103 protein-coding genes, 1 tRNA gene and 1 riboswitch (1 of these 105 running past the window's edge) are annotated in these 102,500 nt (G+C 62.8%); of the genes, 53 read left to right on the top strand and 51 right to left on the bottom strand.

Annotated elements, in window-relative coordinates; genetic code table 11:
- A partial coding sequence (locus A3A9_RS0128760) for an IS5/IS1182 family transposase (RefSeq protein ID WP_027060331.1) occupies positions 1–255 on the top strand: 255 nt, incomplete at its 5' end.
- A 16-nt stretch (positions 256–271) separates the two neighbouring features.
- Here A3A9_RS0128760 and A3A9_RS0128765 read toward each other — a convergent pair.
- Entirely contained in the window at positions 272–1,207 is a 936-nt protein-coding gene (locus tag A3A9_RS0128765; RefSeq protein ID WP_027061720.1) for a glycosyltransferase family 2 protein, read from the bottom strand.
- Between the two features lie 374 nt (positions 1,208–1,581).
- Here A3A9_RS0128765 and A3A9_RS0128770 point away from each other — a divergent pair, with 374 nt between their 5' ends.
- Positions 1,582–1,902: a DUF1330 domain-containing protein gene (locus A3A9_RS0128770; RefSeq protein ID WP_027061721.1), complete on the top strand. Its 321-nt coding sequence runs from the start codon at positions 1,582–1,584 to the stop codon at positions 1,900–1,902.
- Between the two features lie 61 nt (positions 1,903–1,963).
- On the opposite strand, the gene A3A9_RS0128775 is transcribed toward A3A9_RS0128770, so the two are convergent.
- The 4 genes from A3A9_RS0128775 to metX form a co-directional block, all read right to left on the bottom strand.
- Positions 1,964–2,956, bottom strand: coding sequence for a glycosyltransferase family 2 protein (locus tag A3A9_RS0128775; protein ID WP_027061722.1), 993 nt, complete (start codon positions 2,954–2,956; stop codon positions 1,964–1,966).
- A gap of 150 nt (positions 2,957–3,106) precedes the next feature.
- Positions 3,107–3,898: a Stf0 family sulfotransferase gene (locus A3A9_RS0128780; RefSeq protein ID WP_082222266.1), complete on the bottom strand. Its 792-nt coding sequence runs from the start codon at positions 3,896–3,898 to the stop codon at positions 3,107–3,109.
- Positions 3,899–3,905: 7 nt separating this feature from the next.
- Positions 3,906–4,520, bottom strand: coding sequence for a methionine biosynthesis protein MetW (gene metW / locus A3A9_RS0128785; RefSeq protein ID WP_027061724.1), 615 nt, complete (start codon positions 4,518–4,520; stop codon positions 3,906–3,908).
- Positions 4,517–5,686 (bottom strand): homoserine O-acetyltransferase MetX, encoded by a 1,170-nt coding sequence (metX, locus tag A3A9_RS0128790; protein ID WP_027061725.1) that lies wholly within the window; start codon positions 5,684–5,686, stop codon positions 4,517–4,519. Before metX ends, metW begins: the two co-directional genes overlap by 4 nt.
- A 72-nt stretch (positions 5,687–5,758) precedes the next feature.
- A riboswitch (SAM riboswitch) is annotated at positions 5,759–5,836 on the bottom strand.
- A gap of 137 nt (positions 5,837–5,973) precedes the next feature.
- Here metX and hisC point away from each other — a divergent pair.
- Together hisC and A3A9_RS0128800 are read left to right on the top strand one after the other, a co-directional pair.
- Positions 5,974–7,083: a histidinol-phosphate transaminase gene (gene hisC / locus A3A9_RS0128795; RefSeq protein ID WP_027061726.1), complete on the top strand. Its 1,110-nt coding sequence runs from the start codon at positions 5,974–5,976 to the stop codon at positions 7,081–7,083.
- Between the two features lie 39 nt (positions 7,084–7,122).
- On the top strand, positions 7,123–8,058 hold the full coding sequence (locus tag A3A9_RS0128800) for a prephenate/arogenate dehydrogenase family protein (protein WP_027061727.1): 936 nt from the start codon (positions 7,123–7,125) through the stop codon (positions 8,056–8,058).
- Here A3A9_RS0128800 and A3A9_RS0128805 read toward each other — a convergent pair.
- Together A3A9_RS0128805 and A3A9_RS0128810 are read right to left on the bottom strand one after the other, a co-directional pair.
- Positions 8,055–8,984 (bottom strand): sugar kinase, encoded by a 930-nt coding sequence (locus A3A9_RS0128805; RefSeq protein ID WP_027061728.1) that lies wholly within the window; start codon positions 8,982–8,984, stop codon positions 8,055–8,057. The genes A3A9_RS0128800 and A3A9_RS0128805 overlap by 4 nt on opposite strands.
- Before the next feature lie 7 nt (positions 8,985–8,991).
- A complete protein-coding gene (locus A3A9_RS0128810) occupies positions 8,992–9,990 on the bottom strand; it encodes a DUF2125 domain-containing protein (protein ID WP_027061729.1) in 999 nt (332 codons plus the stop codon).
- A gap of 135 nt (positions 9,991–10,125) precedes the next feature.
- Here A3A9_RS0128810 and A3A9_RS0128815 point away from each other — a divergent pair, with 135 nt between their 5' ends.
- Complete coding sequence (locus A3A9_RS0128815; protein WP_027061730.1) at positions 10,126–10,656, top strand: gamma-glutamylcyclotransferase; 531 nt, start codon at positions 10,126–10,128, stop codon at positions 10,654–10,656.
- Here the strand turns inward: A3A9_RS0128815 and A3A9_RS0128820 are convergent.
- The gene (locus A3A9_RS0128820; RefSeq protein ID WP_027061731.1) at positions 10,646–11,626 is read right to left on the bottom strand and encodes a quinone oxidoreductase family protein; all 981 of its coding nucleotides are present in this window, start codon (positions 11,624–11,626) and stop codon (positions 10,646–10,648) included. The genes A3A9_RS0128815 and A3A9_RS0128820 overlap by 11 nt on opposite strands.
- Before the next feature lie 149 nt (positions 11,627–11,775).
- On the opposite strand from A3A9_RS0128820, the gene A3A9_RS45350 reads away from it, so the two are divergent.
- The 4 genes from A3A9_RS45350 to A3A9_RS0128840 all read left to right on the top strand — a co-directional run bounded on the left by A3A9_RS45350 (position 11,776) and on the right by A3A9_RS0128840 (position 14,234).
- The gene (locus A3A9_RS45350) at positions 11,776–12,144 is read left to right on the top strand and encodes a hypothetical protein (protein WP_027061732.1); all 369 of its coding nucleotides are present in this window, start codon (positions 11,776–11,778) and stop codon (positions 12,142–12,144) included.
- A gap of 35 nt (positions 12,145–12,179) precedes the next feature.
- A complete protein-coding gene (locus A3A9_RS45355) occupies positions 12,180–12,386 on the top strand; it encodes a helix-turn-helix domain-containing protein (RefSeq protein ID WP_027061733.1) in 207 nt (68 codons plus the stop codon).
- Between the two features lie 183 nt (positions 12,387–12,569).
- Positions 12,570–13,517: an aldo/keto reductase gene (locus A3A9_RS0128835; RefSeq protein ID WP_027061734.1), complete on the top strand. Its 948-nt coding sequence runs from the start codon at positions 12,570–12,572 to the stop codon at positions 13,515–13,517.
- 90 nt (positions 13,518–13,607) lie between these two features.
- Positions 13,608–14,234, top strand: coding sequence for a LysE family translocator (locus A3A9_RS0128840; protein WP_033838855.1), 627 nt, complete (start codon positions 13,608–13,610; stop codon positions 14,232–14,234).
- 21 nt (positions 14,235–14,255) lie between these two features.
- On the opposite strand, the gene A3A9_RS0128845 is transcribed toward A3A9_RS0128840, so the two are convergent.
- On the bottom strand, positions 14,256–15,044 hold the full coding sequence (locus tag A3A9_RS0128845; protein WP_027061736.1) for a lysophospholipid acyltransferase family protein: 789 nt from the start codon (positions 15,042–15,044) through the stop codon (positions 14,256–14,258).
- A gap of 72 nt (positions 15,045–15,116) precedes the next feature.
- Entirely contained in the window at positions 15,117–16,028 is a 912-nt protein-coding gene (locus A3A9_RS0128850) for a LysR family transcriptional regulator (RefSeq protein ID WP_027061737.1), read from the bottom strand.
- A gap of 102 nt (positions 16,029–16,130) precedes the next feature.
- Here A3A9_RS0128850 and A3A9_RS0128855 point away from each other — a divergent pair, with 102 nt between their 5' ends.
- From A3A9_RS0128855 to A3A9_RS0128865, 3 genes are read left to right on the top strand one after another with little or no spacing between them, the layout of a single operon-like run.
- Entirely contained in the window at positions 16,131–16,682 is a 552-nt protein-coding gene (locus A3A9_RS0128855) for a carboxymuconolactone decarboxylase family protein (protein WP_027061738.1), read from the top strand.
- A 59-nt stretch (positions 16,683–16,741) separates the two neighbouring features.
- Positions 16,742–17,212 carry a DUF1348 family protein gene (locus A3A9_RS0128860; protein ID WP_027061739.1) on the top strand — a complete coding sequence of 157 codons (471 nt, stop codon included), beginning with the start codon at positions 16,742–16,744 and terminating at the stop codon, positions 17,210–17,212.
- A gap of 27 nt (positions 17,213–17,239) precedes the next feature.
- On the top strand, positions 17,240–17,872 hold the full coding sequence (locus A3A9_RS0128865; RefSeq protein WP_027061740.1) for a pyridoxamine 5'-phosphate oxidase family protein: 633 nt from the start codon (positions 17,240–17,242) through the stop codon (positions 17,870–17,872).
- A gap of 17 nt (positions 17,873–17,889) precedes the next feature.
- Here A3A9_RS0128865 and A3A9_RS0128870 read toward each other — a convergent pair whose 3' ends face one another.
- The 3 genes from A3A9_RS0128870 to ftsE form a co-directional block, all read right to left on the bottom strand.
- A complete protein-coding gene (locus tag A3A9_RS0128870; protein ID WP_027061741.1) occupies positions 17,890–18,615 on the bottom strand; it encodes a YdcF family protein in 726 nt (241 codons plus the stop codon).
- 122 nt (positions 18,616–18,737) lie between these two features.
- Positions 18,738–19,724, bottom strand: coding sequence for a cell division protein FtsX (locus A3A9_RS0128875; RefSeq protein ID WP_027061742.1), 987 nt, complete (start codon positions 19,722–19,724; stop codon positions 18,738–18,740).
- Entirely contained in the window at positions 19,717–20,376 is a 660-nt protein-coding gene (gene ftsE / locus A3A9_RS0128880; RefSeq protein WP_027031272.1) for a cell division ATP-binding protein FtsE, read from the bottom strand. Before ftsE ends, A3A9_RS0128875 begins: the two co-directional genes overlap by 8 nt.
- 189 nt (positions 20,377–20,565) lie before the next feature.
- On the opposite strand from ftsE, the gene A3A9_RS0128885 reads away from it, so the two are divergent.
- The 4 genes from A3A9_RS0128885 to A3A9_RS0128900 all read left to right on the top strand — a co-directional run bounded on the left by A3A9_RS0128885 (position 20,566) and on the right by A3A9_RS0128900 (position 24,159).
- Positions 20,566–21,213, top strand: a complete 648-nt coding sequence (locus tag A3A9_RS0128885; RefSeq protein WP_027061743.1) for a hypothetical protein — start codon at positions 20,566–20,568, stop codon at positions 21,211–21,213.
- Positions 21,214–21,396: 183 nt separating this feature from the next.
- A complete protein-coding gene (gene hpt / locus A3A9_RS0128890) occupies positions 21,397–21,939 on the top strand; it encodes a hypoxanthine phosphoribosyltransferase (protein ID WP_027031270.1) in 543 nt (180 codons plus the stop codon).
- 120 nt (positions 21,940–22,059) lie between these two features.
- Positions 22,060–22,431 carry a response regulator gene (locus tag A3A9_RS0128895; RefSeq protein ID WP_027061744.1) on the top strand — a complete coding sequence of 124 codons (372 nt, stop codon included), beginning with the start codon at positions 22,060–22,062 and terminating at the stop codon, positions 22,429–22,431.
- Between the two features lie 126 nt (positions 22,432–22,557).
- Positions 22,558–24,159, top strand: a complete 1,602-nt coding sequence (locus tag A3A9_RS0128900; RefSeq protein ID WP_027061745.1) for a tetratricopeptide repeat protein — start codon at positions 22,558–22,560, stop codon at positions 24,157–24,159.
- A 9-nt stretch (positions 24,160–24,168) separates the two neighbouring features.
- Here A3A9_RS0128900 and A3A9_RS0128905 read toward each other — a convergent pair whose 3' ends face one another.
- Positions 24,169–25,119: a DMT family transporter gene (locus A3A9_RS0128905; RefSeq protein ID WP_027061746.1), complete on the bottom strand. Its 951-nt coding sequence runs from the start codon at positions 25,117–25,119 to the stop codon at positions 24,169–24,171.
- Between the two features lie 222 nt (positions 25,120–25,341).
- Here A3A9_RS0128905 and A3A9_RS0128910 point away from each other — a divergent pair, with 222 nt between their 5' ends.
- Complete coding sequence (locus A3A9_RS0128910; RefSeq protein WP_027061747.1) at positions 25,342–26,199, top strand: LysR family transcriptional regulator; 858 nt, start codon at positions 25,342–25,344, stop codon at positions 26,197–26,199.
- 49 nt (positions 26,200–26,248) lie between these two features.
- Here the strand turns inward: A3A9_RS0128910 and A3A9_RS0128915 are convergent, their stop codons facing one another.
- The 5 genes from A3A9_RS0128915 to argH all read right to left on the bottom strand — a co-directional run bounded on the left by A3A9_RS0128915 (position 26,249) and on the right by argH (position 32,957).
- Positions 26,249–28,837 (bottom strand): TIGR02302 family protein, encoded by a 2,589-nt coding sequence (locus tag A3A9_RS0128915; RefSeq protein ID WP_027061748.1) that lies wholly within the window; start codon positions 28,835–28,837, stop codon positions 26,249–26,251.
- A 117-nt stretch (positions 28,838–28,954) separates the two neighbouring features.
- Positions 28,955–29,896: a threonine/serine dehydratase gene (locus tag A3A9_RS0128920; RefSeq protein ID WP_027061749.1), complete on the bottom strand. Its 942-nt coding sequence runs from the start codon at positions 29,894–29,896 to the stop codon at positions 28,955–28,957.
- A 27-nt stretch (positions 29,897–29,923) separates the two neighbouring features.
- The gene (gene lysA, locus A3A9_RS0128925) at positions 29,924–31,192 is read right to left on the bottom strand and encodes a diaminopimelate decarboxylase (protein ID WP_027061750.1); all 1,269 of its coding nucleotides are present in this window, start codon (positions 31,190–31,192) and stop codon (positions 29,924–29,926) included.
- 64 nt (positions 31,193–31,256) lie between these two features.
- Positions 31,257–31,463, bottom strand: a complete 207-nt coding sequence (locus A3A9_RS0128930; protein ID WP_027031261.1) for a hypothetical protein — start codon at positions 31,461–31,463, stop codon at positions 31,257–31,259.
- 93 nt (positions 31,464–31,556) lie between these two features.
- Positions 31,557–32,957 carry an argininosuccinate lyase gene (gene argH / locus A3A9_RS0128935; RefSeq protein WP_033838856.1) on the bottom strand — a complete coding sequence of 467 codons (1,401 nt, stop codon included), beginning with the start codon at positions 32,955–32,957 and terminating at the stop codon, positions 31,557–31,559.
- Between the two features lie 37 nt (positions 32,958–32,994).
- Here argH and tlpA point away from each other — a divergent pair, with 37 nt between their 5' ends.
- Positions 32,995–33,675, top strand: coding sequence for a thiol:disulfide interchange protein TlpA (gene tlpA / locus A3A9_RS0128940; protein WP_027061752.1), 681 nt, complete (start codon positions 32,995–32,997; stop codon positions 33,673–33,675).
- A gap of 69 nt (positions 33,676–33,744) precedes the next feature.
- Here tlpA and A3A9_RS0128945 read toward each other — a convergent pair whose 3' ends face one another.
- Positions 33,745–36,195, bottom strand: coding sequence for a sensor domain-containing diguanylate cyclase (locus A3A9_RS0128945; protein ID WP_027061753.1), 2,451 nt, complete (start codon positions 36,193–36,195; stop codon positions 33,745–33,747).
- 376 nt (positions 36,196–36,571) lie between these two features.
- Between A3A9_RS0128945 and A3A9_RS0128950 the strand changes: the two genes are divergently transcribed.
- The 4 genes from A3A9_RS0128950 (at position 36,572) to ugpC (ending at position 40,947) form a co-directional block, all read left to right on the top strand.
- Positions 36,572–37,924 (top strand): extracellular solute-binding protein, encoded by a 1,353-nt coding sequence (locus A3A9_RS0128950; protein WP_027061754.1) that lies wholly within the window; start codon positions 36,572–36,574, stop codon positions 37,922–37,924.
- A gap of 103 nt (positions 37,925–38,027) precedes the next feature.
- On the top strand, positions 38,028–38,912 hold the full coding sequence (locus A3A9_RS0128955; RefSeq protein ID WP_027061755.1) for a carbohydrate ABC transporter permease: 885 nt from the start codon (positions 38,028–38,030) through the stop codon (positions 38,910–38,912).
- A gap of 7 nt (positions 38,913–38,919) precedes the next feature.
- Positions 38,920–39,834, top strand: coding sequence for an ABC transporter permease subunit (locus A3A9_RS0128960; protein WP_027061756.1), 915 nt, complete (start codon positions 38,920–38,922; stop codon positions 39,832–39,834).
- Between the two features lie 12 nt (positions 39,835–39,846).
- Positions 39,847–40,947 carry a sn-glycerol-3-phosphate ABC transporter ATP-binding protein UgpC gene (gene ugpC, locus A3A9_RS0128965; RefSeq protein WP_027061757.1) on the top strand — a complete coding sequence of 367 codons (1,101 nt, stop codon included), beginning with the start codon at positions 39,847–39,849 and terminating at the stop codon, positions 40,945–40,947.
- A gap of 32 nt (positions 40,948–40,979) precedes the next feature.
- Here the strand turns inward: ugpC and A3A9_RS0128970 are convergent, their stop codons facing one another.
- The 3 genes from A3A9_RS0128970 to A3A9_RS0128980 form a co-directional block, all read right to left on the bottom strand.
- Positions 40,980–42,062, bottom strand: coding sequence for an ABC transporter ATP-binding protein (locus tag A3A9_RS0128970; protein ID WP_027061758.1), 1,083 nt, complete (start codon positions 42,060–42,062; stop codon positions 40,980–40,982).
- Positions 42,059–43,639, bottom strand: coding sequence for an ABC transporter permease (locus tag A3A9_RS0128975; protein WP_027061759.1), 1,581 nt, complete (start codon positions 43,637–43,639; stop codon positions 42,059–42,061). Before A3A9_RS0128975 ends, A3A9_RS0128970 begins: the two co-directional genes overlap by 4 nt.
- 173 nt (positions 43,640–43,812) lie before the next feature.
- Positions 43,813–44,820, bottom strand: coding sequence for an iron ABC transporter substrate-binding protein (locus A3A9_RS0128980; protein ID WP_027061760.1), 1,008 nt, complete (start codon positions 44,818–44,820; stop codon positions 43,813–43,815).
- A gap of 333 nt (positions 44,821–45,153) precedes the next feature.
- Between A3A9_RS0128980 and A3A9_RS0128985 the strand changes: the two genes are divergently transcribed.
- From A3A9_RS0128985 to A3A9_RS0128995, 3 genes are all read left to right on the top strand, one after another.
- Complete coding sequence (locus A3A9_RS0128985; RefSeq protein WP_027031250.1) at positions 45,154–45,690, top strand: sigma-70 family RNA polymerase sigma factor; 537 nt, start codon at positions 45,154–45,156, stop codon at positions 45,688–45,690.
- 1 nt (position 45,691) lies between these two features.
- Positions 45,692–46,330, top strand: coding sequence for an NrsF family protein (locus A3A9_RS0128990; RefSeq protein ID WP_027061761.1), 639 nt, complete (start codon positions 45,692–45,694; stop codon positions 46,328–46,330).
- 308 nt (positions 46,331–46,638) lie between these two features.
- Positions 46,639–48,474, top strand: a complete 1,836-nt coding sequence (locus A3A9_RS0128995; protein WP_245279147.1) for a PAS domain S-box protein — start codon at positions 46,639–46,641, stop codon at positions 48,472–48,474.
- 97 nt (positions 48,475–48,571) lie between these two features.
- On the opposite strand, the gene A3A9_RS0129000 is transcribed toward A3A9_RS0128995, so the two are convergent.
- The 7 genes from A3A9_RS0129000 to A3A9_RS0129030 form a co-directional block, all read right to left on the bottom strand.
- The gene (locus A3A9_RS0129000; RefSeq protein ID WP_027031247.1) at positions 48,572–49,450 is read right to left on the bottom strand and encodes a 3-hydroxybutyryl-CoA dehydrogenase; all 879 of its coding nucleotides are present in this window, start codon (positions 49,448–49,450) and stop codon (positions 48,572–48,574) included.
- 195 nt (positions 49,451–49,645) lie between these two features.
- On the bottom strand, positions 49,646–50,575 hold the full coding sequence (locus tag A3A9_RS0129005; protein WP_027061763.1) for an electron transfer flavoprotein subunit alpha/FixB family protein: 930 nt from the start codon (positions 50,573–50,575) through the stop codon (positions 49,646–49,648).
- 24 nt (positions 50,576–50,599) lie between these two features.
- Positions 50,600–51,349, bottom strand: a complete 750-nt coding sequence (locus tag A3A9_RS0129010) for an electron transfer flavoprotein subunit beta/FixA family protein (protein WP_027061764.1) — start codon at positions 51,347–51,349, stop codon at positions 50,600–50,602.
- Positions 51,350–51,583: 234 nt separating this feature from the next.
- Positions 51,584–52,384 carry a rhomboid family intramembrane serine protease gene (locus A3A9_RS0129015; RefSeq protein WP_027061765.1) on the bottom strand — a complete coding sequence of 267 codons (801 nt, stop codon included), beginning with the start codon at positions 52,382–52,384 and terminating at the stop codon, positions 51,584–51,586.
- 33 nt (positions 52,385–52,417) lie between these two features.
- Entirely contained in the window at positions 52,418–52,999 is a 582-nt protein-coding gene (locus A3A9_RS0129020) for a cob(I)yrinic acid a,c-diamide adenosyltransferase (RefSeq protein ID WP_027061766.1), read from the bottom strand.
- A gap of 25 nt (positions 53,000–53,024) precedes the next feature.
- Positions 53,025–53,216: a twin transmembrane helix small protein gene (locus tag A3A9_RS0129025; protein ID WP_027031242.1), complete on the bottom strand. Its 192-nt coding sequence runs from the start codon at positions 53,214–53,216 to the stop codon at positions 53,025–53,027.
- 26 nt (positions 53,217–53,242) lie between these two features.
- A complete protein-coding gene (locus A3A9_RS0129030) occupies positions 53,243–54,109 on the bottom strand; it encodes an SDR family oxidoreductase (protein WP_082222270.1) in 867 nt (288 codons plus the stop codon).
- A 58-nt stretch (positions 54,110–54,167) separates the two neighbouring features.
- Between A3A9_RS0129030 and A3A9_RS0129035 the strand changes: the two genes are divergently transcribed.
- Entirely contained in the window at positions 54,168–55,019 is an 852-nt protein-coding gene (locus A3A9_RS0129035; RefSeq protein ID WP_027061768.1) for a YihY/virulence factor BrkB family protein, read from the top strand.
- Here the strand turns inward: A3A9_RS0129035 and A3A9_RS0129040 are convergent.
- Positions 54,989–55,876, bottom strand: coding sequence for a DMT family transporter (locus A3A9_RS0129040; RefSeq protein WP_027061769.1), 888 nt, complete (start codon positions 55,874–55,876; stop codon positions 54,989–54,991). The genes A3A9_RS0129035 and A3A9_RS0129040 overlap by 31 nt on opposite strands.
- 151 nt (positions 55,877–56,027) lie before the next feature.
- On the bottom strand, positions 56,028–56,903 hold the full coding sequence (gene gluQRS, locus A3A9_RS0129045; RefSeq protein ID WP_027061770.1) for a tRNA glutamyl-Q(34) synthetase GluQRS: 876 nt from the start codon (positions 56,901–56,903) through the stop codon (positions 56,028–56,030).
- 75 nt (positions 56,904–56,978) lie between these two features.
- Between gluQRS and A3A9_RS0129050 the strand changes: the two genes are divergently transcribed.
- Both A3A9_RS0129050 and A3A9_RS0129055 read left to right on the top strand, forming a co-directional pair.
- Complete coding sequence (locus A3A9_RS0129050) at positions 56,979–57,620, top strand: DNA-3-methyladenine glycosylase family protein (RefSeq protein WP_027061771.1); 642 nt, start codon at positions 56,979–56,981, stop codon at positions 57,618–57,620.
- 128 nt (positions 57,621–57,748) lie between these two features.
- Complete coding sequence (locus A3A9_RS0129055; protein ID WP_027031236.1) at positions 57,749–58,306, top strand: HNH endonuclease; 558 nt, start codon at positions 57,749–57,751, stop codon at positions 58,304–58,306.
- Between the two features lie 153 nt (positions 58,307–58,459).
- Here the strand turns inward: A3A9_RS0129055 and A3A9_RS0129060 are convergent, their stop codons facing one another.
- From A3A9_RS0129060 to A3A9_RS43070, 3 genes are all read right to left on the bottom strand, one after another.
- A complete protein-coding gene (locus A3A9_RS0129060) occupies positions 58,460–58,978 on the bottom strand; it encodes a disulfide bond formation protein B (RefSeq protein WP_027061772.1) in 519 nt (172 codons plus the stop codon).
- Between the two features lie 87 nt (positions 58,979–59,065).
- On the bottom strand, positions 59,066–59,650 hold the full coding sequence (locus A3A9_RS0129065; RefSeq protein WP_027061773.1) for a YqaA family protein: 585 nt from the start codon (positions 59,648–59,650) through the stop codon (positions 59,066–59,068).
- An 8-nt stretch (positions 59,651–59,658) separates the two neighbouring features.
- Complete coding sequence (locus A3A9_RS43070; protein WP_027061774.1) at positions 59,659–59,907, bottom strand: hypothetical protein; 249 nt, start codon at positions 59,905–59,907, stop codon at positions 59,659–59,661.
- Positions 59,908–59,925: 18 nt separating this feature from the next.
- On the opposite strand from A3A9_RS43070, the gene A3A9_RS0129075 reads away from it, so the two are divergent.
- Both A3A9_RS0129075 and A3A9_RS0129080 read left to right on the top strand, forming a co-directional pair.
- Positions 59,926–60,010: transfer RNA gene (locus A3A9_RS0129075), tRNA-Leu, on the top strand.
- Between the two features lie 91 nt (positions 60,011–60,101).
- Positions 60,102–60,332 (top strand): hypothetical protein, encoded by a 231-nt coding sequence (locus A3A9_RS0129080; protein WP_027061775.1) that lies wholly within the window; start codon positions 60,102–60,104, stop codon positions 60,330–60,332.
- Between the two features lie 213 nt (positions 60,333–60,545).
- On the opposite strand, the gene A3A9_RS0129085 is transcribed toward A3A9_RS0129080, so the two are convergent.
- Positions 60,546–60,842, bottom strand: a complete 297-nt coding sequence (locus tag A3A9_RS0129085) for a hypothetical protein (protein WP_152536199.1) — start codon at positions 60,840–60,842, stop codon at positions 60,546–60,548.
- A 432-nt stretch (positions 60,843–61,274) separates the two neighbouring features.
- Between A3A9_RS0129085 and A3A9_RS0129090 the strand changes: the two genes are divergently transcribed.
- On the top strand, positions 61,275–62,066 hold the full coding sequence (locus A3A9_RS0129090; protein WP_033838858.1) for a hypothetical protein: 792 nt from the start codon (positions 61,275–61,277) through the stop codon (positions 62,064–62,066).
- 127 nt (positions 62,067–62,193) lie between these two features.
- Here A3A9_RS0129090 and A3A9_RS41915 read toward each other — a convergent pair whose 3' ends face one another.
- The 6 genes from A3A9_RS41915 to secA all read right to left on the bottom strand — a co-directional run bounded on the left by A3A9_RS41915 (position 62,194) and on the right by secA (position 70,978).
- Positions 62,194–62,874 carry a hypothetical protein gene (locus tag A3A9_RS41915; protein ID WP_027061778.1) on the bottom strand — a complete coding sequence of 227 codons (681 nt, stop codon included), beginning with the start codon at positions 62,872–62,874 and terminating at the stop codon, positions 62,194–62,196.
- A gap of 250 nt (positions 62,875–63,124) precedes the next feature.
- Positions 63,125–64,297: a YncE family protein gene (locus A3A9_RS0129100; protein ID WP_027061779.1), complete on the bottom strand. Its 1,173-nt coding sequence runs from the start codon at positions 64,295–64,297 to the stop codon at positions 63,125–63,127.
- Positions 64,294–65,052: a creatininase family protein gene (locus A3A9_RS0129105; RefSeq protein ID WP_245279148.1), complete on the bottom strand. Its 759-nt coding sequence runs from the start codon at positions 65,050–65,052 to the stop codon at positions 64,294–64,296. Before A3A9_RS0129105 ends, A3A9_RS0129100 begins: the two co-directional genes overlap by 4 nt.
- Positions 65,053–65,239: 187 nt before the next feature.
- Positions 65,240–66,520: a GNAT family N-acetyltransferase gene (locus tag A3A9_RS0129110; RefSeq protein WP_027061781.1), complete on the bottom strand. Its 1,281-nt coding sequence runs from the start codon at positions 66,518–66,520 to the stop codon at positions 65,240–65,242.
- A complete protein-coding gene (locus A3A9_RS0129115; protein WP_027061782.1) occupies positions 66,520–67,920 on the bottom strand; it encodes an oligosaccharide flippase family protein in 1,401 nt (466 codons plus the stop codon). The genes A3A9_RS0129110 and A3A9_RS0129115 overlap by 1 nt, the downstream gene beginning before the upstream one ends.
- Positions 67,921–68,245: 325 nt before the next feature.
- A complete protein-coding gene (gene secA, locus A3A9_RS0129120) occupies positions 68,246–70,978 on the bottom strand; it encodes a preprotein translocase subunit SecA (RefSeq protein WP_027061783.1) in 2,733 nt (910 codons plus the stop codon).
- 262 nt (positions 70,979–71,240) lie between these two features.
- Here secA and A3A9_RS0129125 point away from each other — a divergent pair, with 262 nt between their 5' ends.
- Entirely contained in the window at positions 71,241–72,170 is a 930-nt protein-coding gene (locus A3A9_RS0129125; protein WP_027061784.1) for a peptidylprolyl isomerase, read from the top strand.
- Positions 72,171–72,221: 51 nt separating this feature from the next.
- Here A3A9_RS0129125 and A3A9_RS0129130 read toward each other — a convergent pair whose 3' ends face one another.
- Together A3A9_RS0129130 and A3A9_RS0129135 are read right to left on the bottom strand one after the other, a co-directional pair.
- A complete protein-coding gene (locus tag A3A9_RS0129130) occupies positions 72,222–72,824 on the bottom strand; it encodes a TetR/AcrR family transcriptional regulator (RefSeq protein WP_027061785.1) in 603 nt (200 codons plus the stop codon).
- A gap of 108 nt (positions 72,825–72,932) precedes the next feature.
- Entirely contained in the window at positions 72,933–74,159 is a 1,227-nt protein-coding gene (locus A3A9_RS0129135) for a caspase family protein (protein WP_027061786.1), read from the bottom strand.
- Positions 74,160–74,327: 168 nt separating this feature from the next.
- On the opposite strand from A3A9_RS0129135, the gene argJ reads away from it, so the two are divergent.
- The 5 genes from argJ to A3A9_RS0129160 all read left to right on the top strand — a co-directional run bounded on the left by argJ (position 74,328) and on the right by A3A9_RS0129160 (position 77,503).
- Positions 74,328–75,569 carry a bifunctional glutamate N-acetyltransferase/amino-acid acetyltransferase ArgJ gene (gene argJ / locus A3A9_RS0129140; RefSeq protein ID WP_027061787.1) on the top strand — a complete coding sequence of 414 codons (1,242 nt, stop codon included), beginning with the start codon at positions 74,328–74,330 and terminating at the stop codon, positions 75,567–75,569.
- A 29-nt stretch (positions 75,570–75,598) separates the two neighbouring features.
- On the top strand, positions 75,599–76,351 hold the full coding sequence (locus tag A3A9_RS0129145) for a GNAT family N-acetyltransferase (RefSeq protein ID WP_027061788.1): 753 nt from the start codon (positions 75,599–75,601) through the stop codon (positions 76,349–76,351).
- Positions 76,344–76,766, top strand: coding sequence for a (deoxy)nucleoside triphosphate pyrophosphohydrolase (locus tag A3A9_RS0129150; RefSeq protein ID WP_027061789.1), 423 nt, complete (start codon positions 76,344–76,346; stop codon positions 76,764–76,766). The genes A3A9_RS0129145 and A3A9_RS0129150 overlap by 8 nt, the downstream gene beginning before the upstream one ends.
- A gap of 126 nt (positions 76,767–76,892) precedes the next feature.
- Positions 76,893–77,207 (top strand): hypothetical protein, encoded by a 315-nt coding sequence (locus A3A9_RS0129155; RefSeq protein ID WP_027061790.1) that lies wholly within the window; start codon positions 76,893–76,895, stop codon positions 77,205–77,207.
- Between the two features lie 110 nt (positions 77,208–77,317).
- Complete coding sequence (locus A3A9_RS0129160) at positions 77,318–77,503, top strand: Flp family type IVb pilin (RefSeq protein ID WP_027031220.1); 186 nt, start codon at positions 77,318–77,320, stop codon at positions 77,501–77,503.
- Between the two features lie 28 nt (positions 77,504–77,531).
- On the opposite strand, the gene A3A9_RS0129165 is transcribed toward A3A9_RS0129160, so the two are convergent.
- A complete protein-coding gene (locus A3A9_RS0129165; protein WP_027061791.1) occupies positions 77,532–78,404 on the bottom strand; it encodes a methyltransferase domain-containing protein in 873 nt (290 codons plus the stop codon).
- Between the two features lie 76 nt (positions 78,405–78,480).
- On the opposite strand from A3A9_RS0129165, the gene A3A9_RS0129170 reads away from it, so the two are divergent.
- From A3A9_RS0129170 to A3A9_RS0129185, 4 genes are read left to right on the top strand one after another with little or no spacing between them, the layout of a single operon-like run.
- The gene (locus tag A3A9_RS0129170; RefSeq protein ID WP_430515900.1) at positions 78,481–79,269 is read left to right on the top strand and encodes a ComF family protein; all 789 of its coding nucleotides are present in this window, start codon (positions 78,481–78,483) and stop codon (positions 79,267–79,269) included.
- 26 nt (positions 79,270–79,295) lie between these two features.
- A complete protein-coding gene (grxC, locus tag A3A9_RS0129175) occupies positions 79,296–79,565 on the top strand; it encodes a glutaredoxin 3 (protein WP_027061793.1) in 270 nt (89 codons plus the stop codon).
- A 10-nt stretch (positions 79,566–79,575) separates the two neighbouring features.
- Complete coding sequence (locus A3A9_RS0129180; protein ID WP_027061794.1) at positions 79,576–80,442, top strand: carbon-nitrogen hydrolase family protein; 867 nt, start codon at positions 79,576–79,578, stop codon at positions 80,440–80,442.
- Positions 80,439–80,864 carry a DUF1178 family protein gene (locus A3A9_RS0129185; RefSeq protein WP_027061795.1) on the top strand — a complete coding sequence of 142 codons (426 nt, stop codon included), beginning with the start codon at positions 80,439–80,441 and terminating at the stop codon, positions 80,862–80,864. The genes A3A9_RS0129180 and A3A9_RS0129185 overlap by 4 nt, the downstream gene beginning before the upstream one ends.
- Positions 80,865–80,868: 4 nt before the next feature.
- Here the strand turns inward: A3A9_RS0129185 and A3A9_RS0129190 are convergent, their stop codons facing one another.
- Positions 80,869–81,354 carry a MarR family winged helix-turn-helix transcriptional regulator gene (locus A3A9_RS0129190; RefSeq protein WP_027061796.1) on the bottom strand — a complete coding sequence of 162 codons (486 nt, stop codon included), beginning with the start codon at positions 81,352–81,354 and terminating at the stop codon, positions 80,869–80,871.
- A 118-nt stretch (positions 81,355–81,472) separates the two neighbouring features.
- On the opposite strand from A3A9_RS0129190, the gene A3A9_RS0129195 reads away from it, so the two are divergent.
- Positions 81,473–82,363, top strand: coding sequence for a DMT family transporter (locus tag A3A9_RS0129195; RefSeq protein ID WP_027061797.1), 891 nt, complete (start codon positions 81,473–81,475; stop codon positions 82,361–82,363).
- A 12-nt stretch (positions 82,364–82,375) separates the two neighbouring features.
- On the opposite strand, the gene A3A9_RS0129200 is transcribed toward A3A9_RS0129195, so the two are convergent.
- Entirely contained in the window at positions 82,376–82,969 is a 594-nt protein-coding gene (locus A3A9_RS0129200) for a winged helix DNA-binding protein (protein ID WP_027061798.1), read from the bottom strand.
- Between the two features lie 109 nt (positions 82,970–83,078).
- Between A3A9_RS0129200 and A3A9_RS0129205 the strand changes: the two genes are divergently transcribed.
- The gene (locus A3A9_RS0129205; RefSeq protein WP_033838859.1) at positions 83,079–84,203 is read left to right on the top strand and encodes an LLM class flavin-dependent oxidoreductase; all 1,125 of its coding nucleotides are present in this window, start codon (positions 83,079–83,081) and stop codon (positions 84,201–84,203) included.
- Positions 84,204–84,212: 9 nt separating this feature from the next.
- Positions 84,213–84,677, top strand: coding sequence for a flavin reductase family protein (locus A3A9_RS41370; RefSeq protein WP_051371235.1), 465 nt, complete (start codon positions 84,213–84,215; stop codon positions 84,675–84,677).
- A 96-nt stretch (positions 84,678–84,773) separates the two neighbouring features.
- On the opposite strand, the gene ubiG is transcribed toward A3A9_RS41370, so the two are convergent.
- Together ubiG and A3A9_RS0129220 are read right to left on the bottom strand one after the other, a co-directional pair.
- Positions 84,774–85,523, bottom strand: coding sequence for a bifunctional 2-polyprenyl-6-hydroxyphenol methylase/3-demethylubiquinol 3-O-methyltransferase UbiG (gene ubiG, locus A3A9_RS0129215; RefSeq protein ID WP_027061800.1), 750 nt, complete (start codon positions 85,521–85,523; stop codon positions 84,774–84,776).
- A gap of 118 nt (positions 85,524–85,641) precedes the next feature.
- Positions 85,642–87,480 (bottom strand): CHASE3 domain-containing protein, encoded by a 1,839-nt coding sequence (locus A3A9_RS0129220; RefSeq protein ID WP_027061801.1) that lies wholly within the window; start codon positions 87,478–87,480, stop codon positions 85,642–85,644.
- Between the two features lie 247 nt (positions 87,481–87,727).
- Here A3A9_RS0129220 and A3A9_RS0129225 point away from each other — a divergent pair, with 247 nt between their 5' ends.
- The 8 genes from A3A9_RS0129225 (at position 87,728) to A3A9_RS0129260 (ending at position 99,554) form a co-directional block, all read left to right on the top strand.
- Positions 87,728–88,981, top strand: coding sequence for an aspartate kinase (locus A3A9_RS0129225; protein WP_027061802.1), 1,254 nt, complete (start codon positions 87,728–87,730; stop codon positions 88,979–88,981).
- 83 nt (positions 88,982–89,064) lie between these two features.
- A complete protein-coding gene (gene ptsP, locus A3A9_RS0129230; RefSeq protein WP_027061803.1) occupies positions 89,065–91,335 on the top strand; it encodes a phosphoenolpyruvate--protein phosphotransferase in 2,271 nt (756 codons plus the stop codon).
- A gap of 9 nt (positions 91,336–91,344) precedes the next feature.
- Positions 91,345–92,424, top strand: coding sequence for a peptide chain release factor 1 (gene prfA / locus A3A9_RS0129235; RefSeq protein ID WP_027061804.1), 1,080 nt, complete (start codon positions 91,345–91,347; stop codon positions 92,422–92,424).
- Positions 92,417–93,295, top strand: coding sequence for a peptide chain release factor N(5)-glutamine methyltransferase (gene prmC / locus A3A9_RS0129240; protein WP_027061805.1), 879 nt, complete (start codon positions 92,417–92,419; stop codon positions 93,293–93,295). The genes prfA and prmC overlap by 8 nt, the downstream gene beginning before the upstream one ends.
- A 303-nt stretch (positions 93,296–93,598) precedes the next feature.
- Positions 93,599–94,543, top strand: a complete 945-nt coding sequence (locus A3A9_RS0129245; RefSeq protein ID WP_027061806.1) for a DUF4167 domain-containing protein — start codon at positions 93,599–93,601, stop codon at positions 94,541–94,543.
- Positions 94,544–94,763: 220 nt separating this feature from the next.
- Positions 94,764–97,370, top strand: a complete 2,607-nt coding sequence (clpB, locus tag A3A9_RS0129250; RefSeq protein ID WP_027061807.1) for an ATP-dependent chaperone ClpB — start codon at positions 94,764–94,766, stop codon at positions 97,368–97,370.
- A gap of 143 nt (positions 97,371–97,513) precedes the next feature.
- A complete protein-coding gene (locus A3A9_RS0129255) occupies positions 97,514–97,876 on the top strand; it encodes an MmcQ/YjbR family DNA-binding protein (RefSeq protein ID WP_027061808.1) in 363 nt (120 codons plus the stop codon).
- 154 nt (positions 97,877–98,030) lie between these two features.
- Positions 98,031–99,554, top strand: coding sequence for a L,D-transpeptidase family protein (locus tag A3A9_RS0129260; protein ID WP_027061809.1), 1,524 nt, complete (start codon positions 98,031–98,033; stop codon positions 99,552–99,554).
- Here the strand turns inward: A3A9_RS0129260 and A3A9_RS0129265 are convergent.
- Positions 99,528–100,160, bottom strand: a complete 633-nt coding sequence (locus A3A9_RS0129265) for a TMEM175 family protein (protein ID WP_027061810.1) — start codon at positions 100,158–100,160, stop codon at positions 99,528–99,530. The two genes, A3A9_RS0129260 and A3A9_RS0129265, sit on opposite strands and share 27 nt — an antisense overlap.
- A gap of 152 nt (positions 100,161–100,312) precedes the next feature.
- Between A3A9_RS0129265 and A3A9_RS0129270 the strand changes: the two genes are divergently transcribed.
- Positions 100,313–101,872: an MFS transporter gene (locus tag A3A9_RS0129270; RefSeq protein WP_027061811.1), complete on the top strand. Its 1,560-nt coding sequence runs from the start codon at positions 100,313–100,315 to the stop codon at positions 101,870–101,872.
- A 27-nt stretch (positions 101,873–101,899) separates the two neighbouring features.
- Here A3A9_RS0129270 and A3A9_RS0129275 read toward each other — a convergent pair whose 3' ends face one another.
- Positions 101,900–102,500, bottom strand: partial view of a M23 family metallopeptidase gene (locus tag A3A9_RS0129275; protein WP_027061812.1) — the 3' end only. Its footprint extends 1,370 nt past the window's final position; only the last 601 of its 1,971 coding nucleotides appear in the window; its start codon lies off the right edge, out of view; its stop codon occupies positions 101,900–101,902.

Raw genomic sequence — 102,500 nt, forward strand, 5'->3', positions numbered from 1 at the left:
GGGGATAAAGGCTACGACGCCGACTGGTTCCGCACGGCCCTGGCCAAGCGCGGCATAGTCGCCTGTATCCCGTCCAAAGCCAACCGCAATCTGCCGATCCCGCACGACACCTTGCTCTACAAAAGCCGCCATAAGATCGAGAACATGTTTGGCAGGCTCAAGGACTGGCGGCGCATCCACACACGCTATGACCGCTGCGCCCACACCTTCATGTCCGCGATCTGCATCGCTGCAACCGTAATCTTCTGGCTCTGATCAATGAGTCCTGAGCCTAGGCAGGCCGGGCGCGGCACTTGTTGCGAAACTCAGTGTAGAGATCGCGGCGCCAACGCCGACCATAGAGATAGCCGTTGACCAGTTGCGGCAGCGAGTAACCAAGCTCTTTGGAAGACCGGTTGGCCATGTATCCGGCAAATGCCTCGGGCAAACGGCCCTTGAGAATATCGGCGATAAGCTGGCGCGAGATCATGTAGGGGGGAATGTGCGGATAGGCGTGGGCAATATGCGGATGCTTGCCGATCAGATTTGCATAGGCTTCGACATAGCCATCGCGGCGGCCTGAAATCGAATTCTCCGAATTGTGTTTCGTCCAGTCGAGATCTTCTGACAGTTGTGCGCCGAAGCGCCGGGCGAGGCGCAGCAGCAATTCCCGATCCTGCATCCGGGCGATGTCGCTGTCATAGCCGCCAATGGCCAGCAAGGCCTCGCGGCGGGCTGATATCGCCGAGCCGGCGATGAAGATCGTTTGCGCCACAAGCGTCCGCTCCAGAATCGCCGGGCTGACGAATACCTCGGGGTTGATGCAGTTGGTGGTGCGGCCGCTCTTCAAGGACACGAACGAACTGAGCAGCACCTGAAGTGCAGGATTGTCATCGAACCACGTCAAGGTCCGTTCGAGCCGGTGCGGCATGTAGACATCGTCGGAATCGAGAAATGTCACCACCGGTGCCCGCGCACGCTCGATTCCGGCATTCCTCGCGGCGTTGGCACCTCGCCATTTCGCACCGACATAGATCAGCCGCGGGTCGCTGATGCGGGCCAGCGCCGCCTCTGTGCCGTCTGTGGAGCCATCGTCGACGACGATGTGCTCAAGCCTTGCCATGCTCTGGGAAAGTACGCTTTCGACGGCGCGCAAAACCGTTTCACAACGGTTGTGGGTCGGTGTGATCACCGTGATGAGGGGCGAGCGCTCCATCTTCCCGGTCATGCAGTGGCAGCCGTTTCCAGCGCAAAAATGCGCTTCCTACCAAGTCTTTGGATCTTCAGGACGGTCGAATGGATCGGACTTCCTCCTTCCACGACACCCTCGTAGGATTCGGCAACACGGTACAAAGAATAACCCACCGTGTCACCGTGGTGGTGCCTGATTCGCACGGAATGACGAATTTTGGTCCTAGCGCTGCAACTGCAACAGGGGTTGCCGGCAAAAACTTTACGATGGTGGCTGCCTTCGGGCGATCCATCAAGACTGAGTCGCCCACCCATTCCATTACCTCCAACGTAATCGCTTTACGATGGGCGTTTCGTCAAATTGCCTTTGCGAGGCCGGCTGGTCGGCTTCGATCCAAAGGAAGTTCAACCATGGCCGCCTACGCCGTTGCTCATATGCGCCAAGTCACAATGGGCCCGAAAATCGTCGAATACTTGTGCCAAATCGATGCCACTCTGGAACCTTTCGGCGGCCGCTTCCTTGTCCATGGCGGCGATATCGAGGTGATCGAGAACGACTGGCCGGGCAACCTCATTATAATCGAATTTCCCGACCGGGGGCAGATGCGACGTTGGTACGATTCGCCCGCCTATCAGGCTATACTGACCTTGCGCACGGAAAATTCTCAATCCGACGTGGTGCTTGCCGAAGGCGTCGAGCATCCGCACAAGGCCACGGATGTTCTAGAATAAGCCGATTGGCATCGGAGCAACTTAAAGGTTGAGGGTGCTCAAACGCGGCGCGAAAAAGCGTCTAGCTGTGTCCGACATAGTCCGGCACGGTTTCAATCTCATCGCCAACTATGCCCGCAGCGAGGCTGAACTGTCCCCAAAAAGCCAGGCTGTAAAATACTTGGCCGACAATCATCGAGAACGGAATTTGCCAGAGCGGCATACCTGCCTCGCGGGCATGGCCTATAATCCGCCTTGTAGTGCGCCACGACATGGTGAACCATCGGCTGAAAGATTTGACGACCCGCTGCATGCGGCTAGGCGAGCTTAGCTCGACAAACTTCCGGTCGGCGTCGCGGCCTGTAACCAACGCGCGCCAGTAGAAGAACCGCCAGCCTCGTGGCGAATAGTGGTAGACACGGGCGTTGACATTGCGAATTTCATGCCCCTGACGCTGCAGTTCACGCATCAGCAAAGTGCAGGAAACCTTGAAGCCATTATGTTTCGGAAAAGGGTTGTTTGAGATCCATTCACGCCGGAACCCGATATTGTTGGCGTTTATGGCTCGCTTCGAGGCAAATCGCTTGTCCCCATGCGCCATCGGAAAGAACCAGATCAGCGCAAATGTTCTCGAAAAAAAATCATCATGCAAAAGATACGTGTAGCCGTTAACGGAAACGACCTCAGGGTCGTTGAATGGCTCCAGCAAAGCTGACAGCCAGCCCGATTCCGCCACCACGTCGGAGTCGGTAAAGATGATGATATTTCCGTCCGCTACCAGCATGCCATTGTTCTTCAGCTCGTAATATCTACCGCCAGGGGAGGCTGCGAAGACAAGGTCCGAAACCTGTGCCAGCTGCGGTGCTTCATGCGAAATCTCACGGCGCAGCGCATCTGCGTCCGATGCTGCCCCTCCATGGGAGATAACAACTTTCGGTCGCCCCAGGCCACTCGCAGAAACCGTTGCGATTTCCCGCGCCAAGGCATTCATTCCGACGCCGATCTCATCCCAGTCGATGGATTTGGCGTTCTCCATTTCGACGACGAGTGAATAGGTTGGGCGTTCTTGGGCCATATCTGAACCATCAAATTATCAGTGTAGATCTGGCTATAACTCTCCTGGCAAGCTGTCAAACCGACACAGCGCAGCAATAACCGCCGATCGAGATATAGGGTGATCCTCCTCGATCAGGCGATATGGTACCCGTTGGGGCTTCGAGATTGATCAGATCAGGAATCTCGAGGCTTTTTTTGTTAGAAAGCCGCGACGGTAATTTTTGGCATGGAAGTTCGATGGATCGGAATATTCCGCCAGGAACCGCTCTCTCCATTCTTCGCTGATAGCATCTCGTTGAATCTCAAGGCCTGAGTTGAGATGCGGCTCGGGCTTCGAAAAGCGCTCGGCATCAACCAGAGACGCAACCTTCTCAAGGCATGTCAGGGGTTCTTCGACAAGGCCTTCGTATGTCAAGGATAAGAAAGGCAACCCGTTCTTTGCAAACCACACATCCCAGGCCAGATTTTCAAGAACGACCTTTTCAAGCGAGTCTGCAATTGCCTTTCCGTCGTAGCCTGGCTTCTTCTGATCAGCTTCGGTGGAGCGGAATCGACCGCTCTGCCGAGCGCGGGCCCACGAAATTGCTTGTCCAAGGATATCAACGCGCGTCAATCGGATATAGTGTAGCTTTGGAAGGCTAGCGAGGAGATCTACTGTTTTGGCTACGTGTGAGAATTGGCTCGCAAACAGTTTGACTGCGTAGACTCCGGAATTGGACATCCCATCCTTCACCGCGCGCAAAACCTGGGAGCCGGGGTCTTTTGGGTAGTTCGGCAGTTGGAGAATGCGTCTGCCCCCAAACCATTCTTGGGGATTGCCGAGTTTCGCCGCTGCCATCAGACCGGCGAGATGATTGCTTCCGCTGCGCGGTGATGTGCAAACGAGGATACCGGCTTCGATTCCAGACAGGATATCCGGCGGAATCTCAACTGGTCGAGGGCGTGAACGAAGGAGTTTCATTCGAGCCCTATCGCTTCAGCAAGAACACTGCCTGTTGGCCGAAGAAATTCCAGAACCACCAGGGCATCGACAGACCGATCTTCTGGCCGGCGGCGTCGAGCGCGGTTGCCTTTTCCACCGTGGCCCCCAGTTCCTCGCACAGATTGACGAAGTCGCGAATGGTGCAGAAATGGATGTTGGGCGTGTCGTACCAGGAATAAGGCAGGTCCGCGGTCACCGGCATGCGGCCCTTGACGAACAGCGACAGGCGCACCCGCCAATGGCCGAAATTGGGGAAGGACACGATCGCGCGGTCGCCGATCCGGAGCAATTCGTCGAGCACCAGCTTCGGGTTGCGGGTAGCCTGTAGCGTCTGCGACAGGACGACGAAATCAAAACCCTTGTCGGGATAGAATTCGAGATCCTTGTCGGCATCGCCCTGGATGACCGAGAGGCCGCGCGCCACGCATTCGTTGACGCCACGCTGCGACAGCTCCAGTCCGCGGCCGTCGACCTGCTTGGTGTCCTGCAGCAATTCAAGCAATGAACCGTCGCCCGAACCGACGTCGAGCACGCGCGATTGCGGCGGGATGAGATTGGCCACGACCTCGAGGTCGACGCGCTGGTTTCCATTGACACTCATGATGCGAGCCCTCTCGCCCGCGCCGCAGAGCCGATGAAGCCGTTGATGGCGGCAAACAGTTCCGGCTCGTCGAGCAGGAAGGCATCGTGGCCACGATCGGTCTCGATCTCGACGAAGGATACCGATGCGCCGGCGGCATTGAGTGCGTGCACGATCGAGCGGCTCTCTTCGGTCGGAAACAGCCAGTCTGATGTGAAGGACACAAGGCAGAAACGGGTCCTGGTGCCGGCAAAGGCGTCCGCTAGCCTGCCGCCATGGTCGGCCGCGAGGTCGAAATAATCCATCGACCGCGTCATGTAGAGATAGGAGTTGGCATCGAAGCGATCGACGAAGGTCATGCCCTGGTGGCGCAGATAGCTTTCGATCTGGAAGTCGGCGTCGAAGCCGAAGGTCAGGTGGTCGCGATCCTGCAGGTTGCGGCCGAATTTACGATGCAAGGCGGCTTCCGAGAGATAGGTGATGTGGGCGGCCATGCGCGCCACCGCCAAGCCCTTTTCCGGGCGCTTGCCGTGCTCGAAATATTTGCCGCCATGCCAGTCCGGATCGGCCATGACGGCTTGCCGGCCGACCTCGTGGAAGGCGATGTTCTGCGAGGAATGGCGCGCGCCGGTGGCGATCGGCAGCGCCGAGAAGACGCGCTCGGGATAACTCGACGCCCATTCCAGCACCTGCATGCCGCCCATCGAGCCGCCGAGCACGCAAAATAGCTGTTCGATGCCGAAATGGTCGATCAGCATCTGCTGGGCACGAACCATGTCACGGATAGTGATGATGGGCAGGTCGAGCCCATAGGGCTTGCCGGTGGCGGGGTTGGTGGAGGCCGGGCCGGTGGAGCCCAGGCAGCCGCCGATGACGTTGGAGCAGATGACGAAGAAGCGGTTGGTGTCGATGATCTTGCCGGGGCCGATCAGCACTTCCCACCAGCCCGGCTTGCCAGTCACCGGGTTGGTGCTGGCGACATGCTGGTCGCCGGTCAGCGCATGGCAGACGAGGATGGCGTTGGAGCGGGCATCGTTCAGCGTGCCATAGGTCTGGTACGCGATCTGGAACGGCGACAGCAGCGTGCCGGCATCAAGCTTGAGCGGCTTGTCGGGGCCGAAACGCAACACCGGGCTCGACGGTTGGTCGGCCTCGTTGTTGGTCTTTCCAGCGCGCAGAGCGGCCATTCACATCTCTTCCATCGGTCGTCCGGCAGGGCGCGGACAACAAAAAACCGGCATTGCCGTCGCAAAGCCGGTTACAGGATGCAAACGGCCCTTTAGCAAGTTGTTTAACGTGGCTGCAAGCCGACCGGCCAAATCACCACGGGAACTGTCGGTGCTCTTCTAGAACTCGCCCGCCCTGCCGTCAATGCCGGCGACAGGCACCACTGCCACCTCTCGACATTGTGAGCCATGGCTTGTATTTCCGCTGCGGCCTCTGGTTGGAGGCATTTTCGACGGATTTTGCACAAATGAACCAGACACCGGACAAGCCACGTCCAACCCCGCGCGCGGGCATCATGGACATCGACGCCTATGTGCCCGGCAAGAGCACGGCGCCGACCGGTGTCGCCAAGGTCTACAAGCTGTCGTCGAACGAGAACCCGCTCGGGCCCTCACCGAAGGCGATCGAAGCCGCGCGGGAGATTGCCGGAAAGCTCGATATCTATCCCGACGGCACAGCCAAACGGTTGCGCGAGGCGATCGCCGAGGTGCACGGCCTCAATGCCCAGAACATCATCTGCTCCAACGGCTCCGACGAGATCCTCGGCCTTTTGGCACAGACCTATCTCGCACCCGGCGACGAGGCTATGTTCACCGAACACGCCTTCATGGTCTACAAGATCTACATCCAGTCGGCCGGGGCCACACCGGTTGCGGTCAAGGAGACCGAGGAACGGGCCGACATCGATGCGTTGCTAGCCGCCGTCACGCCGCGCACAAAAATCGTGTTCCTTGCCAACCCCAACAATCCGACCGGGACCTATGTGCCGTTCCAGGAGGTGCGCCGCCTGCATGCCGGCTTGCCGCGCAACGTGCTGCTGGTGCTCGACGCGGCCTATGCCGAATATGTCCGCCGCAACGATTATGAAGCCGGCATCGAGCTGGTCGGCAGCAACGAGAACGTGGTGATGACGCGCACCTTCTCCAAGATCGGCCTGGGCGGGGCGCGGATCGGCTGGATGTATGGCCCAATGCATATCGTCGACGCCATCAACCGTGTGCGCGGCCCATTCAACGTCAATACGACGGCGATCGAGGCCGGTATCGCGGCGATCCGCGACCGCGCCCATGTCGAGCGCAGCGTGGCGCATAACGAGACCTGGCTTACCTGGCTGAGCGCGGAGATGACCGGGCTCGGGCTGCGGGTGACGCCCAGCGTCGGCAATTTCCTCCTCATCCATTTTCCCGACGACAAGAAGCACTCCGCGGCCGCGGCGGACGACTATTTGACCGCGCGCGGCTATATCTTGCGGCGCGTTTCAGGCTACGGCTTTCCCAACGCGCTGCGTATGACCGTCGGCACCGAAGAAGCCAATCGCGGCGTCGTCGCCGCGCTCACGACATTCCTGAAAAGCTAGAACGCCCGAAAAGCTGGAACACCCCGAAAGCTGAACGCCATGACGTCACCGATGTTTGAAAAGATCGCGCTGGTCGGCATCGGCCTGATCGGCTCGTCGCTGGCGCGCGTCATCCGCCGCGAGGGCCTTGCCGGCCATGTCGCCATCTCGACCCGCAGCGCCGCGACGCTGGCGCGGGCGGAAGAACTTGGGCTCGGCGATTCCTACACGACCGATGCGAAGGAAGCGGTTCGCGATGCCGACCTGGTCGTCGTCTCGGTACCGGTCGGTTCGTCCGGCGCGGTGGCGCAAGAGATCGCGCCGGCGCTGAAGAAGGGTGCGATCCTGACCGATGTCGGCTCGACCAAGGCCTCGGTCATCGCACAGATGCAGCCGCACGTGCCTGGCGGCGTCCATTTCATTCCCGGCCACCCGCTGGCGGGTACCGAAAAATCCGGCCCGGATGCCGGCTTTGCCGACCTGTTCGACAATCGCTGGTGCATCTTCACGCCGCTGCCGGACACTGATCCGGACGCGCTGAAGAGGCTGTCGGAATTCTGGCGCCGTTGCGGCGCCAACATCGACACGATGGACCCGCAACACCACGACATGACGCTGGCCATCGTCTCGCATCTGCCGCATATCATCGCCTACAACATCGTTGGCACCGCCGACGATTTGCAGTCGGTGACCAAGTCCGAAGTGATCAAATATTCGGCTTCCGGCTTCCGCGATTTCACCCGCCTTGCCGCCTCCGATCCGACCATGTGGCGCGACGTCTGCCTGCACAACAAGGACGCCATCCTGGAAATGCTGGCGCGGTTTTCGGAGGACCTGGCGTTCCTGCAGCGGGCGATCCGCTGGGGCGACGGCGACAAGCTGTTCGACTTGTTCACCCGCACCCGGGCCGTGCGCCGTTCGATCATCGAGGCCGGCCAGGACATCGACGTGCCCGACTTCGGCCGCCAGGCCGTGGAGCATCCGTCCAAGAGCTAAACTGTTTCAGGCCAGGTTGCGGCGACCATGGCCAGCGTTTCGGCCCGGTCCGGTGCGCCGAGCCTGCCGCCGAAGCGCTGGCATTTGAGCGCGGCGGCCGCACTGGCAAAGCGCAAGGCCTGCTCGACCGGCGTGGCTTCCGCCAGTCCGACGGCAAAGGCGCCATGAAAGACGTCGCCGGCGGCCAGCGTGTCGACCGCCTTGATTTTTGGCGCCGCGACATGACGGGATGATCTGGCAGCGCGGTCGAACCACCAAGTGCCTGCCGCGCCGCCGGTGACCGCGACGAATGCGTCGGTGCGGGAGGCGAGGTCGGTGCATGCAGACTCAAGGTCCAACGCCTGGCCGCATATGATGCGGACCGCCGGCTCTGAGGCGACAATGTGAGAAGCCAGCGGCAACAGTTGCTCCAGCACCGCCAGCGGCGCGGTGTCGGCATCGAGAATCGCCGGTCGGCCTATGGCGTGCGCCGCTTTCAGGGCAAGCGCCGCGGCCCCCGGCCAGCGCACGTCGGCCAGTACGGCGTCAAACGCGGTGATGTCCGCGAAAGGCAAAGCCTCGGGATCGGCTTGGGCACGCCTATCGTAGAAAGGCACGATGATGCGTTCGCCATGGGCGTCGACCACGATCGAAGCCAGTGCGGAGCGGGCGCCCCCGACACGGCGCACATAGCTGCAATCGACGCCCTCGGCCTCGATCCCGGCAACCAGCTGACCGCCGACCGAATCATCGCCGGCGCTCGCCCAAAGCGATACCTCGGCGCCGAGGCGCCTTGCGGCGCAGGCAGCGCTCGTGGCCATGCCCGAGGCGATCTGGACACCGTCGGAGGCGATGAATTTTCCCTGATGCGTGGGCAGCGTCTCGACACGCAGGATGGTGTCCAGCGTCAATGCACCGACACTCAGGAGCCGCACAGGTCTTGCCATGGCAGCGCTATTGCACCGGCTTGATCTTGCCCAGCGGGATGAAGCCGAGCGAAGCCTTGCCCTTGTTCACTTTCAACGGCATCGACGGTTCGCTGCCGAGCATGGCCAGCGCGGCGAACCCCTGTTGGATCGCGTTCTTCTGCTCCGGTATGGCGCCGGCAAGAATGGTTGCGACGGCCTTCGGATCCTTGATCTTGATCATCAGATCGGCGTCGATCAGGCCTTCGGTGTCGACCGACAGCGGCCCGGAAACGGTGACACGCGCAGTCCCCGACGACAAATCGAGGTTGCGGATTTGGATGCTCTGGCCGCGCAGGCTTTTCAGTTGCGTGCCGATCAGCGCAAGGCCGTTCTTGAGGGACACGTCGCCGCTGGCGTCGAGCGCCGGCAGCACGCGCCCGCCGATCGCATCGGGGTCGATCTCGAGATCGCCAAAGCTGCCGAGATAGTCGAGATCCACGCCATTTGGCTGCAATTGGCCCGCCGCCTTGCCGGCGCTGAACAGTTCGACCGGATCGGTGTCGTCCGCCGGATCGGTCTGGCCCGACAGGCCGTCGGCCTGCAGCGATATGCGCTGCGGCAGCGGGTACCACAATTTGACATTGGCCTGCAGATTGTCCCAGTCGATCCACAGCGGCGTCATGCCGGGGACGGAGGTTCTGAGCGGACCGCGCAGATTGGCAACCGGCGATAGGGGTTGGACGATCTGGGCGACCGCATTGAAACTGCCGGCCGAGGCGGCGATGTTCTTGGCATCGTCCTCGTAAGCAAGGTTGTCGCAGGAGACCGTGAAGCTCAAGGGATAGCCGCTGACCTGGAGGTTGGCGCAGCCAGCCTCGACGCCGCTCTTGTTGAGCGTGGCAACAGCCTTGTCGGCCTCCGTCCTGACCCGGTCAGCCAGATAGAACCAGCCGCCGCTGTAGATGGCAAACAGCACAACGATGAACGCCACAAGCCAGAACAGGCCACGGCGGGACTTTGGTTGGCGTTCGTCACTTGACGTCATGCTTTGGCTCTCATTAACGCATGGGTATTGGTGGACGGAGCTTCGATTCCGACAACAATAGGTAGACAGACACGGACGGAAAAAACACCGATTCGGATGCGGTGTCGGCAATCTTTTGCAATCAGGCGCGGCGATATGGGCGATTTTTGGGTGTTTGGCTACGGTTCGCTGATCTGGCGGCCGGGTTTCGCACATGTCGAAACACAACGCGCGCGCCTCTATGGCTACCGGCGCTCGCTTTGCGTCTATTCCTTCGTGCATCGCGGCACGCGCCAGCGGCCGGGGCTGGTGCTCGGCCTCGACCGTGGCGGTTCCTGCATCGGCCTCGCTTTCCGTGTGCGAGGCGAACTGCGCGACGAGGTCATTGCCTATCTGCGCGAGCGTGAGCTGGTCACATCAGTCTATCTCGAGCGCATGCTCAAAATTCGCCTCGACGGCGGCCGTACGGTCGAGGCGGTGGCCTACATCGCCGACCGCAAGCATGAGCAATATGCCGGCGCGCTGGACGCTGCCCACGCGGCGGGAGTGGTGCGTGGCGCGGTCGGCCAATCCGGCAACAATGAGGATTATGTGCTCAGTACGCTCGAACACCTCGAGGCGCTCGGCATTCGCGACCACTGGCTTGAAGATGTCGCCAGGCGGGTCGCGCCCGGCGTTACATCGTGAAGATCTGCTTTCCCAAATCGGCGCGGTCCAGGCTGTTGGCGACGGCAAGCTCGAACGACGGCAGCCGATGAATTCCGCCGACTGGAACATGGAAATCCGGCTGGCCGAAGACGTCGATGATCCTGCGCAGGATCGGGCCGTCAGCTTTGGCGGGTGGCGAGAAGAAGTAGCGATAGACGTTGGCCTTGATCTGAAGGCCGCTGAGCAGCACGTCGAAATTGTGCAATTCAAAGCGTTCCGCGCTCATACCGCCATTGATGACCATCTGGCCTCCGAGCGCGAGGCAGCGGATCAGTTCGCCGCTGACAGGGCCACCGACATTGTCGATGACGCCGTTCAGTCCTTTGCCTCCGGTGATGTCCGTTACTGTTTCCCGAATCCCGACCTCAAGCTTTGAGAGGTCAAGAACGGCGGCCGCGCCGCGCATTTTCAGGTCCAGTCCGTCATGCACGCGCCGCACCACGGACAACACGTTGATGCCGCGCCGCTGCGCGAATTGCATGACCATTGTCGACACAGATGAATAGCCGGCGGTGACGGCCAGCCACTGACCCGGCTGGACGCGGGAATCGTCCAGCAAATCCCATGCGGTAATCGGATTGACCATCTGCGCGGCGCGTTCGAGCGGATAGTCCGCCGGCAACGGGATCAGCCATTCGGCAGGAACAACGGCATATTCGGCCCAGCTGTTGTAGTGGCTGAAGGCGACCAGCGTGCCGGGCTGCAGACCGACACCGGCACCGACCTGCTCTACAATGCCGGCCCCATGATTTCCGGCGACCTGCCTGGGAAAGACCGGCTTCTTCGGCTCCGGGTAGAGATTTTCGATGAACAGGAAGTCGCCCGGGTTGATCGAGGCCGAAACCATCCTCACCAGCACCTCATTGTCGCCGACCCGGGGATCCGGAATGTCGTCGAGATAGAGCACATCCCGCGGCGAGCCGACCGTGTCGAATACAATTGCTTTCATGTCTGCCTCCAATGGCGAGCCCTGGCGCGATGGCCGCGCCGACTGTGGCGGGAAGCTAGGATTGCTTCGGGGAAATCAGAATTGGCAGATTTGACAATCTATGTGCTAAATTTGCCAGATGCATCGAGCCGCATAGCCAGAGGATTCTGATGAGCCCTGTCCACGTCGTGATCTGGTTGCCATCGACCTTCTATTCGGCGGTCGCCGCGACCCTCGTCGAGATGTTCGACATGGTGAACACTATCCGCCGCGAACAGGTGCTCTCCTTCGAATTCGTGGCGCGGCAGCCGGATGCCGCCACCACGCCCGGAATTTCGTTTCAGACGAAGCGCGAGCCGTCGCGGCGAATGGACGTGCTGATCCTGCTCGCCATGCCCGGCATGCAGATACCGGAGCTGGTCACCTCGCTGGAGGAAGAGAGCCGCCATGCGGCGCCGATCATCGCCAGGGCGCAGCGTTGTCGAAAAAGCAGTTGCGGGGGCTGGACCTTGCGTTTCTCTGCAAGGGGCTCGGACTAACGCCAAGGACACTTGCTCGCCGGTTCTCCGAGGAATTGCATACCACGCCTGGACGCTGGATTCAGGATCAGCGCATCGAAGCGGCCAAGACGTTGTTGGAGAGCACAAAGCTTGGTGTTCTCGAAGTCTGCTATCAGGTCGGCTACCAGGATGCGGCATCTTTCAGCCGGCTGTTTGCCCGCGCGGTAGGTCTGCCGCCAGGTGAATACCGGCGGCAGAACCAGGAGCTTGCAGCTGTCTGATATGCGAAGGACCCAACCCGGCATCCGCGCCCTGGCTGGCGCGGGGATAGCGCCTTTGTGAAGCGCTGGCTCTGCGGAAAAAAGCAATCAGGCCTTTGACCTCGACAAGGCAAGACCTAGGTTAGACCTCGAATATCAGCCGGCGGGCATTGGCCCGCCCCCCAATCATCCCGGAGATCCGCCTTGCAGAAACGCCGTCTCGGTCGCACCGACCTTTCCATCGCGCCACTGGTTCTGGGCGGCAATGTCTTCGGCTGGACCGCCGACGAGAAAACCTCTTTCGATCTGCTCGACCGCTTCGTCGGGGCTGGCCTGAATGCGGTCGACACAGCGGACGCCTATTCACGCTGGGTTCCCGGCCATAAGGGCGGTGAATCCGAAACCATCATCGGCAGCTGGATGAAAGCGTGTGGCAACCGCGACAAGGTGGTGGTGATCACCAAGGTCGGTTCGGATATGGGGCAGGGTCACAAGGACCTGTCCGCCGCCTATATCGAGAAGGCGGTCGACGCGTCGCTGAAGCGGCTGCAGACCGACGCCATCGATCTCTATCTGTCGCACTGGCCGGACCCTTCGACGCCCTATGAGGAAACGCTCGGCGCCTACGAGAAGCTGCTTGCCAAGGGCAAGGTCCGCCATATCGGCTGTTCGAACCTCGATGCCGGCCAGTTGCGCGCCGCACTGGACGTGGCGAGCCTGCGCAGCCTGCCGCGCTATGAGGTGCTGCAGCCGGAATACAATCTCTACGATCGCTCCTCCTTCGACGGCCCGCTGCACGATCTTTGCGCGGCCGAGGATATCGGCGTCATCACCTATTTCAGCCTGGCCAAGGGCTTCCTGAGCGGCAAGTACCGCAGCGAAGCCGATCTTGGCCAAAGCCCGCGTGGCGGTGGGGTGAAGGACTACCTCAATGCGCGCGGCATGCGCATCCTGGCGGCACTCGACGCGGTGTCGGCAAGGCATTCGGCCAAGCAGGCTGAAGTGGCGCTTGCCTGGGTTATCGCGCGGCCAGGTGTCACTGCACCGATCGCCAGTGCGACCAAGCCGGATCAGATGGACAGCCTGATCCGGGCAGCGTCGCTCAAATTGACCGCCGACGACATGGCCGAACTCGACAAGGCGAGCGCCTGAAGCTTCCGGCGCCTCTCTACGCACGAACGTCCAAGACCACCCTCCTGTCTTGCCTTACCGTCCTTCGCTCGGGGCAGGACAGAGGGTGAAATGGCCGGACCGCTTCTTTCGCAGCCGGATTTCTGGCAACCGCTGCTAGCGTTGGTGCTTGCCGCCACGGTCGTCATGGGCAGTCCAGGGCCGGCGACGATAAGCGTCACCGCCGTTGGGGCAGCCTTTGGCCTGCGGGATTCATGGTTATACGCCTGCGGGATCGTTCTGGGCACGATCGCCGTGCTGCTGGTTGTGGCAACCGGGGTCGTGGCGGTGCTCACGTCGATGCCGAAACTGGCGCCGTTGCTGCTGCTGGCGTCGGCGGCGTACTTTCTCTATCTCGCCTTCAAGATTGCCACGGCCCCACCGCTGGCGGCACGCGACGCTGAAGCCTCGCGCCCGACATGGCTGGCCGGGTTTCTCCTGGCTGTCGCCAATCCGAAAGCCTATGTGGCGATCGCGGCCGTGTTTGCCGGCGCCTCTTTGAAACAGGGCGGTGCCGAACTTGGCCTATGGCTGAAGCTGACGGTCCTGGCGGTAATGATCGTGATAATCCACGCCGTGTGGCTTCTCGCCGGAGCGGCATTCGCGCGTTTTCTGCGCAAGCCAGTCACTTCCCGGATCATCAATCTGGTCTTTGCCGCGACGCTGGTGCTGACTACGGTACTGGCGGTGTTCGGCTGATCGTTAGGCGAAGAGCTTTCTTCAGGCTTTCACGCCAAGTTCCTGCAAGCGCTTCACCGCGGTCGGCGGCAACTCCGGCGGGTTTGGTGCACGCGCCGCCTCGATGAGAAGCTGGTCGCAGGCAGCTTCCGTCTCACCGATCAGCCGGGCCATGAATTCGTCCTTGCCGAGGCCGGGCGGGATCGGCGGCAGGAAGCGCGCCTTGACGGTGCCGGGGTAGCGCAGGAATTTGCGGCGCGGCCAGTAGAGCCCGGCGACATGGGCAACAGGCACCACGGGCACGCCAAGTTGCGCATAGATTTCGACGATGCCGTATTTGTAGGCTGGCTCGTCGCCTGGCGCCCGGCGCGTGCCCTCGGGATAGATGATCAGCTGGCGTGGATTGCGCGCCATCTCCGCCTTGGTCGCGGCGACCACTGCCTTCAGCGCTTTCGAACGGCTGCCACGATGCACCGGGATCATGCGCATCTTCATGATGTACCAGCCGAAGAACGGGATCCAGGTGAGTTCCCGCTTCAGGATGTAGAGCGGGTCCTGGAGGAAGGGGAAGAAAGCGATGGCGTCCCAGAATGACTGGTGCTTGGGCGCCAGGATGAAGGAGCCTTCGGGCAGGTTTTCCTGCCCGGTAATCTCGCTCCTGGTGCCGGCGATCTTGTCATAGAGCCACATGCAGGTGCGCGACCAGAATTTCGGCACGAACCAGGCGAGGTGACGGGGCGACAGGAAATAGAAGGGGGTCCAGAGGATCATCTGGACGATCAGATTGACGTAGAAGACGAAGTTGAACGCCAGCGATCTGACATAGAGCATGGGGGAGGTCCGGTGAGGAAGTGTGCGTTGGTTACACCAAGCGCGGGGAAAAAGGAAACACCGCGATGCGGCTCATTCCTGCCAGGTGGCCTGCGCCAGACGTTCCCTGAGGCGCGGCGCTGCGAAGTCGAGGAATGCGCGTAGTTTCACGGGCAGCCGCCCGTGGCCGGCATGCACGAGGTTCACCGGCCAGGGCTCTGGTTCGAATTCCCTCAGCACGGGGCGCAGTGTTCCCGACCGGACAGCGGCGACGATCTGGTAGGAGAGCACCCGCGTCATCCCGACGCCGGCGATTGCGGCATCGATCGCCGCCTCGGCGGTGTTGACCCGAAGTCGTGAGCGGACCGGCACGGAAAAGTCGGCCTTGTCCACCGCGAAGGTCCAGGTGGCGAGAGAGCTGAGGCCCTCGAAAGTGATGCAGCTTTGCGTCTCGAGATCTCCTGGGGTTTTCGGAGTGCCCCGGTCCGCCAAATAGGCTGGGCTTGCGCAGACGATATGACCAATCGAACCGACCTTGATGGCGACCAGGCGCGAATCCGGCAATCGGCCGATGCGGATGGCGAGGTCGATATGGTCCTCGGCCAATTGGCTTATCCTGTCACCGAGCGTCAGGCGGATATCCACCTGCGGGTAGGCGGCAAGGAAGGCATTGATGATCGGCAGCACATGAAGACGGCCAAAGACGATCGGCGCGGTGATGATCAGCTCACCCGTGGGGGCGCTGTATTCGCCACCGGCGACGCGTTCGGCCTCGCCGACCTCATCGAGAATGCGGCGACAGGCGGCCAGATAGGCGTCGCCCGCGTCGGTCAGCGTCAAGCGTCGCGTCGAGCGGTTTAGCAGGCGTGTCTTCAGATGCCGTTCCAGCTCGGAGACCTTGCGGCTGACAGTTGCCAGCGGAACGCCCGAACGGCGTGCGGCAGCGGAAAGGCTGCCGGCCTCCGCCGCCGCGACGAAAAGAGACATGGCCTCAATACGATCCATTGCTTCTTCCAGAAACTGAGAAGGTATGTTGCAAACATGGCATCTACGTCCTCAAGATGGAAGGATGCATATGGGGAGCGAACCTGAAGAAGGAAGTCCCCCATGTCTCGTATCGCCACGCCTTCGTCAATTGCTGCCGCCCCGGCTGCCGCACAGCCGATGTTACATGCCGTTGAAAAGCAGCTCGGTGTGGTGCCGAACCTGTTTCGGATGGTCGCCAACAGTCCCGCCGCGCTCGAAGGCTATCTCGGCATGTCGGGGGCGCTGGCCAAGGGGCGGCTGTCGGCGCCGACGCGCGAGCGCATTGCGCTGGCGGTCGCCGAGATCAATGGCTGCAGCTATTGTCTTTCCGCGCACACCTATCTCGGCAAGAATCTGGCAAGGCTGAGCGATGCCGAGATAATCGCCAATCGCCATGGTGGTTCCGCGGATCCGAAAGCGGCCGCGGCGGTGCGTTTTGCCGCCAGGGTTGCGCAAAGCCGTGGGCATGTCGGCGACGATGATCTCTCCGCGGTCAGGATGGCGGGCTATGATGATGGGGAGATCGTCGAGATCGTCCAGCATGTCGCCCTGAATGTCTGGACCAACTATATCAACGAGGTTGCCAGGACCGTGATCGATTTTCCGGTTGTCTCTGCCCGCGATGCTGCCTGAATGCGGATAGGGTCGGCGGTATCGGCCGATGCACCCCCTTCATGTCGCAGAGGAATCCCATGTCCGAAAACCGTCCGCCGCTTCCACCTTTCACCGCCGAGACCGCAGCGCAGAAGGCACGCATGGCCGAGGATGCCTGGAACTCGCGCGATCCGGCACGGGTCGCGCTTGCGTATACGACGGACAGCCGCTGGCGCAACCGGGCCGAATTCCTGCAAGGCCGCGATGCCATCCAGGCCTTCCTGACACGCAAATGGAGCCGCGAGCTCGACTACCGGCTGATCAAGGAAGTCTGGGCCTTCCACGGCAACCGCATCGCCGTGCGCTTCGCTTATGAATGGCACGACGACAGCGGTTCCTGGTTCCGCAGCTACGGCAACGAGAACTGGGAATTCGACGAACATGGGCTGATGCGCCTGCGTATCGCCAGCATCAACGACCTGCCGATCGGCGAGGCCGACCGCAAGTACCATTGGCCGCTTGGGCGCCGCCCGGATGACCACCCATCATTGTCGGAGCTCGGGCTTTAAACTCCCGCTCTGGCCCAGGAAGTTTCGATGAACGCGCATGCTTTCACCAGCGACGTCGCCTTCACGCCGACCGTCAAGGCGATCCAGGCGCGCAAGGGCTCGCGCCAGTCTTATGCCCGCGTCGAGGAGCGCGGCGGCTGGCAGGCCGACATCACGCCGGACGTTGCCGCTTTCATCGAGAGGCAGACCAGCGTCTTCCTGTCGACGGCCAATGGCGAGGGCCAGCCCTATATCCAGCATCGGGGCGGGCCAGCCGGCTTTCTCAAGGTGCTCGATGAAAAGACCATCGGCTTTGCGGATTTCTCCGGCAACAGGCAGTTCATCACGCAGGGCAACCTGGCCGACAATCCACGCGCCTTCCTGTTCCTGATCGACTACATGCTGCGCCAGCGCATCAAGATCTGGGGCACGGCGCGCGTCATCGAAGGCGATGCCGAACTGATGGCGAAGCTGATGCCGCGGGATTACAAGGCGCGGCCCGAACAGGTTATTCTGTTCACGGTTTCGACCTGGGATGCCAATTGCCCGCAACACATTCCGCAGCGGTTCGAGGCCGCTGATGTGGCGGCAGCGCTAGGTGAGCGGGACAAGCGCATTCAGCATCTTGAAGAAGAGATCGCACGCCTCAAGGGCGCGACCAGAGCTGGCGGCAGCGAATAGCGAAATGCCGTGAGAGGTTAACCGCCAGCCGCGGTCTCGGCGAGCGCAAGACCGTCGGGCGTTGGTTTGATCGGCAGGATGCCGCGCGCGAGCGCCAAGAGATACTTGTTGTACTCGGTGAACAGCACCCGCAACGCCTGCGGCTTGGTCAGCCAGCTACCATCGTCGAGGTTGGAATTGACCACCGGATAGGGTTCCAGCTTGGCGCCATGCAGCAGCCGTCCCATCTCCAAGAGGCTGCGCGGCATATGATAATTGTTGGTGACCAGGATCACCGTACCATAGGCATGGTTCTCCACCCATTTAGCGCTTTCTTCGGCATTGCCGATCGTGTCGAGCGCGGCACGGTCGATGTCGACGCAGCAGGAAAACAGCTTCTTGTCGCCGCCGGTCGCCGCCTGGAGCTGGCGACGGCTGGCGGAAGGATGCACGCCACTGATCAACAGCCGTTCGCCCTTGCCGGATGCCAGCAGATCCATCGCGGCATCGAGGCGGGACTGGCCGCCGGTGAGCACGATGATGGCATCGGCCTTGGCCGGATTGGCGGGGGTGGTCAGATGGGCGACCTTGTTGGCGAACCAGCCGAAGCCGCCGGCAAACAAGGTTGTTAGGACGAGGAGAGACAGAGCGGATACACGCAACGCCGTCCTTAAACGGCTAACCCTGCCATGGTCGCGCAAACCAGCAACCACCACTGGCATCTGTCCAGCCGTCCCGGTCGAATCCCGCGCGTCCATCGCCATATGGTTAATCCTGAAATGCGGCCTTGGGTAGGTGAAAGACGCACTTTGCGTTACGCCAATTCTCCGTCCGTGATCGCCCTGCTTTGTGAGCCCACCGTCACCCGTGAAAGTGCTCTCCCTTTTCATGCGTCAGGCTGGCGAACGTCGATGTCGCTGAGATAGGCAACGACGGTGGCATGCGAGGTTGCCGCCGTCAGTGCGCCGATCACCAGCACCATGAGGACGACGCCAAGATAGCCCGCCGAGCCGATGGCGAAATTGCCGAACAGAGCTGTGGCCTGGTCGGCCTGCGGCGTCGCCATGTTGCGCGACGACCACCAGGAAAAGACGATGAAGACAAGCACTGCGGCTGCACCCCCGGCGGCCGCGCCCTTCATGCCGGTGACCAGGAAATGGCGGCGGAACTCGCGCGCGATGAAGGCCGCCTCGGCGCCGACGAAATGCAGCACCTCGATGATGTGGCCATTGCCAGCCATGGCGCCGCGGGTCGCGAACACCACGGTCAGCACCGTTGCCGACAGCATCAGCGCCAAAACGGCGATGCCGATGGTCACCGTGGTGCGGGCCATGGCCACCAGACGGTCGACCCAGGTGCGATGGTCGTCGAGCGACGCGCTCGGCAGTTTCGGCGTGATCGCGGCGCGCATGGCGGCGAAGTCGGGCGGGCTGTTCTCGTCGATGGTGACGATGATCAGGCGCGGCACCGGCAGCTCATCGATGTTGAGACCCGAGCCCAGCCATGGCTCGAGCAGTCTTGCCGTCGCTTCGCGGTCGATGATCCTCGTCGACTTGACGCCCGGGAATTCGCCGGCGATCTGCGAAGCCTGTGCAAGGGCTGCCTCCATGTCGAGGCCGTCGGCCGGCTTGACCTGGATCGTCGCCTCACGCGAGATCTGGTTCTCCCAGACCGAGGCTGTGTCGCGCACCAGCGTCACCGCGCCGAAGGTCAGGCAGGACAGGAAGGTCATGATGGCGATGACCAGCATCAGGGCGCGGCCGGCGATGTTCTGCGCCGGCACGATAGGCGCCATCCGGCGCTGCGCGCGGGGCTTTGCCTCGGCCGCCTCGGCGTCCTGTTCTTCGAGATGCTCGGCGGAGAGGTCAGTCATAGATGTCCAGCCTTCCGCCGGCCAGGATCAAGCGGCGCGCATCGACCTGCTCCATCAGGCCGAGATCGTGGGTGGCGATCACCACGGCGGTGCCGAGACGGTTCAGTTCGAGGAACAGCCGCAAAAGGCGCCGTGCCAGCGGCGGATCGACATTGCCGGTCGGCTCGTCGGCGAGCAGGATTTCCGGCTGCTCGATAAGCGCCCGCGCGATCGCGGCGCGTTGCTTTTCGCCGCCTGACAGGACCGGCGGCAGCACATGCATGCGCTCGCCAAGCCCCACCCATTTCAACAGCTCGGTGACATCGGTGCGGTAGCTTGCCTCCTCGCGCCCGCGCACGCGCAACGGTAGGGCGACGTTCTCATAGGTGGTCATGTGGTCAAGCAGGCGAAAATCCTGGAACACCACGCCGATGCGGCGCCGCAGGTGCGGCAGTTCGGCGCGCGAGATGCGCGAGCGGTCCTTGCCGAAGATGGTGATCAGGCCGCGCGTCGGCTTCAGTGACATGAACAAAAGGCGCAGCAACGTCGTCTTGCCGGCGCCCGAAGGTCCGCTCAGGAACTGGAAGGAGCGCTCCGGTATATGCAGGGAAATGTCGCGGAGGATTTCCGGACCCATGCCATAGCGGAGGCCGACATTTTCGAAGCGAATCAATTTCGACGACCTGAATTTCCTGGCCGCGGCGAGGCGGCCTGCTCTGTGAAAAGACCATCGGCCGGCATGGTTAACCGGCAGTTAATTCCTGTGCTGTTTCGGCTTGTCACGACGGCTCCGGTGGGGAAGCGTTAACCATTTATGTTTACGCAAAAGAAACGAAAAGCGAACACGCGCAATACTGGGGCCATGATGGCTGACGAACGAACCGCGCGCCCGGTTTCCGGCGAAATCATGACCGATCCGGCGCCAACTGCGGCGGCGGACCGGTTGATGATGCGCGGTCCAGCGAGCGACATCGTCGATGCCGACTATGTCGTGATGCCTCGGCCAGTCCCTGCAGTTGAAAGCCCTTCACCGCCGCCGCGTGCGATTATCACTCCGCCAATCGAGGGTATGGACATGCTGCGCAAGCCGGAAGCGACGGCGGAACGGCCACCAGCCTCGCGCGGCGGGCCGATCTTCTGGATCGCCGGCATCGGTGCCGCCCTTGCCGCCTTCTGGGTCTCGGGCGGGCATGCGCTGGTGCGCCAGGCGCCGTTACTGACCGGCGCGCAAGCGTCGGCACTGACCATTTCAGGCGTCACCTCACGCGTCGATGTCTCCGGAGCCAATCCGGTGTTGTTCGTCGATGGCGAGGCCGCCAATGACGGGACAGCTCCGGCGACCTTGCCGCCGCTCGAAATCCGGGTGACGGGCAATGACGGGCGTTTGACCCGCTATACGTTGGGGACATCCGGCCATTCGCTGGCATCAGGCGAAAGATTCGGCTTTGCCAGCCGGCTCGACGTGCCTAAGAACGGCGTGAGGACCGTTTTGGTCACCTTCGCCGAATAGCGTGTGTCGATATTCAGGGGAGGCCGGCCTGCAAACGGCGGTTCCCTGCGCTTCCGGTGCTCACGTACGGAAAGTACGCTCCGCTCCGGTTCTCGGAAACCACCGTTTTCGGCTCGGCCTGACCTGAATCTCAACACACGCTCAGTGTTAGGGCGTTTGGGTAAAAACTTGAGGGGGCGAAAAATGCCAATCGTACGCGACAAGGACATCGAGGTCCTGTTTTCGGCGTCGGCGATCGCGCGGCGCAATCTAGAGCTCGCCAAGGAGATCGCCGAGCACGATTATCACGATCTCTTGGTGATTTCGGTGCTGAAGGGCTCGTTCATCTTCGCCGCCGACCTGATCCGCGCCATGCATGATGTCGGCCTGTCGCCGGAAGTCGAGTTCATCTTCATTTCAAGCTATGGCGCCGGCACCACCAGCGGCGAGGTAAGGGTGCTGCGCGACATCGACAATGAGGTTGCCGGCCGCGACGTGCTCCTGATCGACGACATTCTCGAATCCGGCAAGACGCTGACCTTCACCCGCGACCTGATGCTGTCGCGCGGCGCCAAAAGCTGTTCCATCGCCGTGCTGCTCGACAAGCGCATGCGCCGCCAGACCGCGCTCGTCGCCGACTATGTCGGCTTCGACTGCCCCGATTATTTCGTCGTCGGCTACGGCATGGACGTTGCCCACGCCTTCCGCGAATTGCCGTTCGTGGGTGTCGTAAAAGGCGACGCGTGAGGCCAGCACCCGGCACTGGCGAATACTGAAAAAGCCCTTAACGATGCCGGAAAAATTAGCCTGGTCGGACACTGGGAGCTTTCAGGAAAAGTCAACTTTTCCCCGCCAAATATGCCTGCCATGGCAAAGCTTCTGATCGTCGAGGACGATGAGTCCGTCCGCACCCTCGCAGCCCGCGCGCTCGAACGCGCCGGCCACGCAATCGATATCGCCGCGGATGGCGCGCAGGGGCTTTCGATGATCCGGGCCGCCCATGGTGGCTACGATCTCGTGGTCTCCGACATCCGCATGCCGGAGATGGACGGCATCGAGATGGCGATCGCGGCGGCGGCCCTTTATCCGGCGATGAAGATCATGCTGATGACCGGCTATGCCGATCAGCGCGAGCGCGCCGAGGAGTTGGACGGCATCATCCTCGATGTCGTGCAGAAGCCGTTCACACTGGCCGAAATCCGTGCCCGGGTGGACAAGGCGATCGCCTGCTTCGCTTAGGCTGAACATCTGGCTGGTGCGCTAGCCCTGCATGGCGGTAACCACGCCGTCGCAAAAAAGCCGTGCCACGTGACAATCTATCTTCGCATCCCCTAATATGATCTGGGGCAAGTCGGGGTGGGTGGCATGGCGCGTCAGCGTCGCAAGGTGGAATCGACGGCGGACGAACAGCCTGCAAGCGCGGAAGCGCCGGCATCACCGCCGGAGCAGCGGCGACGCCTGCGCGAAAGGTTTTCACTTTCAGGGTTCGACACGTGGTCGACGACGGTTCGCAGCATTTTCCTGAACGCGCTTTTCCTGGTCGCCGTCATCGTCGTCTTTCCGGTGCTGGTCAGCCAGTTCCGTCGAGACGAGGTGGTCATCGAACCCATCGCCGTTCCCGAGACGCTCAGCAAGGAAGGGCTGACCGCCGATGTCGCGGCAAGCCGGGTGTGGGACGGGCTGCAGGACGTCACCGCGAAGGCCAAGACGAGCAAGGCAAGCATCAGCGCCATCCCGCAATCGCGCCGCGTCGAGTTTTCCTTTCCCGATTCGGGCTTCTCGATCGAATCGCTGATTTTCCACGTGCGCCGGCTGTTCAACGCGTATGAGACGCGCATTTCCGGAGAATTCGTCTGTGCCGACTCGGCATGCGGCCGCTCCGGCCTGCGTCTGCGTCTGCGGGTCGTGCGCGACACGGTCGAGATCATCGATCTGCCGCCGATCGGCGACCGGTCCGAGCGGGAATATTTCGCCGACGCCGCTTCCAGCATCATGGCGACGCTCGATCCGTTCATCGCCATTGCGGCCGATGCCGAAAAGGAGCCGCTGCGGGCAACCACGCTGGCGCGGCGGCTGATCCGCTCGCACCACAAGGATGCCAAATGGGCCTACAATCTCGTCGGCCTCATCCGCTACAATGCCAACGACCTGCCGGCGGCCATCGAGGATTTCAAGGCAGCGATCGCGCTCGATGCCGGTTTTCTGCCGGCGCGCCTCAATCTGGGAAATGTGCTGCGTGTCTCCGGCGACCTTGACGGAGGCCAGGCTGAGTTCAACGAGGTGCATGGCCGCGATGCAGGCAATGCGCTTGCCGTCGAAGGTTTCTCCGACATAGCGATGGCCCGCAAGCAGCCCGACGAGGCAATCAAATTCCTGACCGCGGCGGCCGACCTCGATCCGGAAAATCCGCGCTATTATGCCAAGGCCGGCAAGATCGAGCTCGATCGCGGGCGCAAGGAGCAGGGCGTCGCCCTGTTGCGCCGTTCGCTCGAACTCGATCCCGGCTACATCGTGGCCTTCGCCTATCTGGCGTCGATGTATATCGGCGATGGTAATTATGAAGAGGCTGAAAAGGTTTTCCGCGATGCAGCCGACTATTCTCCGCAAAATGCCGAGGCGCAGGCGCAGGATGCCAACCTGCTGGCCTTGCTGCACAAATGGGATGCCGCCGCGCAACGTTACGATCGCGCCAAGACCATAGAGCCCGGCAATGCTGGCTACTGGCTGGAATATGCCCGCTGCCTGCAGGCGCTCAGCCAGCAGAAAGAAGCGTTGGAGGCGCTGGATACGGCGGTGAAGCTGGCGCCCGACAAGGCCGACATCTACAGCGCGCTCGGCGACAGCTACCGCGACACTGGTCGCAAGCCCGAAGCAATCGCCGCCTACAAGAAGTTTCTCGAACTGGACAAGACCAACTCGCCGACCCGGCCAATCGTCCAGCGCTTCATCGAGATTCTGTCCGGTTGAAACCCAATTTCATGCCGTGTCGCCAGTGGCGGTGAGTACCGACGCTCCGCTCTTGCGCCGTCCTGTGTTGAGCGCCAGCAGGCCGGCGCCGATGATCAGGGCGGCGCCAATCACTGTCGTCGACCGCGGCACCTCGGCGAAGAACAGAAAACCCCAGAGCGGCGACCACAGGATGCCGGTGTATTCGAAGGTTGCGACCCGATTGGCCGGCGCCAGCCTGTAGCCCTGCGACAGAAGGATCATGCCGGCGGAGGCGACGAAACCGCAGGCGGCCATCTTGAGGAAATCCGGCAGCGTCGGCCATATCCACGGCCGCACCAGGAATTCCACGCTGGGATGGACGGCGTGGGTTATGCCGGCGAGATGGAATGTGCCGGCAACCACGGCAGCGCCGATGAGATAAGCGCCATTCTGATAGAAGGCCATCACGGTGGATGATTCGGTATCGCCGATCTTGCGAGCCATCAACTGCGAGAAACCGTAGAGCGCCGCCGAGCCCAGCGACAGCAGCGCCGCCCAGTCGAACAGCCCGGCGCCGGGACGCACCATGACGATGACGCCAACCAGTCCGATCAGCACAGTCGCCAGCGTCCGCCAGGACACGCGTTCGCCGAGATAGGGGCCGGCCAGTGCCATGATGAACAGCGGCGCCATGAAATAGAGCGCCACGGCGTCGGCCAGCGGCAGCGCGGCGATGGCCAGATAATACACCGTGTAGGAGGTGAACTGGATGAAGGCGCGGATCGTCAGTAGGCCAAACCGCTTCGACAGGATTGCCGACAGCCCGACATCGGCGTGGACGAGGACGATCAGGATCGGCAGGGCGACGATCGAGCGGATCGCCATCACCTCGGTCACCGGGTAACCGCTCGACACGGCTTTGACGAGCGGGTCCTGCAGCGAGAACACCAGCACGCCCAGACACAGGCTCAGGATGCCGCGCACCATCCTATTCTGCATCTGCGTTCCGGCTCCTGCGCGTATGATCCGAAGCTGCCGCCTGCGGAGTAAAAAGAACCCGCCACCGTTTCGGGCAGCGGGCACGAGTGAGGACTCTTTATTGGTCCGCCGCTGATTTCGCAGCCGCATATCCAATGGGTGAAGCAACTATCCTCCGGCGTTTGACATGTTGCAAACGAATTGGAATGATACCAGCAATCAAATTTGCTTATGATGGATATCATGCGTCCAACCCTCGACAGCGATCTCTTGCGCACCTTCGTCGCCATCGCCGAGGCCGGCAATTTCACCAGGGCAGCCGAGCAGGCCGGCCGCACCCAGTCGGCCGTGTCGATGCAGATGAAGAAGCTCGAGGAGCTGGTCGGCGACAGCCTGTTCGAGCGCGGCTCGCGCGGCGTCTCCCTGACGCGGCGTGGTGGCGAACTCATCGTCAACGCCCGCCGCATCGTCTCGCTGCTCGACGAAACGGCGGCGTCGATGGCGGCAGCGCCGCTTGGCGGGCCGGTGCGCATCGGCATTCCCGAGGAATATGGCCACGCCATCCTGTCGCGTGCGCTCGGCGCATTCTCGAAGCGTCACACCAAGGTCGAGGTCACCGTGCGCTATGCGCATTCGGAGGCTCAGATCGCGGCGCTCGCCGCCGGCGAACTCGATTTGTGCGTGGTGTTCGAATGGCAGGACCCTTCCAGCGGCGAAGTGCTGATGCACGACCCAACTGTCTGGGTGACATCGAGCCTGCATCACATGCATGAGGAGCGCCCGGTGCCGATCGCGCTCTACAACCGGGCCAGCTGGTGCAAGGACTTCGCCATCAAATCGCTTGAGCAGCGTGGTCTTGCCTATCGTGTCGCCTATACCAGCGACACCACCGGCGGCCTGAAGCTTGCCGTCACCTCGGGATTGGCGATCGCGCCGATCTCGCGCAGCAACATTCCGGACGGCTGCCGCGAGTTGACCTCCGCCGACGGGTTCGGCGACATCGATTCCTCCAATGTGGTGATGCACCGCAACCCGAATGCGTCAGGCGAGGCGATCGACGGCATGCAAGAGGCGATCCGCGAGGCGTTCGTCAACCGGTAGCAAGAGCCGACGGCTTCATGGAAATTCGGCCGGTCGCTCTCGGATTTTCCTATTTCAGCTCCAGCAGCCGCTCCAGATAGCTGCGCTCGATATCAGGGCTGAGCGCATTGCCGAGCCGCTTGCGGATCGCCTCCAGGATCTGGCGGGCGCGCTGGACGTCGATTTCGTCGGGAACTTTCACCGAATCGCCGAAATCGGGACCCTGGCTGGCGCGCGGCCGGCCGAGCGGGTCACGGTCGGCATCCTGTTGGCGGCCACCTTCCTGGCTGCCGCCCTGGTCGCCCTGCATGGCCTGCATCTGCTTCATCATGTCCTTGGCGCCCTTGCGCAGCGCCTCCAGTGCCCGGCCCTGGTGGCCGACGGCCTCGTCGCCCTGGCCCTCGCCAAGCGCCTGTTCGGCGTTGCCCATGGATTTGCCGGCCTCGCCAAAGCCTTCGTTGGGCTCCATGCCCATGCCTTCGAGGCCCTTCTTCAGCTTATCTAGATCGCCCTTCAGCTGGCCCTGGCCTTCCTGAAGCTGCTTCAGCGCATCGGCGTATTCTTGCGGCGTCATCGGCTTGGGCCTCGCGAGCGGATCGCGGTCCTGGCCAACGCCCGGCAAATCCTGGTCCTGGCCGCTGCCAGACTGATCGTTGGGGTTCTTGCCACGGTGCATCTGGTCCATGCGGAAGGTGTCGTTCATCATCTCCTGCTGGCGCCGCAGGATATCGCCGAGCTTGTCCATCTGCTGGCGCATCTGACTGTCCTGCTCGCCACCCTGTTGCTGACGGCCGGCCTGGAGATTGTTCATCATGTCCTGCAGTTGCGACAGCAATTGCTGGGCCTTGTCGCGGTCGCCTGATTTCGCCAGGTTCTCGATCTGGTCCATCATGCGGTCGATGTCGCTCTGGCGCAGTTCCTGGCCGTTCTGCTGCATTTGCGGCGCGTTCGGGTTCTGCTTGGCGCGCTCGGCGAATTCCTGCAGGAACTGGTTCATCGCCTCGCGCAGTTCCTTCATCGCCTTTTCGATTTCCTGGTCGCTGGCGCCGTTCTTGATCGCATCCTGCAGCGCCTGCTGCGCCTGGCGCAGCCGCTTTTCCGCGGCCGAGAGGTTGCCTTCCTCGATGCCGAGCGCGATCTCCCAGAGATAAGAAACCACATTGCGCAGCTGGTCGTCGCTGTCGGCAATCTTCAGCCGGCTGCGCGCGCTCATGATGCCGAGGTAGTTGGACATGTTGTCGAACGTGTCTTCCGGGCGCAGCGTGATGGCGTCGATCAGGTCGAACACGCGTGGTTTGGCATTGACGTCGAGCGCCAGCAGGCGGCGTTGTTCGATCACCGCCCGCGCCAGCGGGTTGGCGAAAGGCCGCTCGGGCATCACAAGCGTCTTGGTCTCGCTGGAGGCGGTGTGTCCGGCGTCGTCGGTGGCGACCAGCGTCAGCTTGATGCTGTTGCCGGCCCAGACATGCTCGGTCAGGTCCTTGGTGGTCTTGGCGGCGTTCGACTTGCCGCCGCGGCGCGGCAGCGTCAGCGGCATTTCGGGCGGGCCATAGAGCGGGTGTGCGTCCGGCGCCTGCGGATCGGCCAGCGCAAAGACCGCCTTGGCGGTGGCGGCGCCATAATCGTCGTCGATCTGGTAGTTGAGTTCGAAGGCGCCGTTGGCGGCGCGCTTTGGCTCGCCGACGAAGCGGATCTGCGGTGGCTTGTCCGCAATCACCGCGAAGGCCCAGCGGCCAAGCTGGTCCTCGCCCGATTTCAGTGTCAGCGTGCCGTCGCCGGTCAGCTTGCCGGTGAACTGGCGAACATTGGAAGGCGAGGCGGGGGACGGCGGTGCCGCAGTTGCGCCAGCCTTGGCGGTGGCTGCCTGCGGACTGGCCGGGTCGATGGCGCGCGAATTGCCGTCCTTGTCGGCATAGGCAAGCGTCTCCTCGCCCGAACCTCCGGTAACGCGCAGGGAGACGTCGCTCCCCTCGGGCACGTGAAACGTTGGCGTCGCCTGGTTGGCGTCGGCGGTCAGGAAAATCGGCGGCTTGCCGGTATAGGCCGGCGGTGTCACCCAGGCGTCGATGCGTGGCGGCACGGCGTCGTGCACGCCATGGGCACTGAAGCCGTCGGCCATCTTGCCGCCGGTCGGCCCGAAGGAGAAGGCAAAGGCGGTGACAAGCAGGAGTGCCGCCACGGCGCGCAGCCCCCAGGGGTCGCGCTCCGGCACGCGCGTGCGCGGCAGGTCGGCGCCGAGGCTGTCGAGCTTTCCGGCCATGCGCTTCTGGTGTTCGCGCCAAAGCGCCTGCGAAAAGCTGCTCTCCCGGCCGCTTGGCCGGTCGGTTTGAACCAGCACGGGGCTGTGCAGCAGTTGGTTGGCGGCCTCGATGCGGCGATCGACTTCGGCGGCACCAGGCATGTGGAAGAAGCGCAGCGGATAAAGCGCTGCCAGTGCGGCGATGCCGAACGCCGCGACAAGGCCGATGCGCACCACATCCGGCAGCCGCGAGAAAATACCGAACCAGGAGATGCTCAGGAACAGGCTGGCCACAATGATTAGCGGCAGCAGCAGCGGCCAGCCGCGCTCGACCATCATCGAGACCCGTGTCGCAAGCCTGCTCAAGGCCAGACGCCCGGCCAGGCCGCCGTCGTTGCTGAAACTGGGTCGTTCCGTCATCAGCTCTTCCATGGGAGGGGCGAAATAGCCCCAGCCTCACGACTCGAAGAATACCAGCAAACACGGCAAAGGCGAGGCAGTTTGAAAAAACGTGAAGCCGGGCCGAATGGTTTCAGGTCAGAAGGTAGCGGGGTTCGCGTTGGCGCCACAGACCAGCACAGCCACGCGTTCGCCCGATGCCGGCTTATAAAGGCCGGACAGGATTGCGGCGAAGGCGGCGGCACCTCCCGGCTCGGAGATGATGCGCACCCGGTTCCACAGCGCCTTCTGGGCGGCGATGATGTCGTCGTCGCTGACCAGGATGGAGCGTTCGACGAAGGCTTCGGCGATCGGGAACATCATTTCGCCGACGCGCTTTGGCGCCAGCGAATCGGCGGCGATGCCCTCGGCCGGCGCGTCGACCGGATGGCCGGCCTCGAAGGCGCGATGAAGCGTCGGCGCGCCTTCGGGCTCGATCGCGATGATGCGGATGCGGCCGGCATACCAGGCGGCGATACCGCCGATCAGGCCGCCACCGCCGACGGCGACCAGCAGCGTGTCGATCTCAGGCAGATCGTTCTCGATTTCGAGCCCGAGCGTGCCCTGGCCGACGAGCGTTTCCTCCTGGTTGAAGGCATGAATCTGCAACGCTCCGGTCTCATCGGCGAAACGTTCGCTGGCGGCCAGCGCCTCGGCATAGCGGGCGCCGCCGACGACCAACTCGGCGCCATAGGAGCGGATGCGGTCCAGCTTGGCCTGTGGGCTCACTTCGGGAACGAAGATGGTCGCCTTGTGGCCAAGCCGCTTGGCGGCATAGGCGACGGCGGCACCATGATTGCCGCCCGATGCGGCAACCACGCCCGACGCAGGAACCGGCCTTTCCAGAAGATTGGTGAAGGCGCCGCGCGCCTTGAACGAGCCCGAATGCTGCAGGCATTCGAGCTTGAGGTCGACCGCCAGCGGCGGCCGGTCGAAGTCGGCCATGTCGACGCGCAACACCGGTGTGTGTCTGATATAGGGGCGGATGCGCGGTTCCATCGCGGCGATGCGCTCGCGTGTAACGGTGTTGCCCTGCGGCATGACTTGTTCCTCGTAAAAAATACCGACCTATGCAAGCCAGTCGGGAATCGAGTCCAGGCCGAGCAGGTCGTCATAGGTCAGGCGTGGACGCACGACGTGGAAGCGGTCGCCGTCGACCAGCACCTCGGGCACCAGCAGGCGGGTGTTGTAGGTACCAGCCTGCACGGCGCCGTAGGCACCGGCCGTGGAAACCGCAACGAGGTCGCCGGCCTTCAGCCTGGGCAGATCGCGATCGAGGCCGAGATAGTCACCGGTCTCGCAGACCTGGCCGACCACATCGACCATCATGCGCGGTGTGTCGGCCGGGGGCTGCACGACCGGCCTGATGTCGTGGAAGGCATCGTAGAGCGTAGGCCGGATCAAATCGTTCATGGCGGCGTCGACGACCAGAAAGTTCTTCGCGTCGCCTTCCTTCACGAAAATCACTTCCGAGACCAGGATGCCCGCATTGCCAACGATCAGTCGGCCCGGCTCGAACATCACCTTCAAACCGAGCTTGGTGACATGCTTTTTGACGATCTGGGCATAGGCGTCGGGCAGGGGTGGTGGATTGTTGTCGACACGGTAGGGAATGCCAAGTCCCCCGCCGAGATCGACATGCTCGATGGCGTGGCCGTCGGCGCGCAGCGTGCCGACCAGATCGACCAGCAGGGCGAAGGCGTCGTCGAAGGGCTGCAGTTCGGTGATCTGGCTGCCGATATGGGTGTCGATGCCGGTGATCTTGATGCCCGGAAGCGTTGCCGCGCGGGCATAGACCTGCCGCGCCCGCTGCCACGGTATGCCGAACTTGTTCTCGGCCTTGCCGGTGGAGATCTTCTTGTGGGTCTTGGCGTCGACATCGGGATTGATGCGCAGCGAGATCGGCGCCACCTTCCCGAGCGCCGTGGCTCGGGCCGAAAGCAGCTCAAGCTCCGGCTCGGATTCGACGTTGAAGCAGAGGATGCCAGCTTCGAGCGCAAAGTCCATTTCGCGCGCGGTCTTGCCGACGCCCGAAAACAGGATCTTGCCGGCCGGAATGCCGGCGGCCAAAGCGCGGCGCAGTTCGCCTTCCGAGACCACGTCGGCGCCGGCGCCAAGCTTCGCCAGGGTGCGCAGCACGGCCTGGTTGGAGTTGGCCTTCATGGCGTAGCAGACCTGCGTGTCGAGCCCGGCGAAGGCCTGGGCAAACACGCGGTAGTGCCGGGTCAGCGTGGCCGTCGAATAACAGTAGAAGGGGGTGCCGACCTGCGCGGCGATATCGGGGATTGCCACGTCTTCGGCATGGAGCACGCCGTCGCGGTATTCGAAATGGTTCACGAGAATGGTTCCGGAAAGTTGGAGCACGAAGAGATCGGGCTGGAATGCCCCGGTCCCCTCGGCTCTAGATCAGCGGGTCGAGGAAGAACTTCTTGTCCTTGACCGGTTTCTCCGGCTCCGGCGGCAGCGGCTGCTTGGCCTTCTCGGCATCCTTGCGGGCCTGTTCGGCGGCTTCATAGGGGGTGTCGAGACCGGCCTTGCGGCCGCAAGCCGAAACGACAGCCAGCGCCGCCAGCAGCGTCAGCGTCACCAAAATCCTGCTTCCGGTCATCGATCCATCCGTCCGAAATGTTTGCCAGCCGCCGCTTTTAGCCGAGTTCTCAACGTATTGCACCCCGGATATTGCTGTCGCAATATCGGGGCATCAGCCTTTCGCCAGTCGCTTTTTCCAGTGCCGGATCTGCTTCCTCACCTCCGACGGCGCGGTGCCGCCGAAACTGGTGCGGCTCTTGACCGAGTTCTGCACCGCCAGCACAGAAAAGATATCGGATGTGATGCCGGGATTGATCGACTGCAGGTCCTCGAGCGAAAGCTTCTCCAGGCTCACCTTCTTCTCCTCGGCCAGGGCCACGGCGCGGCCGGTGACGTGATGCGCCTCGCGGAACGGCAGGCCCAGCGTGCGCACCAGCCAGTCGGCGAGGTCGGTCGCGGTCGCGTGGCCGGAGCCGGCGGCCTTCTTCATCGCCGCTGCGTTGACTGTCATGTCCGAGACCATGCCGGTCATCGCGGCCAGCATCAGGTCGAGCGTCTCGGCGGCATCGAAGACGGATTCCTTGTCTTCCTGCATGTCCTTGCCATAGGTCAAAGGCATACCCTTCATCACGGTCAGCAGGCCGACCAAGTGACCGGTGACGCGTCCGGTCTTGCCGCGCACCAGTTCGGCGGCGTCGGGGTTCTTCTTCTGCGGCATGATCGAGGAGCCGGTGGAAAAACTATCCGACAGCCTGATGAAGCCGAACTGCGGCGTCGACCAGATGATGATTTCTTCCGCCAGCCGCGACAGATGCGTGGCGCAGATCGCGGCCATGGCAAGGAACTCCAGCGCGAAATCGCGATCCGAAACGCTGTCAAGCGAATTGCGCATCGGCTCGCGGAAGCCGAGCGCCTTGGCGGTCTGGTGTCGGTCGATGGGGAAGCTGGTGCCGGCAAGGGCGGCAGCACCCAGCGGGCTCTCGTCCATGCGTTCGATGGCATCGCGGGTCCGCGACAGGTCGCGCGAAAACATCTCGACATAGGCCATGCAATGATGGCCGAAGGTTACCGGCTGCGCCGCCTGCATATGGGTAAAGCCCGGCATCACGGTCGCCGCATGTTCCTCGGCCCGGTCCAGCAGCGCCTGGATTAGCCCTTTCAACGCCTCGGCGACGCGAAAGCACTCGTCCTTGACCCAGAGCCTCAGATCGACCGCCACCTGGTCGTTGCGCGAGCGCGCGGTGTGCAAGCGGCCGGCGGCCGGGCCGATCAGGTCGGCGAGGCGAGCCTCGACATTCATGTGGATGTCTTCCAGCCTGGTCGAAAACTCGAACGTGCCGGCCTCGATCTCTTTCAGGATCGTGTTCAGCCCGTGAGCGATTTTTTCTTGATCGGCCGCCGAAATAATGCCCGTTTGCGCCAGCATCTCGCTATGAGCGATCGAGCCGCGGATGTCTTGTGCGTAGAGTTTGCGGTCGAACGAGATCGACGCGTTGATCGCTTCCATGATCGCGGCCGGACCCGAGGCAAATCGTCCGCCCCACATCTGGTTGCTGGTCTTCTTGTCGCTCATCGCTATAAAATCCGTGCTTAGGAGCAGTTTTGAGAAAATGGCAGACGGAAACAGATTTTTCCCGGCACCGCGCCTGATCCTCGCCGCCCTGGTGGCGGGAGTACTGGCCGGCGCGGTCGCGGTATATGTCAGCGAGAGCCGTTCTGGCAACAACGCCGCACCCCAAGTGGCTGTCGGCGACAGCAAGGACGACGTCGCCTGCGCCGCCAAAAGCGACCGCGCCAAGAAGGTCGCGGCAGCCGCCACCGGCGAGGTCGCCGCTTTGTTGCCCGCTGATCCGCCGCAATCCCTGAAGAGCCTTGCCTTCAATGGCCCGGACGGCAAACCGATGACGATCGCCGATCATGCCGGCAAGACGGTGCTGCTCAACCTCTGGGCGACCTGGTGCGCGCCGTGCCGCGCCGAGATGCCGGCGCTCGATGCGCTGCAGAAGGAAAAGGGCAGCGACGCCTTCCAGGTCGTCGCCGTCAATGTCGATGCCGGCGACGATCAGAAGCCGAAGAAATTTCTCAAGGACACAGGTGTCGAGGCGCTTGGCTACTACCGGGATTCGACGGTGGCGCTGTTCAACGACCTCAAGGCGCGTGGCCTGGCGCTCGGCCTTCCCGTCACCATGCTGATCGACGGCGAAGGTTGCCTGATCGCCCATATGAACGGTCCGGCCGAATGGTCGGGGCCTGATGCCAAGCGGCTGGTCGAGACGGCACTCGGATCGTAAATTCAAGCAATTCGAGGAAAAGTGTGAAAACGGTTTTCCTGGGAAAAGCGCGTATCGCTTTTCCCAGGGCTAGGCCGAGCGCACCTTTGACTTGAGCAATACGACACCGCCATCCTTGCGATGGGGGCGCGCCGGAGTGCGCTTGCCGTGGCCGGTCAGGTCGTCAAACGCCTCGATCGGCGCCGGCTTGCCGATATAGTAGCCTTGGCCGATCTCGCAGGCTTCGGCGTCCAGGAACTTCAACTCGCCCAGCGTCTCGACGCCTTCGGCAAGAACCGGCAGGCCAAGGCCGCGCCCGAGCCCCAGCACGGCGCGCACGATCGCCGCCACCTGGCCGTTGGTGTCCACCGCCTTGATGAAGGAGGAGTCGATCTTGATCTTGTCGAAGGGGAACGCGCGCAGGTTGGAAAGAGAGGAATAGCCGGTACCGAAATCGTCCATAGCCACGCGCACGCCAAGTGCCTTGACCTGCCGCAAGGTCGCCAGCGCACGTGGCATGTCCTTCACCAGTGCGGTCTCGGTGATCTCAAGTTCCAGCCTTGCGGCAGCGAGGCCTGTTCTCAGCAAGGTCTCGTGCACCTTGCGGCTGAAATTGGGATTGTGAAGTTGTACCGCGGAGACGTTGACGGCGACCGCCAACGGATTTTCCCAGCGGGCGGCTTCCTCGCAGGCTGCGTCGAGCACCCAGTCGCCGATCTGCCCGATAGCGCCGCTGTCCTCGGCCACCGGGATGAATATACCCGGGGGAACGTCGCCGCGCTCTGGATGGCGCCAGCGGATCAGGGCTTCGAAGCCGACCATCTTGCCGCTGCTGATCTCCTTCTGCGGCTGGTAGACGAGGTAGAATTCGCCGCGCAACACGGCCTGGCGCAATTCGTGCTCCATGACCCGCTTGTCGCGGGCCTCGGCGCCCATCGACGCCTCGAAATAGCGAAAGGTATCCCGGCCTTCGGTCTTGGCGCGATAGAGTGCTGTGTCGGCATGACTGATCAGGCTGGTCTGGTCCTCGGCATCGAGCGGATAGATCGCGATGCCGATGCTGGCCGAGACCAGGCCGCCGCCGACCGCGGCCCGGTTTTCCCCGCGCATGGCGGCGAGCAGCGACCCGGCGATTCGGCCCGCCGCCTGCGGGTCGGGCAGGTCGGGCGCGATGATGGCAAATTCGTCGCCGCCGAGGCGCGCAAGCATCTGGCCGTGGCGCAGAACGCCGGCCGCGCAGGTCGCCACTTTCTGCAGCATCGCATCGCCGGCGCCATGACCGTAAAGGTCGTTCACCTCCTTGAAGCGGTCGAGGTCGAACAGCAGAAGCGCAAGATGCCGGCCTTTGACGCCCTTGCCGGTATTGGCGATCCGGGTCATGGATGCGATTTCCGCGTCAAGACGGCTGGAGAAGGAGCGGCGATTGGCAAGTCCCGTCAGCGGGTCGAAATGGGCGAGGCGAAGGATTTCCTCCTCCGCCTTCTTGCGTTCGCGAATGTCGCGGACGGCGATGACGTTGTGGGGCTTGCCGCAATAGTCGATGCTTCGGGCGATCAGCTCGACCGGAATTCGAGTTCCGTCGCGGTTCCTCAATTCCGCCTCCCGCGGCTGGCCTTCCAGGCTGGCCGCGTCGGCTGCGGTGCGTTCGTCGAAGAGCTCGCCCAGTTCCGTGCCGGCCAGCATTGCCGCCGGCGTGCCGGTCAGCTTGCCCATGCTGTCATTGGCACTGACGATACGGTTGCCGTCGCAGACGATCAGGCCTTCCACGGCGGCATTGGCCAGGCCGTGCATGCGGTCGACTTCGAGCTTTTGGCGACGGAAGCGCAAATCGATCCACAGCGCCGACGCCGACAGCACCAGGATCACCATAGTGGCGGCCGCCGCGGCGAAAGCCTGCGAGGTCGGCTCGATCGTGTATTCGGATATGACGATCGAGGAATCGGGAAAGATCGAGACGGCACCCATGCCGATGAAATGCAAGGTGCAGATCGCCAGCGTCAGCAGCGCCGCGCCGGCGGATGTCGCGGCCAGGGAGGGGCGGTGCAGCACGACACGCAGCGCCAGCGCCGCGAGCATCACGCCCGCCAGCAGGGATACGGCGACAAGCAGCAGATTCCACTCGATCCGGCCCTGGACCTCGAATGCCGCCATGCCGATGTAATGCATGGCCGCGATGCCACCACCCAGAACGGCGCCGCCGACCAGATGATATTCGAAGTCGTCCCGCAAGGTGGCGATCCACATGCCAGCCGCCGTCAGCGCGACCGAAGCAGCGAGCGAAAGCACGGAGAGCGCCGGATCGTAGGCGCTGGGTATGCCCGGCGTGAACGCGAGCATGGCGATGAAATGCGTTGCCCAGATGCCGAAGCCGGTCGAACTGGCCGCAATCATCAGCCAGGCAAGCCGGTTCCGGTCCGCCGAGCGGCTGATGTGGCGAAGCAGGCTGACAGCAGAGAAACAGGAAATTCCGCAGATCAGCGCGGCGAGTGCGACCAGTCTCAGATCGTGCTGGTTCACGATGCAATTGTAGACCGTCAACATCTTATTTCCCCAAGTCCATTGGAAATAAAAAACGAAATATGACTGATTAAGGCTTGGCCATTGAAGGATCGATAAAGTCACCTGCAACCGTAGCGTGCTTTCCCGGCGCAGGCGTCAGCTGCCGCACAGCCATTTCATGACTCATTTAGTCGGGTAATCATGGCTGCCGGTCGTGGTCTTTACGCCCCTCGACAGCTGCCCTAGCTAGCAAGGATGCCGGTGTGACGTTTTGATGCCGGCCAAGCCGCCGAAGGCGAGGAATGAGCAGCTGTGCAAAGGCCGGAAGCCACAACAGAACTGTCACATACCTTCTCTAAGAGAGCGGGCAAGGACTTGCGCAAGACCCTTGTCACCAGCCACTCAAGAGGGAAAACCCATGACCATGATCAAGCGGGGCTTTGCTGCCCTTGCCGCCGGCGCGCTCAGCACCGCGCTGGCAATGCCTGCCTTTGCAGAGCCGGTAAAATTCGATTTCTGGTTCGGCCTTTCGGGCGACCTCGCCCGCGTCGTCGATACGATGTGCAAGAACTTCAACGCTTTGCAGTCCGATTATGAAGTGGTCTGTACCAGCCAGGGCAATTACGACGCCACGCTACAGAACACCATCGCTGCCTTCCGCGCCGGCAAGCAGCCGACCGTCGTTCAGGTCTATGATGTCGGCACCGCCACGATGATGCTGTCGGGCGCCTACAAGCCCGCCGACAAGCTGATGGAAGAAAACGGCTACAAGATCGACTACGCCGACTATTTCCCCGGCATCGCGCGCTATTACGCGACGTCGAAGGGCGAAATGCTGTCCTTCCCGTTCAATTCCTCGACCGCGCTGATGTACTGGAACAAGGACGCCTTCGCCAAGATCGGCAAGACCGAAGCGCCAAAGACCTGGGAAGATGTCGGCGCCGACCTTCAGGCCATGAAGGACGCCGGCTATGAATGCCCGATGGCGATCAACATCTCGGCCAACGAAAGCTGGCAGTTGATGGAGCAGTTCTCGGCCATCCACAACCAGCCGGTCGCCACCAAGAACAACGGCTATGACGGCCTCGACGCCCGCCTCGAAGTCAACAAGACCAAGTTCGTCCAGTACGTTACCGACCTGAAGAAGTGGTATGACGCCGGTCTCATCAAGATCAAGTCAAAGGACCTCGGCCAGGACATGGTCCAGGCCTTCGCCTCGGGCACCTGCCAGGTCATCCTGACGTCGGTCGGCGACCACGGCACCGTCGGCCGAACCCAGAAAGAAGGCATGAACTGGGATGTTGCCGAACTGCCGGTCTATGCCGGCACCGAGCGCAAGAATTCGCTCGTCGGCGGCGCTTCGCTTTGGGTTCTCTCGGGCAAGTCGGATGCCGAGTACAAGGGCGCGGCCGCGTTCCTCAACTTCATCCACGACCCCAAGACGGCGTTGTTCTGGTCGACCAACACCGGCTACATCCCGGTGACCAAGTCGGGCTTCGACTACATGAAGGGTCAGGGCTTCTACGACAAGGCGCCCTACAAGGGGCGTGAAACCGCGATCGCCAGCCTGACCGCGTCCGAGCCGACCGAAATCACCCGCGGTGTGCGCCTGGGCAACTTCACCCAGATCCGCGCCGAGTTCGGCACGCAGATGCAGGCGATCTTCGCCAACAAGGTCAGCGTCCAGGAAGGCCTCGACACGCTGGTCAAGAACGGCGACGCCATCCTCGACCGCTTCCAGCAGACCTATCCGGGCAAGACCCTGCCCTAACCCGGATGGCGGAACGGCCGCCCGCCGAGATTCGACGGGCGGCCATTTCGTATACTAATCTCACCTTTGCTCTAAGTGGCCGTTGTGCGGCATCGGCGGACTGATGGAAAAACGCGTTACCTTCAGCAGTTGGACGATCGGCATCCTTTTCGCGGTGCCGCAGTTGCTCCTCATCTTCACCTTCTTCTACTGGCCAGCCGGCCAGGCGGTGTACTGGTCGCTGACGCTGCAGCAGCCCTGGGGCGGCGGCAACATCTGGGTCGGGCTCGACAATTTCCGCTCGATCCTGGTCAACGCCGACTACTGGAATTCGATTACCGCCAGCCTCGTCTTCGCTGGCATCAGCACCGGGCTCGCAATGTTCATCGCGCTCGTGCTTGCCGCCCTGACCGATCGGCAACTCGCCGGCTCGCGCCTCTATCGCGTGGTGCTGATCTGGCCCTACGGCATCGCCGCACCGGCGCTGGCGCTGGCGTTCCGCTTCATCCTGGCGCCGGAGGCGGGGTTCCTTTCCGTCGTCAACCGGATGTGGCCGGGGATCTGGGATCCGGGTCTCGATGGCGCGGATGCCATGGCGTCGATCATCGTCGCCTTCTCGTGGAAATATGTCGGCTACAACTTCATCTTCTTTCTCGCCGCATTCCAGGCCATACCCCGCTCGCTGATAGAGGCCGCCGCAATGGACGGTTCGGGCGTCATCAGGCGTTTCTGGGATATCCAGTTCCCGCTGATCACGCCGACGATCTTCTTCCTTTTGGTCATCAACATCACCGAAAGCTTCCAGGATTCCTTCGGCATCGTCGACATCATGACATCAGGCGGGCCGGCGAACGCAACCAATCTGATGGTCTACAAGATCTATTCCGACGGCTTCAAAGGTCTGGATTATTCTGGTGCCGCCGCGCAGAGCATCATCCTGATGCTGCTCATCATCCTGCTCACCATCTTCCAGTTCCGCTTCATCGAGCGGCGCGTGCACTACGGCTGAGGATGACATGGTAGAGCGCACCCCACTCCTCAATTTCTTCACGCATCTGATCCTGTTCATCGGCTTTGTCTTCTGCGTCGCGCCGTTCCTGATCGTCGCCATCGCGGCGTCGCACAATCTGAAGGATGTCAACGATGTGCCGATGTCGCTGCTGCCGGGCAGTGACTTCTGGATCAACATCAAGACGGCGTGGGTTACAGCCGATCTCGGCCCCAAGCTGCTCAACAGCTTCATCGTCGCTGGCGGCGTGGCGGCGGGCAAAGTGATCATTTCGGCGCTCACCGCCTTCTCGATCGTCTATTTCCGCTTTCCGGGCCGGATGTTCATGTTCTGGCTGATCTTCATCACGCTGATGCTGCCGCTGGAAGTGCGCATCGTGCCGACCTACGCGGTCGTCGCCAATGTGCTGTCGCCCTACCAGGCCATCCTGGATTTGACAGGCTTGAGCTGGCTGATCGAGAAGGTGTCGGGGGTGCAGGTCTCGCTCAACCTTGGGCTGCTCAATTCCTACCCCGGACTGATCCTGCCGTTGGTCGCGACGGCGACCGGCACGTTCCTCTACCGGCAGTTCTTCCTCACCCTGCCGGATGAACTGACCGAGGCGGCGCGCATGGACGGGGCAGGGCCGCTGCGCTTCTTCATCGATATCCTTCTGCCGCTGTCACGCAACAATATGGCCGCGCTCGGCACCATCATGTTCCTGTGGGCCTGGAACCAGTATCTGTGGCCGCTGCTCATCACCACCGACCAGTCGCATGCGATGGCGGTGACCGAGTTGAAGCAGCTCATTCCCAATGTCGGCGGCACTCCGGAATGGCACATCGCCATGGCTGGCACGCTTATCATCATGTTGCCGCCGCTGCTTGTCGTTGTGCTCATGCAACGCTGGATCGTGCGTGGCCTAGTCGCCACCGAGAAATAACAGGAGACAAAAATGGCCTCCATCACCATTCGCGGCGTCAAGAAGAATTACGCCAAGACGCAGGTCGTGCACGGTGTCGACCTCGACTTCGCCTCGGGCGAATTCGTCGTCATTCTGGGGCCTTCCGGCTGCGGCAAGTCCACGCTGCTGCGCATGATCGCCGGACTGGAGGAGATCTCCGGCGGCACGATCGCTATCGACGGCACCGTGGTCAACAAGCTCGAACCGCGCGAGCGCGGCTGCGCCATGGTGTTCCAGAACTACGCGCTCTATCCGCATATGAGCGTAGCGCAGAACATCGGCTATTCGCTGAAAGTGGCTGGCGTTCCCTCGGCGGAACGGACACAGCGCATCCAGGCGGTCGCCCGCACGCTCGAGCTTGAACATCTGCTCGACCGCAAGCCGATGGCGCTTTCCGGTGGCCAGCGCCAGCGCGTCGCCATGGGCCGCGCGATGATACGCGAGCCGAAAGTGTTCCTGTTCGACGAGCCGCTGTCCAACCTCGACGCCAAGCTACGCGTCCAGATGCGCTCGGAAATCCGCAAGCTGCATCGACGGCTCAACGTCACGTCCGTCTTCGTCACCCACGACCAGGTCGAGGCGATGACGCTGGCCGACCGGCTGGTGGTGATGAATGGCGGGCGTGTCGAACAGGTCGGCACACCAGGTGAAATCTATACAAGGCCGGCCAGCCGCTTCGTCGCCACCTTCGTTGGTGCGCCGGCGATGAACATGCTCGAAGGCACGGTCGAACTCGGCGGGTTGTCGCTGCTCGGCGGCAGCCGGCGCCTGGCAATGTCTCGCGCCGGTCTGCCGGTCGGCACCAAGGTGGCGATGGGTATCCGGCCGGAAGCCGTCCGCCTGGTGGCTCCGGACACGGCCGGCGCGCTCAATGCCACCGTCGACCTGGTCGAGGAACTGGGCGCGGGGCGGGTCATCTATGTCGATCTCGACGGTGCGCCGTTTTCGGTGATGACCTCGGAGGCTGTGCACCTGGAGCCCGGCAGTACGGTCGGTCTCAGGATCTCGCCCGAGGACATGCATTTCTTTTCGTCGGAGACGGGAAACCGCCTCGATGTGTTCAAGGCGTCCGTACCCGAGCCGGCGCTCTGATCTTCAAGCCAGCGCCGTCAGTCTTCGGCCGTTCAGGCGAAGACATGCGCCTTTCCCGACACGGTGAGCCGCACGATCTCGCCGACCGCTGGCGCGTCCATGCCGGATTTGCGCAGGATTAGCGGCGTGTTGCCGATCGCGGCGGCATCCGGAGGGTCGGAATTGTTCAGCAGCCGCACCGCGATCGTGCATGTCGAGCCGGCGAACTCCGATTCCGTCACCTCGCCGAACGGCATGTCCGATGTGCCCGACATGCCTTCGCGCGACGTTCTCTTCAAGGCAATCTGCTCCGGCCGCAACATGATGCGGGCGACATCGCGCCGCTCCATTGTGTCGACGGCGATGCGGCCGAGCGATGAGCTGGCGAAGCCATCTGATATCTTTGCCGGTAGGATGATGGCGTCGCCGAGGAATTCGGCGATCATCCTGTCCTTCGGCTTGAGGTAGAGATCGCGCGGCGTGCCGACCTGCGAGAACTTGCCGTCGCGCATCACCGCCACCTGGGCAGCGAAGGACAGCGCTTCGGCCTGGTCGTGCGTGACCAGGATGGTGGTGATGCCGGCCGCCTCCAAAAGTTCGGCGACCGCCTTGCGCATTGAGGCGCGCAGGCCGGTATCGAGTGCCGAGAACGGTTCGTCCAAGAGCATCAGCCTCGGCTTCATCGCCATGGCGCGGGCAAGCGCCACGCGCTGCTGCTGGCCACCGGAAAGCTCGTGTGGGCGGCGCTTCAGGATCGCCTTGTCGAGCCCGACGATATAGGCGAGCTCGACGATGCGCTCGGCGCGCTTGTCCTCGTTCCGGCCCATGCCGAAACCGATATTGTCCGATATGGTCAGATGTGGGAACAGGGCGCCGTCCTGCGCCACCACGCCGATGCCGCGGCGATGCGCCGGCACCGCCACACCGCCATTGGCCAGCACCTCGCCGTCGAGCGCGATGTGACCCTGGTCGGGAGCCTCGAAGCCGGCGATCAGCCGCAGCAAGGTGGTTTTGCCACAGCCGGATGGTCCGACGATCGCCGTGCGGCTGCCGCTGGCGACGCTCAGGTCGACACCGGCCAGCGCGGCGACCGGGCCGTAATGCTTTTTCAGGCCGCTGATTTCGAGAAAGCTCATCGTCCGGCCATCCGTTTCGACTGGACATAGAGCAGCCAGGTGAGGGGGAGCGACATCGCCACCATGATGAAGGCGTAAGGCGCCGCAGAGGCATAATCAATCTCGCCACTATAGGACCAGAACGCCATCGCCAGGGTGCGGGTGCCGTTCGGCGCCAACATCTGCGTCGCGGTCAGCTCGTTCATGATGCCGAGCGCCACCAGCGCCATGCCGGCCGCGGCTCCGGGCGCCGACAGGCGGATGGTCGTTGACCACAGCGCGTTGAGCGGACGCCGGCCGAGGCTGGACGCGGCCCGTTCGAGTTCGACCGGCGCCTGCGCGATCGACGCCCGCAGGCTGACCAGCGCACGTGGCAGGAACATCAGCGCGTAGGCGACCAGGATGGTGAACAGGGTTTGATAAAGCGGCAAAGCGATGCGCACGGTGATGGTGACGAGCGCCAGTGCGATGACGACACCCGGCAGCGAGCCGACGATGTAGTTGCAGCCCTCCAGCAAGCGCTGCAACGGCCCCGGGGCGCGGATCGAGATCCAGGCCATCGGCATGGCGGCGACGGTGGCGAGCAGGGCGCCGGCGAGCGCCAGGAACAGCGTCTGGCCGAGCGCCAGGCCGATCTCATCGAAGCGCCAGACATCCGTGCCACCGGCGGCAAGCCAGCGGCCGATGGTGACGAAGGGCACGCCCAGCGCCAGCAGCGTGGTGACAAGAAGCAAGAGGAGGCTCGGGATGGTGGCGCGTCCGAGATTGGCGCGCTGCTGATAGCGGGCAGCACCGGAGCCGACACGGGCATAGCGCTCCTCGCCGCGCACCAGCACTTCGAGGCCCAGAAGCACGAAGCAGCAGGTCACCAGCACGCCGGCCAGCATGTTGGCGGCCGGTCCGTTGAAGGTCGACTGGAACTGGTCGACGATCGCCGTGGTGAAGGTGTCGAAGCGGATGAAGACATAGAGGCCGTATTCGGCCAGCAGATGCAGTCCGACCAGCAGCGAGCCGCCGCAGATGGCGAGCCTGAGCTGCGGCAACACGACGCGCCAGAATACGCGCCACGGCCCCAGGCCAAGGGCTGCCGCCGCATCCTCCAGGGCAGGATCGAGACGGCGCAGTGCCGCCGATATGGGAAGGTAGAGAAAAGGAAAATAGGCGATGACGGATACCAGCACGCCTGCCCACAGGCCATGCAGCCCGGGCACCATGGTGATCCAGGCATAGGAATGCACGAACGCGGGAATGGCGAGCGGTGCCACGCACAGCCAGGCCCACAGCCGGGCGCCAGGCAGGTTGCTGCGTTCGGTCAGCCAGGCCAGCGCGACGGACAATATGATGGCGATCGGCACGGCCAGCAGCACCAGCAGCGTGGTGTTGACCAGCAGTTCGCCGACACGCGGCCGGAAGACCAGTGCCGAGACGGTGTCCCAGCCGGTCTGCACCGCGATCCAGATGATGAAGGCGAGCGGCACAAGGGCGAGCAGCGAAACAGAAATGGCTGCGGTGATCAGCCAAGGTGCCACGCGCCTTCGGGCCCTCCTGCCTGTGCCCGAAGGCAGGCCCGAGCGCGCGAGATCGACCGTGGACTGCATCAGGTCAGACGCCGTGCCGCTGCCGTCCAGCGGCAGCCATTGAAGAACCGCGATCGCGGTCAGGAATGCAGCGTGTCGTCATCGACAAATGCCATCTCGAAAACAAAACGCTCCCGCGGAAGGCAAAGCCCCGCGGGAGCACGGTCTGACGTCCTTATCAGGACGAACGGCTATTAAAGCAAGCCGGCTGCCGTCATCAGGTCGGTGACCTTCTTGGAGTTCAGCGTCGTGGCGTCGACCTTCGGCGCCTGCAGATCAACCAGCGGCACCAGCTTCGGGTTGGACTCCGCGCCCTTGCCGACCGCGTATTCGAACGACGTACCGTTCTTCAGCACCTCCTGGCCACCCTTGCCGGTCACAAACTTCAGGAAGGCCTGGGCTTCCTTCGGATGCTTGCTCGAGGCGAGCACGCCGCCACCGGAGACCGAGACGAAAGCGCCCGGATCCTGGTTCTTGAAATAGTGCAGCGCGACGTTCTTGCTGTTCTCGCCGGTCTTGGCCTGATCGCCGAAGTAGTAATAATGATAGATCACGCCGCCTTCGATCTCGCCGGCGTTGACCGCCTTCATCACCGTGCTGTTGCCCTTGTAGGCGGTGAAGTTTGTCTTCATGGCCTTCAGCCAGTCCGCCGTGGCGGCCTGACCCTTGAGCTGCAGCAGCGCGCTGACGATGGCCTGGAAATCGGCGCCCGAGGGCGATGCGGCCCAGCGGCCCTTCCAGCTTGGGTCGGCAAGATCGAGCAGCGACTTGGGCAACTGGTCGGTCTTGAGCTTGGTCGTGTTGTAGGCAAAGACGGTGCTGCGCGCGGCCACACCCACCCATTTGCCGCTGGCTGCCTGATAGTCCTGCGGCACCTGAGCCATCGTGTCGGCGTCGACCGGTGCGAACAGGCCGGCGCTTTCGACCAGCACCATGGCCGGTGAGTTTTCGGTCAGGAACACGTCGGCGGGTGAGGCGGTGCCTTCAGCGACGATCTGGTTGGAGAAGTCGCTGTCACCGCCATTGCGCAAGGTGACCTTGATGCCGGTCTCCTTGGTGAAACCTTCGGCCCATTCCTTGGCCAGGCTTTCGTGCTGGGCGTTGTAGACGATGATGCCGGCATCCTCGGCCATCGCCGGGCCGGCGATCAGGCCAATTGCAACCGCCGTCGCGCCGACGAGCGTGGAAAGCTTGTATTTCATGGTGTCGTCCTCGATCTAGGGTTTTGGCACGAGTTCCACCTATCGATACATGACTACGTTAGTCAACATTGATGATCTCGCTCAGGCACAAACGACGGCCTCAGGCGATTAACTCCACCCGGTGCAAAATAACGGCGATTGACCCGATGAGCGTTGGCGCGCCAAGGGAATCCGGGCTCCCTTCGTTAGAAGAAGCCCGCGGACCGGCCGTCATCGGTTCACATCGACCTGTCAGCAAACTTTCGTGATTTGCCCGTAGTTTGGCTTGGACATTATTTCGCCGGCCACGTAACAAATCAGTGCCGAGGTGCGAAAATCGGGGAGTGAACTCTTGTGAGCGGCAAGGACGAGGCCGAGCTTTCCCGGCTGTTGCGAGCCGCGATCGCAGGAGATGAAAGGGCCTACGCCGACTTTCTGCACCGGATTGCCGCGCTAGTTCGCGGTTTTGTCCGGCGCAAGATCGTGCAGGGCGGGGTCGATCCCGAGGATGTCGTGCAGGAAACCTTGCTGGCCATTCATGTGAAACGGCATACCTGGCGCCAGGACGCGCCGGTGCTGCCGTGGATCTATGCGATCGCCCGCTTCAAGCTGATCGACGCGTTCCGGCGGCGCGGCCGGCGCATCGAGATCGATGTCGACGATATCGCCGAGACCTTCGCCGAGCCGGAACCGGAAACCGTCAGTGAGCGTGATATCAACCGGGCTCTCGACGGCCTGTCACCAGCACAACGTTCCGTGGTTTCGGCCGTGTCGGTGGAAGGCCGATCCATCGGCGAGACGGCTGCCAAGTTCGGCATCACCGAGACGGCGGTGCGTGTGTCGCTGCATCGCGGACTTGCCGCCATAGCCAAGCGTTTTGGGCGGGAATGACATGAGGACCGAGGATCTCATCAAGGCGCTCGACGCCGATGCAAGCAGCAAGGCGATGCCGCTGCGCTCGGCCTGGTGGCTGGCGGCTGGCGCGGCTGTCATTATCGCGGCCGTCGTTTTCCTGCTGACGATCGGCCCGCGCCCCGACTTCATGATCGCCGCGCATACGATGCGCTTCCTGTCCAAATTCGTTTTCACCATCGTGCTGGCCATTAGCGCCTTCGCCCTGATCCGCGCCTTGTCGACACCGGGTGCCTCGACTGGCCGGGCAATGGCGGGGATGATCGCGGCGCCGCTGCTGGTTGCCGTGGCCGTGGTGCTGGAGCTTTTCATGGTGCCGGAGGCGTTGTGGGGCACGCGCATGGTCGGCTCCAACATGATGATCTGCATGGGCTTCATCCCTCTGATCGGCATCGGCCCGCTGGCCATTTTCCTGTGGATGCTGCGCTATGGCGCGCCGACGCGGCCGGTGCTTGCCGGGGCGGTGGCTGGCCTGCTGGCCGGCGGGCTGGCCGCGACCTTCTATGCCGCCCACTGTTTCGACGACTCACCGCTTTTCGTCGCCACCTGGTACACGATCGCGATCGCGGCCCTTGCTGTGCTTGGCGCGCTGGGCGGGCGTTTTTTCGTGCGCTGGTAGCAGGGTACCTGCACCTGCACTCCGTGCATACCGATCCTTAATCATGCCGGCAATTGTTTGCCGGTTCTCCATATCGCCGGTACCCCAGGCGCAACCTTTCCTTAAAATCGATCCTTCAAGGTTTTTACGGGAAAAAGCGATTGCCCACGGGGGTGGCACAGATCGTGACATTGCGAGGAATGATGGGGCCGCGGCCCCACAAACATGCTGCACCGGCTTTGCTTGTGGCCGGTCTTGCCGTGTTGGCAGCCTCCCTCACGCTGCCGAGGCTGGATCTTGGTGCGGACACACTCAGGCTTTGTCTTCAGGTGTCGGTCGCGATAACGGTCTGCGCGCTTTTCTTCGCCTATCTGTTCATCGGTCGAATCTCGGAGGATCGGCGGCAGATCGCGGAGAGCGAGCAGCGCTTCCGCCGGGCAATGGAGGACTCGGCGATCGGCATCGCCATCGTCGGCCTCGACGGGCGTATTATCCAGACCAATCCGGCCTTTGCAGCCATGCTTGGTTACACCCGCCCTGAGATTGAGGCGCTGACCTTCTTCAAGATCACACATCCTGACGACCTGCATGTCGGGCAGGAGACCATGGAAGGCATGAAGGCGGGCACGGTCAACGCTTTTCACTTCGAGAAGCGCTACCTCAAGAAGGATGGCACACCCATTTGGGCCCATCTTGCCGGCTCCGTCATTCGTGACGAGAAAAGCGGTCGCCCGCTCTATCTCGTCTCGCAGATCGAGGACATCGACGCGCGCAAGCTGGCCGAGGCGCGCATTGCCGAGGCCGAAACGCGCTGGAATTTCGCGCTGGCCGGCGCCGGCCAAGGCGTCTGGGACCTCGACATCCGCAGAGGCGGCACCACCTATTCCTCGACCTGGGTCAAGATGCTTGGCTATGCGGATGGTGAACTCGATGGCGACCCCGATCGCTGGCTGACGATGATCCATCCCGACGACCGCGAGGCCGTCGCCGAGGCGGACCGCGCCCATCTCGACGGCAAGACCGAGTTTTTCGAAGCCGAGTTCAGGATGCGCCACAAGGATGGTCAGTGGGTCTGGATCCTCGATCGCGGCAAAGCCATCGAGCGCGACCGGGACGGGCGTCTGGTCAGGGCCATCGGCAGCCTGACCGACATCACCCGGCGCAAGCAGGCCGAAGAGCGCCTGACGGTGTCGGCGGCGATGCTGGCCGACGAGAAAGAGCGGCTCAGGGTGACGCTGCAGTCGATCGGCGATGCCGTCATCTGCACCGATGCGGCGAACCGCGTCACTTTCATGAACCCGGTTGCCGAGAAGCTGACCGGCGTTTCCGGCGCGGCGGCTCTCGGCAAGACGCTCGGCCATGTCTATTGGGCTGTCGACGAGGAGACGGGTCACAGGATCGGCGTGACACGGCCCGCGATCGGCGCGGAGGCGCCCTCCGACCAGAACAGCCGCGCCGTGTTGATCCGGCGTGATGACACACGCTGCAGCATCCGCCAGGTCGTGTCGCCGATCATGAATGAACGCAGCGAATTCTGCGGTCTGGTCATCGTCTTCCAGGACTTCACCGATGCGCGTGCGCTGCAGCGCCAGCTTGCCCACGCCGCGGCGCATGATGCGCTGACCGGCCTTGCCAATCGCTCGAGCTTCATCCGTACCATGGAGGGACTGGTCGATCAGGCGCGCAGGGACGGCACGACGGCTGGGGGCGGCCATCAGTTCATGTTCATCGACCTCGACCATTTCAAACTGGTCAACGACACAGGCGGTCACGCCGCGGGAGACGCCTTGCTGAAGCGGGTTGCCGAGGCGGTGCGCGGCGTGCTTGGTCCTGAAGACATCGTCGCGCGCCTGGGCGGCGACGAATTCGCGGTCATCCTGAAATCCGGTTCGACCGCCGGCGCCGGGATCGCGGCACGCTCCATCATCGATGCGATAGCCGGCCTGAACTTCACCTGGGATGGCCGCCAGCACGCGATCGGCGCCAGCATCGGCCTGGCGGCGATCTGCGCCAATTGCGGTGAAGTCGATGAGATCATCGCAAAGGCCGATGCCGCCTGTTACGCGGCCAAGGCTGCCGGCCGTGGGTGCGTTTCTGTAGCGCCGGACGGCAAGATCGACGATGACAGGTCAGCACCGCCCACGCCGCTGGCTGCGGCGTCATAAGCGGCGGACGCTTTACCTCTTTGCTTTGAGCAATTCCCAAGGGAAAACGCGATGCGTTTTCCCGGGAAAACCGCCTCACACTTTTCCTGGAATTGCTTCAGCGCGTCGGGACGGGGTGCTCGCCGCGATAGTCGTAGAAACCGCGCCCGGTCTTGCGGCCGAGCCAGCCGGCCTCGACATATTTGACCAGCAGCGGGCAGGGGCGGTACTTCGAATCCGACAGGCCGTCATGCAGCACCTGCATGATCGACAGGCAGGTGTCGAGGCCGATGAAGTCGGCCAGCTGCAGCGGTCCCATAGGATGATTGGCGCCGAGCCGCATGGCGGTGTCGATGGCGTCGACCGAGCCTACGCCCTCGTAAAGCGTGTAGATCGCCTCGTTGATCATCGGCAGCAGGATGCGGTTGACGATGAACGCCGGGAAATCCTCCGAGACCGTGATCGTCTTGTCGAGCTGCTTCACATAGGTCTTTGCCGCCTCGAAGGTCTGGTCCTCGGTGGCGATGCCACGCACCAGTTCGACCAGCTTCATCAGTGGAACCGGGTTCATGAAATGTATGCCGATGAAACGCTCCGGCCGGTCGGTCTGCGCGGCCAGCCGGGTGATCGAGATCGACGACGTGTTGGTCGCCAGGATCGCTTCGGGATTGAGCTGCGGACAGAGCTGCGCATAGATCTTGCGCTTGACCGTCTCGTCCTCGGTCGCCGCCTCGATCACCAGATCGGCGCCGGCAAGATCGGCCATGGTCGGCGCCGAGGCAATGCGCGCCATCGCCTGGTTGCGCAGCTTCTCGTCGAGCTTGCCTGAGCCCACCTGGCGGGCCATGTTGCCGCTGATGGTGGCGATGCCCTTCTCGATGCGGTCAGGCGATATATCGTAGATGAGCACCTTGAAGCCTGAAAGCGCGGAGACGTGGGCGATACCCCCACCCATCTGGCCCGCGCCGATGATGCCGATCGTCTCGATCTTGCTCATTACACCGATCCCGTCCGGAGCCCTTCCGCCTGAATTGCGGAAGCGCCCCACCTTTTTTGTTTTCCGCAATTCCGGACGCAAAACCGCTGGAATTGCTTAGGCCTTTGCGGCCTGTTTTTGTGCAGTGCAAACTAAAAGGGCGGGGCGACTTCGTCTACCCCACCCCAGGCATTTAATACGCTTTGTCCGAAAGCGTCAAAGCGCCTTCTGCAACTCCGGCAAGATAACGAAAAGATCGCCGACGAGGCCGTAGTCGGCCACCTGGAAGATCGGTGCCTCCTCATCCTTGTTGATGGCGACGATAACCTTGGAATCCTTCATGCCGGCGAGGTGCTGGATAGCGCCGGAGATACCGACCGCGATGTAGAGATCGGGGGCGACGACCTTGCCGGTCTGGCCGACCTGCCAGTCGTTCGGAGCATAGCCGGCATCGACCGCCGCGCGCGAAGCACCGACCGCCGCACCAAGCTTGTCGGCAACCGGCAGGATGACCTCCTGGAATTTTTCCGCCGAGCCGAGCGCGCGGCCGCCGGAGATGATGATCTTGGCCGAGGTCAGTTCCGGACGGTCGTTCTCAGAGAGCTTGTTCTCGACGAAGGTGGACAGGCCGGGATTGGCCGCCGCCTTGACGGTCTCGACCGCGGCGGAGCCGCCCTCGGGCGCCGCCTGGAAGGAGGCGGTGCGCACGGTGATGACCTTCTTGGCGTCGGTCGACTGCACCGTCTGGATGGCGTTGCCGGCATAGATCGGCCGCTTGAAGGTATCAGGCGAAACCACTTCGATGATCTCGGAGACCTGCGCGACATCGAGCAGGGCCGCGACGCGCGGCGCGACGTTCTTACCCGATGAGGTCGCCGGCGCGATGATGGTGTCATAGCCGCCAGCCAGCGACACGACGAGTGCCGCCGTCGGTTCGGCGAGGCGCTCAGCGAGTTCGTCGGCCTCAGCGAGCAGAACCTTGGTCACGCCCTTGAGCTTTGCAGCGGCGTCGGCAGCGCCCCTGGCGCCCTTGCCGGCCACCAGCACATGCACGTCCGAGCCGATCTGCAGGGCCGCTGACAGCGCCTTGGCGGTCTGGTCGGAAAGCGTTGCGTTGTCATGTTCGGCGATGAGGAGAATTGCCATTTTATCTGTTCCTTTCCCGATCGCTTACAAGACGCCGGCTTCGTTCTTGAGCTTGTCGATGAGCTCGGCGACGCTCTTCACCTTGACGCCCGCCTTGCGGCCGCTGGGCTCCTCGGTCTTGATGACCTTGAGGCGCGGCTTGACGTCGGCGCCGTAATCGGCCGGGCTCTTTTCGTCTAGCTGCTTCTTCTTGGCCTTCATGATGTTGGGCAGCGAGGCATAACGCGGCTGGTTGAGGCGAAGGTCGGCGGTAACGATCGCCGGCATCTTCAGCTCCACCGTCTGCAGGCCGCCGTCGACTTCGCGCGTCACCTTGGCCTTGTCGCCTTCAAGCACGATCTTGGAGGCGAAGGTGCCCTGTGCCCAGCCAAGCAAAGCGGCTAGCATCTGGCCGGTCTGGTTGGAATCGTCGTCGATCGCCTGCTTACCGAGGATGACAAGGCCGGGCTGCTCGGCGTCGACGACGCCCTTCAGCACCTTGGCGACACCGAGCGGCTCGGTCTGTTCGTCGGTCTTGACCAGGATGGCGCGGTCGGCGCCCATGGCGAGCGCGGTGCGCAAGGTTTCCTGTGCCTGTTGCGGTCCAATCGACACGACGATGATCTCCTCGGCCTTGCCGGCTTCCTTCAGCCGGATCGCCTCTTCGACCGCGATCTCGTCGAACGGGTTCATCGCCATCTTGACATTGGCGAGTTCAACCGCCGAACCGTCAGCCTTCACACGAACCTTGACGTTCGCATCCACAACCCGCTTCACGGGCACAAGGATCTTCATTTGCCTGTCACCTCTTCACGCTAGTTGGGCGCGCTATAGCAGCCTGCGCCTTTTCTGAGTTGTCGAAAGCCGACATTCCTGACTGAATTCCGGCCAGACGGAATTCTGGCCGGATGGAAATTCTGGTCTTTGCCCGTCTTGGACTGATCCTTAACAGCCTTAGGCCCAGACGGAGACGTTTCCGTAGTTGGGGCAACCCTTGACGTCAATACGCTGAAAGCGGCTCAAATCGGTTCAGTTTGAGCCAGAAGGGTTTCCTCGGCCCCAGCGCGCCGTGGTGGCTGGCGGTTCTGACGCCGCTGGTTCGGCAGCAACCGGCGGCTGGTCGGGCGCAGGAGACACGGTATCCTCGTCGGCGCCGGCAAAAAGCGGCACGCCGCGGCTGCGCAGGACAAGCACCAGCACGGCGCCTGCCATGATGCCGCCGATGTGGCAAGCCCAGGAAATCTGGTCCTCGCCGCCGCGGGCAAACATGAAAACCTGGAACAGCACCCACAGGATGAGCGGGATGAAGGCCGGTATGCGCAAAGGGATACGGGCAAAGGCCAGCACCCAGACCTTCACCCTGGGGTAGAGGATCAGGTAGGCGACGACCACGCCGGCGATGGCACCGGAGGCGCCGATCAGCGGCACCTGCGAATCCCAGGCGACGAGGCCCTGGAAAGCGGCGCCGGCGATGGCGCAGAGCAAATAAAAGATGAGGTAGCGGACGTGGCCGAGCGCGTCCTCGACATTGTCGCCGAACACCCACAGGAACAGCATGTTTCCGCCGAGGTGGAAGATGTCGGCATGCAGGAAGGAGTAGGTGAGATAGCTCAGGCTTTCGGGGATGACGACGAAGCGAGGGTCAAGCTCGGCCGTGTTGTGAACGACGGATGGAATGAAGCCGAGGCCAAGCACCGCCGCATTGGTGAAGTTCTCGCCGCCGAGGGCAGTGGCGCAATAGACCAGCGCGTTGGCCACGATCAGGCCGATCGTCACATATTGCAGGCGGATATGGCGCAGCCTGTTGGTATCATAAAGCGGGATGAACATCGATTGCTGGCCCCCTCCCGCTCTTCGGTCCGTTCAGCGGTTTTCGCCGGGAACCCATAGCACGTCGGCATTTCCATTGTCATTGACCGCCCGGGCGGCGACAAACAGGAAATCCGAGACGCGGTTGACGTATTTCAGCCCGTCGCGGTTGACGTGTTCATTCGGATCTTGCGCCAAGGCCACCATCAGCCGTTCGGCGCGCCGCGCCACGGTGCGGGCAAGATGCAAGGCAGCGGCCGCCGGCGAACCGCCGTTGAGCACAAAGGATTTGAGCGGCTGGAGGTCCTTGTTGAGGAGGTCGATGTCCTTCTCGACGCGATCGGTCTGTGCTGGTGTGATCCGCAAGGGCTCGTATTCGAGCGGCTTGCCGTCGTCCGGCACGGCAAGGTCAGCGCCGAGGTCGAAGAGATCGTTCTGGATGCGCGAAAGCATGGCGTCGATCGCCGGGTGGTTCTCTGCGGTATGGACCCGGGCAATGCCGATACAGGCATTGGCTTCGTCCACGGTGCCGTAGGCGTCAACCCGCAGGTCGGATTTTAGCCGTCGTTCACCGGTGCCGAGGCCCGTGGTGCCGTCGTCGCCGGTGCGGGTGTAGATCTTGTTGAGCTTGACCATTTCGTCTCCCCCGCTGCCGATATCTTCACTTGCGGGTGAAATACACGGCCAGCAGGATCAGCACCAGCGCCACGGCCTGCAGCATGACGCGTGCCTGCATCAGCTTGTTCGAGGTGACACCGGAACCGCCGCGCATCATGTTGATGAGGCCTCGGATCAGCACGATCACCACGGCGGCCATGACCAGAATGGCGAGGATGTTGAAGACGGTTGCCATTGTTGCGTTTCCAGTTGTTTTGGCGTTCAGGCGCGTCTGGCCATCAGACGGTAGAGTATCGATGCCGGCAGGATGCGTTTGAGCGCGGCGCCGATCTTAGCCGGCACTGTTACCACATAGTGCGGACGCGGGCGCCGCGACAGAAGTGCATGGCGCAGAACCGTATAGACCACTTCTGGCCCGGGTTTCAGCGCCGACTGGCTGCCGCCGGCGCGCAGCCGTTCCAGTTGCGCGGCATATTCGCCGCTGTGCACGGAATTCTCGATGTCGATGTTTTTCAGGAACCAGGGCAGGCCGTTGCTGGCGATCTTCGATTTCACCGGGCCCGGCTCGATCAGCGAGACATGGACGCCGCTGCCTTGCAGTTCCTGGCGCTGGCAGAGCATCAGCGCCTCGAGCGCATGTTTCGATGCCGAATAGGCGCCGCGAAAGCGCACCGGCACCAGGCCAAGGATCGACGAGCAATGGACGAGGCGGCCACGGCCCTGGCGGCGCATCACCGGCACGAGACGGCTGGTCAAATCATGCCACCCGAAGAAATTGACCTCGAACTGTGCCTTCAGCGCGGCCACCGACAGGTCCTCGACCGCGCCGGCCTGCGCGTAGGCGCCATTGTTGAACAGGGCGTCGAGCTTGCCGCCGGTGCGCTTGAGGACCTCCGATGCCAGAGCGGCGATGGAGTCTGGTTCGCTGTAGTCGAGGTAAAGGGCCTCGATGCCGTCCGCTTCGAGGGCGGCGATGTCTTCCGGCTTGCGCGCTGTCGCGAACACCCGCCAGCCTTCGGCCTTCAACGCCCGCACGCAATATGCGCCTATGCCTGAAGACGCACCGGTGACGATGATGGTGCGCAACTCTGTGGCTGGGGAATTCGTGGTTTGACTTAGGGTTGCCATTTGCCGCATTCACTTCCCATATTCGCGGCGTCGAGACAATCGAAGGGAGCGCGCGTCCTTGCTGCGGAATATTGTCGCCCTGCGCCGCGTGCTCTACGACGCGCTCGGTCATTTCAACACCGATGACGGCTGGGCGATGGCCAGCCATCTGGCGATCACCTCGCTGATGGCGCTGTTTCCGTTCCTGATCTTCGCAACGACCTTGGGCAGCTTCCTCGGCGCCCAGGCTTTTGCCGACACGGCCGTGCATCTGGTCTTCGACACCTGGCCGGATCAGATCGCCAAGCCGATCGCGCATGAGGTGCTGAACGTGCTGACCGTCCGGCGCACCGATCTGTTGACCTACGGCGTGCTGCTTGCCGCCTACTTTGCCTCGAACGGCATCGAGGCATTGCGCACGTCGCTCAACCGCGCCTATCGCGTCACCGAGACGCGCGGCATCATCCATCGCCGGGTGCAGAGCCTGTTCTTCGTGCTGATCGCGACGGCCGGGTTCCTGGCGATCAGCGTGCTCCTGGTGTTCGCGCCCTTGCTGGCGCGGCTGGCGGAAGCGCATTTCGAGTGGATCAAACCCTATACCGGCACGATCACGCTGTGGCGGTACGTCATTGCCTCAACCGTTATCATCGGTGGGCTGTTTTCGGTGCACTACTGGCTGCCGGCCGGCAAGCGCCGCTTCGTCTCGCTGGTACCGGGCATCATCTTCACGCTGGCCGCATGGCTTATCGGCTCGACGATGTTTGCCACCTATCTCGACCATTTCTCGTCCTATGTGACGACCTATGCCGGTCTCGCCTCGATCATGATCGCGGTGGTTTTCCTCTACATTGTGTCGGCGATCTTCATCCTTGGCGGCGAGCTCAATGCCGCGATCAGCCGTTATCTGGAGGCGCGTGCCCGGGTCGGCTGAGCCGTTGCCAGGCCAACGCCGAAGGTGGTGATGGCCATGCCGACGATCTGCAGCGCGTTGAGCTGTTCGTCGAACAGAGCCCAGGCGATGATCGCCGTCACTGCCGGCACAAGGTAGAACAACGAGGCGACTTTCGACATCTCGCCGTCGCGGATCATCACCATCAAAAGGAAGATGGCGCCGAGCGACAGCACCAGCACCAGCCAGGCCATGGCGAAGATCAGTTCGCCGTTGATGATGACGGTGTGCGTTTCGAAGGCAAGCGCGGCCAGGATCATCACGGAAGCACCGCCGACATATTGCCACATGGTCGCCGCGACGAGGTCGCCGCCGGAAGCGAACCGCTTCTGCCAGATGGTGCCGGCGCTCATGCCGAGCACCGAGACCAGCGAGGCGGTTAGCGTCGCCGCCGTTACGCCGCCGCCCAGTGCGCCGAGCTTCGGCCACAGCACGATGACGATGCCAATCAGGCCGATGCCAAGGCCAAGCCAGTGGCGCGGCAGGATGGCCTCGCCCAGGAACTTGCCGGCAAGCACGGCCGTGATCAGCGGCTGCAGGCCAACGATCAAGGCGGAGAACCCGGCCGGCATACCCCGGTGGATGGCCCAGAAGACGGCGCCGAGATAGACGCCATGCATGAGCACGCCGGCGCCGGTCGCATGCAGCGCCTCCTCGCGCGTTGCGCGTTTCGAGCCGAGCACCAGCATCAGCGCAGCCAGCAGGATGGCGGCGATGACGAACCGTGCGGCGAGGAAGGTGAACGGCTCCGCCCACGGCATGGCGTAGCGCGCGCCGATGAAGCCGGTCGCCCAAAGGACGACGAAAGTGGCGGGGATGAACCGCTTGATGCTGTGCATTTTCCGGAAACCGCCGCACTGGAAAGAGTTGAATGTGGCGCTGCTCTAATCCCGTTCAGCCCGGCGTGCAAAACCAAACGATTGATCCATGCATCACGGGAATTCAACCGGTGGTGCGTCCGGCAGGCAGCTTTCTTAAGGCTGACAGAGGTCAAAGTCCGATCATCAGCCTGATATCGTCCGGCGATGCGCCGGCCTCGCGCAGCGCCGCAAGGCCCGTGTCGCCAAGGCTCTTCGACAGTTTTCGCCCATCCGGTCCGAGAATGAGCTGATGATGGAAATAGGCCGGTTGTGGGAGCTCCAGAAGCTCCTGGAGCAGGCGCTGCACGCCGGTGGCGGAAAACAGATCCTGTCCACGCACCACATGGCTGACGCCTTGCAGCGCATCGTCCGTCACGACGGCCAGGTGATAACTGGTCGGGATGTCGCGACGCGCCACGATCACGTCGCCCCAGTCCTGCGGTCGGGCTTCGACCGGGCGCGTGGCCGAAAGGGTCTCGTCGGCGAATTCGGTCCATGCGAGATCCCCGCCGACAAGCGCAACGGCGGCATCGACATCCAGCCGCCAGGCGAAGGGGGTATTCTCGGCGATGCGCCGCTTGCGCTCCTTGACCGGCAGCGCTTTGTCGGCCGGGGGATAGAGCGGCACGCCGTCGGGATCGCGTGGCCAGTCACGCCCGCGCTTCTCGCTGTCGGTGATAAAAGCCCTGATGTCGCCACGGCTCATGAAGGCGGGATAGACCAGTTCCTCGCGGATCAGCCCGTCAAGCACCGCCTCGTACTCGGCAAAATGCTCGGACTGGCGGCGCACCGGCTCTTCCCAGCCAAGGCCCAGCCATTTGAGATCGGCAAACACGCCGGCCTCCAATTGCGGCGTGCAGCGCGTCGTGTCGATATCCTCGATGCGCAGCAGCAGGCGGCCGCCCGACGCCCTTGCCAGCCCCTGGTTGAGCAGCGCCGAATAGGCGTGGCCAAGGTGCAGTTCGCCATTGGGGCTGGGCGCGAAGCGGAATGTCAGGAGCGTCATGTCTCAAGCGGCAATCGGGTTGTGCTGTGGTTTCGGCGGTTGCTACCTTGCTGCACATTGGCGGACAAGGATACCATGCAGCGCATCGCGACACTGGACGATATTGCCCGGGGGCTGGATGCGCTTTGCATCATCGACCCGCGCCTGGAAAAGGTGCGCGGCATGGCCGGCGAGGTGCCGCTGCGGCTCTCAGAGCCGGGGTTCAGGAGCCTGGCCTCGATCATCGTCTCGCAGCAAGTATCCCGGGCGAGCGCCGATGCGATCTTCGGCCGGCTGACCAGGCTGGTCGATCCGCTGACGCCGCAAGCGATCCTGGCCGCCGGCGAGGACATGTTTCGCGAGGCCGGCCTGTCGCGGCCCAAGCAGCGCGGCCTGATCGCGGTCGCCCAGGCGGTGGCCGACGGCCTCGACCTGCATCACCTCTGTTCGCTTGAGGCTGAGGAGGCGATCACGGCGATGACGGCGGTGTCCGGCATCGGTCCGTGGACGGCGGAAGTTTACCTCCTGTTTGCCGCGGGGCACCCCGACATTTTTCCGGCGCGCGATGTCGCGCTGCAGAGCGCGGTTGGCCATGCGCTCGGCATCGACCCGCGTCCGCCGGAGAAAACACTGATCCAGCTCGCCGAATCATGGAGCCCGTGGCGAGGTGTCGCATCGCGGCTTTTCTGGTCCTATTATCGCGAAACCCGGGGCAGGGACGCCACACCGCCGGCCTGAATCCGCAAAAAAGCATGAAAATCATGCGTTTTTGGCACTTTGGCCGAACGACAATCCGCTTCACATCCCTGTCATGTCGGGCTTACAGTATCCGCGCCGATCGGTTCTAGAACGAGGAGGTCAACAAGGTGACGGTTGCCGTATCTCCGGATGGGCTTCCAGCGCTGGTGCTGAATGCGGATTACCGTCCGCTCAGCTATTACCCCTTGTCGCTCTGGTCCTGGCAGGACGCCATCAAGGCGGTGTTCCTCGACCGGGTGAACATCGTCGCCGAATATGAGCATGCGGTGTCCTCGCCGACCTTCTCGATGAAACTGCCGAGCGTGGTCAGCCTGAAGGCCTATGTGAAGCCGTCCAGGCATCCGGCCTTTACCCGCTTCAATGTCTTCCTGCGCGATCGCTTCCAGTGCCAGTATTGCGGCACGCCGGAGGATCTGACCTTCGACCACGTCATTCCCCGCCATCGCGGCGGTGCCACGACCTGGGAGAATGTCGTCGCCGCCTGTTCGCCCTGCAATCTCAGGAAGGGCGGCATGATGCCGGCGCACGCCAAGATGTTTCCGCTGCAGAAGCCTTACCAGCCGACGGTGCATGATCTGCACAACAATGGCCGGCTGTTCCCGCCGAACCATCTGCATGAAAGCTGGATGGATTATCTTTACTGGGATGTCGAACTGGAACCTTGAGATCGTTCGAGAATTGGCCGTCTGGAGCAATTGTCTGCGCTTCCGATGCTCACGGACCAGATGTCCGCTCCGCTTCGGTTCTCGACAATCACTCCATAAGACTCAGCCTGCCGAATTCTTTGAACGATCTCGCGTCGGCGCTTTCGCGCTAGGTCAGTCGCGCGACAGCGCACCGCGGAAGGCGACGGCGGCGAGGATCAGGCTGGCGATGGCGTTCCAGCCGGCCAAAGACAGGCCCAGGATGCGCAGTGCGGCCTTGTCGCAGGAGGGCGGCACGAATTTGTCGAGCGCGTCGAGCACGCCCTTGCCGCCGGTGTCGACCGGCCCGGCGCCTGCCGTACAATCGGTCGGGCCGGCCCACCACTGCCACTCGACGCCGGAGTGGTAGACGCCGAGATAGAGGCCGTAGAGCATCAGCACGCCGCCGATGCCCAGCAGGCCGCGCGTCAGCCAGGCCGGCGCGCGTAGCATCGATGCAATCGCCGCCAGCACCATCAACGGCACGCCGACGTAATAGGGGGTGCGCTGCTCCAGGCAGAGATGGCAAGGGATGTAGCCGCCGATGTGCTCGAAGCCGAGGGCCGAGCCGACGGTAGCGGCCATGGCGACCGCGAGAAACAAGGCCATGCGCGTGCGCTGGCGTCCGGTATCGGCATTCATGGTCGCTGTCATGGTTCTTTCGTCCGTTGTGTACGCCGCCCGTTCGCCCTTATCCATGTCGTTGTCCCAAAACCGCAGGACACTCTTGGGCGACATGGACTAGAGCGCGTATTTGATCAGGATATAGAGCAAAATCAGGGCAGCCGCGCCGGCGCCGACAATCAATCCCAGGCGCTTCTCGATGAACTCCTTGATCGACTCACCATAGCGGCGCAGCAGCCAGGCAAGCAGCAGGAAACGAGCGCCTCGCGCCAAGATGGCCGAGACGATGAAGACAAAAAGATTTATGTGAAGCGCCCCGGCCAGAATAGTGACCACCTTGATCGGCGGCAGGTGCGCAACGCCGGACGTGACAAGCAGCACCAGCATTAGCCCGGTGCCGGACGACTGCCACTGCTCGAAGGCGGCAAGGCCGCCGAAGTGCTCCAGGATCGGCCGTGCTATCGTGTCGTAGGCATAGTAGCCGATCAGCCACCCGGCAATGCCACCCAGCACGGACGCAACTGTGGCGGTCAGCGCGTAGCGATAGGCGCGTTCGGGCCGTGCCAGCGCCATGGGCAGGAACAGTACGTCCGCCGGAATGAAGAACACCGAGCTCTCGACGAAGGCGATGAAAGCCAGCCACCATTCGGCGGATTTGCGCGCCGCCAGCGACAGGGTCCAATCGTACAATCCGCGAAGCATCGGCTCTCCTAATGCATGTCGCCCAAACACGCGCAGATGCCTGGGACAAAGGCGTGGATGAAAACAAGACCCAAAGCGTGCGCGGCCATCCATTCCGACGCGCCACGCTCCATGCGCCGCCTGTCTAGAAAGATTTTCCGCGCTGCACAATGGCAGCAGTGCCATGAAATCAAAAGGCGAAGATTGGTCGCATCCAGGCGCTGCCGGAGAATTGGCCAGTTGACGAACAGGCCTCCGACCGTATAGTCCGCGCCCATCCAGGCCGCCCGGCCTGAGCCCCTATGGCGGAATTGGTAGACGCGCTCGACTCAAAATCGAGTTCCGCAAGGAGTGCTGGTTCGATCCCGGCTAGGGGCACCACTGACCGCTGACAAGCCCAGTAATTGCAAGGCTTTCAAGGGCTTAGACGTCCCCCGAGGTACATCGTTGTGGTACATCAGGGGGGCCAACAATGAGCAGCGTGATCGTGGACTACTGGCAAGAGCGCAAGAACAAGAAGCTGGGAAGCTCCAGTTACCGCTACAGACGCGTCGTTGAACGTGAGCTGCGATCAACCTTAGGTAAGGGCGAGATCACCATTGCCTTGGGAAATGCCAAGGGTGACGCGCTCGTGAAATACCGTCAGGTGCATCGCGAGGTCGAGCAGACGGCTGCGCTCAGTCGCGTCGAGTGGTGCGGCTAAGGCTTCACCAATGATGAGGTCGGACGTGGCGGGCGCACCGCTTGTATCAAGCGCAACGTTCGTTGAGGCGAGATAGGCGGGTTGCCGTTTCCCGCTCAGTAGAGGCTGCGCTGGTGGCGCTGAGGTTTCGCCGCGACCATCTAAGGGTCAAAACTCAATTAGCTGGTTGCCGCAAACGGCCGAGATGGATGGAGAGCGACCTTCTGCTGCTCATCACTTCAACATGGAGCGCAACGTCAGAAACATTCCGTATAAACTTATGCCGAGGGCCATCGGAAGAAGCGTGACCAGCAAGCTTGTTTCGATCGTCCACAGGGATTGGCGCTTCCACTCACTAAACCCCTTCCAAAGCATGAATGCCAAAAGGACTGTAAGGAAAACGCACATAACAAACATCGCGATGAAGATGCTCTTCGGATACACCGGCTGCAACAGAATGCCCACTATGCCGATTGCGAGGTTGGCAGCGATGAGCGCCTTATAGCGACCTGGAAGCCTATGCTCGGTCATATCGATACCCCCGATAGCCACCAACCCATGCAGCGCCTATTCATTCCATTCTCCACGGCTAACACGCTTTGGTTGCGCCAGAGTTAAGCGGCCGCTTAACCCGAGATACAGCGCCTGATACCCACTGAGGTACATCGAGACTACAGGCCTTCAGGGGCGATAAGCCGGTAAGGTCTTGTTATTGCTGAGAGATTGTTCGGTCTAGATGCTGGTTCGATCCAGCCCCAGTACCCCGTCTAGGGGCACCATCCTATTTCTCTACAACCCGCTACCCGACAGTGGCGGGCGCGCTTGCTTCCAGAGCGATGCAACCATAGACCGTGGCCGTCGACCTTTGCCCGGGCCGCCTGCTTGCGTAGTTTGGCCTGCGGCGATACTCCTAGAGGCCAACATCAAACGGCACGATTGCCGAGTTTCCGGCCACTTTGCGTGATGGAAATACTCTACGGGCTTGGGTTTTTGATGCTGTTCAGCTTAAGCGCGGTCAGCGGGGTGGCCTTGCGCGCGCGACTGCACGAAGCGCACTTCTCGAAGGATAATATGGATGCGGTGAGCTTGGGTACAGGTCTCCTCGTCACCTTCGCCGCCCTGGTTCTCAGTCTGCAGTTGTCTTCGGCGAGATCGGCTTTCGATGTCGCCAACCACGACCGTTCTCTTTACGCCGCCAAACTGGCACGCCTGGACGAGTGCCTTCGAAATCTTGGCCCCGAGATGGGAGCGACGAGAGAACGTCTTCGCCAATATACCGCTGCCGTTATAGCGAGTACGTGGCCGCACGAGATTGCGCCCGTCGTCGACGGCATGCCGGATGTTCGGCACATGGCCGTGAGTGGCGAAGATGCGACCCTAAAGACCCTAATGAACGAGGTCGGAGTATCGATCGACTCCGTGGCGCCGGCAAATACCGCGCATGTAAACATGGCTGCCAGGTGCCGATTGAATTTCACAATGGTTGAGGAGAGCCGTTGGCGGGTCATTGAAGATGCGGATCGTGGCGCCAGCAATTCTTACACTGGCATAGTCGGCTTCTGGCTGGCGCTCGTGTTCTTCAGCTTTGGGCTTCAAGTTCCACGGCGCACGCTGAGTGTCATGGCCTTGGCAATCTCGGTCGTGGCTGTCGCCAGCGTGATGTTCGTCATTGTCGATTTGAATTTTCCCTACGGAGGCATATTCGGCATCGGAAGTTCAGCCATGCGCGATGCCTTGGCTGATATGAGCCGATAGGCTGTGACTGGCGTTCGCGAGGCGATGCGTTCGCAAGGCTGGGTTCTCTCGGCTCCAGCCTGATCAGAGCCGAGAGAATTTGGATGAAGCCGGCACTATGGCGTCAGCTTGCTTTTGCTGAATCCGCTCAGAGCGAATGCTTATAGCCGATGGCGATGTTCAATTTGTCGCCTGCGAGATCGTTGTAAGGGGCCGAAGTGGTATCGGTCTTCTTCCAGGAGTAGCCAACGCTGGCATAGACCGCGTCGGTCGAGTCGATGTTGTAGGTCACACCGGTGGCCAGCTTCGGCGTTTCCCAGGTGGTGTTGAAGGCATTGCGATAGCGGAAGTTGAAGACGTTCCAGGTCCACTGCTTGGTGACCTTCAAATCGCCGGCGATATACAGGGCGTAGTAAGGAACATTGGCATTGGCATCCGCATCCTTGATGATGCCTGTATCGTGCCAGGTGTAGCCGAGCCCGACGCTGGGCGTCAGGCTGAAGGCGTCGGTGACCTTGATTTTGTAACCGAGGCTTGCTTCGGCATAATACTGCGACTTGCCGCCGGTCTTGAAGGTCGGCTGGATAAAGATGCCGCCGACGAAATTATTGTCGAAACTGTGCGAAACGCTAAGCTTGAAGTAGGTGTCGGCAAGCGAGCGGGCGGTGTTGCTGCCATTGTCGATGGCGTAGAATTCCGGGCTCCCCTCGATTCCTATTGTCCAGGTCGGCGCTGCCGGTGGCGGGGCTTCGACCAGATCGGCTGCAAAGGCCGATGTGGCCATGGACAAGCAGACGCCCAATGGGGCGATGATGGTGCGCAAAAGCATGGTCTTCCCTCGATATGTGGCGGCGCATCAGGATGGAGCGGCGCATTTTGATGTGGCGAGGGTTTAGCTAGGCGCGCGCTATTACAGTTATGTGACGATGTACCGTTCGTGTCGGCTGCTTTGTTCAAACGGTTGCCGGCGAGATATCGGCGGTACAGTTTGGCCACACTCGGCGAGTGGGCTGGCAAGTTCGCGCACGCCTGTAAGGCATCAGGTCGCAGGCGGCCGTGCCTGCGACCCGTCGAGAGACCTATCGCATGTTGCCGGTGTGGCCCTGCGAGTATCTGCCGGGCTGCGGCCAGACCGTCAGGCCGTGGGGCTCGACGCCGACCCGGATTTTCGTCACGGCGCCGGAGGTCGTGTCGATCATGTAGACCTCGCTGTCGAAGCGACCGGACAGCCACAATTGCTTGCCGTCGGCGCTGACATTGCCCATGTCGGGGCTGCCGCCACCCGGTATCGGCCATTGCGCGACGACCGAGCGGGTGGCGAAATCGATGACGGTCACGCTGCCCGGCCCCTTTGCACGGCCTTGCTCCATTTTGTGCGAGCCGCGGTTCGACACATAAAGTTTTTTCCCGTCACGGCTGACGACAAACCCGTGCGTGCCGATGCCGGTGGCGATGAAGCCGATCTCGGTAAAGCTGTCTCCGTCGATCAGGAACACGCCGTCGTTCATCATGTCGGCGACGTAGAAGACCTTGCCGTCGGGGGAGAGCCTGACGTCCTGCGGCATGCCCATTTTCGACAGAGCGAGGTGGCCGAGCACCTTCTGGTTTTTCAGGTCGACCTTCAGCAGGCCGCCATCGCCATATTCGCAGGTGAAGATGGCGTAGGAACTGTCGACGGAAAAATCGGAGTGGTTGATTCCGGGGCAGGTCGGCGTCGCGAGCGTCGATTTCAGCGCCATGGTCTGCGGATCGCGCATGTCGAGCCGCTGGTAGGCTTCATCGACTATGATGGCCGAACTTCCGTCCGGCATGAAATACATGTTGTACGGGTCATCGACCGGAATTTCGTGACCCGGCTTGGCGGTCTTGGGGTCGATTGGTGTCACGCTACCCTTGCTGGTGCCGCTGGCGTTGTTGGCGACCCAGAGTGTCTTCAGATCCCAGGACGGAACGACGTGCTGCGGCTTGCGCCCGACAGGGAATCGGTCGACTTCCTTGAACGTCAGGGGGTCGATGACCGATACGCTGTTGGACGAGCGGTTTGGAACATAGACACGGGGCAGTGCGCCTGCCGTCGCGGGGCTCAAATGATCAGAGCTTGTCTGGTCGTAGATATTGATCGGGGAGTGCGAAGGCGCCGGCTCGCTGCAATCCTCCGGGCATGAGCCGGCCGAAGCCGATGCCGAAGACAGGGCAAGCAACAAGACGAGCAGGGCGCGAAAGCTCGTGAACTGCGAATATGGTTTGATCATTTGGGCTGCTGTTTTTCGAATTCACGGATCGCTTCGGTCGTTCCGTTGACGATCAGGTCGACGCCGAGCTGGCCAAACGCGGCTGACGATCGTGTCGGATCGCCGCCATAGACGCCGTCGCCGGCATCGAGCTTCGGGGTAGCCGCGAGGCGATCCTCGCGCACCATAGACGGATCGATGGCGAGCATGAGCGATGTGTCGGCCAATCCCGCGTGGGTGCCGATCTCCGGCCGCTTCGCGCCGGCCGACAGGAGCTTGTCGACATAGGCGCCTTGGGTGATCTGATAGTACTCGAGCGCCGCAAAGACCCGGACTGGGGTTTTGCGCCATTCGGCGTTCAGGCGGTCGGCGACATGGCGCTCGTCGGCCTGATAGCCGCCGTGGTCGCCAATCAGCACGATGGTCTTGAAGCCGTGCAGCTTGAAGCTGCGGGCAGCGGATTCGAGCAACTGCTCGAAAGTCTTGTCACTGATGGTGATCGTGCCGGGAAACCGCATATGGGCGGTCGGCGGATCGATGGCTCCTTCCGGAACATAGGAGATCACGGGCGCGACCAACGCGTTGCCCAGTTGGCCGGCTATTTTTTCAGCCAGAAACTTGACCCGCACATTGTGCTTGCCCAAAGCCATAGCGGGGCCGCTCTGTTCAGTGCCACCTATCGGGACAATGATCGTCGTCATTCCGGCGGCGATCCGATCGCGCAGTTCGGTCCAGGTCTGGTCCTCGAGCAAAACCGACGCGTTGGCGGCGTTCACCACTGACGCAAGGCCTGACAGAAACCAAACGCAGACGACGGTGCCCGCGAACCGTGCGATCGTTCCGACCTTTGCGCCAGACGTCGCATTGGACCGAGGACGCCCGTCCGTTGTTCCTGCGCCATTTGTGTCGGGGGCAGGGGGCTCAGCAAGGCGCCTCCAGCCGCGGAAGTCAGAGATCATGGGTCTATCGCCGCCTCAGGAGGCTCTTCATCCGGTTGCGCAACAGGCGCGCCATGTTGCGGGTCTCTCGGTAGAGATGCAGTTGCGAGGCAGCCTGGCGGGTGAGCCGGTCGGCATCCGGCGTCAGCCCGATCACCAGCGTGCCGATCGGCTTGCGTTCGGTCCACAGCCTGCTCATCACCGGATGATCCGGCACCGCGCAGGAATCGGTCATCATGATGTTGGGATCGTCGAGGTGCTGCCTGGTCACCTCGATCATCAGCAGCGTGCCCGGCGAATAGGCGGCCAGCGTCTCGTCATAGGCCGTCTTCCACGTATAGGCGACGCCGGCTTCGACGAAGACGATCAGGCAGGCGATTGTGCGGCCGTCGAGCGTCAGCGAATGGATACGGCACATGTCGTGTTCGGCAAGCCTGTGCACCGCCTCGCGGGCAAAGGCGGCGCGGAAGCGGTCGATCGCCATGGCGGTGCGATCGCGGCCCTTCCAGCCGGACGCTTCCAGCGTCAGGAAGCTTTCGATGGCGTGGCGGATGTCTTCGGGGCCGCGCGCCACCACATGCTCCAGCCTGCCGAGGTCGCCAAGACGCCGTTTCAGGCGGCGGAACTCGCGATAATGGTGCGAGCGCAGCGAGGCCTTCAGATAGTCGTCGCCGTCGAGTTCGCTCTCCAGCGCGGGGCGCTGGGCCTGGCTGGTGGTGACCAGCGTCAGCCCACGCGTCTCGGCCACCGTGCCAAGCAGGCTCGCTACCGGACCGTCGAGCCTGATGTCGGGCAAGACAAAGACTTTCGGCAGCTTGAGGTGCGGGCGCGACAGCATCGAGAAGAAATCCTCGACGACACCGATCGGATCGTCGCGGTCGATCAGCGGTGTGCCGAGCGGACCAAACGGGCTCGACCATGTGCGCATCACCGGAACGCCGAACGGCACCACCGGGCGCTCGACCGAGATCGGCACCAGCAGGCGTAGCCGGTTGCGGTATTCGTCGCCGTCGCGGATCACCGCCAGCCGCACCTCGCGGTCTTCCAGCCGCGGCATGGCCGGGGCCAGGAAGCGCGGGTTGAAGAAGACGTTCGGCTCGATCGTGCGGGCGCAGAGGTAATCCAGTTCCTCGACCAGATCGAAGCCGGCCGATGCCGGATAGATGGCAAGCTTGCGCTCGGGCCGGTTGTTGGCGAGGATTTCGATATGGGCGGGATCGGCGTCACGCCCGAGCCCGGCGAGGCCGGACACCATGGCGCCGGCGGTGCCGCCGCTGGTTTCCTCGAGCAACGGGATGGCGGCCATCAGGCGGCTCCTTTGGCAGGCACGAAGATCACCATGACGATGCCGAGCTTGCGCCACACCGTGAAGGACAGCGCGCTGGCCTCGAAGATCATGGCAAAGGCGGTGGCCATGGCCGCGCCCCACAGGCCGAAATGCGGGATCAGCACCACGTTGAGGCCGATGTTGAAGGCCAGTGTCATGGCATAGACGGCGGCGCAGATATTCTGGTTGCCGCTCATGGTGAGCAGGCTTTCGCAGGGACCGACGGCGGCGCGCGCCACAACGCCGAAGACAAGCAGGAACAGCAGCGGATAGCCGGACGTGAATTCGGGGCCGAACAGCACCAGCATGGGTTCGCCTAGCGCCAGCACCAGGAACGCCATCAGCAGCGACGGCCAGAAGGTCCACGACACCGTCTCGCGGGCAAAAGCAGCAAGCTTTGCCGGGTCGCCATGGGTGAATTGCGCATAGCGTTGGGCAACACCGGCCTTGACGGCGAAATAGACGAAATGCACCAGCGCCAGCGTCTTGACCGTGGCGAAATAGACGGCGACGTCGTTGGGCTCCATATAGGCGCCGACCATCAGCACATCGGCATTGGTGAGCAGGAAGAAGAAGCTCTCGACCAGGAAGATCGGCAGCGAGACGACGAACCATTGCGCGAAATGCACGTTCATCGGCCCGGCCGGGATCTGCCTTTCCATGCGGTGGGTGACGCCGATCAACTGGCCGAGCGTGGTGACGTAGCAGGCAGCGATCGAGGCGAAGATCGCGGTCCTGGCATCGGGCGCATAGCCGGCGAAAAGCATCAGCGCCATGAACAGCAGGATCAGCACCGGCCGTATCAGATAGGTCGGCGAGAGCGCGAACAGCGCCCATGAATTGGCGCGCGCCAGCCCTTGCAGCAGGTCGCCCATGGCAATCATAGGCAGGCAGATGACGCCGAGGATGAACGGCACGACGTAGTAGTTTTCGATCCATGGCGAGGCCAGCCACACGCCGAGCGCGCCCAGCCCGGCGATGATCGTCGAGGCAATCAGCACGAACAGCCGGCTGGCCAGCACGATGCCGCGCAATTCGGCCAGCATGCCGCGCTCGCGGTATTCGGGAATAAAGCGGATGACCGAGGTGTGGAAGCCGAGGCAGGCGAGGTTGCCGACGATGACCATCGTCACCCAGACAAGCACGAAGATGCCGTATTCGAACGAGCCCATCCAGCGCGCCATCAGCACCTGGCTGATGAAGGCGATGACGGCGCTGACGATGCGGATGGAGAAGGCGATGACCGACATGCGGCCGGCCTCACCGCGTTCATCGGCGGTGAACAGCACGGCGTCGATGCGGCCAAGCAGAGGTCCCACGCGCAGCGCCAAACGCTGCGGCAAGAACCGCCCGGCTGTCGTGGCCGCGGAAAAGCGCACCCCGATCTCTCTCCGTTTTCCGCCTCTTTTTCAGGCTTTGGTGTAGCGGAGACACATTAAGAAACGGTTGGGTGAGCTTTCCTTCGCCCCGTTCACGGGGAGAAGGTGCCGGCCGGCGGATGATGGGCGGCGCTGGCTTTCGGGGGATTTGGACTGATGCGGGCTGGGCGAAGAAGAAACTAGCTACAGACGCAGCGGCTTCGCGGGGTCCGGCATGTCATCCGACTCGATTTGAGGCATATGGGCAATCGCAGAACTCAGCGCCGCCCCTCATCCGCCCTTCGGGCACCTTCTCCCCGTGAAACGGGGAGAAGGAAGTGCGCCCTTACGCGAACGCCCCGTGGCAGTGCTTGTACTTCTTGCCCGAGCCGCAGGGGCAGGCTTCGTTGCGGCCGACTTTGCCCCAGGTGGCCTGGTTGTTGGGGTCGCGATCCTCGGGAGCGACGATAACGTTCTGCTCCGGGCGCACCAGGAGGGCGGTTTCGCCGCCTTCGAAATCATTCTCGCCGGTGCTGCCGTCGATATGCGTGCCGAACATGTCGGGGGCTTCCGGAGGCGGGGCTTCGGCGGCCTGGCGGACGAGTTCGACGCGCATCAACTGGGCGGTCACGGCCTGTTCCAAATTGCCGAGCATCGCCTGGAAAAGCTCGAAGGCCTCGCCCTTGTATTCCTGCAGCGGATCGCGCTGGGCGTAGCCGCGGAAGCCGACGACAGAGCGCAGATGGTCAAGGTTGACGATGTGCTCGCGCCACAGCATGTCGAGCGTCTGTAGCACTACGGAGCGCTCGACATAGGTCATCACCTCGGGGCCGAAGCGTTCGGCGCGTTCCTTGGCGGCGGCATCGGCGGCAGCAGTAATGCGCTCGCGGATGTCGTCCTCGGCGATGCCTTCTTCCTTGGCCCAGTCATCGACCGGCAGGTCGAGATTGAGGAATTCGGCAACCCCGGCCTTGAGGCCGGCGACGTCCCACTGCTCGGCATAGGCGTTTTCGGGAATGGCCTTGGCGACGATATCGTCGATGACGCCTTCGCGCATCTCGGCGATGGTTTCCGAAAGACCTTCGCCGTCCATCAGCTCGATACGCCGCTGGAAAACCGCCTTGCGCTGGTCGTTGGAGACGTCGTCATATTTCAGGAGGTTCTTGCGGATGTCGAAGTTGCGCGCCTCGACCTTCTTCTGCGCCTTCTCGAGCGCCTTGTTGATCCAGGGATGGATGATCGCCTCGTCTTCCTTGAGGCCGAGTTTCTGCAGCATGCCGTCCATGCGCTCGGAGCCGAAGATGCGCATCAGATCGTCCTGCAGCGACAGGAAGAATTTCGAGCGGCCGGGGTCGCCCTGGCGGCCGGAGCGACCGCGAAGCTGGTTGTCGATGCGGCGCGATTCGTGGCGCTCGGTGGCGAGCACGTAGAGGCCGCCGGCGGCCAGCGCCTTTTCCTTCAGGCGCTCGATGTCGGCGTGGATTTCCTTTTCCCGCGCCTCGCGCTCGGGTCCGGCAGGCATGTCGCCCAGTTCGTCCTCGATGCGCATTTCGGCATTGCCGCCGAGCTTGATGTCGGTGCCGCGGCCGGCCATGTTGGTGGCGATGGTGATGGCGCCGGGCTTGCCGGCCTGGGCGACGATCGCCGCCTCGCGCTCGTGATGGCGGGCGTTCAGCACCTCGAAATCCTTGAAACCTTCCTTGCGCAGGCGCTCGGCCAGCTGCTCGGACTTTTCGATCGAGGTCGTGCCGACCAGCGTCGGCTGGCCCTTGGCGCTGGCTTCGCGGATCTCCTTGACGATCGCCTTGTACTTCTCCTCGACCGACCGGTAGACCTCGTCGTCCTCGTCCTTGCGGATGACCGGCAAATTGGTCGGGATCTCGGTGACTTCGAGGCCGTAGATGTTGCCGAATTCCTCGGCCTCGGTCAGCGCCGTGCCGGTCATGCCGGAAAGTTTTTTGTAGAGGCGGAAGTAGTTCTGGAAGGTGACGGAGGCGAGCGTCTGATTCTCTGGCTGGATCGCCACATGCTCCTTGGCTTCCAGTGCCTGGTGCAGGCCTTCCGAATAGCGGCGGCCGGGCATCATGCGGCCGGTGAACTCGTCGATGATGACGATCTCGTCGTTGCGGACGATGTAGTCCTTGTCCTTCTGGAACAGCCGGTGCGCCTTCAGCGCGTTGTTGACATGGTGGACGATGGCGACGTTCTCGACGTCATAGAGCGACTCGCCCTTCAGCAGGCCGGCGTCGCGCAGCAGATTCTCCAGCTTCTCGGTGCCTTCCTCGGTGAAGATCGAGGTCTTCTGCTTTTCGTCGATCTCATAATCCTGCGGCTGCAACTGGATGATGAAGGTGTCGATGGTGTTGTACATTTCCGAACGGTCCTCGAGCGGACCGGAAATGATCAGCGGCGTGCGCGCCTCGTCGACCAGGATGGAATCGACTTCGTCGACGATCGCGTAATTGTGACCGCGCTGCACCATCTGGGCGCGCTCATACTTCATGTTGTCGCGCAGATAGTCGAAGCCGAGCTCGTTGTTGGTGGCGTAGGTGACGTCCGAGGCGTAGGCGGCGCTGCGTTCCTCGTCCGACAGGCCGTGGACGATGACACCGACCGAGAGGCCGAGGAACTTGTAGACGCGGCCCATCCATTCGGAGTCGCGGGTGGCGAGATAGTCGTTGACGGTGACGACGTGGACGCCCTTGCCGGCAAGCGCGTTGAGGTAGACCGGCAGCGTTGCGACCAGGGTCTTGCCCTCGCCGGTGCGCATCTCGGCGATGCCGCCATTGTGCAGCACCATGCCGCCGATCAGCTGGACGTCGAAGGGGCGCATGCCGAGCACGCGGCGTGCCGCCTCACGGGCGGTGGCGAAGGCCGGGACCAGAAGATCCTCAAGGCTGGCGCCATTGGCGATATCCTGCCGGAATTTATCCGTGCGCCCCGCGAGTTCGGCGTCGGAGAGCGCCCGCATTTCGTTTTCCATGGCGTTGATCGCCTCGACACGAGGCCGGGTCGATTTGACCCGGCGGTCGTTGGAGGAACCGAAAACCTTACGGGCGAGACCGCCGAGACTGACCATTCAATGGTCCTTTCGATAGAATTCTCAATCTTTAAGATAGGCGCCGGCCGGCCCCATCAAATCCGCGTGAATGCGTCGCCCAAATACGGACAAACACAAAAAGCGCCCGGAAAACGGTTCTGGACGCAAAGTCGTTGGACAGATAAGAGGGGGCTCAACTGATGTCAACGCCGCGCTGGCCCTGCCGGTCGCGCCAAATTCCGCCACAATCTGGCTGATCTGGAAGCCACCCTCCTTATAATCCCTCACCGGAGTCATCCTTATGCCCTTGTTGTTTCGCCGTGCGTCGCTCGCCAGCCTTGGTCTGGCCTTCGGCCTGTCGGCTCTTTGCCTGTCGCCTGTCATGGCGCAGGAGACCGCTCCCGCTGCTCCCGCCGATGCCGCGGCCCCGGCAGCACCCCCCGCGGCCCCCGTCGACCCGAATGCCGTGGTCGCCACGGTCAACGGCCAGCCCTTGACGGAAGCCGACCTGGTGCTTGCCGAGGGCGAGCTGTCGCAGCAATTCGCGCAGCTGCCGCCTGAACAGCGCCGCGCCGCTGCCCTTTCGGCGGCTATCGAGATCCGCGTCATGGCCGCCAAGGCCGTTACCGACGGTCTCGACAAGGATCCCGACTTCCAGCGCCGCATGGCCTTCCTGCAGCAGCGCGCGCTGCATGGCGAGATGGTCGAGAAGGGTGTTGTCGACAAGGTCACCGACGCCGAAATCCGCGCCCGCTACGACCAGGAAATCGCCAACACGCCGCCGGTCAACGAGGTGCATGCCCGTCACATCCTCGTGAAGACGAAGGAAGAGGCCGAGGCGATCATCAAGCAGCTCGATGGCGGCGCCGACTTCCAGAAGCTTGCCAACGAGCACACCAGCGATCCCTCGGGCAAGACCAATGGCGGCGATCTCGGCTGGTTCGGACCTGGCCAGATGGTGCCTGAGTTCGACAAGGCCGCCTTCGCGCTCGAGGTCGGCAAATACACCGAGCAGCCGGTGCAGTCACAGTTCGGCTGGCATGTCATCAAGCTCGAGGACAAGCGCGCCAAGCAGCCGCCGGCCTTCGACGACGTCAAGGACCAGGCCAAGCAGGCGGTCATCCGAGACAAGTATTTCGCTCTGGTCAAGTCGCTGCGCGCCGGCGCCAAGGTCGAAATCGCGGACGCCAAGCTGAAGCAGGCCGTCGACACGCTGGAAAGCGCCAAGTAAGCCTGAAAAACGTTTCAAAGGGGCGCGGCAGCGAAGGTTGCCGCGCCCTTTTTATTGGCCGGCGCCGGCTGCTATGCCTTGCAGGAGATAGCGGACCATTTTGCGGATCGTCGCCTCAGGCTCGTCGAGCCGGTTGGTCAGCAGATGCCGCCAGGCATAGGAGGTGACGAGGTCGGCGACCACGGCCGGATCGATATCGTCGGCGACCTCGCCCCGTGCCTTGGCGCGCTCGATGATCTGGCCGGTGTGGGTGCGGCGGCCTTCGACATATCCGGCAAGAGCGGCGGCTGCGGTTTCATCCGACTGTGCCTCGGCGATCAGCGACCTGAACACGCTGCCCGACGATGTCTCGCGCCAGTGCGCGAACAGATTTTTCAGGAAGCCGACGAGATCCTCTTCCAGTCTTCCGGTATCGGGAATGTCGACGCGCTTCTGGCGCTGGTAGACTTCAAGCAGCAGTGCCGCCTTGCTCGGCCACCAGCGGTAGATGGTCGGCTTGCCGGCGCGGGCACGGCGTGCCACCGCCTCGATCGAGAAGCCGGCATAGCCGGCCTCGACGAGTACGGCTTCGGCGGCCTCCAGAATGGCTTCGGCGCTGTCGGGATTGCGCCGGGCGCCAATCGATTTGCGTGCCGGATCCGCGTCCTCGGCCATTCCTGACGTCCTCGTTTTCAATTTGCCGGCAACGATAGGTGATCCGGCCATGAAACGAAACGCCCCGTTTTCAAGCGCAGAAATTGCGCCATCATCAGGCGATCGCCGTCACATCGCCTGTGACGTCTCCGACACGATACGCCACCCATCAGCGGTCTTGATCAATTCCAGCGTCACCCGCGCCTTGCCTGCCACACGCGCCGCCGCCTTGTCCTTTGGTGTGTAGTCGTAGCTCATGGCGAAGACGGCCTGGGCACTGCCCTCACCGTGCGGTGTAACCTCCAGGCTGCCCGGTTCCAGGCCAAGCGACCATGAAGCCCATTGCGCGAACCAGTCACTTTTCACTTTGACGAGCGCCTCGGCATCGTAAGGCGTTCCGAATATGGTGGCGGATGGGCCGTAAAGCCGTTTGACGGCCGCGCGCATATCCTTGATGTCCGGCGACAGGTAATCGTCGCGCAGGAACTTCTCGATCGCGCTTTTGTCGTCGCCGACCGAACGCTCGAGCGTCGCCACTTGTGTCGAGGGCTCAGGTGCCGCGGCTGGTGCGGGCGGTTTCACCGGCTCGCCGCTCGGCACAAACTCGAAGCGTTCGAGCAGCGAGCCCTGTTCCCAGGGCCGCTGGCTTTCGCGCGTCTGCGAAACCACGTCGCGGCGCACCGCGATCATCATGTCGTTGATGCTCTGGCCGGGTTCGGCGATGTGCCGCAAAAGGGCGGCGGCGAAGGGCGAGTTGCGCCCGCTTCCGTCCATGGCGACAGCACCCGGTGCTGTCGAGAAGGCGATGAAGGAGCCGCGCGTCGAATCGAACTGCGCCAGGCCGGCTAGCGCCGTCGCCGACCGCGTCGTGGCGGTGCGGCTCAGGCTGCGGGCAAACGGGTTGTTGCGGCAGGCATCGAGAAACACCAGGCTGACCTTGGTCTGCTGTTCCATGATGTCGAGGATTTCGTCGATCGGCACGGCTTCGAGCTGGAGTTTCACCGGCATGTCCAGCCTGGCGTCGACCGGTACGATGTAATTGCGCCCGTCGACCTGAAGGCCATGGCCGGCATAGTAGAAAAGGCCGACGCCGGCGCCTTCGAGCGCATCCGAGAATTCACCGATGCTGCGTTCAAGCTCGCGCTTGCCGAGATCGTTGCCTTCAATGACCTCGAAGCCGATGGAGCGCAGCTTGTCGGCGATGTCGAGCGCGTCGTTGACCGGATTGGCCAATGTCCCGGCTTCGGAATAAGTGCCGTTGCCGATGACCAGCGCCACGCGACGCTGCGGCTCAGCGTCGGCGCTCAGCAGCAAAAGTCCCAGAAACGCCCATGCGAGGATCGCAAGCCTGCCCATGGGGGGCAATCATAGCGCCACAGGCCCCCGCGACGCCAACAGATTTGAAATGCAAGCTTAATTCGCAGTGGTTGCCGCCCCCGGCAGGCGCGGCGAAAACGCCCTTGCGCCCGCGCGCCGTATCGGGCAAACCGGCCTTCCCTTGCGAATTTCCCGCCCGAGGTCCCCATGTCCACGACGATTTCGCCGCTCGCGCCGAAGAAATACCCCAAAATGCCTGTCATTGAAGGGGTGCGCATCGCCACCGCCGAAGCGGGGATAAAGTACAAGAACCGCACCGATCTGCTCGCCATGGTCTTCGACGCGGGTACGGCGGTCGCCGGCGTGTTCACCAAGTCGAAATGCCCTTCGGCGCCGGTTGATTTCTGCCGGCAGAACCTTGGCGCCGGCAAGGCGCGGGTGCTGATCGTCAATTCCGGCAACGCCAACGCCTTCACCGGCAAGAAGGGCCGCGAATCCACCGCGCTGACCGGCGAAGCAGCCGCCAACGCGGCCGGCTGCACGGCTGGCGAGGTGTTCCTCGCCTCGACCGGTGTCATCGGCGAGCCGCTCGACACAACCAAGTTCAGCCATCTGCTCGCCGGGCTGGTCAGCGACGGCAAACCGGACCTGTGGACCGAGGCGGCAAAAGCCATCATGACCACGGATACCTATCCGAAAGTGGCGACGCAGACGGCCAAGCTCGGCGACACCGATGTCACCATCAACGGCATTTCCAAGGGCGCCGGCATGATCGCCCCCGACATGGCGACGATGCTGTCCTTCATCGCAACCGATGCGCCGATCGCAGCACCCGTGCTGCAGGATCTGTTGTCGCGCGGCACCGCCAAGACCTTCAACGCGGTGACCGTCGACAGCGACACATCGACCAGCGACACGCTGCTGATCTTTGCCACCGGCAAGGCTGCAAAGCGTGGCGCGCCTGAGATCACCGATCCCAAGGACGCCAGGCTCGGCCAGTTCCGCCGGGCACTAAACAAGGTGCTGAAGTCGCTGGCGCTGCAAGTGGTGCGCGACGGCGAGGGCGCTCGCAAGCAGGTCGAAGTCACCGTTACCGGTGCGAAATCGGCCCGCTCGGCCAAGCGCATCGCGCTGTCGATCGCCAATTCGCCGCTGGTCAAGACGGCGGTTGCCGGCGAGGACGCCAATTGGGGCCGTGTCGTCATGGCCGTCGGCAAGGCCGGCGAGCCCGCCGACCGCGACCGGCTGTCGATCTGGTTCGGCGACAACCGGCTGGCGCATGAGGGCGAACGCGACCCGGCCTATTCGGAAGAAAAGACCTCGGCCTACATGAAGCGCGACGATATCCTCATCCGCGCCGATATCGGCATCGGCCGCGGCAAGGCGACGGTGTGGACCTGCGATCTCACCAAGGAATACGTCGCCATCAATGGCGACTATCGGAGCTGACAGTTTTGGCTTCCAGGCATCCGGCAAGCATGCTCGCGATCGTGCGCCGCTACGAGGCGGCGGGCTTTCGCGCATGGCCGGCAGCGGCCGTCCACTATGACGGCACCTGGGTGGTGCGGCTGACCGCGGGCCATCCGGCCAAGCGGCTGAATTCGGTCAATCCGCTCGATCCCGGCGACATCCAGCACATGGCCGACCGCATCGGCCGCGCCAGCCGCCGTTTCGACGCCTATGGCAGGCCGCTGACGTTCCGCATGTCGCCACTGTCGGGTCCCGATCTGGCCAGCCATCTCGACAAGGAGGGCTGGAGCCGCTTCGACGAATCGCTGGTCATGCGGCTGCCGCTGGCTGACGCGCAGCTCGATGCCGCCATGGACCAGATCCCGCTGAAGGACATCAGCCGCTTCATCGGCGCCTCGCTCAAGGTCAGCGGCTCGGACGTTTCGCTGCGGCCCGGCCTGTCTGAGATCATTGGCGCCATCCAGCCCGAGGCCGGGCTATTCGCGCTCGAGGACGGTGCCGAGGCGCTGGCGACGCTGATCTGCGTGCATGACGGCGATCTCGCCGGCCTGTTCGAGGTCGCCACCGACAAGGCGGCGCGCAACAAGGGCCACGGCCGCAACCTGATCCTGTCGGCGCTGAAATGGGCGCGGCTGCGCGGCGCGCGCGAAGCCTGGCTGCAGGTCGAGGCCGGTAACGTGCCGGCATTGGCGCTCTATCGATCGCTCGGCTTCGAGGAGGTCTACCGCTACCACTATCGCCGGCCACCTGGTCATGAATGACGTGGCGAATGCCGGCAAGCGCCTGCTGCTGGTCGCCGCCTGTGCGCTGGTCGACGCCGACGGCCGCGTGCTGCTGGCGCAGCGGCCAGAAGGCAAGCAGCTTGCCGGCCTGTGGGAATTTCCCGGCGGCAAGGTCGAGCCCGGTGAAACGCCGGAACAATGCATCATCCGCGAACTGCATGAGGAAATCGGCATCGAGACCGATATTCCATGCCTGGCGCCACTCACCTTCGCCAGCCATTCCTATGACGACTTCCATCTGTTGATGCCGCTGTTCGTCTGCCGCCGCTTTCGTGGCATCGCCCAGCCCCGGGAAGGGCAGGCGTTGAAATGGGTGTGGCCAAAACAGATGCGCGACTATCCAATGCCGCCGGCCGACGCGCCGCTGATCCCGTTCCTCATCGATCTCCTGTGAGCGTCCGGGACTGAGGGGCCACGGTCCATATCAGCCGGCGTTAATGGAAGATTTATCTGATCATGAAAAATTGACCCATGGCCGCGTCATGATGGCCGCGTCGCCTTTTCGCTGGGGAGCGATCGTATGAGCCTGGACAAGGATTGGGATTCGATCCGGCCCGACCGCGGTTTTCGCGCCGCCGATGCCGGCATGGGCGTCCTGCGCATCACACTGCTTTTTGGCTCGGCCGCGGTGGCACTGGCCCTGATCGCGACGCCTTTCCTTGACAGCGGGACGCGCTCGCAAGCGGCCCGCAATGACTTTCCCGGCCTCGACATGACGGCCACCGGCTCGATCGGTCATCGCAGCACCTATACGGTGCGCCGCAGTGTGCTGCAGTCGCAGCCCGATTCAGTCTGCATTATCGCGTCCGACGGCAAGACCAGCGGCGACTGCTGATATGGTTAAGATGTTTTCGAAAGGGCGGCCTTTTCACTGCCTGTTAAGGCTTTGCCGTTAACCTTTCTTAACAGATCGGCGGTAAGGTTCCGGCACGGGGGATTGAGGTGATGAAAACATTGCTGCTGCGCTTTCTGAAGGACGAGACTGGTGCCACGGTCGTCGAGTACGCCCTGATCGTCGCAGTGGTGTCCCTGACAATCATTGGCGGCATCGGCCAGGTCTTCAACCAGATAAGCTGGATGTTCAGCAACAGCGGCAGCAGGCTTGCGAACGCTTTCGCACCTTCACCTTGAAATTGGCCCTGTCGCGTTTCGGTACAGGTCAATGCCCTTCAGGTCCCTGCAGTACAGCCTTCAGCGAGACCTTGGCTGAACCTGGCTTCAATGGTTTTTGCTGCGACGCATCGGGCGCCCAGCCGGACATCCAGACCATCGAGAAGCTTGCCCGGATCCGACCGTCGGGATCGGAAAAACGCTCGATGTAGATTTCCGCGGCGCGGGCAAACAGCTGGCGTGAGCCCGGCCGCCGGCTGCGGTCGGCAAGCGCACTGGTTTCGCCCATGGCGCGCAGATCGGCCATCAGGGCAAACAAATTGGCGTAGCGCACCGTTACGGTCTCCACATCGGCAACCGGCAGAGCGAGATCGGCGCGCTGCAAAAGCACACCGGCATCGCGCACGTCGGTGAACGGGATGACGCGCGGGCTGGCGCCGCCGTAAAGCTCGGTCTCGGCCGCAAGCAGACTTTCGCGCAACTCACCCAGTGTGCCGGCGCCGGCGAAGGCACCGAGGAAAAGCCCGTCCGGCCGCAGCGCACGGCGGATTTGGATCAGCATGCCGGGAATGTCGTTCATCGCCTGCAGCGACAGAAGCGAGACCGCAAGATCGAGGCTTTGCGGTTCGAAGGGCACGGTTTCCAGCGGTGCGATCAAGCCGGCGGCCCCATTCAGGAAGACCGCGTCCGTCTCGACACGGACGATATCCCCCACCTTGCCGCTCGCGGCGAGCACGTCGGCTGCGGCCGGCGTCTGGCAAAACAGCACTGCCGCCTTGCCGAACCTGCGTTCGACGGCGCCCAGCCGGTCGGCAAGGTCCTCGGCGGCACGGTTCATCAGGAAATCGGCGCCGTCGACGCGATGAGTGAGCGCACGCCGCTTGTGCGCCAGCCAGAGATCGGTATCCATTATCGGCTGCAACGGGCGGATCCTTGTTTGTCGACGCCCCGATGTAATTGGTATGGTGGCGCGAAGGACCAATCACGTGGCCGATCCGATGCTGGAGATCAAGTCCATCGGGATCAGGAAGCTAACCCGATCGGCTTTCGGCTGGCCGGCGCGCATCCTGTTTCCACCGGTCTGCGCCGGTTGCCGCCGGCATGTCTCGCAGCCCGGCGTGCTGTGCGGCGCCTGCTGGCCGAAGCTGCGGCTTCTGGAGCGGCCGTGGTGTCCAGTGATGGGCACGCCGTTCACCCACCATATGGGCGAGGGCTTTCTCTCGGCCGAGGCGATCGCCGATCCGCCGCCTTTCGAGCGGGCGCGGGCCGCCGTTGCCTATTCCGGCGTTGCCCGTCAGATGGTGCAAGGGCTGAAATACCAGGATCGCACCGATTTGGCACCTTGGATGGCGCGCTGGATGGTGCGCGCCGGTGCCGATCTCATCGCCGAGGCCGATGTGGTGGTGCCGGTGCCGCTGCACTGGCGGCGTTTTTTCCGGCGGCGCTTCAACCAGTCGGCGGAATTGGCACGTGCGGTTTGCGAACTCAGTGGGCTGTCTTTCGCCCCTTCCGTCATGCGGCGCGTGAAACTCACGCGCCAGCAGGTCGGGCTGGAGCGGCAGGAGCGCGAGGAGAATGTTCGCGCCGCCTTTCGCGTGCCGGCCGAGGCGGAAATCGAGATCGCCGGCCGCAGGGTGCTTCTGATCGACGATGTCTACACCACCGGCGCCACCGTGCGTTCGGCCACCAAGGCGCTGAAAAGGGGAGGAGCGGCCGCCGTCGACGTGCTGACCTTCGCCCGTGTGTTGCCGGGGGACTTCCGGGCGGACGAGTCCGCGACTATATAAGTCGGCAAGGAGAGCTGAAATTCGTCATGGTCGATGTCACCATCTATACGCGCATGATGTGCGGCTACTGCACGGCAGCCAAACGGCTGCTGGAGCGCAAGGGCGTCAATTACACCGAGCATGACGCTTCGTTTTCGGCGGAACTGCGCCAGGAGATGATTTCGCGGGCGCACGGGCGCACCACCTTTCCGCAGATTTTCATTGGCGATACGCATGTCGGCGGCTCCGACGACCTCCATAAGCTGGAGGCCGAAGGCCGGCTCGACAAGATGCTGGCCAACGGCGCAACGATTTGAGGGTTTGACGATGGGTGTTTTCAAGGCGGCGGCAGTGCAGATGCGTTCGGGCGAAAGCCCGGAGCGCAATGCGGTTGATCTCGAACGGCTGGTGCGTGAAGCGGCAGGCCAGGGCGCGACCTACATCCAGACGCCGGAAATGACCGGGGCGCTGATCCGTGACAAGGAAGCACGCGCCGCTTCCTTCACCTCCGAGGATAAGGACATCGTCGTTTCGACCGCGCGCAAGCTGGCGCGCGAACTCGGTGTCTTCCTGCATATCGGCTCGACCGCCATCCTGCGCGCCGACGGCAAGCTTGCCAACCGGGCGCTACTGTTTGGTCCGGACGGTGCCACGCTCGCCACCTACGACAAGATCCACATGTTCGATGTCGATCTCGACAATGGCGAGAGCTGGCGCGAATCCGCGGCGTACGAGCCGGGCACCGAGGCCGTGGTGGCCGAGGTCGCGGGTGCAAAATTGGGCTTCGCGGTCTGCTACGACCTGCGGTTCCCGCAACTGTTCCGCGCCGAGGCGCTGGCAGGGGCGGAAGTTTTGACCGTGCCTGCCGCCTTCACCCGCCAGACCGGCGAGGCGCACTGGCATGTGCTGCTGAGAGCCCGCGCCATCGAGAACGGCGCCTATGTCGTGGCCGCCGCGCAAGGCGGCCTGCATGAAGACGGCCGCGAGACTTTTGGGCATTCGCTGATCGTCGATCCTTGGGGCCGCATCATCGCCGAAGCCGCGCATGACGAACCGGCGGTGATCGTCGCCGAGATCGACCCGGCGCAGTCGCTTGCGGCGCGCAAGAAGATCCCGAATTTAAAGAATGCGCGTGATTTCACCATCAATGCCGGCGCGGCGGAGGCGCCGCGTCTCCGGGGTGCGGCCTCTTGATCCGCTTTTCCCTGATCTGCGAACATGAGCATGAGTTCGAGGGCTGGTTTCGCAGCAATGACGACTTCGATATCCAGAAGAAGCGCGGTTTTGTCGATTGCCCGAGCTGCGGTTCGCACAAGGTGCAGAAAGCCTTGATGGCGCCGGCCGTCTCCACGGCGCGCAAGCAGGAAACCATAGCGCTCGCCATGGGCGAGGCGCAGAAGCAGGCGCTGGCGCAGCTCAAGGCGATGGCCGAGAAAGTGCGCGAGAATGCCGACTATGTCGGCGACAAGTTCGCCGAGGAAGCGCGCAAAATCCATTTCGGCGAAACCGATGCACGCGGCATTTATGGCGAGGCGACGCTGGACGAGGCCAAGAGCCTGGCCGAGGACGGCGTCGATTTCATGCCGATCCCTGTGTTCCCGGACGACCGCAACTGAGCGACTAGCTCAAGGTTCCGATCAATTTGCCAAGCAGCAGAGCCAGCGTCTCCTGTTCGGCGTTGCTCAGGCCGGCGAGGATTTCATGCTCGTTGGCGACGTGAGCGGTCAGAGCCTCGTCGATCAAGGCCAGACCTTTTTCAGTCAGCTGCACGACAATGCCGCGCCGGTCGTTGGGATGCGGTGCGCGCAGGATCAATCCGGCCTTTTCCAGCCGGTCGAGCCGGTTGGTCATGGCGCCTGACGTCACCATCGTCGCCTCGTAGAGAGCGGTCGGCGTCAGCGCGTAAGGCTGGCCGGAACGGCGCAGCGTCGCCAGCACGTCGAATTCGCCGGCTTGCAGTCCGAAACGGGCAAACAGCGGCGCGAGGCGATCACGCGCGATCAGCGACGACGCTTCGTTCAGCCGCCCGAGCACGCCCATCGGCGAGACGTCCAGGTCCGGCCGCTCCCGTTTCCACTGCTCGATCGCCTTTGCCGCGCGATCCATCTGTCTCACCGTTAAATATCTTGATGTTAAGAATCTTTTCGATATGTTATCTCAACATACAGGACCGGCCAAGCGCCGCAAGTGCCAAATTTGGCCGTTGAGTGACGGGGACAATCCGATGAAATATCCCTGGGATTCGGCGCTCGGCCTGCTGGTCGTCACCGGCGGCCTGCTCGGCCTGACGCTACCCTTCGGCAAGCTCGCCACGGCGGCCGGCGTGCCGGCCATGGTCTGGGCCTTCGTCATTTCGCTCGGCGCTGGCGGTGTACTTTTGTGCGTGCTCCTGGCGCGCGGCCAGCGCATCCGGCTCAACGCGCACAAATTGCGCTATTTCTTCGTTACCGCGGCAGTGTCCTATGCCGCGCCCAATCTCTTGATGTTCTCGGCTATTCCGCATCTGGGCGCTGGCTATACCGGCATCATGTTCACGCTGTCACCCGTCATCACGCTGGTGTTTTCAATGGTGCTGCGTGTCCGGCGCCCCAACATGCTGGGCATCATTGGCATCGCCGTCGGCTTCGTCGGCGCCGTCATGGTGGCGGTGACGCGCGGCGAGGCCGGCCAGCCGGCCGATCTGTTCTGGGTGGTGATGGGGCTGCTGATCCCGGTCAGCCTTGCCGCCGGCAACATCTACCGCACGATCGACTGGCCGGAAGGCACCGGGCCGATCGAGCTTGCCGTCGGCAGCCATCTGGCGTCGGCAGCGATGCTGCTCGCCGGTATTCTTGTCCTGCTGGGCGGCAAGTCCTTCGCCCCACTTGGCGCCGTGCCCCTGGTGGTCATCGCGCAGGTTGCTTCCGCCACGGCAATGTTTGCCTTCTTCTTCCGGCTACAGGCGGTCGGCGGCCCGGTCTATCTCAGCCAGATCGGCTATGTGGCGGCGGCGGTCGGACTGTTTGCCGGCACGATCTTCCTTGGCGAGCACTATCAGTTGCTGACCTGGGTCGGCGCCATCATCATCACTATTGGCGTCATCATCACCACCAAGGCGCAAAGCCAGAAGGCCTGACGGCCGCGGGTCTCAGGTCGCGGTGCCGTCGGTGTCGCCGCCGGGCTCCGGCCTTGGATGGCGGCGGCGGTGGGTGGCGGCGGCGCGCGCCGCCTGTTCGTAGATGCCGGTCATCAGTTCGAGCGTGCGTGCGACATCTTCCAGCTTGTCAGCCATTTCGGGAATGCGCGTGACGGCGTCGATGAGCAGGACGGAGCGGATGTCGGCATAGCGCTCGGTCACGCGATATCCGAGCGGCGTCACTTCGTAGGTGACGCCGGCCCTGCCGCTGCCGGTGCGGGTGATCAAACCGCCTTTCAGCAGTTTGCGCAGGCTGTACTGGATGTTGGGGACATCGTCGCGGTTAGTCATCTGGGCGAGATCGCGCACGCTTTTCGGGCGGTCATTCATCCGGATGATATGGAGCAGTGCGTTCTCGGGTCCGCTGGCGGAAAACTCGATGACCGTGGCGAGGCATTCAGCCTGCCAATGGCCGAACGCCTCGTAGGCGCGCATCAGCGCGTATTCGACTTCGGTGACGCCGATCTCCAGCGGCGTGCGCGCCAGATGCCAGCTGCGGTCCAGCAACTCGGCCTGTGTTTCCAGAGATTTGCGCCGATCATTCATCTGCCTGTCCCCGCCACCAGCATGCGCTGATCGCCATGATTGCGTCTACATGGATTTATGATAGACTTTCTATCATAAATTATAAGCAAAAATGAGGAGAACGTCACCAATGAGCATGCTCGACAAGACCGCGCCTCAGGCGCAGCCCTTTTTCCTAGGCACCTTCGCGTCCAATTGCTCGGGCGGCATGACTGTCAGCAAGGTGCCCGAACGGTGGGTCAGTTCCTGGGACAACAATGTGCGGCTGGCGCATCTGCTCGACGAGGCCGGCATCGACTTTATGCTGCCGATCGCACGCTGGATCGGCTATGGCGGCGAGACCAATTTTCACGGCAATGTGCTGGAGACGATCACCTGGGCGGCGGGACTTCTGGCGCTCACCCGCAACATCACGGTTTTCGCCACCACCCACACCGCGGCCAACCATCCTGTCGTCGTTGCCAAGCAGCTGGCGACCATCGACCAGATCAGCCGTGGCCGCATCGGCCTCAACATCGTCGCCGGCTGGAACAAGCCGGAATACGAAGCGCTCGGACTGACGCTGCCCGATGACCATGTCACGCGCTATGGCTACGCCCAGGAATGGTTCGATATCGTCAGGGCATTGTGGGAGCGCACGGAAGCTTTTGACTGGGACGGCACCTGGTTCAAGCTCAAAAATGTGCTTGGCGACCCGCGTCCGTCGGCGCGGTTGCCGATCCTCAACGCCGCCGGCTCGGAAGAGGGCCGCAAATTCGCCGTCCGCAACGCCGATTTCCTGTTTACGCCGGCAATCGACCTGGCACGCTCCAAGGATGAGATCATTGCGCTGAAGGAGCAGGCGAGGGCCGCCGGCAGCAATGTCGATGTGCTGACCTTTGCCCATGTCGTCTGCCGGCCGACCGAAAAGGAAGCGACCGACTATCTCGAGCATTTCGGGCGGACCAATGCGGATTGGGCGGCGGTCGACAATCTGGTGCGGCTGCAATTCGCCCATGCGCAGTCGTTCCCGCATGATCTCCTGGCGCTCATTCGCGACCGTATGGCAGCGGGCCATGGCGGCTTCCCGCTCACCGGTACGCCCGAACAGGTCGCCGATGGGATCACCGCCCTGCACGAGGCAGGTTTTCGCGGCTCGACGCTGTCCTTCGTCGATTATGTCGAGGAATTCCCCTATTTTCGCGACACCGTGCTGCCTATTCTCGAACAGAGAGGCATCCGCATCGCGCCGGCCGCGATGCAGTCGGCTGCGTAGGAGAAGATCATGTCCACGGCTTCGGGAGAGGGCCCTGTCGACGTCGCCGATTTTCGTGCCGCCATGCGTCTCATCGTCGGCAATGTCAGTGTCATCACCGCCGGTGTCGGCGACGACCGTTCCGGCCTCGTCGTCATTTCGGTGGTCTCGCTGTCGGCCGAGCCGCCCAAGGTGATCGCCTGCGTCAACCGATCGTCATCGACCTGGCCGGTGATCGAGCGCTACCGGCATTTCGGCGTCAACTCGCTTGGGCCTCAGCACCAGCACGTGGCGGAGCGTTTCTCCGGCTTTGGCGGCATCAAGGGCAAGGACCGGTACGAGGGCGCCGAATGGATAACGCTCAGGACCGGAGCGGCACTGCTTTCAGACGCGGTGGCCGTGTTCGACTGCAGCCTCGACGAGATGATCGATCGCGGCACACATTCCATCATCATCGGTTCGGTCGAGGCGGTGCGCACCCACGATGCCGGCTAGGCGCTTGTCTACTGGCGGGGCGGCTACCGGCCGCTCAACTCGGCGTGACCGGGATCTCAACATATCCTGATGCGAAATCCGGAAAAGTGTGGTCGGTTAGACCGAGCCTTTTTCCGCCAGCACCATGTAGTTGACGTCCATGTCCTTCGACCGCGCCCAGCGGTCGGCAAGCGGATTGTAGGTGACGCCGGTGCGGTCGACAGTTGTCAGGCCGGCGCTGCCAAGCGCCTTTTCCAGTTCTTCCGGGCGCACCAGCTTGCCGAATTGATGGGTGCCGCGCGGCAGCCAGCGCAGCACATATTCGGCGCCGATGATGGCGAGACCCAGTGCCTTCAGCGTGCGGTTGATGGTGGCCACGAACATGATGCCGCCGGGGCGGACCATCTGCCCGCATTTGGCGACGAACAGGTCGATGTCGGCGACATGCTCGACCACTTCCATGTTGAGGATGACGTCGAATGTCTCGCCGGCGTCGGCGAGATCCTCGGCCGTAGTGGCGCGATAGTCGACGCTCACATTGCCTTCGGCCGCGTGCAGTTTCGCCACTTCGATGTTTGTTTCAGAGGCGTCCGCTCCGACCACCTCGGCGCCAAGCCGTGCCATCGGCTCGCACAAAAGGCCACCGCCACAGCCGATGTCGAGGATGCGCAGGCCCTCGAAAGGGCGTGCGGCGCGCGGGTCGCGGCCAAAGCGCGCCGCGATCTGGTCACGGATATAGGACAGCCGGACCGGATTGAATTTGTGCAGCGGGCGGAACTTGCCGTTCGGGTTCCACCATTCGGCGGCAAGGGCGGAAAAGCGTTCCACTTCTCCGGCATCGATCGTCGATCGTCGGGGCTCTGGCATCGGTTGGTCTCCTCGAACGCTAGGAAGTCGGGCGTGAGGCATCGAATGTCAAGGCAACAATTTTCAACGCTGCCAGAGTGACGGGCTGACCAATAGTGGGGCCGGCAGCGTGGCCGGCCTACTTCGCCTCCAGCACGTCGCGCAGCTTCGCGGCCAGTTGATCGATGGTGAACGGCTTGGCCAGGAAGTGCACGTCATGGTCGAGCACGCCGTTGTGGACCACGGCATTCCTGGTGAAACCGGTGGTGAAGATCACCTTCAGCGCGGGCATGCGTGTGACCGCCTCTTCCGCCAGTTTGCGGCCGTTCATCACCGGCATGACGATATCGGTGAACAGAAGGGCGACGCCCGGGTTCTCCGCCAGGTTCTGCAACGCCTCCTGGCCACTGCCGGCATGGATGACGGTGTAGCCGAGCTCGCGCATGGCATCGGTGGTGGAAGCGCGCACGCGGACGTCGTCCTCGACGACAAGGATTGTTTCGGTGACAGGTGCTGGATTCTCGTTCCGCCCGGTCGGTACGGCGGCTTCCTCTGCGCCAAAAAAGCGTGGCAGATAGATCTTGATCGTCGTGCCGTGGCCCGGCTCGGAGTAGATCTTGACATGGCCGCCTGACTGCTTGACGAAGCCGAACACCTGGCTCAGCCCAAGTCCCGTGCCCTTGTTGACCGGCTTGGTGGTGAAAAAAGGCTCGAAAGCCTTGGCCATCACATCCGCCGACATGCCCTCACCGGTATCGCTGACCGCAATCATCACATATTGGCCGGCGATCACCTCGGCATGGGTAGCGGCGTAGCTGTCGTCGAGATGGCTGTTGGCCGTCTCGATGGTCAGCTTGCCGTCCTCGCCCATGGCGTCGCGCGCGTTGACCGCCAGGTTGAGGATTGCATTCTCGATCTGGCTTGGGTCGGCATGGGTCTTCCAAAGGCCGCCTGCCAGCACGGTTTCGATGCGAATGCCCTCACCAAGCGCGCGGCGCAAAAGGTCGGACATACCGGTCACCAGACGATTGGTGTCGACGACCTGCGGCGCCAGCGGCTGTTGCCTGGAGAAGGCAAGCAGCCGGCCTGTCAGGTTGGCCGCCCGCGTCGCGGCGTCCGTTGCCGCTTCGATGAATTTTTCGAGGTCATGCTCGCCGCGCTTCAACTTGCGCTGGGCAAGGTTCATGGCGCTGAGGATGACCGCCAGCATGTTGTTGAAATCGTGAGCGATGCCGCCGGTCAACTGGCCGACAGCCTCCATCTTCTGCATCTGGCGGATCTGGGATTCGGCGTTTTCGCGCGTCTGGATCTCATTGCCGAGCTCGATGTTCTTGCGCATCAGCTCTTCCTGGCCGGTGGCGACTTCGAGGAAGCGGCGGCGCGATTCGCGGATCGTGTAGGTGCCGAGCAGGAAGATCGCCAGCAGGGCGACCAGCGAGCCGATGCGCAGCCACGCCTCGACCTGGTCGGTGTGCTCGTCGCGCGCAGCAATCGCTGCGCCGCCAATGCGCCGGATCGTGTCCATGCTGGCCCGGATCTCGTCCATCGCGGCTTTGCCCTGGCCGCTGCGGACCAGTTGCAGCGCCTTTGCCGCGTCGCCCTTGTCGTAGAGAGCGATCGTCTCCGCGAGTTCAGCTTGTTTCTGCGCCAGTGCGTCCTTGATGTGGCTGACCTGAGGGGCGAGCTGATCGTTGGACGCTGTCATGGCATCGATGCGGGCAAGTTGCCCGGGAATCGCCTCGACGGCCTTCTGGTACGGTTCGAGATAGGATTTCTCGCCGGTCAGCAGGTAGCCGCGCTGGCCGCTCTCGGCATCCTGCGCCATTGAAAGCAGCCCTGAAAGCTGTTCCTGGTACTCGATCGTCTCGCGCGCGGCGGCGCGATTGGCCCTCTGGCCTTCAACCAGGAAGGCCCGCGTGCCGACTATCAGCGCCAGCACGGCGAACCCGATGACAAGCGGGAGCGATTGCAATCGCATGGCGCGCCGGAGACGAGCAATCATCTGTTATGCCGAACCAAAAGGAATTCCCCGCGGGCAGCATTTGGTAAGCGGCGGCGAGGCGGAACGCAATATGCCGTCTTCTTGAAGCCGGCAATCCACTGCCAGCCTTGCGAAACCTTCATCATTTGGCTAAGGAGGCCGCGCATTCAGCGGCCGGCGCCAGCCGGGCGCTTTCATTCTTTTTCGGCTCCAGGCCGGCTTCAGTCAAAGGCATTTCGCTTCCATGGCGCGCATCGTGATGAAATTCGGCGGAACCTCCGTCGCCGACATCGCCCGCATCCGCAATGTGGCGCGCCACGTCAAACGCGAGGTCGACGCCGGCCATGAGGTGGCCGTGGTTGTCTCGGCGATGTCCGGCAAGACCAACGAGCTGGTCGCCTGGACACGCGAGGCCTCGCCGATGCACGATGCACGCGAATATGACGCGGTGGTCGCTTCCGGCGAACAGGTCACGGCCGGCCTGCTGGCCATCACCTTGCAGAACATGGGCGTGCATGCGCGCTCCTGGCAGGGCTGGCAGATCCCGATCAAGACCGACAATGCGCATGGCGCGGCGCGTATTCTCGACATCGATGGTGCCTTCCTGATCAAGCGCTTCGGCGAGGGCCAGGTGGCGGTCATCGCCGGCTTCCAGGGCATCGGGCCGGACAATCGCATCGCCACGCTGGGCCGTGGCGGTTCCGACACCAGCGCGGTGGCTATAGCGGCCGCGGTCAAGGCCGACCGCTGCGACATCTATACCGATGTCGACGGGGTCTACACCACCGACCCGCGCATGGAGCCCAAGGCGCGCCGGCTGGCCAAGATCTCGTTCGAGGAAATGCTTGAAATGGCCTCGCTCGGCGCCAAGGTTCTGCAGGTGCGTTCGGTCGAGCTTGCCATGGTGCACAGGGTGCGTACCTTCGTGCGGTCGTCCTTCGACGATCCCGATGCGCCCGGAATGGGGGATTTGCTCAATCCTCCGGGAACGCTCATTTGCGACGAGGAAGAGATCGTGGAACAGCAGGTCGTCACCGGAATTGCCTATGCCAAGGACGAAGCGCAGATTTCGCTGCGCCGCGTCGGCGACCGCCCGGGCGTCGCCGCCGGCATCTTCGGCCCGCTGGCCGAGGCCAACATCAATGTCGACATGATCGTCCAGAACATTTCAGAGGACGGCAAGTTCACCGACATGACCTTCACGGTGCCGTCAGGCGACGTCGACAAGGCACTTGTCGTGCTGGAACGCCTGAAAGCCGAGATCGGCTACGATGTCGTGCAGTCGGAAGCCGGCATGTCGAAGGTTTCGGTCATCGGTATCGGCATGAGGAGCCATGCGGGTGTTGCCGCCACCGCCTTCAAGGCGCTGGCCGACAAGGCGATCAACATCCGCGCCATCACCACCTCCGAGATCAAGATTTCGATACTGATCGATGGTCCGTACACAGAACTCGCGGTTCGCACTTTGCATTCCGTCTACGGTCTGGATAAGCAGTAGCGAGAACGATTTGAGTTGTTGCGCGTGTGCCGGTCGCGGTGGAAACTGCGGCGGGCATAATGCCTATTGGAGAAGAAGCCGCGATGCGTGACCAGGCCAGTGGCCCGCGCGTTTTGCTGAAACGGCTCCGCGAGCTCATGCAGGAGCCGCTGGAGCCGCAGGAGCGGCTTGACCGGATCGTGCGCGACATCGCCTCCAACATGGTTGCCGAGGTCTGCTCGCTTTACGTGCTGCGCGCCGATTCGGTGCTCGAACTCTATGCCACCGAAGGTCTGAACCCGAACGCCGTCCACCTTGCGCAGCTGCGGCTTGGGCAAGGCCTGGTCGGCACGATCGCCGCCAGCGCGCGGCCGCTCAACCTGTCCAACGCGCAGGAGCACCCCGCCTTCGCCTATCTGCCGGAGACGGGGGAAGAGATCTACAATTCCTTCCTTGGCGTCCCGGTGCTGCGGGCAGGGCGCACGCTGGGCGTCCTGGTCGTCCAGAACAAGACCATGCGCCACTACCGCGACGACGAGGTCGAGGCGCTGGAAACCACCGCCATGGTCATCGCAGAGATGATCGCCACCGGCGATCTGGCGCGGCTGACCCGGCCCGGCCTCGAACTCGACCTGCGCCGGCCAGTCAGTTTTACCGGTCTGTCCTTCAATGACGGCGTCGGACTTGGCCATGTCGTGCTGCACGAGCCGCGCATCGTCGTCACCAATCTGTTCAACGAGGACAGCGAGGAGGAGGTGCGCCGGCTTGAGACTTCGCTTGGTTCGCTCAGGCTCTCCATCGACGACATGCTGGAGCGCCGCGACGTCGCCTTCGAGGGCGAGCATCGCCAGGTGCTGGAAGCTTACCGCATGTTCGCCAATGACCGCGGCTGGGTGCGCCGGCTCGAAGAGGCGATCCGCAACGGCCTGACGGCTGAAGCGGCGGTAGAAAAGGTGCAGAGCGACATGCGGGCCCGCATGCTGCACATGACCGATCCCTATCTGCGCGAGCGGATGAGCGATTTCGACGACCTCGCCAACCGGCTGCTGCGCCAGCTGATGGGCCGTGGGCCGGAGGATGTCGCGGCATCGCTGCCGAAGGATGCCATCATCGTTGCCCGTTCGATGGGGGCTGCCGAGCTGCTCGACTATCCCAGGGAGAAAATGCGCGGACTGGTGCTTGAGGATGGTGCTGCCACCAGCCACGTCGTCATCGTTGCGCGCGCCATGGGCATCCCGGTCGCCGGCCAGATGAAGGGCGCTGTTTCCATGGCGGAAAACGGCGATGCCATCATCGTCGACGGCGAAGAGGGCGTGATCCATTTGCGGCCGCAGCCCGATCTCGAGGCCGCCTATGCCGAAAAGGTGCGCTTCCGGGCGCGCCGGCAAGAGGTCTATCGCGAACTGCGCAAGAAGCCATCGACGACCAGGGACGGTGTCCAGGTCGATCTCTTGATGAATGCCGGGCTTGCCGTCGACCTGCCGCAGCTGGCGGAGGCGGGCGCGGCCGGCATCGGCCTGTTCCGCACCGAACTGCAATTCATGGTCGCTTCGACCTTTCCACGTGCCGAGGCGCAGGAAAAACTCTATCGCGACGTGCTCGAGGCGGCGCGCGGCAAGCCGGTCACCTTCCGCACCATCGATATTGGTGGCGACAAGGTGCTGCCCTATTTCAAGGGTGCCATCCAGGAAGAGAACCCGGCGCTTGGCTGGCGGGCGATCCGCCTGACGCTCGACCGGCCGGGACTGCTGCGCACCCAGATCCGCGCCTTACTGAAGGCCAGCGGCGGGCGCGAGCTCAAGCTGATGCTGCCGATGGTAACCGAACTTGGCGAGATCGCCCAGGCGCGCGAGATCATCGACCGCGAGGTGCGGCATCTCTCGCGCTTTGCCCATCATCTGCCGACCAGCCTCAAGCTGGGAGCAATGCTGGAAGTGCCGTCGCTGCTGTTCCAGCTCGACGAACTGATGAAGGCGGTCGACTTCGTTTCGGTCGGTTCGAACGATCTGTTCCAGTTCGTCATGGCGGTCGACCGCGGCAACACGCAACTGGCCAACCGCTTCGACACGCTGTCGGCGCCGTTCCTGCGTGTGCTCAAGCAGATCGCCGATGCCGGCACCCGCAACCACACGCCCGTCACGCTGTGCGGCGAACTTGCCGGAAAACCCATATCGGCCATGGCGCTGATCGGCCTCGGCTTCCGCTCGATCTCGATGTCGCCGGCCTCGATCGGCCCGGTCAAGGCAATGCTGACGGAACTGCCGCTGGACGAGCTGAAAGCGTTCTTTGACGACAATCTGATGGCGCCGGCGCAGGGGCTGCCGATGCGGGCGCTGCTGCAGGCCTTTGCCGACGATCGCTCGATCCCGTTGTAGCATCTCATCATGGTCAATTTGCCCCGCGATCGTATGGATCAAGTCGTCAAGCGTTTCGAGATGCTCGAAGCGCAGATGTCGGCCGGCCCGGCGCCGGATGCCTATGTGAAGATGGCGTCGGAATATGCCGAACTGCAGGACATGGTGGCCAAGGTCAGGGAACTGCGCGCGGCCGAGCATGAGCAGGCCGACCTCGAAGCGATGCTTGCCGACAAGGGCACCGATGCGGAAATGCGGGCGCTTGCCGAGGCGGATTTGCCAATCGTGGAGGATCGCATTGAGGCGCTGCAGAAGGACATCCAGGTCCTTCTGTTGCCCAGGGATGCCGCCGACGACAAGAACGCCATCCTCGAAATCCGTGCCGGCACCGGCGGCGACGAGGCCGCCCTTTTCGCCGGCGACCTGTTTCGCATGTATGAGCGCTATGCTGCCGAGCGCGGCTGGCGGTTTGAGACGGTGTCGGCCAACGACGGCGATGCTGGTGGTTTCAAGGAAATCATCGCCACCATTTCCGGCAGGGGGGTCTTTGCCCATCTGAAATTCGAATCTGGCGTGCATCGCGTGCAGCGCGTGCCGGCGACAGAAGCCAGCGGGCGCATCCATACGTCCGCCGCGACTGTCGCCGTGTTGCCGGAAGCCGAAGAGGTCGATATCGACATCAAGGCCGAAGACATCCGCATCGACACGATGCGCGCCTCGGGCTCCGGCGGCCAGCACGTCAACACCACCGATTCGGCGGTGCGCATCACCCATCTGCCGACCGGCATCATGGTGGTGCAGGCGGAGAAGTCGCAGCACCAGAACCGGGCGAAGGCCATGCAGATCCTGCGCGCCAGGCTCTACGACCTAGAGCGCAGCAAGGCGGACGAGGAGCGTTCGGAATCGCGCAAGTCGCAGGTCGGTTCCGGCGACCGCTCGGAGCGCATCCGCACCTACAATTTCCCGCAGGGCCGCCTTACCGACCACCGCATCAACCTGACGCTCTACAAGCTCGACCGGGTGATGATGGGCGAACTCGACGAAGTCATCGAGGCGCTGATCGCCGATCACCAGTCGAAGCTGCTCGCCGATATCGGCCTTGATGGCTGATCCTTTGCCCGAGGCGCTGGGGCTTTTGCTGCGGGAAGCGCGGGCCAGGCTTGTCACGGCCGCAGTCGATGATCCCACGCTCGACGCACGGCTGATCGTCGAACATTTTTCCGGCATGACACGCACCCAAGCCATCGCCGACCCTGAACGCAAGATCGACAGGAGCGCCATCGCCGCGATCGACGCTGCCCTGAGGCGGCGAGCCGGTGGCGAGCCAGTGCACCGCATTCTTGGCTATCGCGAATTCTACGGTTTGCGCCTGTTGTTGTCGCCCGAAACGCTGGAGCCGAGGCCTGATACTGAAACGCTGGTCGAGGCGGTGCTGCCCTTCGTCAAGGCAATCGCCGCGCGGGAGGGAGAATGCCGCGTTCTGGACCTCGGCACCGGAACGGGCGCCATCGCGCTGGCGCTGCTGAGCGCAGAGCCGGCCGCTACCGCCACCGGTGTCGACATTGCCGCTGGCGCTCTGGCGACGGCGAGCCGCAATGCCAGGCAACTGGGCCTTGCCGATCGGTTTACTGCGCTGGAGTCAAACTGGTTCGAAAAAGTTTCCGGCCGATACCATGTAATTGCCGCAAACCCTCCCTATATATCGTCACAAGACATCGAAAATCTGCAGGACGAGGTCCGCGATTTCGATCCCCGCACAGCCCTTGATGGCGGCGAGGATGGTCTGGACCCTTACAGAACAATAGCCGCCGAGGCGGAAGTGTTTTTGAAGCCAGAAGGCAGGATCGCAGTCGAGATCGGTTACACGCAACAGGACGACGTTACGGGTATATTCACGGCCGCGGGCTATGCACCGGTGGGTGCTTTCCGTGATCTCGGCGGAAATGACAGGGTTCTTGTCTTTCAACGGGGAAACCCTTGACGCAGTGCAAAAAAACCGCTTGGCAATACCGGGGAATGCGGCTAGGGTCGCCTCAACCGGATGAGACGAAGCAGGCAGTGCTCTTAGCGATTCGGTTTCCTTGGAAATAGCTGCCTTCTTGCGCAAACGACGCCCAAGCTTCGTGCGGGAATCGTCCGGCAAGTGATGTAACCGGAACAGGATGGCACGTGGCGCCAACGCAATCGATGCGGGCGAACGCCGGTGAAGAAACCAAACGGCTGGCTGCATGAGCGCCACCGTTCGTGACGAGTTTTCAAAAAATTTCAAAATGAAGAGAGTCTAATGAGGCCACAACAGCAGAACAGGCGCATGCGCGGTCGCAACAACAATGGCGGCGGCGGTGGCGGCAACAACAATAATAATAACAACAATCGCAAGGGACCGAATCCCCTGACGCGTAACTACGAGAGCAACGGCCCGGACGTGAAGATCCGTGGATCGGCTCAGCAGATCGCCGAAAAATACGCCACCCTGGCCCGTGATGCGCACAGCTCCGGCGACCGCGTCATGGCGGAAAACTACCTCCAGCACGCCGAACACTACAATCGCATCATTGCCGCCGCTCAGGCGCAGATGCCGATCCAGAATACGCAACAGAATCGCGACGATTTCGACGATGACGGCGATGAGGATCGTGACGACTTCGACAATTCCGGCAACAACAGCAACACTATTTCCGATGCCCAGATTCCGGTGGCCAACCACGGCGCCGGCCCGCAGCCGGTTATCGAAGGCATGCCGGCCGAGGTCGCGCTGAACCGTGAAAACGGCCGCGACAATGGTGGACGTGACAATGGCGGGCGCAACAACGGCCGCGACAACAATGGCGGGCGCCACCGCGATCGTCGCCCCAATGGCGGCTACGGCCAGAACGGCCAGCGCGACTTTGCTTCATCCTCCGATCAAGGTGGCCAGCAGCAGCGCAACGAGGCCCCGGTCCAGGCAGACGCACAGGCAGAGCCCGCTTCACCGGTCGAGATCGTTGCGGTAGCCGAGCCGGCTCCGCTGTTCGAGAGCTTTTCGCCGGCGGCTCTTGCCGCGCAGGCCGAGCTCAACGAGGCGGCCGCCGAGAGCGGCGCTGCCCGTCGCCCACGCCGCCCGCGCCGTCCGCGCACCAACGCCGATCAGGTCGACAGTGGTGGCGACAATGCGGATGCCGGCGAGGTGGCCGCGGCTCCGGCCGATAGCGGCAGCACCGAGCCCGTGATCGTCGACATCGACAACTGATCGAACGGCAGCTCAAAGTATTGAACGGCGGGGAGAAATCTCCGCCGTTTTCGTTTGGGCTGACGTGGAATATTATGCATTGACCGACATCAAGGCGTCTTGAGACAGCATGGCCTATGCACCATATCTCGGCTGAACAGGACTCGGCTCGAATGGGCGGGTCCGTCACCGCAATCTGATCCGGTGCCGCAAAGCGGGCCGGTGATGGAAGGAGACAGATATGAACCTTGAGAAATACTCCGAGCGTGTGCGCGGCTTTATCCAGTCCGCGCAGACCATGGCGCTCTCGCGCAATCACCAGCAATTCACCCCCGAACACATGTTGAAGGTTCTCGTCGACGATGACGAGGGGCTCGCCGCGTCGTTGATCGAACGTGCCGGCGGCACTATCCGCGACGTCAAGCTCGGCGTCGAGACGGCGCTTGAGGCGATGCCCAAGGTGGAAGGCGGCAATGGCCAGCTCTATCTCGCGCAGCCGCTGGCCAAGGTCTTCTCGACCGCCGAGGAACTGGCCAAGAAGGCTGGCGACAGCTTCGTCACCGTCGAGCGGCTGTTGCAGGCGCTTGCCATGGAGAAATCGGCCAAGACCGCCGATGTCCTGGCCAAGGCTGGCGTCACCGCGCAGGCGCTGAACCAGGTCATCAACGATGTCCGCAAGGGCCGCACCGCCGATTCGGCGAGCGCCGAGCAGGGCTATGACGCACTGAAGAAGTACGCGCGTGACCTCACGGCGGATGCCCGCGCGGGCAAGCTCGACCCCGTGATTGGTCGCGACGACGAGATCCGCCGCACCATTCAGGTGCTGTCGCGCCGCACCAAGAACAATCCGGTGCTGATCGGCGAGCCGGGCGTCGGCAAGACGGCGATTGCCGAAGGCCTGGCGCTGCGCATCGTCAATGGCGACGTGCCGGAATCGCTGAAGGACAAGCAGCTGATGGCGCTCGACATGGGCTCATTGATTGCCGGTGCCAAATACCGCGGTGAATTCGAAGAGCGGCTGAAGGCCGTGCTTTCGGAAGTCACTTCGGCCAACGGCAACATCATCCTGTTCATCGACGAAATGCACACGCTGGTCGGCGCCGGCAAGGCGGACGGCGCGATGGACGCGTCGAACCTGTTGAAGCCGGCGCTGGCGCGCGGCGAACTGCACTGCGTTGGTGCTACCACGCTCGATGAATACAGAAAACATGTCGAGAAGGATCCGGCACTTGCCCGCCGCTTCCAGCCCGTCTTCGTCGATGAGCCGACGGTAGAAGACACCGTCTCGATCCTGCGCGGCCTGAAGGAAAAATACGAGCAGCATCACAAGGTGCGTATCTCGGATTCGGCGCTGGTGGCGGCGGCGACGCTGTCCAACCGCTACATCGCCGACCGCTTCCTGCCGGACAAAGCAATCGACCTGATGGACGAAGCCGCGTCGCGGCTCAGGATGCAGGTCGATTCCAAGCCGGAGGCGCTGGATGAGATCGACCGCCGTATCATGCAGCTCAAGATCGAGCGCGAGGCGCTGAAGGTCGAGACCGACGATGCCTCGAAAGACCGGCTCGTCCGCCTGGAAAAAGAGCTGGTCGGCCTCGAGGAGGAATCGACCGAGATCACCGCCAAGTGGCAGGCCGAGAAGCAGAAGCTCGGGCTCGCCGCCGACTTGAAAAAGCAGCTCGACGAGGCGCGCAACGACCTTGCCATTGCCCAGCGCAAGGGCGAGTTCCAGCGCGCCGGGGAGCTTGCCTATGGCAAGATTCCGGAACTGGAAAAGAAGCTGAAGGAGGCCGAGGCCCAGGACGGCAAGGTCGGCATGGTCGAAGAAGTGGTCACGCCTGACCACGTCGCCCATATCGTCTCGCGCTGGACCGGAATTCCGGTCGACAAGATGCTGCAGGGCGAGCGCGACAAGCTGTTGCGCATGGAAGACGAGATCGGCAAGCGTGTCGTTGGCCAGGGCGAGGCGGTGCAGGCCGTTTCCAAGGCGGTACGGCGCGCCCGCGCCGGCCTGCAGGATCCGAACCGGCCGATCGGCTCGTTCATCTTCCTCGGACCGACGGGTGTCGGCAAAACCGAACTGACCAAGGCGCTGGCAAGCTTCCTGTTCGACGACGACAGCGCCATGGTGCGCATCGACATGTCGGAGTTCATGGAGAAGCACTCGGTTTCCCGGCTGATCGGTGCACCTCCCGGCTATGTCGGCTATGAGGAGGGCGGCGCGTTGACTGAAGCGGTGCGGCGCCGGCCTTATCAGGTCGTGCTGTTCGACGAGATTGAGAAGGCACATCCCGATGTCTTCAACGTGCTCTTGCAGGTGCTCGATGACGGCCGTCTGACCGACGGCCAGGGCCGCACCGTCGATTTCCGCAACACGCTGATCATCATGACGTCCAACCTCGGCGCCGAATATCTGGTCAATCTCGGCGAGGATCAGGATGTTGACCAGGTTCGCGACGAGGTGATGAATGTCGTCAAGGCGTCGTTCCGGCCGGAGTTCCTCAACCGCGTTGACGAGGTGATCCTGTTCCACCGGCTGCGCCGGCAGGACATGGGCCGCATCGTGGAGATCCAGCTCAAGCGGCTGGAAAGCCTGCTTGTCGATCGCAAGATCACGCTGTCGCTGGACAAGGAGGCGATCGAGTGGCTGGCAGCCAAGGGTTACGACCCGGCCTATGGCGCACGGCCGCTGAAGCGGGTGATGCAGAAGGAGTTGCAGGACCCGCTGGCGGAGAAAATCCTGCTCGGCGATATCCTCGATGGGTCGACCGTCAAGGTCACCGCCGGTTCCGACCGGCTGAACTTCCGCTCGAAGCCGTCGATTGTCGCGGCTGAAGCGGCCGCCTGATCAATGCATGTCGCCCAAAAGTGAGCTCGGTTTTGGGACAACGACATGCATAAAACAAAGATCTGAAGCGCGCCGCGCTTCAGGGTGCCGCGCGTCCAGACTCGGCGCGCGGCGTTTTCATTTCATTTTGAAGGCGGGAGCGGATGACGCTGGACGACTACAATAGCTTCTGCGCTTCGCTGCCCGCGACAAATCATATCGTCCAGTGGGGCGGCGCCAATGTCTGGAAGGTCGGCACCAAGGTGTTTGCGATCGGCGGCTGGGATCACGGCCAGCAGCTCTTCGTCACCTTCAAATGTTCCGACATCGCCTTTGATGTGCTGAAGGAGCAGCCGGGTTGCCGGCCGGCGCCCTATCTTGCCTCGCGCGGCATGACATGGATCCAGCGTCAGACAAGCCAAAGCATGGATGATGGGGCGCTGAAGGACTATCTACGCGAGAGCCATCGCCTGGTCGCCCTGAAGCTGACCAAGCAGGCGCGCAAGGACTTGGGGCTCGCAAGCTAGCTAATATTCGTCGATACGCCGGAAAACCGCCATCTTCATGCCCGGTTCATGTTGGAACCATATGGTGGGTAACTGGTTTGTTGGCGAAGGGGTTCGCCTTACAGGGACACCACTGCCGGGCGGCGGCAATTACGGACCGGAGAGTTTGGCCACGATGTTCCGCACGATCTTTGCCCTTTCGGCGCTTGGCGCCGGGCTTGTGTCTTTTGGCGCGCTTGCCGCGCCGACACAGGAGAACGCACCAAGAGTTGCCCGCGCTGCCAGTGATGGCGGCATTCTCGTCGCCCAGGAAGGAAATCTGGACATCTATTACGACGCCCGCGGCAATCGCGTCATCGTGGACGCCGATACCGGCAAGGTCATCGCCATCCAGCCGCCGCAGACGCGATACGATCGCCGAGCGTTCCGGCGGGAGTCGGGAGACCGAAACCTCGGCCCGGTGACAGATGACGATGGCTATTACCTCGACAATCCCGACGACACGGTGCGCTCGCGCCGTCAGCGGTTGAGAGAGCAAAGCCGCGTCATTGCGCCGCCCGCGGACGAGTATGATCCTGACAGTGATAACTCCGTAGAGGCCTACCCGCCGGCGCAAAAGGACGATGGCGGCTACGACAACACCTACCCCGATGCACCGCGGCCAACAAAGCCGGGCACCATCAAGCGCCAGCCGCTCAACGAAGCCTCGATTGACCCTGTGCAGCCGGCCCAGCCAGACGTGCAGCAGGCCAATCCGGAAACGCAGACGTCGCTGCCGCCGGACACCGGCGGCAAGGCCGCCGTCGATCCGTCGCTGTCGCTCGGCGCGCGTCAGGATGTGGCGGCGCTGCAGGTCCTGCTCGACCGTGGCGGCGCTTCGCCGGGCGTGATTGACGGGCGCTTCGGCTCGAATGTCGACAAGGCCTTGGCCGCCTACAACCAGATCAACGGCAGCAATCTGAAATCGACCGACGCGGTCGGCATCCAGTCGGCTCTTTCGCAATCCGGTGGCGACGCCTTCGCCAACTACACAATCACGGCGGAGGATGCGGCAGGCCCTTATGTCGCCTCGATCCCGGAAGACTACAGCCAGAAGGCGCAGCTCAACTGCATGTGCTATACCTCGGTCACCGAGGCGCTGGCCGAGCGCTTCCACATGGATGAGAACTATCTGAAGTCGATCAACAAGGGCCTCGACTTCAACCGTCCCGGCACGATCATCAAGGTCGCAAATTTCGGCAAGCTGGTGTCTACGCCGGTCGCGCGCATCGTCGCCGACAAGACCAAGAAAGAAGTTTACGCCTACGATGCGGGCGGCAAGCTGGTAGCCGCCTATCCCGCCACCATCGGCTCCGCCGATACGCCGTCGCCCACCGGCATCCACGCCGTGTCGCGCATCGCGCTCGACCCGAACTACACCTACAACCCCAACATCAACTTCAAGCAGGGCGAGAACGACAAGATTCTGACCGTTCCGCCAGGCCCCAACGGACCTGTCGGGTCAGTCTGGATCGCCTTGGACAAGCCGACCTACGGCATCCACGGAACGCCCGAGCCGTCGAAGATCGGCAAGACCGAAAGCCATGGCTGCGTGCGACTGACGAACTGGGACGCGCGCGAACTCGCCAAGCTGGTGTCGCCAGGCGTTACCGTGGAGTTCATTGGCGGACCTTCATCCGATGACGTGGCGCAGCAATGAGCCGCGCAGCGCGGCGGCATAGATCAACTGCACGACCAGAATGAAGCCGATGCTGAGCAACGGGTTGATCAGGCAGAGTGCGGCGCCGACAGCCCACAGGATCTGCGCCTTAACGATGCGCAGATAGACCGTGCGCCTCGTTTCGGCGTCGACATCTTCCGCGACAAAGCCGTTCTTATCCGCGTAGCGCCAGCTGGCGAGCAGCGTGACGCCGAGCATCAGCAGATTGAGCCAGTAGACCAGCACCGCGGTCCTGAATTCGAGGAAATCGGCCAGAAGATCGGTCGAGAACGGCAGCAAGGCGATGAAGGCGAGAAAGCAGAGGTTCAGCGTGGCGAGCCGCCTGTCGGATTTGGCGATCAGCCCATGCTGCGCCTGCTGGCCGAACCAGAAGATGGTCAGCGTCAGGAAGCTCAACGCATAGGTCAGGAAGCGTGGCGCCAGTGCGGCGATAGCGGCAAGCAGATCGTGCTCGGAATGGATCACCTCATGCGCCGGCACCCGGATCTCGAGCACGATGAGCGTCAGCGCGATGGCGAAGACGCCGTCGGTAATGCCGACGATGCGGCCGCGCCCCTCCGCCGATGCTTCCAGTGGATGCTTCATCACTTTCTCCCGCTTGCGGCTCCGCGAAAAACTTAGCATGGCTACCGCCATTTGCATCCGGACAGATGCAGTCCTGGCAATATGGCTGGTTTCAAGGACTGCGAGCCGCTGGCCGGTTGTTGCCAGCACGACGGCGGTCTAAGCAGAGCGCCATGCATTCGCCCAATGAAGCCGCCGCAGTCCCGCTGACCAGTCCGGTCACGAACGGAACTTTCTGTCCGCAATCACAGCGGCGATTCGTGCTGATCGCGGCGATCCTGGCCTCGGCGCTCGGCTTCATCGATGGCTCGATCCTGGCCATCGCCATGCCGGCGATCCGCGTCGATCTCGGTGCCAGTCTTGCCGAGGCACAGTGGATTTCCAATGCCTATGCGTTGACGCTGTCGGCGCTGATCCTTGCCGGCGGGGCCGCCGGCGACCGGTTCGGGCTGCGCCGCGCCTTTGTGGCCGGCATTGTGATGTTCGTCGCCGCGTCGCTTGCCTGTGCGTTGGCGCCGAACGCTGTCGTGCTGATCGCGTTTCGCGCCCTGCAGGGGATCGGAGCTGCAATCATGGTGCCGGGCAGTCTCGCCATCATCGCCAAGGCCTACCCGAAGAAAGAACGCGGCCGCGCGATCGGCATCTGGGCCGCCGCCTCGGCACTGACCACCGCGCTTGGCCCGGTGCTCGGCGGTCTGGTGCTGTCGGCTTTCGGCGGCGGCATCTGGCGGGCGATCTTTGCTATCAACCTGCCGCTCGGCCTGATCTCGATCTATCTTCTGCTCGCCAAGATCCCGCCCGATGCGCCGACGGAAAAACGCAGCCTTGATCTTGGCGGTGGTGCACTGGCGACGCTGGCCTTCGGCGCGCTCGCCTATGGGCTGACCTCGATGAGTTCCAGCGGCGAGGGCCATATGGCGGGGGCAAGCATTGCCGCCGGTGTCGTGCTGCTTATCGTCTTTGTCCTGTTCGAGCACCGGCAGCGCGAGCCGATGATCAATCTCAGCCTGTTTCGCATCGGTGCGTTTGCCGGGGCAAATGTCGCGACCTTCTTCCTCTATTTCGCGTTGTCGGCCAACCTCTTCTATCTGCCGATGCTGCTAATCGCTGGCTGGGGGCTGAGCACGGCCGAGGTCGGCTTCATCTTCCTGCCGCTGTCGGCGTCGATCGCGCTTCTGTCGGGACCGGTCGGCCAATTGTCGGACCGGATCGGGCCACGCTTTCCGATCGCCTGCGGCAGCTTGGTCGTGGCGTTCGCCTTCGCCGGACTTGCCTTGCTCACCCATGCCGGTATCCACCATTTCTGGACGGGAACATTTCCGTTGATGGCGCTGATGGGGCTCGGCATGGCGCTGGTCGTCTCGCCACTCTCAACCGCGATCATGACGGCGGTCGAAGACAAGGATACAGGGGCTGCTTCGGGCATCAACAATGCCGTCTCGCGCATTGGCGGCCTGATCGCGGTGGCGGCGATGGGGTCGCTGGCTGCTTGGGTCTATGCCGGTGCACTCGACGGAAGTGCGGTTTCCGGCGTGCCCGGCTTCGGCGAACCAGCACCGCCCGGACTTGCGCCGGCGCTCGATGCGGCAAGGCTCGCCGCCGGCGATGCGGCGTTTTCCGCCGTCTCGTCTGTGACGGCGCTGCTTTGCCTGCTTTCGGCCGTCATCGCGTGGACGACCATTTCCGGTGAGCGGCTGCCATGGTCGCGGCGCGCCGAAAATCCGCAAGACTGAGACATCAGCAAGACTGGAAACGAAGGGTCAGCCGTCGATCTTGGCGCTCGCGACTTTCAGTGAATCGCTGTCTTCCTGCTTCAGCAGATCGTCGATACGCTCGCGTTCGCGCTTGAAGGCGACGAGATCATCGCCCTTCAGCACCTTGCCGACCGGCAGGCGGACGCGCATCGAATCGACCTTGGTGCCGTTGACGATCAGCTCGTAGTGGAGGTGCGGACCGGTGGAGAGACCGGTCTGGCCGAGATAACCAATGACCTGACCCTGGCGGACGTGAACGCCGGGCTCGATGCCTTTGGCAAAAGCGCTCTGGTGATTGTATGAGGTCTCGTAGCCGTTGGCATGGCGCAGGATGATCTGCTTGCCGTAGCCCCCCGCCCAACCCGCCTTCTCAACGACGCCGTTGCCGGCGGCGATAATCGGTGTGCCGATGGGAGCGGCCCAATCGGTGCCAGTGTGCATCCGGACATAGCCGAGGATTGGATGCTTGCGAGCACCGAACCCGGAGGTAAATCGCCCGTTGGGCAGCGGGTTGCGCAACAGGAACTGCTCGGCGCTCGAGCCGTTCTCGTCAAAATAGTCGGTGCTGCCGTCCTGCATCTGGAAGCGGTAGAAGTTGCGTGTCGTG

This window comes from Mesorhizobium loti CJ3sym (assembly GCF_000472785.1).
In the GTDB taxonomy this organism is placed as follows: Bacteria; Pseudomonadota; Alphaproteobacteria; order Rhizobiales; family Rhizobiaceae; genus Mesorhizobium; species Mesorhizobium loti_E.

What these genes read in the sequence shown, in the direction of transcription:
- A3A9_RS0129225 (WP_027061802.1), top strand. Translation starts at nt 87,728, where the DNA reads ATGGCGCGCATCGTGATGAAATTCGGCGGAACCTCCGTCGCCGACATC.
- A3A9_RS0128780 (WP_082222266.1), bottom strand. Translation starts at nt 3,898, where the DNA reads ATGAAACTCCTTCGTTCACGCCCTCGACCAGTTGAGATTCCGCCGGAT.
- A3A9_RS0128895 (WP_027061744.1), top strand. Translation starts at nt 22,060, where the DNA reads ATGGCAAAGCTTCTGATCGTCGAGGACGATGAGTCCGTCCGCACCCTC.
- A3A9_RS41915 (WP_027061778.1), bottom strand. Translation starts at nt 62,874, where the DNA reads ATGCTTTTGCGCACCATCATCGCCCCATTGGGCGTCTGCTTGTCCATG.
- A3A9_RS0129220 (WP_027061801.1), bottom strand. Translation starts at nt 87,480, where the DNA reads ATGCGATTGCAATCGCTCCCGCTTGTCATCGGGTTCGCCGTGCTGGCG.
- tlpA (WP_027061752.1), top strand. Translation starts at nt 32,995, where the DNA reads ATGGCAGACGGAAACAGATTTTTCCCGGCACCGCGCCTGATCCTCGCC.
- A3A9_RS0129030 (WP_082222270.1), bottom strand. Translation starts at nt 54,109, where the DNA reads ATGGCAACCCTAAGTCAAACCACGAATTCCCCAGCCACAGAGTTGCGC.
- A3A9_RS0128955 (WP_027061755.1), top strand. Translation starts at nt 38,028, where the DNA reads ATGGAAAAACGCGTTACCTTCAGCAGTTGGACGATCGGCATCCTTTTC.
- A3A9_RS0129180 (WP_027061794.1), top strand. Translation starts at nt 79,576, where the DNA reads ATGGGTGTTTTCAAGGCGGCGGCAGTGCAGATGCGTTCGGGCGAAAGC.
- A3A9_RS0129150 (WP_027061789.1), top strand. Translation starts at nt 76,344, where the DNA reads ATGAATGACGTGGCGAATGCCGGCAAGCGCCTGCTGCTGGTCGCCGCC.
- A3A9_RS0129270 (WP_027061811.1), top strand. Translation starts at nt 100,313, where the DNA reads ATGCATTCGCCCAATGAAGCCGCCGCAGTCCCGCTGACCAGTCCGGTC.
- A3A9_RS0129010 (WP_027061764.1), bottom strand. Translation starts at nt 51,349, where the DNA reads ATGAAGATCCTTGTGCCCGTGAAGCGGGTTGTGGATGCGAACGTCAAG.
- A3A9_RS0128920 (WP_027061749.1), bottom strand. Translation starts at nt 29,896, where the DNA reads ATGCCGCAGGGCAACACCGTTACACGCGAGCGCATCGCCGCGATGGAA.
- A3A9_RS45350 (WP_027061732.1), top strand. Translation starts at nt 11,776, where the DNA reads ATGAGCCCTGTCCACGTCGTGATCTGGTTGCCATCGACCTTCTATTCG.
- A3A9_RS41370 (WP_051371235.1), top strand. Translation starts at nt 84,213, where the DNA reads ATGTCCACGGCTTCGGGAGAGGGCCCTGTCGACGTCGCCGATTTTCGT.
- A3A9_RS0129130 (WP_027061785.1), bottom strand. Translation starts at nt 72,824, where the DNA reads ATGGCCGAGGACGCGGATCCGGCACGCAAATCGATTGGCGCCCGGCGC.
- A3A9_RS0128975 (WP_027061759.1), bottom strand. Translation starts at nt 43,639, where the DNA reads ATGCAGTCCACGGTCGATCTCGCGCGCTCGGGCCTGCCTTCGGGCACA.
- metX (WP_027061725.1), bottom strand. Translation starts at nt 5,686, where the DNA reads ATGGCCGCTCTGCGCGCTGGAAAGACCAACAACGAGGCCGACCAACCG.
- A3A9_RS0129090 (WP_033838858.1), top strand. Translation starts at nt 61,275, where the DNA reads ATGGAAATACTCTACGGGCTTGGGTTTTTGATGCTGTTCAGCTTAAGC.
- A3A9_RS0128900 (WP_027061745.1), top strand. Translation starts at nt 22,558, where the DNA reads ATGGCGCGTCAGCGTCGCAAGGTGGAATCGACGGCGGACGAACAGCCT.
- A3A9_RS0129050 (WP_027061771.1), top strand. Translation starts at nt 56,979, where the DNA reads ATGCAGCGCATCGCGACACTGGACGATATTGCCCGGGGGCTGGATGCG.
- A3A9_RS0128820 (WP_027061731.1), bottom strand. Translation starts at nt 11,626, where the DNA reads ATGAAAGCAATTGTATTCGACACGGTCGGCTCGCCGCGGGATGTGCTC.
- metW (WP_027061724.1), bottom strand. Translation starts at nt 4,520, where the DNA reads ATGAGTGTCAATGGAAACCAGCGCGTCGACCTCGAGGTCGTGGCCAAT.
- prmC (WP_027061805.1), top strand. Translation starts at nt 92,417, where the DNA reads ATGGCTGATCCTTTGCCCGAGGCGCTGGGGCTTTTGCTGCGGGAAGCG.
- A3A9_RS0129085 (WP_152536199.1), bottom strand. Translation starts at nt 60,842, where the DNA reads ATGACCGAGCATAGGCTTCCAGGTCGCTATAAGGCGCTCATCGCTGCC.
- A3A9_RS0129020 (WP_027061766.1), bottom strand. Translation starts at nt 52,999, where the DNA reads ATGGTCAAGCTCAACAAGATCTACACCCGCACCGGCGACGACGGCACC.
- A3A9_RS0129080 (WP_027061775.1), top strand. Translation starts at nt 60,102, where the DNA reads ATGAGCAGCGTGATCGTGGACTACTGGCAAGAGCGCAAGAACAAGAAG.
- A3A9_RS0129060 (WP_027061772.1), bottom strand. Translation starts at nt 58,978, where the DNA reads ATGACAGCGACCATGAATGCCGATACCGGACGCCAGCGCACGCGCATG.
- argJ (WP_027061787.1), top strand. Translation starts at nt 74,328, where the DNA reads ATGTCCACGACGATTTCGCCGCTCGCGCCGAAGAAATACCCCAAAATG.
- A3A9_RS0129170 (WP_430515900.1), top strand. Translation starts at nt 78,481, where the DNA reads ATGCTGGAGATCAAGTCCATCGGGATCAGGAAGCTAACCCGATCGGCT.
- ubiG (WP_027061800.1), bottom strand. Translation starts at nt 85,523, where the DNA reads ATGCCAGAGCCCCGACGATCGACGATCGATGCCGGAGAAGTGGAACGC.
- A3A9_RS0128840 (WP_033838855.1), top strand. Translation starts at nt 13,608, where the DNA reads ATGGCCGGACCGCTTCTTTCGCAGCCGGATTTCTGGCAACCGCTGCTA.
- A3A9_RS0128855 (WP_027061738.1), top strand. Translation starts at nt 16,131, where the DNA reads ATGTCTCGTATCGCCACGCCTTCGTCAATTGCTGCCGCCCCGGCTGCC.
- A3A9_RS0129195 (WP_027061797.1), top strand. Translation starts at nt 81,473, where the DNA reads ATGAAATATCCCTGGGATTCGGCGCTCGGCCTGCTGGTCGTCACCGGC.
- A3A9_RS0128870 (WP_027061741.1), bottom strand. Translation starts at nt 18,615, where the DNA reads ATGGCGATGGACGCGCGGGATTCGACCGGGACGGCTGGACAGATGCCA.
- A3A9_RS0129040 (WP_027061769.1), bottom strand. Translation starts at nt 55,876, where the DNA reads ATGCACAGCATCAAGCGGTTCATCCCCGCCACTTTCGTCGTCCTTTGG.
- A3A9_RS0128970 (WP_027061758.1), bottom strand. Translation starts at nt 42,062, where the DNA reads ATGAGCTTTCTCGAAATCAGCGGCCTGAAAAAGCATTACGGCCCGGTC.
- ugpC (WP_027061757.1), top strand. Translation starts at nt 39,847, where the DNA reads ATGGCCTCCATCACCATTCGCGGCGTCAAGAAGAATTACGCCAAGACG.
- A3A9_RS0128950 (WP_027061754.1), top strand. Translation starts at nt 36,572, where the DNA reads ATGACCATGATCAAGCGGGGCTTTGCTGCCCTTGCCGCCGGCGCGCTC.
- A3A9_RS0129200 (WP_027061798.1), bottom strand. Translation starts at nt 82,969, where the DNA reads ATGAATGATCGGCGCAAATCTCTGGAAACACAGGCCGAGTTGCTGGAC.
- argH (WP_033838856.1), bottom strand. Translation starts at nt 32,957, where the DNA reads ATGAGCGACAAGAAGACCAGCAACCAGATGTGGGGCGGACGATTTGCC.
- A3A9_RS0128850 (WP_027061737.1), bottom strand. Translation starts at nt 16,028, where the DNA reads ATGGATCGTATTGAGGCCATGTCTCTTTTCGTCGCGGCGGCGGAGGCC.
- A3A9_RS0128960 (WP_027061756.1), top strand. Translation starts at nt 38,920, where the DNA reads ATGGTAGAGCGCACCCCACTCCTCAATTTCTTCACGCATCTGATCCTG.
- A3A9_RS0128770 (WP_027061721.1), top strand. Translation starts at nt 1,582, where the DNA reads ATGGCCGCCTACGCCGTTGCTCATATGCGCCAAGTCACAATGGGCCCG.
- A3A9_RS0129265 (WP_027061810.1), bottom strand. Translation starts at nt 100,160, where the DNA reads ATGAAGCATCCACTGGAAGCATCGGCGGAGGGGCGCGGCCGCATCGTC.
- A3A9_RS0128865 (WP_027061740.1), top strand. Translation starts at nt 17,240, where the DNA reads ATGAACGCGCATGCTTTCACCAGCGACGTCGCCTTCACGCCGACCGTC.
- A3A9_RS0128910 (WP_027061747.1), top strand. Translation starts at nt 25,342, where the DNA reads ATGCGTCCAACCCTCGACAGCGATCTCTTGCGCACCTTCGTCGCCATC.
- A3A9_RS0128800 (WP_027061727.1), top strand. Translation starts at nt 7,123, where the DNA reads ATGACGTCACCGATGTTTGAAAAGATCGCGCTGGTCGGCATCGGCCTG.
- A3A9_RS0129245 (WP_027061806.1), top strand. Translation starts at nt 93,599, where the DNA reads ATGAGGCCACAACAGCAGAACAGGCGCATGCGCGGTCGCAACAACAAT.
- A3A9_RS0128885 (WP_027061743.1), top strand. Translation starts at nt 20,566, where the DNA reads ATGATGGCTGACGAACGAACCGCGCGCCCGGTTTCCGGCGAAATCATG.
- A3A9_RS0128875 (WP_027061742.1), bottom strand. Translation starts at nt 19,724, where the DNA reads ATGACTGACCTCTCCGCCGAGCATCTCGAAGAACAGGACGCCGAGGCG.
- clpB (WP_027061807.1), top strand. Translation starts at nt 94,764, where the DNA reads ATGAACCTTGAGAAATACTCCGAGCGTGTGCGCGGCTTTATCCAGTCC.
- A3A9_RS0128980 (WP_027061760.1), bottom strand. Translation starts at nt 44,820, where the DNA reads ATGAAATACAAGCTTTCCACGCTCGTCGGCGCGACGGCGGTTGCAATT.
- secA (WP_027061783.1), bottom strand. Translation starts at nt 70,978, where the DNA reads ATGGTCAGTCTCGGCGGTCTCGCCCGTAAGGTTTTCGGTTCCTCCAAC.
- A3A9_RS43070 (WP_027061774.1), bottom strand. Translation starts at nt 59,907, where the DNA reads ATGGGCGCGGACTATACGGTCGGAGGCCTGTTCGTCAACTGGCCAATT.
- A3A9_RS0128860 (WP_027061739.1), top strand. Translation starts at nt 16,742, where the DNA reads ATGTCCGAAAACCGTCCGCCGCTTCCACCTTTCACCGCCGAGACCGCA.
- A3A9_RS0129255 (WP_027061808.1), top strand. Translation starts at nt 97,514, where the DNA reads ATGACGCTGGACGACTACAATAGCTTCTGCGCTTCGCTGCCCGCGACA.
- A3A9_RS0128805 (WP_027061728.1), bottom strand. Translation starts at nt 8,984, where the DNA reads ATGGCAAGACCTGTGCGGCTCCTGAGTGTCGGTGCATTGACGCTGGAC.
- A3A9_RS0129190 (WP_027061796.1), bottom strand. Translation starts at nt 81,354, where the DNA reads ATGGATCGCGCGGCAAAGGCGATCGAGCAGTGGAAACGGGAGCGGCCG.
- A3A9_RS0129135 (WP_027061786.1), bottom strand. Translation starts at nt 74,159, where the DNA reads ATGGGCAGGCTTGCGATCCTCGCATGGGCGTTTCTGGGACTTTTGCTG.
- A3A9_RS0128845 (WP_027061736.1), bottom strand. Translation starts at nt 15,044, where the DNA reads ATGCTCTATGTCAGATCGCTGGCGTTCAACTTCGTCTTCTACGTCAAT.
- grxC (WP_027061793.1), top strand. Translation starts at nt 79,296, where the DNA reads ATGGTCGATGTCACCATCTATACGCGCATGATGTGCGGCTACTGCACG.
- A3A9_RS0128990 (WP_027061761.1), top strand. Translation starts at nt 45,692, where the DNA reads ATGAGGACCGAGGATCTCATCAAGGCGCTCGACGCCGATGCAAGCAGC.
- A3A9_RS0129160 (WP_027031220.1), top strand. Translation starts at nt 77,318, where the DNA reads ATGAAAACATTGCTGCTGCGCTTTCTGAAGGACGAGACTGGTGCCACG.
- A3A9_RS0129005 (WP_027061763.1), bottom strand. Translation starts at nt 50,575, where the DNA reads ATGGCAATTCTCCTCATCGCCGAACATGACAACGCAACGCTTTCCGAC.
- gluQRS (WP_027061770.1), bottom strand. Translation starts at nt 56,903, where the DNA reads ATGACGCTCCTGACATTCCGCTTCGCGCCCAGCCCCAATGGCGAACTG.
- A3A9_RS0128815 (WP_027061730.1), top strand. Translation starts at nt 10,126, where the DNA reads ATGGGCGATTTTTGGGTGTTTGGCTACGGTTCGCTGATCTGGCGGCCG.
- ptsP (WP_027061803.1), top strand. Translation starts at nt 89,065, where the DNA reads ATGCGTGACCAGGCCAGTGGCCCGCGCGTTTTGCTGAAACGGCTCCGC.
- A3A9_RS0129205 (WP_033838859.1), top strand. Translation starts at nt 83,079, where the DNA reads ATGAGCATGCTCGACAAGACCGCGCCTCAGGCGCAGCCCTTTTTCCTA.
- A3A9_RS0129000 (WP_027031247.1), bottom strand. Translation starts at nt 49,450, where the DNA reads ATGAGCAAGATCGAGACGATCGGCATCATCGGCGCGGGCCAGATGGGT.
- A3A9_RS0129145 (WP_027061788.1), top strand. Translation starts at nt 75,599, where the DNA reads ATGCTCGCGATCGTGCGCCGCTACGAGGCGGCGGGCTTTCGCGCATGG.
- A3A9_RS0129100 (WP_027061779.1), bottom strand. Translation starts at nt 64,297, where the DNA reads ATGATCAAACCATATTCGCAGTTCACGAGCTTTCGCGCCCTGCTCGTC.
- prfA (WP_027061804.1), top strand. Translation starts at nt 91,345, where the DNA reads ATGGTCAATTTGCCCCGCGATCGTATGGATCAAGTCGTCAAGCGTTTC.
- A3A9_RS0128810 (WP_027061729.1), bottom strand. Translation starts at nt 9,990, where the DNA reads ATGACGTCAAGTGACGAACGCCAACCAAAGTCCCGCCGTGGCCTGTTC.
- A3A9_RS0128930 (WP_027031261.1), bottom strand. Translation starts at nt 31,463, where the DNA reads ATGACCGGAAGCAGGATTTTGGTGACGCTGACGCTGCTGGCGGCGCTG.
- A3A9_RS0129155 (WP_027061790.1), top strand. Translation starts at nt 76,893, where the DNA reads ATGAGCCTGGACAAGGATTGGGATTCGATCCGGCCCGACCGCGGTTTT.
- A3A9_RS0128915 (WP_027061748.1), bottom strand. Translation starts at nt 28,837, where the DNA reads ATGACGGAACGACCCAGTTTCAGCAACGACGGCGGCCTGGCCGGGCGT.
- A3A9_RS0129015 (WP_027061765.1), bottom strand. Translation starts at nt 52,384, where the DNA reads ATGTTCATCCCGCTTTATGATACCAACAGGCTGCGCCATATCCGCCTG.
- A3A9_RS0129110 (WP_027061781.1), bottom strand. Translation starts at nt 66,520, where the DNA reads ATGGCCGCCATCCCGTTGCTCGAGGAAACCAGCGGCGGCACCGCCGGC.
- hisC (WP_027061726.1), top strand. Translation starts at nt 5,974, where the DNA reads ATGAACCAGACACCGGACAAGCCACGTCCAACCCCGCGCGCGGGCATC.
- A3A9_RS0129125 (WP_027061784.1), top strand. Translation starts at nt 71,241, where the DNA reads ATGCCCTTGTTGTTTCGCCGTGCGTCGCTCGCCAGCCTTGGTCTGGCC.
- A3A9_RS0129260 (WP_027061809.1), top strand. Translation starts at nt 98,031, where the DNA reads ATGTTCCGCACGATCTTTGCCCTTTCGGCGCTTGGCGCCGGGCTTGTG.
- A3A9_RS0129025 (WP_027031242.1), bottom strand. Translation starts at nt 53,216, where the DNA reads ATGGCAACCGTCTTCAACATCCTCGCCATTCTGGTCATGGCCGCCGTG.
- A3A9_RS0128775 (WP_027061722.1), bottom strand. Translation starts at nt 2,956, where the DNA reads ATGGCCCAAGAACGCCCAACCTATTCACTCGTCGTCGAAATGGAGAAC.
- A3A9_RS0128945 (WP_027061753.1), bottom strand. Translation starts at nt 36,195, where the DNA reads ATGTTGACGGTCTACAATTGCATCGTGAACCAGCACGATCTGAGACTG.
- A3A9_RS0128905 (WP_027061746.1), bottom strand. Translation starts at nt 25,119, where the DNA reads ATGCAGAATAGGATGGTGCGCGGCATCCTGAGCCTGTGTCTGGGCGTG.
- A3A9_RS0128765 (WP_027061720.1), bottom strand. Translation starts at nt 1,207, where the DNA reads ATGACCGGGAAGATGGAGCGCTCGCCCCTCATCACGGTGATCACACCG.
- A3A9_RS0129065 (WP_027061773.1), bottom strand. Translation starts at nt 59,650, where the DNA reads ATGCTTCGCGGATTGTACGATTGGACCCTGTCGCTGGCGGCGCGCAAA.
- hpt (WP_027031270.1), top strand. Translation starts at nt 21,397, where the DNA reads ATGCCAATCGTACGCGACAAGGACATCGAGGTCCTGTTTTCGGCGTCG.